The 115,343-nt window shown below is 40.0% G+C and carries 114 protein-coding genes and 2 pseudogenes (1 of these 116 running past the window's edge); 86 read left to right on the top strand and 30 right to left on the bottom strand.

The annotated features are described in order from the left end of the window. Window positions 1-255 precede the first annotated feature (255 nt). The 7 genes from ACTFWY_RS02590 (at window position 256) to ACTFWY_RS02620 (ending at window position 9,753) form a co-directional block, all read left to right on the top strand. Window positions 256-570 (top strand): hypothetical protein, encoded by a 315-nt coding sequence (locus ACTFWY_RS02590; RefSeq protein ID WP_439926448.1) that lies wholly within the window; start codon window positions 256-258, stop codon window positions 568-570. A 201-nt stretch (window positions 571-771) separates the two neighbouring features. Beyond that, a complete protein-coding gene (locus ACTFWY_RS02595; protein WP_439926449.1) occupies window positions 772-2,076 on the top strand; it encodes an ISLre2 family transposase in 1,305 nt (434 codons plus the stop codon). A 267-nt stretch (window positions 2,077-2,343) separates the two neighbouring features. After that, entirely contained in the window at window positions 2,344-2,562 is a 219-nt protein-coding gene (locus tag ACTFWY_RS02600) for a YneF family protein (RefSeq protein ID WP_029486708.1), read from the top strand. A 365-nt stretch (window positions 2,563-2,927) separates the two neighbouring features. Then, window positions 2,928-4,679 carry an ABC transporter ATP-binding protein gene (locus tag ACTFWY_RS02605; protein WP_081131609.1) on the top strand — a complete coding sequence of 584 codons (1,752 nt, stop codon included), beginning with the start codon at window positions 2,928-2,930 and terminating at the stop codon, window positions 4,677-4,679. After that, window positions 4,679-6,460, top strand: coding sequence for an ABC transporter ATP-binding protein (locus ACTFWY_RS02610; RefSeq protein ID WP_376715989.1), 1,782 nt, complete (start codon window positions 4,679-4,681; stop codon window positions 6,458-6,460). Before ACTFWY_RS02605 ends, ACTFWY_RS02610 begins: the two co-directional genes overlap by 1 nt. Window positions 6,461-6,876: 416 nt before the next feature. Further along, the gene (gene licT / locus ACTFWY_RS02615) at window positions 6,877-7,719 is read left to right on the top strand and encodes a BglG family transcription antiterminator LicT (RefSeq protein ID WP_003126263.1); all 843 of its coding nucleotides are present in this window, start codon (window positions 6,877-6,879) and stop codon (window positions 7,717-7,719) included. A gap of 114 nt (window positions 7,720-7,833) precedes the next feature. Then, complete coding sequence (locus tag ACTFWY_RS02620) at window positions 7,834-9,753, top strand: beta-glucoside-specific PTS transporter subunit IIABC (protein WP_439926452.1); 1,920 nt, start codon at window positions 7,834-7,836, stop codon at window positions 9,751-9,753. A gap of 75 nt (window positions 9,754-9,828) precedes the next feature. Here the strand turns inward: ACTFWY_RS02620 and ACTFWY_RS02625 are convergent, their stop codons facing one another. Further along, window positions 9,829-10,749 (bottom strand): MurR/RpiR family transcriptional regulator, encoded by a 921-nt coding sequence (locus tag ACTFWY_RS02625; RefSeq protein WP_003126265.1) that lies wholly within the window; start codon window positions 10,747-10,749, stop codon window positions 9,829-9,831. A gap of 260 nt (window positions 10,750-11,009) precedes the next feature. On the opposite strand from ACTFWY_RS02625, the gene ACTFWY_RS02630 reads away from it, so the two are divergent. The 3 genes from ACTFWY_RS02630 to ACTFWY_RS02640 all read left to right on the top strand — a co-directional run bounded on the left by ACTFWY_RS02630 (window position 11,010) and on the right by ACTFWY_RS02640 (window position 15,384). Continuing rightward, a complete protein-coding gene (locus ACTFWY_RS02630; RefSeq protein WP_003126266.1) occupies window positions 11,010-12,386 on the top strand; it encodes a 6-phospho-beta-glucosidase in 1,377 nt (458 codons plus the stop codon). Between the two features lie 33 nt (window positions 12,387-12,419). After that, a complete protein-coding gene (locus tag ACTFWY_RS02635; RefSeq protein WP_060815317.1) occupies window positions 12,420-13,853 on the top strand; it encodes a 6-phospho-beta-glucosidase in 1,434 nt (477 codons plus the stop codon). Between the two features lie 73 nt (window positions 13,854-13,926). After that, a complete protein-coding gene (locus ACTFWY_RS02640; RefSeq protein WP_156247419.1) occupies window positions 13,927-15,384 on the top strand; it encodes a family 1 glycosylhydrolase in 1,458 nt (485 codons plus the stop codon). 104 nt (window positions 15,385-15,488) lie between these two features. Here ACTFWY_RS02640 and ACTFWY_RS02645 read toward each other — a convergent pair whose 3' ends face one another. Then, a complete protein-coding gene (locus ACTFWY_RS02645; protein WP_311810591.1) occupies window positions 15,489-15,962 on the bottom strand; it encodes a glutathione peroxidase in 474 nt (157 codons plus the stop codon). 380 nt (window positions 15,963-16,342) lie between these two features. Beyond that, on the bottom strand, window positions 16,343-17,728 hold the full coding sequence (locus ACTFWY_RS02650; RefSeq protein WP_311810592.1) for an MATE family efflux transporter: 1,386 nt from the start codon (window positions 17,726-17,728) through the stop codon (window positions 16,343-16,345). Between the two features lie 186 nt (window positions 17,729-17,914). On the opposite strand from ACTFWY_RS02650, the gene trxB reads away from it, so the two are divergent. The 6 genes from trxB (at window position 17,915) to thrB (ending at window position 24,526) form a co-directional block, all read left to right on the top strand. After that, on the top strand, window positions 17,915-18,847 hold the full coding sequence (gene trxB, locus ACTFWY_RS02655) for a thioredoxin-disulfide reductase (RefSeq protein WP_003126271.1): 933 nt from the start codon (window positions 17,915-17,917) through the stop codon (window positions 18,845-18,847). A 146-nt stretch (window positions 18,848-18,993) separates the two neighbouring features. Beyond that, a complete protein-coding gene (locus tag ACTFWY_RS02660) occupies window positions 18,994-20,721 on the top strand; it encodes a phospho-sugar mutase (RefSeq protein WP_005471201.1) in 1,728 nt (575 codons plus the stop codon). A 230-nt stretch (window positions 20,722-20,951) separates the two neighbouring features. Beyond that, window positions 20,952-21,245: an ArsR/SmtB family transcription factor gene (locus ACTFWY_RS02665; RefSeq protein ID WP_003126275.1), complete on the top strand. Its 294-nt coding sequence runs from the start codon at window positions 20,952-20,954 to the stop codon at window positions 21,243-21,245. A gap of 116 nt (window positions 21,246-21,361) precedes the next feature. Continuing rightward, complete coding sequence (locus ACTFWY_RS02670) at window positions 21,362-22,609, top strand: homoserine dehydrogenase (RefSeq protein ID WP_311810593.1); 1,248 nt, start codon at window positions 21,362-21,364, stop codon at window positions 22,607-22,609. Continuing rightward, complete coding sequence (gene thrC / locus ACTFWY_RS02675) at window positions 22,602-23,660, top strand: threonine synthase (protein WP_005471205.1); 1,059 nt, start codon at window positions 22,602-22,604, stop codon at window positions 23,658-23,660. Before ACTFWY_RS02670 ends, thrC begins: the two co-directional genes overlap by 8 nt. Then, entirely contained in the window at window positions 23,657-24,526 is an 870-nt protein-coding gene (thrB, locus tag ACTFWY_RS02680) for a homoserine kinase (protein ID WP_103299721.1), read from the top strand. The genes thrC and thrB overlap by 4 nt, the downstream gene beginning before the upstream one ends. 99 nt (window positions 24,527-24,625) lie before the next feature. On the opposite strand, the gene ACTFWY_RS02685 is transcribed toward thrB, so the two are convergent. Continuing rightward, window positions 24,626-25,474, bottom strand: a complete 849-nt coding sequence (locus ACTFWY_RS02685) for a pyruvate, water dikinase regulatory protein (protein ID WP_003126279.1) — start codon at window positions 25,472-25,474, stop codon at window positions 24,626-24,628. A gap of 93 nt (window positions 25,475-25,567) precedes the next feature. Between ACTFWY_RS02685 and ACTFWY_RS02690 the strand changes: the two genes are divergently transcribed. The 9 genes from ACTFWY_RS02690 (at window position 25,568) to recO (ending at window position 32,904) form a co-directional block, all read left to right on the top strand. Then, window positions 25,568-25,999, top strand: a complete 432-nt coding sequence (locus ACTFWY_RS02690; protein WP_003126280.1) for a Fur family transcriptional regulator — start codon at window positions 25,568-25,570, stop codon at window positions 25,997-25,999. 168 nt (window positions 26,000-26,167) lie between these two features. After that, window positions 26,168-26,344, top strand: coding sequence for a 30S ribosomal protein S21 (rpsU, locus tag ACTFWY_RS02695; protein ID WP_002356740.1), 177 nt, complete (start codon window positions 26,168-26,170; stop codon window positions 26,342-26,344). Between the two features lie 33 nt (window positions 26,345-26,377). Next, window positions 26,378-26,827, top strand: a complete 450-nt coding sequence (locus tag ACTFWY_RS02700; protein ID WP_003126298.1) for a GatB/YqeY domain-containing protein — start codon at window positions 26,378-26,380, stop codon at window positions 26,825-26,827. Window positions 26,828-27,038: 211 nt separating this feature from the next. Next, window positions 27,039-28,013: a PhoH family protein gene (locus tag ACTFWY_RS02705; RefSeq protein WP_003126299.1), complete on the top strand. Its 975-nt coding sequence runs from the start codon at window positions 27,039-27,041 to the stop codon at window positions 28,011-28,013. 21 nt (window positions 28,014-28,034) lie between these two features. Then, complete coding sequence (locus ACTFWY_RS02710; protein WP_003126300.1) at window positions 28,035-30,236, top strand: HD family phosphohydrolase; 2,202 nt, start codon at window positions 28,035-28,037, stop codon at window positions 30,234-30,236. Beyond that, on the top strand, window positions 30,236-30,712 hold the full coding sequence (ybeY, locus tag ACTFWY_RS02715; protein ID WP_219645010.1) for an rRNA maturation RNase YbeY: 477 nt from the start codon (window positions 30,236-30,238) through the stop codon (window positions 30,710-30,712). Before ACTFWY_RS02710 ends, ybeY begins: the two co-directional genes overlap by 1 nt. Beyond that, on the top strand, window positions 30,696-31,085 hold the full coding sequence (locus ACTFWY_RS02720) for a diacylglycerol kinase family protein (RefSeq protein WP_311810620.1): 390 nt from the start codon (window positions 30,696-30,698) through the stop codon (window positions 31,083-31,085). Before ybeY ends, ACTFWY_RS02720 begins: the two co-directional genes overlap by 17 nt. A 27-nt stretch (window positions 31,086-31,112) precedes the next feature. Then, window positions 31,113-32,012 (top strand): GTPase Era, encoded by a 900-nt coding sequence (gene era, locus ACTFWY_RS02725; protein ID WP_311810594.1) that lies wholly within the window; start codon window positions 31,113-31,115, stop codon window positions 32,010-32,012. A 115-nt stretch (window positions 32,013-32,127) separates the two neighbouring features. Beyond that, on the top strand, window positions 32,128-32,904 hold the full coding sequence (gene recO / locus ACTFWY_RS02730; RefSeq protein ID WP_021149887.1) for a DNA repair protein RecO: 777 nt from the start codon (window positions 32,128-32,130) through the stop codon (window positions 32,902-32,904). On the opposite strand, the gene ACTFWY_RS02735 is transcribed toward recO, so the two are convergent. Next, complete coding sequence (locus tag ACTFWY_RS02735) at window positions 32,895-33,701, bottom strand: AraC family transcriptional regulator (RefSeq protein ID WP_311810595.1); 807 nt, start codon at window positions 33,699-33,701, stop codon at window positions 32,895-32,897. The two genes, recO and ACTFWY_RS02735, sit on opposite strands and share 10 nt — an antisense overlap. A gap of 110 nt (window positions 33,702-33,811) precedes the next feature. Here ACTFWY_RS02735 and ACTFWY_RS02740 point away from each other — a divergent pair, with 110 nt between their 5' ends. The 5 genes from ACTFWY_RS02740 (at window position 33,812) to glyS (ending at window position 41,300) form a co-directional block, all read left to right on the top strand. Continuing rightward, complete coding sequence (locus ACTFWY_RS02740; protein WP_311810596.1) at window positions 33,812-35,824, top strand: beta-galactosidase; 2,013 nt, start codon at window positions 33,812-33,814, stop codon at window positions 35,822-35,824. Then, complete coding sequence (locus ACTFWY_RS02745; protein ID WP_311810597.1) at window positions 35,821-37,575, top strand: glycoside hydrolase family 35 protein; 1,755 nt, start codon at window positions 35,821-35,823, stop codon at window positions 37,573-37,575. Before ACTFWY_RS02740 ends, ACTFWY_RS02745 begins: the two co-directional genes overlap by 4 nt. Before the next feature lie 484 nt (window positions 37,576-38,059). Beyond that, window positions 38,060-38,299, top strand: a complete 240-nt coding sequence (locus tag ACTFWY_RS02750; RefSeq protein ID WP_003126309.1) for a hypothetical protein — start codon at window positions 38,060-38,062, stop codon at window positions 38,297-38,299. Between the two features lie 12 nt (window positions 38,300-38,311). After that, window positions 38,312-39,226 (top strand): glycine--tRNA ligase subunit alpha, encoded by a 915-nt coding sequence (glyQ, locus tag ACTFWY_RS02755; protein WP_162787489.1) that lies wholly within the window; start codon window positions 38,312-38,314, stop codon window positions 39,224-39,226. A 1-nt stretch (window position 39,227) separates the two neighbouring features. Continuing rightward, window positions 39,228-41,300 carry a glycine--tRNA ligase subunit beta gene (gene glyS, locus ACTFWY_RS02760; protein ID WP_081131594.1) on the top strand — a complete coding sequence of 691 codons (2,073 nt, stop codon included), beginning with the start codon at window positions 39,228-39,230 and terminating at the stop codon, window positions 41,298-41,300. 99 nt (window positions 41,301-41,399) lie between these two features. On the opposite strand, the gene rlmD is transcribed toward glyS, so the two are convergent. Then, window positions 41,400-42,776 (bottom strand): 23S rRNA (uracil(1939)-C(5))-methyltransferase RlmD, encoded by a 1,377-nt coding sequence (rlmD, locus tag ACTFWY_RS02765; RefSeq protein ID WP_003126313.1) that lies wholly within the window; start codon window positions 42,774-42,776, stop codon window positions 41,400-41,402. A 115-nt stretch (window positions 42,777-42,891) separates the two neighbouring features. On the opposite strand from rlmD, the gene recX reads away from it, so the two are divergent. The 3 genes from recX to ntdP all read left to right on the top strand — a co-directional run bounded on the left by recX (window position 42,892) and on the right by ntdP (window position 45,451). Continuing rightward, a complete protein-coding gene (gene recX, locus ACTFWY_RS02770; RefSeq protein WP_252711369.1) occupies window positions 42,892-43,686 on the top strand; it encodes a recombination regulator RecX in 795 nt (264 codons plus the stop codon). Continuing rightward, on the top strand, window positions 43,679-44,824 hold the full coding sequence (gene mutY / locus ACTFWY_RS02775) for an A/G-specific adenine glycosylase (protein ID WP_081131592.1): 1,146 nt from the start codon (window positions 43,679-43,681) through the stop codon (window positions 44,822-44,824). Before recX ends, mutY begins: the two co-directional genes overlap by 8 nt. Before the next feature lie 93 nt (window positions 44,825-44,917). Further along, complete coding sequence (gene ntdP / locus ACTFWY_RS02780; RefSeq protein ID WP_003126316.1) at window positions 44,918-45,451, top strand: nucleoside tri-diphosphate phosphatase; 534 nt, start codon at window positions 44,918-44,920, stop codon at window positions 45,449-45,451. Window positions 45,452-45,701: 250 nt separating this feature from the next. Here the strand turns inward: ntdP and ACTFWY_RS02785 are convergent, their stop codons facing one another. The 4 genes from ACTFWY_RS02785 to ACTFWY_RS02800 all read right to left on the bottom strand — a co-directional run bounded on the left by ACTFWY_RS02785 (window position 45,702) and on the right by ACTFWY_RS02800 (window position 48,314). Then, entirely contained in the window at window positions 45,702-46,919 is a 1,218-nt protein-coding gene (locus tag ACTFWY_RS02785) for a tyrosine-type recombinase/integrase (protein WP_001291561.1), read from the bottom strand. Window positions 46,920-47,000: 81 nt separating this feature from the next. After that, window positions 47,001-47,204: an excisionase gene (locus tag ACTFWY_RS02790; RefSeq protein ID WP_000814511.1), complete on the bottom strand. Its 204-nt coding sequence runs from the start codon at window positions 47,202-47,204 to the stop codon at window positions 47,001-47,003. 460 nt (window positions 47,205-47,664) lie between these two features. Beyond that, window positions 47,665-47,895, bottom strand: a complete 231-nt coding sequence (locus ACTFWY_RS02795) for a helix-turn-helix domain-containing protein (RefSeq protein ID WP_000857133.1) — start codon at window positions 47,893-47,895, stop codon at window positions 47,665-47,667. Further along, window positions 47,892-48,314, bottom strand: coding sequence for a sigma-70 family RNA polymerase sigma factor (locus tag ACTFWY_RS02800; protein WP_000804885.1), 423 nt, complete (start codon window positions 48,312-48,314; stop codon window positions 47,892-47,894). Before ACTFWY_RS02800 ends, ACTFWY_RS02795 begins: the two co-directional genes overlap by 4 nt. Window positions 48,315-48,818: 504 nt before the next feature. Here ACTFWY_RS02800 and ACTFWY_RS02805 point away from each other — a divergent pair. After that, the gene (locus ACTFWY_RS02805; protein WP_001227347.1) at window positions 48,819-49,172 is read left to right on the top strand and encodes a helix-turn-helix transcriptional regulator; all 354 of its coding nucleotides are present in this window, start codon (window positions 48,819-48,821) and stop codon (window positions 49,170-49,172) included. Window positions 49,173-49,231: 59 nt separating this feature from the next. Here ACTFWY_RS02805 and ACTFWY_RS02810 read toward each other — a convergent pair whose 3' ends face one another. The 15 genes and pseudogenes from ACTFWY_RS02810 to ACTFWY_RS02880 form a co-directional block, all read right to left on the bottom strand. Further along, entirely contained in the window at window positions 49,232-49,417 is a 186-nt protein-coding gene (locus tag ACTFWY_RS02810; protein ID WP_011058338.1) for a cysteine-rich KTR domain-containing protein, read from the bottom strand. 100 nt (window positions 49,418-49,517) lie between these two features. After that, complete coding sequence (gene tet(M) / locus ACTFWY_RS02815; protein WP_017647393.1) at window positions 49,518-51,437, bottom strand: tetracycline resistance ribosomal protection protein Tet(M); 1,920 nt, start codon at window positions 51,435-51,437, stop codon at window positions 49,518-49,520. Between the two features lie 15 nt (window positions 51,438-51,452). After that, window positions 51,453-51,500 (bottom strand): annotated as a pseudogene (locus ACTFWY_RS02820) (hypothetical protein); the annotation flags it as partial. A 313-nt stretch (window positions 51,501-51,813) separates the two neighbouring features. Further along, window positions 51,814-52,749: a conjugal transfer protein gene (locus tag ACTFWY_RS02825; protein ID WP_001863540.1), complete on the bottom strand. Its 936-nt coding sequence runs from the start codon at window positions 52,747-52,749 to the stop codon at window positions 51,814-51,816. Next, the gene (locus ACTFWY_RS02830) at window positions 52,746-53,747 is read right to left on the bottom strand and encodes a bifunctional lytic transglycosylase/C40 family peptidase (protein ID WP_001574272.1); all 1,002 of its coding nucleotides are present in this window, start codon (window positions 53,745-53,747) and stop codon (window positions 52,746-52,748) included. Before ACTFWY_RS02830 ends, ACTFWY_RS02825 begins: the two co-directional genes overlap by 4 nt. After that, window positions 53,744-55,921, bottom strand: a complete 2,178-nt coding sequence (locus ACTFWY_RS02835) for a CD3337/EF1877 family mobilome membrane protein (protein ID WP_000804748.1) — start codon at window positions 55,919-55,921, stop codon at window positions 53,744-53,746. The genes ACTFWY_RS02830 and ACTFWY_RS02835 overlap by 4 nt, the downstream gene beginning before the upstream one ends. Before the next feature lie 2 nt (window positions 55,922-55,923). Next, window positions 55,924-58,371, bottom strand: coding sequence for an ATP-binding protein (locus ACTFWY_RS02840; RefSeq protein WP_000331160.1), 2,448 nt, complete (start codon window positions 58,369-58,371; stop codon window positions 55,924-55,926). After that, the gene (locus ACTFWY_RS02845) at window positions 58,355-58,747 is read right to left on the bottom strand and encodes a conjugal transfer protein (RefSeq protein ID WP_000723888.1); all 393 of its coding nucleotides are present in this window, start codon (window positions 58,745-58,747) and stop codon (window positions 58,355-58,357) included. The genes ACTFWY_RS02840 and ACTFWY_RS02845 overlap by 17 nt, the downstream gene beginning before the upstream one ends. Window positions 58,748-58,835: 88 nt before the next feature. Then, window positions 58,836-59,333 carry an antirestriction protein ArdA gene (locus ACTFWY_RS02850; protein WP_000342539.1) on the bottom strand — a complete coding sequence of 166 codons (498 nt, stop codon included), beginning with the start codon at window positions 59,331-59,333 and terminating at the stop codon, window positions 58,836-58,838. Window positions 59,334-59,449: 116 nt separating this feature from the next. After that, window positions 59,450-59,671, bottom strand: coding sequence for a hypothetical protein (locus tag ACTFWY_RS02855; RefSeq protein ID WP_001009056.1), 222 nt, complete (start codon window positions 59,669-59,671; stop codon window positions 59,450-59,452). Between the two features lie 42 nt (window positions 59,672-59,713). Continuing rightward, a pseudogene (gene mobT, locus ACTFWY_RS02860) lies at window positions 59,714-60,919 on the bottom strand (MobT family relaxase). A 177-nt stretch (window positions 60,920-61,096) separates the two neighbouring features. Next, window positions 61,097-62,482, bottom strand: a complete 1,386-nt coding sequence (locus ACTFWY_RS02865) for an FtsK/SpoIIIE domain-containing protein (RefSeq protein ID WP_000813488.1) — start codon at window positions 62,480-62,482, stop codon at window positions 61,097-61,099. 28 nt (window positions 62,483-62,510) lie between these two features. After that, window positions 62,511-62,897, bottom strand: a complete 387-nt coding sequence (locus tag ACTFWY_RS02870; RefSeq protein ID WP_000985015.1) for a YdcP family protein — start codon at window positions 62,895-62,897, stop codon at window positions 62,511-62,513. Window positions 62,898-62,912: 15 nt separating this feature from the next. Beyond that, the gene (locus ACTFWY_RS02875; RefSeq protein WP_000420682.1) at window positions 62,913-63,227 is read right to left on the bottom strand and encodes a YdcP family protein; all 315 of its coding nucleotides are present in this window, start codon (window positions 63,225-63,227) and stop codon (window positions 62,913-62,915) included. Between the two features lie 473 nt (window positions 63,228-63,700). Then, window positions 63,701-64,141 (bottom strand): GNAT family N-acetyltransferase, encoded by a 441-nt coding sequence (locus tag ACTFWY_RS02880; RefSeq protein ID WP_003126317.1) that lies wholly within the window; start codon window positions 64,139-64,141, stop codon window positions 63,701-63,703. A 138-nt stretch (window positions 64,142-64,279) separates the two neighbouring features. On the opposite strand from ACTFWY_RS02880, the gene ACTFWY_RS02885 reads away from it, so the two are divergent. The 8 genes from ACTFWY_RS02885 to ACTFWY_RS02920 all read left to right on the top strand — a co-directional run bounded on the left by ACTFWY_RS02885 (window position 64,280) and on the right by ACTFWY_RS02920 (window position 72,883). Next, window positions 64,280-65,404: an AI-2E family transporter gene (locus ACTFWY_RS02885; protein WP_003126318.1), complete on the top strand. Its 1,125-nt coding sequence runs from the start codon at window positions 64,280-64,282 to the stop codon at window positions 65,402-65,404. A gap of 101 nt (window positions 65,405-65,505) precedes the next feature. Beyond that, window positions 65,506-66,882 (top strand): hemolysin family protein, encoded by a 1,377-nt coding sequence (locus ACTFWY_RS02890; protein WP_003126319.1) that lies wholly within the window; start codon window positions 65,506-65,508, stop codon window positions 66,880-66,882. 191 nt (window positions 66,883-67,073) lie between these two features. Further along, a complete protein-coding gene (locus ACTFWY_RS02895; RefSeq protein WP_138372035.1) occupies window positions 67,074-68,087 on the top strand; it encodes a lipoate--protein ligase in 1,014 nt (337 codons plus the stop codon). A gap of 32 nt (window positions 68,088-68,119) precedes the next feature. Next, window positions 68,120-68,842, top strand: a complete 723-nt coding sequence (locus tag ACTFWY_RS02900) for a methionine ABC transporter ATP-binding protein (protein WP_081132169.1) — start codon at window positions 68,120-68,122, stop codon at window positions 68,840-68,842. Continuing rightward, window positions 68,829-69,497, top strand: coding sequence for a methionine ABC transporter permease (locus ACTFWY_RS02905; RefSeq protein WP_311810598.1), 669 nt, complete (start codon window positions 68,829-68,831; stop codon window positions 69,495-69,497). Before ACTFWY_RS02900 ends, ACTFWY_RS02905 begins: the two co-directional genes overlap by 14 nt. An 8-nt stretch (window positions 69,498-69,505) precedes the next feature. Beyond that, a complete protein-coding gene (locus tag ACTFWY_RS02910) occupies window positions 69,506-70,312 on the top strand; it encodes a MetQ/NlpA family ABC transporter substrate-binding protein (RefSeq protein ID WP_003126324.1) in 807 nt (268 codons plus the stop codon). A gap of 226 nt (window positions 70,313-70,538) precedes the next feature. Continuing rightward, a complete protein-coding gene (locus ACTFWY_RS02915) occupies window positions 70,539-72,119 on the top strand; it encodes a peptide chain release factor 3 (protein ID WP_081132170.1) in 1,581 nt (526 codons plus the stop codon). A 221-nt stretch (window positions 72,120-72,340) separates the two neighbouring features. Beyond that, on the top strand, window positions 72,341-72,883 hold the full coding sequence (locus ACTFWY_RS02920) for a DUF3267 domain-containing protein (protein WP_311810599.1): 543 nt from the start codon (window positions 72,341-72,343) through the stop codon (window positions 72,881-72,883). A gap of 71 nt (window positions 72,884-72,954) precedes the next feature. Here the strand turns inward: ACTFWY_RS02920 and ACTFWY_RS02925 are convergent, their stop codons facing one another. After that, complete coding sequence (locus ACTFWY_RS02925) at window positions 72,955-73,572, bottom strand: GNAT family N-acetyltransferase (RefSeq protein WP_171917547.1); 618 nt, start codon at window positions 73,570-73,572, stop codon at window positions 72,955-72,957. 141 nt (window positions 73,573-73,713) lie between these two features. Here ACTFWY_RS02925 and ACTFWY_RS02930 point away from each other — a divergent pair, with 141 nt between their 5' ends. The 4 genes from ACTFWY_RS02930 (at window position 73,714) to ACTFWY_RS02945 (ending at window position 76,535) form a co-directional block, all read left to right on the top strand. Continuing rightward, window positions 73,714-74,274: a TetR/AcrR family transcriptional regulator gene (locus ACTFWY_RS02930; RefSeq protein ID WP_081132173.1), complete on the top strand. Its 561-nt coding sequence runs from the start codon at window positions 73,714-73,716 to the stop codon at window positions 74,272-74,274. Window positions 74,275-74,619: 345 nt separating this feature from the next. Then, window positions 74,620-75,057, top strand: a complete 438-nt coding sequence (locus ACTFWY_RS02935; protein ID WP_060813395.1) for a hypothetical protein — start codon at window positions 74,620-74,622, stop codon at window positions 75,055-75,057. A 175-nt stretch (window positions 75,058-75,232) separates the two neighbouring features. Next, complete coding sequence (locus tag ACTFWY_RS02940) at window positions 75,233-75,394, top strand: hypothetical protein (protein WP_311810600.1); 162 nt, start codon at window positions 75,233-75,235, stop codon at window positions 75,392-75,394. Between the two features lie 130 nt (window positions 75,395-75,524). After that, entirely contained in the window at window positions 75,525-76,535 is a 1,011-nt protein-coding gene (locus ACTFWY_RS02945) for a hypothetical protein (protein ID WP_311810601.1), read from the top strand. 156 nt (window positions 76,536-76,691) lie between these two features. Here the strand turns inward: ACTFWY_RS02945 and ACTFWY_RS02950 are convergent, their stop codons facing one another. Both ACTFWY_RS02950 and ACTFWY_RS02955 read right to left on the bottom strand, forming a co-directional pair. Beyond that, entirely contained in the window at window positions 76,692-77,003 is a 312-nt protein-coding gene (locus ACTFWY_RS02950; RefSeq protein ID WP_029486733.1) for a DUF1827 family protein, read from the bottom strand. 163 nt (window positions 77,004-77,166) lie between these two features. After that, on the bottom strand, window positions 77,167-79,419 hold the full coding sequence (locus tag ACTFWY_RS02955; protein WP_311810602.1) for an ATP-dependent Clp protease ATP-binding subunit: 2,253 nt from the start codon (window positions 79,417-79,419) through the stop codon (window positions 77,167-77,169). A 250-nt stretch (window positions 79,420-79,669) separates the two neighbouring features. Here ACTFWY_RS02955 and ACTFWY_RS02960 point away from each other — a divergent pair, with 250 nt between their 5' ends. The 7 genes from ACTFWY_RS02960 (at window position 79,670) to ACTFWY_RS02990 (ending at window position 85,763) form a co-directional block, all read left to right on the top strand. Next, entirely contained in the window at window positions 79,670-79,852 is a 183-nt protein-coding gene (locus ACTFWY_RS02960; protein ID WP_005471251.1) for a hypothetical protein, read from the top strand. A gap of 171 nt (window positions 79,853-80,023) precedes the next feature. Continuing rightward, entirely contained in the window at window positions 80,024-80,290 is a 267-nt protein-coding gene (locus ACTFWY_RS02965) for a phosphocarrier protein HPr (RefSeq protein ID WP_003126335.1), read from the top strand. After that, complete coding sequence (gene ptsP / locus ACTFWY_RS02970; RefSeq protein ID WP_003126336.1) at window positions 80,290-82,017, top strand: phosphoenolpyruvate--protein phosphotransferase; 1,728 nt, start codon at window positions 80,290-80,292, stop codon at window positions 82,015-82,017. Before ACTFWY_RS02965 ends, ptsP begins: the two co-directional genes overlap by 1 nt. A 206-nt stretch (window positions 82,018-82,223) precedes the next feature. Further along, on the top strand, window positions 82,224-83,243 hold the full coding sequence (locus ACTFWY_RS02975) for a glycosyltransferase (protein WP_311810603.1): 1,020 nt from the start codon (window positions 82,224-82,226) through the stop codon (window positions 83,241-83,243). A gap of 22 nt (window positions 83,244-83,265) precedes the next feature. After that, window positions 83,266-84,498 (top strand): glycosyltransferase family 4 protein, encoded by a 1,233-nt coding sequence (locus ACTFWY_RS02980; protein WP_021149858.1) that lies wholly within the window; start codon window positions 83,266-83,268, stop codon window positions 84,496-84,498. A gap of 74 nt (window positions 84,499-84,572) precedes the next feature. Next, a complete protein-coding gene (locus ACTFWY_RS02985; protein ID WP_311810604.1) occupies window positions 84,573-85,448 on the top strand; it encodes an NAD(P)-dependent oxidoreductase in 876 nt (291 codons plus the stop codon). A gap of 84 nt (window positions 85,449-85,532) precedes the next feature. Then, on the top strand, window positions 85,533-85,763 hold the full coding sequence (locus ACTFWY_RS02990; protein WP_003126341.1) for a YkuJ family protein: 231 nt from the start codon (window positions 85,533-85,535) through the stop codon (window positions 85,761-85,763). Window positions 85,764-85,853: 90 nt separating this feature from the next. Here the strand turns inward: ACTFWY_RS02990 and ACTFWY_RS02995 are convergent, their stop codons facing one another. Next, window positions 85,854-86,810: a GIY-YIG nuclease family protein gene (locus ACTFWY_RS02995; RefSeq protein WP_081132180.1), complete on the bottom strand. Its 957-nt coding sequence runs from the start codon at window positions 86,808-86,810 to the stop codon at window positions 85,854-85,856. A 302-nt stretch (window positions 86,811-87,112) separates the two neighbouring features. On the opposite strand from ACTFWY_RS02995, the gene fabT reads away from it, so the two are divergent. From fabT to ACTFWY_RS03115, 24 genes are all read left to right on the top strand, one after another. Beyond that, window positions 87,113-87,553, top strand: a complete 441-nt coding sequence (gene fabT / locus ACTFWY_RS03000) for a fatty acid biosynthesis transcriptional regulator FabT (RefSeq protein WP_005471259.1) — start codon at window positions 87,113-87,115, stop codon at window positions 87,551-87,553. Between the two features lie 9 nt (window positions 87,554-87,562). Beyond that, a complete protein-coding gene (locus ACTFWY_RS03005) occupies window positions 87,563-88,525 on the top strand; it encodes a beta-ketoacyl-ACP synthase III (protein WP_029486739.1) in 963 nt (320 codons plus the stop codon). 47 nt (window positions 88,526-88,572) lie between these two features. Next, window positions 88,573-88,797 (top strand): acyl carrier protein, encoded by a 225-nt coding sequence (locus ACTFWY_RS03010; RefSeq protein ID WP_003126345.1) that lies wholly within the window; start codon window positions 88,573-88,575, stop codon window positions 88,795-88,797. A gap of 125 nt (window positions 88,798-88,922) precedes the next feature. Further along, on the top strand, window positions 88,923-89,846 hold the full coding sequence (fabD, locus tag ACTFWY_RS03015) for an ACP S-malonyltransferase (RefSeq protein WP_081132182.1): 924 nt from the start codon (window positions 88,923-88,925) through the stop codon (window positions 89,844-89,846). 9 nt (window positions 89,847-89,855) lie between these two features. Further along, entirely contained in the window at window positions 89,856-90,593 is a 738-nt protein-coding gene (gene fabG, locus ACTFWY_RS03020; protein WP_003126347.1) for a 3-oxoacyl-[acyl-carrier-protein] reductase, read from the top strand. Window positions 90,594-90,606: 13 nt separating this feature from the next. Continuing rightward, on the top strand, window positions 90,607-91,845 hold the full coding sequence (gene fabF / locus ACTFWY_RS03025) for a beta-ketoacyl-ACP synthase II (RefSeq protein WP_003126348.1): 1,239 nt from the start codon (window positions 90,607-90,609) through the stop codon (window positions 91,843-91,845). Further along, entirely contained in the window at window positions 91,846-92,325 is a 480-nt protein-coding gene (accB, locus tag ACTFWY_RS03030) for an acetyl-CoA carboxylase biotin carboxyl carrier protein (RefSeq protein WP_003126350.1), read from the top strand. It abuts the gene before it with no gap. Window positions 92,326-92,337: 12 nt separating this feature from the next. Then, window positions 92,338-92,757 (top strand): 3-hydroxyacyl-ACP dehydratase FabZ, encoded by a 420-nt coding sequence (gene fabZ / locus ACTFWY_RS03035; RefSeq protein WP_029486743.1) that lies wholly within the window; start codon window positions 92,338-92,340, stop codon window positions 92,755-92,757. A 7-nt stretch (window positions 92,758-92,764) separates the two neighbouring features. After that, complete coding sequence (locus tag ACTFWY_RS03040) at window positions 92,765-94,129, top strand: acetyl-CoA carboxylase biotin carboxylase subunit (protein WP_439926519.1); 1,365 nt, start codon at window positions 92,765-92,767, stop codon at window positions 94,127-94,129. An 11-nt stretch (window positions 94,130-94,140) separates the two neighbouring features. After that, the gene (gene accD / locus ACTFWY_RS03045; RefSeq protein WP_081132187.1) at window positions 94,141-95,010 is read left to right on the top strand and encodes an acetyl-CoA carboxylase, carboxyltransferase subunit beta; all 870 of its coding nucleotides are present in this window, start codon (window positions 94,141-94,143) and stop codon (window positions 95,008-95,010) included. Then, window positions 95,003-95,788, top strand: coding sequence for an acetyl-CoA carboxylase carboxyl transferase subunit alpha (locus tag ACTFWY_RS03050; RefSeq protein WP_003126354.1), 786 nt, complete (start codon window positions 95,003-95,005; stop codon window positions 95,786-95,788). The genes accD and ACTFWY_RS03050 overlap by 8 nt, the downstream gene beginning before the upstream one ends. Before the next feature lie 200 nt (window positions 95,789-95,988). Next, on the top strand, window positions 95,989-96,828 hold the full coding sequence (locus ACTFWY_RS03055) for a transporter substrate-binding domain-containing protein (protein ID WP_005471269.1): 840 nt from the start codon (window positions 95,989-95,991) through the stop codon (window positions 96,826-96,828). A 17-nt stretch (window positions 96,829-96,845) separates the two neighbouring features. Further along, window positions 96,846-97,535: an amino acid ABC transporter permease gene (locus ACTFWY_RS03060; RefSeq protein ID WP_005471270.1), complete on the top strand. Its 690-nt coding sequence runs from the start codon at window positions 96,846-96,848 to the stop codon at window positions 97,533-97,535. A gap of 11 nt (window positions 97,536-97,546) precedes the next feature. After that, window positions 97,547-98,278, top strand: a complete 732-nt coding sequence (locus tag ACTFWY_RS03065; protein ID WP_003126356.1) for an amino acid ABC transporter ATP-binding protein — start codon at window positions 97,547-97,549, stop codon at window positions 98,276-98,278. Window positions 98,279-98,700: 422 nt separating this feature from the next. After that, entirely contained in the window at window positions 98,701-99,225 is a 525-nt protein-coding gene (locus ACTFWY_RS03070) for a YqeG family HAD IIIA-type phosphatase (RefSeq protein ID WP_003126357.1), read from the top strand. A 2-nt stretch (window positions 99,226-99,227) separates the two neighbouring features. Beyond that, on the top strand, window positions 99,228-100,340 hold the full coding sequence (gene yqeH / locus ACTFWY_RS03075) for a ribosome biogenesis GTPase YqeH (RefSeq protein ID WP_003126358.1): 1,113 nt from the start codon (window positions 99,228-99,230) through the stop codon (window positions 100,338-100,340). Window positions 100,341-100,356: 16 nt separating this feature from the next. Then, on the top strand, window positions 100,357-100,668 hold the full coding sequence (gene yhbY / locus ACTFWY_RS03080; RefSeq protein WP_060813376.1) for a ribosome assembly RNA-binding protein YhbY: 312 nt from the start codon (window positions 100,357-100,359) through the stop codon (window positions 100,666-100,668). A 12-nt stretch (window positions 100,669-100,680) separates the two neighbouring features. Beyond that, window positions 100,681-101,319, top strand: coding sequence for a nicotinate-nucleotide adenylyltransferase (locus tag ACTFWY_RS03085; protein WP_003126360.1), 639 nt, complete (start codon window positions 100,681-100,683; stop codon window positions 101,317-101,319). Next, window positions 101,312-101,896, top strand: a complete 585-nt coding sequence (gene yqeK, locus ACTFWY_RS03090; RefSeq protein WP_003126361.1) for a bis(5'-nucleosyl)-tetraphosphatase (symmetrical) YqeK — start codon at window positions 101,312-101,314, stop codon at window positions 101,894-101,896. Before ACTFWY_RS03085 ends, yqeK begins: the two co-directional genes overlap by 8 nt. A gap of 27 nt (window positions 101,897-101,923) precedes the next feature. Continuing rightward, window positions 101,924-102,265 carry a ribosome silencing factor gene (gene rsfS / locus ACTFWY_RS03095; protein WP_071870132.1) on the top strand — a complete coding sequence of 114 codons (342 nt, stop codon included), beginning with the start codon at window positions 101,924-101,926 and terminating at the stop codon, window positions 102,263-102,265. 2 nt (window positions 102,266-102,267) lie between these two features. After that, complete coding sequence (locus ACTFWY_RS03100) at window positions 102,268-102,999, top strand: class I SAM-dependent DNA methyltransferase (protein WP_160806202.1); 732 nt, start codon at window positions 102,268-102,270, stop codon at window positions 102,997-102,999. Between the two features lie 68 nt (window positions 103,000-103,067). Next, the gene (locus ACTFWY_RS03105; RefSeq protein WP_103299749.1) at window positions 103,068-104,231 is read left to right on the top strand and encodes a nucleotidyltransferase; all 1,164 of its coding nucleotides are present in this window, start codon (window positions 103,068-103,070) and stop codon (window positions 104,229-104,231) included. Between the two features lie 80 nt (window positions 104,232-104,311). Further along, on the top strand, window positions 104,312-105,037 hold the full coding sequence (locus tag ACTFWY_RS03110) for a YebC/PmpR family DNA-binding transcriptional regulator (protein WP_003126366.1): 726 nt from the start codon (window positions 104,312-104,314) through the stop codon (window positions 105,035-105,037). A gap of 162 nt (window positions 105,038-105,199) precedes the next feature. Beyond that, complete coding sequence (locus tag ACTFWY_RS03115) at window positions 105,200-105,859, top strand: hypothetical protein (protein ID WP_081132191.1); 660 nt, start codon at window positions 105,200-105,202, stop codon at window positions 105,857-105,859. Window positions 105,860-106,012: 153 nt separating this feature from the next. Here ACTFWY_RS03115 and helD read toward each other — a convergent pair whose 3' ends face one another. Continuing rightward, a complete protein-coding gene (helD, locus tag ACTFWY_RS03120; RefSeq protein ID WP_138372023.1) occupies window positions 106,013-108,277 on the bottom strand; it encodes an RNA polymerase recycling motor HelD in 2,265 nt (754 codons plus the stop codon). Window positions 108,278-108,413: 136 nt separating this feature from the next. Between helD and ACTFWY_RS03125 the strand changes: the two genes are divergently transcribed. From ACTFWY_RS03125 to ACTFWY_RS03165, 9 genes are all read left to right on the top strand, one after another. Beyond that, window positions 108,414-109,277 carry an aminoglycoside 6-adenylyltransferase gene (locus ACTFWY_RS03125; protein WP_242387040.1) on the top strand — a complete coding sequence of 288 codons (864 nt, stop codon included), beginning with the start codon at window positions 108,414-108,416 and terminating at the stop codon, window positions 109,275-109,277. Window positions 109,278-109,402: 125 nt separating this feature from the next. Next, window positions 109,403-109,579 carry a 2-hydroxymuconate tautomerase gene (locus ACTFWY_RS03130; protein ID WP_005471289.1) on the top strand — a complete coding sequence of 59 codons (177 nt, stop codon included), beginning with the start codon at window positions 109,403-109,405 and terminating at the stop codon, window positions 109,577-109,579. Window positions 109,580-109,901: 322 nt separating this feature from the next. Next, window positions 109,902-111,842 carry a threonine--tRNA ligase gene (gene thrS, locus ACTFWY_RS03135; protein WP_041119746.1) on the top strand — a complete coding sequence of 647 codons (1,941 nt, stop codon included), beginning with the start codon at window positions 109,902-109,904 and terminating at the stop codon, window positions 111,840-111,842. A gap of 335 nt (window positions 111,843-112,177) precedes the next feature. Beyond that, window positions 112,178-112,594 (top strand): DUF4234 domain-containing protein, encoded by a 417-nt coding sequence (locus ACTFWY_RS03140; RefSeq protein ID WP_003126374.1) that lies wholly within the window; start codon window positions 112,178-112,180, stop codon window positions 112,592-112,594. Beyond that, entirely contained in the window at window positions 112,594-112,932 is a 339-nt protein-coding gene (locus ACTFWY_RS03145) for a DUF2752 domain-containing protein (RefSeq protein ID WP_113849607.1), read from the top strand. The genes ACTFWY_RS03140 and ACTFWY_RS03145 overlap by 1 nt, the downstream gene beginning before the upstream one ends. 246 nt (window positions 112,933-113,178) lie before the next feature. Next, window positions 113,179-113,652: a ribosome maturation factor RimP gene (gene rimP, locus ACTFWY_RS03150; protein ID WP_003126376.1), complete on the top strand. Its 474-nt coding sequence runs from the start codon at window positions 113,179-113,181 to the stop codon at window positions 113,650-113,652. A 21-nt stretch (window positions 113,653-113,673) separates the two neighbouring features. Beyond that, complete coding sequence (nusA, locus tag ACTFWY_RS03155) at window positions 113,674-114,870, top strand: transcription termination factor NusA (RefSeq protein WP_311810605.1); 1,197 nt, start codon at window positions 113,674-113,676, stop codon at window positions 114,868-114,870. A 17-nt stretch (window positions 114,871-114,887) separates the two neighbouring features. Next, the gene (gene rnpM / locus ACTFWY_RS03160) at window positions 114,888-115,184 is read left to right on the top strand and encodes an RNase P modulator RnpM (protein WP_003126378.1); all 297 of its coding nucleotides are present in this window, start codon (window positions 114,888-114,890) and stop codon (window positions 115,182-115,184) included. Then, window positions 115,177-115,343: the 5' portion of a YlxQ-related RNA-binding protein gene (locus ACTFWY_RS03165; protein WP_005471295.1), read on the top strand. Its footprint extends 136 nt past the window's final position; only the first 167 of its 303 coding nucleotides appear in the window; its start codon is at window positions 115,177-115,179; the stop codon falls past the right edge of the window. Before rnpM ends, ACTFWY_RS03165 begins: the two co-directional genes overlap by 8 nt.

Consider the following 115,343-nt stretch of genomic DNA (forward strand, 5'->3'; position numbering starts at 1 on the left):
AAGAGAAATCTACTTCCCCTTATTAAGTAAAAGTGAACAGATGAAAAATAACGCAGATTATCTTGATAGGGAATATTATCTTTTTTGTAGCTAACATAGTAGTTAAGTTGGCAAGGGATTTTGGTAGAGAACTATCCTTATCATTTTATTGGTACAGTTGTTTTGGGGATAATTTTAGGTGTCGTCTATGCAAGATGTTCTTATGAACGAATAAAAGAATATTTAGGATATAATAAAAAGTAAGGTGAATTTACGTTGGATAATGAAAAAAATCGAATGGTTTATTCTTACAAAATTTTGATTAGTAAAGAGGCAGTAAGAGAAAAATATGAGTTGTATTCGTTAAAAAATCATATGATGTACCAATTATATGGCTATACGTATAATCCGTATGACCGGATCAACTATACGATCAAACTTTCTCTAAAAGAAATGGTATTGACGATGACTAAAAAAGATGGAAGTCCATTTTCCGCAAATGAATGGGCATTATTTGAACGAATACTTCCTGAATTTTTTGAGAAATTAGAAGTAGAGTTCGTACAAGAAAAAGAATTAATGGAAGAATGAATAAGGGATCGAAGTATATACTTCGGTCTTTTTTTATAAATAAAGCATGAATAGTTTTGAATTTGACGGAAAATTTTGGTTATAAATGTGATATCAAGAGACTTTTAAAAGTTTTTTTGTTAATTGAACAGAACCAAAAAAGATTTGGTGAAAAGATGCAGGATTCCTATACTGAAAGAAAAAGAGTAAAGGAATTTGCGCATGTTTAACGAATTAGATTTCGAACGAGAATATCAAGAAAAAGCGATTGAACAGTTTCTGGAAAAGCTCCAAGTTATTGAACGGAAAGTAGGTATGGAAGTCCAAGCACAAGGATGGAAATATGTAAAAACGGCTCAACGAACAGTGATTTTCACTTTTGGTGAAATGACTTTTTCTCGAAAGTGTTATCGACGAAATCATGAATATCGATATCCAGTAGATGAAGCATTGGGCTTACCTCAATATACTCGTTTTTCGATGGAATTGTTACTACAAATTGCGGAATTAGCGACGAAAATGCCTTATAGAGAAGTAGCAAAAACATACGAACTTTTAAAAGATATCCATATTACAAAAGATACGGTCTTAAAAGCTGTAAATTTAGCTGGAAAATACTACAAAGAGAAGGAAGAATATCGTTTGCTGTCTAAAAAGAATTCTGTGACTAGAGAAAAAGTATCTGTATTGTATGTTGAGGGTGATGGAATCAGTATTAAAACCAAAAGAAAAGAAGAAAGTCGTGTTGATTTAGCACACTTTTTAATTCACAAGGGTTGTAAAGAAAAGTATCGAGGAAGGAATCAATTAATTGATAAGCACGAAATTATTTCATCTAGTAATAAAAAAGCTCGAGAAGAAGTTATAGATTATATTTATAATCACTATGAAATAGATAAAAATACATTAATTATTACGAATTCGGATATGGGGACTGGATATACACCGTATGTTTTTAAAGAAATTGCAGGTTCTTTTTCAGCAAAGCATATACATTTTTGGGATAGATTCCATTTACATGAAAAGGTCAAAGAGTTTTTTAAAAGATATGATTCTGTTTTATATCAACGTTTTTTTCACGCATTGACTGTTCATAGTAAAAAAGAAGCTCGATTGGTTTTAGATACGATTGAATCCATGATTGAAGGAGAGGAAGAACAAATTCGTTTTGATGCCTTTAGCAGAAAAATATTGAAAGAATTTTACTATACGAAATCGCCGAAGCAATACGGTTTTTCTGGATCAGGAATTGGTGTAATGGAATCTCAGCAATCAAAAATTGCCAATCGTATGAAAAAGAGAGGAATGTATTGGTCTCTTGATGGTGGAGAAACAATGAGCAAAATGATTATTGATATCAAACAAAATCAGTTAAGAGAATTATTTTTTGGGAAGTGGAGAGAGGAGTACCTCCGAATTGAGAAGCTAGAAGCTACCCGACGATATTTAAAAAAAGGTGTACATGAGAAATTTCCGTCAAAAATTCAAGTAAGTCGAGTAGAAAAATGGTACAAATATGATTTCTAAAATAAATAGTTTCATTTTTGCTTAATCTATTGAAAAAAAGATAAAAAAGTGGTATACTTGGCGCGAAAAAATTGATGATGCTAAGGCTTTTTAGCATGTACAAAAATGAAAGAACATTTCTTAAAATCCTCAAAATCCTCTGTAAAACTAAGAAAATCCACTACAACTAAAATTTAGACACATATAATCCTGCTTTCTCTCTTTCTTTTTGTATTTTTTTCTAGTAAAATGATTCATTGAGAGTACAAGAGAAAGGAGAGATTTCAAATGGTTAGTTTAGGAATTGTAATCGTGATCGCTGTTATCGCGGTATTATTAGGCGCTGTCGGCGGCTTCTTTTTGGCGCGTAAATATATGCAAGATTATCTGAAGAAAAATCCTCCCGTTAATGAGGATATGTTGCGTTCGATGATGATGTCAATGGGCCAAAAGCCTTCTGAGAAGAAGATTCGGCAAATGATGCAACAAATGAAAAACCAAAAATAGGTTTTTTAGCGCAAAAAGCGGGCTGATTCCATCAGCTCGCTTTTTGTTGCGAGTCACTGCGATTGGCCGCGTCAGCGAGGCAGAGCGTAGATAAGCAGATGAGGAGGAATACCTCGTGTTGCGAGTCACTGCGATTGACCGCGTCAGTGAGGCATGCAAGTTCATCTTAGTGATTTTCCCTTAGAAGAACTGTAAGCGAAGCGTAGATGACCAAATGAATTGTGCCTATCGTTGGGTAGGTAACAAAACGTGTTTCGCGAGGAATTGAAATGTAACTACATCGGAAGGTCAGTCATCGCCAAAATAGTCCGAAAATTTCGATGATTCAAAACATAGTCAACAGGAGTGAATAATAGGAGGGTGTTATGTCGATTTTTAGAAAGTTAGGTTGGTTTTTTAGACAAGAAAGGAAACATTATTATATAGGAGTAGCCGCATTGGTTTTGGTGGCTCTCGTTCAATTAGCGCCACCCAAAGTGATCGGAATCATTATTGATGAGATCGCAGAAAAAGAGATTTCGATAGAAACGATTTTATTTTGGATAGGTATTTTGCTTGCCGCTGCATTAGCACAATATATTTTTCGTTTTGTCTGGCGGATAAATATTTGGGGGAGTGCTGCACGCTTGGAAAAAAGCTTACGTCGTCAATTATTCGATCACTTCACCAAAATGGATCATCTTTTCTATCAAAAACATCGAACTGGAGATTTGATGGCCCATGCCACCAATGATTTGAACGCCATTCAAAACGTTGCTGGGGCGGGTATTTTAACTTTTGCGGATTCGTTTATCTCTGGAGGAGCAACGATCATCGCCATGATCCTTTTTATCGATTGGCGTCTGACCTTGATTGCGTTGATTCCTTTGCCATTTCTTGCGGTCATGGCTAGAGTGTTAGGCAGCAAACTACATGATGCTTTTCGTGATTCGCAAGAAGCTTTTTCAGCGATTAATGACAAAGCGCAAGAAAGTATTACTGGGATAAAAGTCATCAAAACGTTTGGACAAGAGACAGAAGATATTCAAGATTTTCAAGCCAAAATTGATGATGCCATCATCAAGAACCGTAAAGTCAATTTTTTAGATGCACTTTTTGATCCTTTCATTACATTGATTATCGGTGTCTCATATGTCTTAACGATTATTGTGGGTGGTCGTTTTGTCATGTCAGGAGAGATATCGATTGGCCAATTGGTTTCATTTATTAGTTATATTGGTATGTTGGTTTGGCCCATGTTCGCCATTGGCCGTCTGTTCAATGTTTTAGAACGAGGGAATGCTAGCTATGATCGGGTATCTGAATTGCTGGGGGAAAGAACCCATATTGTTGAAAAAAAACACGCGATCCAAGAGCCGGCTCAAGGTAAAATTGAAGTGGCGTTAGACGCTTTTCGCTATCATGATGCCGAAGAAATCACGCTGCAACAGATAGCATTTACCTTACATGAAGGACAGACATTAGGAATCGTTGGCAAAACCGGTGCAGGTAAAACCTCCATTTTGAAGTTGCTGATGCGGGAATATGATCATTATGAGGGTGACATTCTTTTTGGCGGGCACAGCATCAAAGAATATACTTTGAATGCATTATTGGGCTCTATCGGGTATGTTCCCCAAGATCACTTTCTTTTTTCCATGTCGATTCGAGACAATATCCGTTTTGCGGTACCCCAAGCACCACAAGAAGCGGTTGAAGCGGCTGCTGATTTGGCGTCAATCAATGATGACATCAAAGCATTGCCAGAAGGATACGAAACAATGGTCGGTGAACGAGGGGTCTCATTATCTGGCGGGCAGAAACAGCGGTTGTCCATCGCACGGGCATTGATTGTTGATCCAGAATTACTGATCTTAGATGATGCCTTGTCAGCTGTCGATGCCAAAACAGAAGAAGATATTTTGCACAAATTGCGAGACTATCGAAAAGACAAAACAACGATTATTTCTGCGCATCGGCTAAGTAGTGTGAAGCATGCCGAAGAGATCTTAGTTATCGATGAAGGAAGAATCATCGAGCGAGGGACCCACGAAGCCCTGTTAGCCAAAAATGGCTGGTACAAAAAAATGTGGGACAAGCAACAACTGGAAGCCAAAATTGAAGGGAGTGAAGTATAATGGAACGTCAAGAATCTGAATGGTCAAAATCAATTCCATTTAAAGAGCAAAAATTGATCATCAAGCGGATGTTACAATTTGCAAAACCCTTCAAGAAGATATTTTTTGCAGCCATTTTCTTTGCTTTTCTCTTATCAATCGTCAACATTCTCCTGCCTAGAATTCTGCAGACATTCATGGATAAGTATCTGACACAACAGTCAGCAACCAATCAAATCATCTATTTCTTTGCGGGTCTCTATTTCTTTGGGGTAGTCATCAAAGCAGTCATCTGGTTTTTTCAATGGTTTCTATACTCGATGGCTTCCTTGCAGACGTATCAATATGTGCGGACCAAGTTATTCGAGAAGCTGCATAGTTTAGGTATGCGGTATTTTGATCAGACTCCGGCAGGTTCGATTGTGTCGCGGGTCAGCAATGATACCGAAACATTGTATGAATTCTGGTATGTGTTTTTGATGGTTTTGACTGGTATTTTTGCAGTCCTATCTTCTTTTGCCGCCATGTTTCAGATCAACGTAAAAATTGCTTTATTGAATCTGATTTTCTTACCTATTTTGATGATCGTCATCTGGTATTATCAAAAATTCAGCTCCCGAATCTATCGTCAAATGCGAGAAAAATTAAGTCAATTGAATACGAAATTGAACGAGTCGATCTCGGGAATGCAGATTATCCAGCAGTTCCGACAAGAAGCACGACTGAACCGAGAATTTGAGGAAACGAATGATGAATACCTCAAGACAAGGTATGCAATGATTCGTACTAATTCGTTGCTATTATCGCCGATCATCAATTTTCTCTATGCGATTGCAGTTGCGATGTCATTAACATTGTTTGGGTTTGATGCTTTGCATTCTCCGATTGAAGTGGGGTTGATTTATGCTTTTACCACCTATGTCCAAGGCTTCTTCAATCCTATGACACAGATGATGGATTTTCTCAGCGTCTTTACTGATGGCATGGTGGCTGGTAGCCGTATTCTTAAAATCATGGATAATGAAGAATTTACCCCACAACAACATCCAGATGCGAATCAAGTCATTGAACAAGGAAAGATTGAATTTCGTAATGTCAGTTTTTCTTATGATGGAGAAAATCATGTATTGAAGAATATTTCCTTTACTGCTTATCCAGGAGAAACCGTCGCTTTGGTGGGACACACTGGTAGCGGCAAAAGCTCGATCATTAATGTTTTAATGCGCTTTTACGAATTTGGTGAGGGACAAATTTTGATTGACGATCATGATATTCGCGATTTTACGATCGAAGAATTACGAAAAAAAGTCGGATTGGTTTTACAAGATGCTTTCATGTTCTATGGAGATATTTCTGACAATATTCGTTTATTGAACCCAGAAATCAGCGAAGAACAAATCCGAGCAGCAGCGAAATTTGTGCAAGCAGATAAATTTATCGAAAAACTGGAGGGCACTTATCATGCCAAAGTGATTGAACGAGGCGCTAGCTACTCCAGTGGGCAACGACAGTTGATCTCATTTGCTAGAACGATGGTGACTGATCCTAAAATCCTCGTTTTAGATGAAGCTACTGCCAATATCGACACCGAAACAGAAGGATTGATCCAGGAAGGGTTGGCGAATATGCGACAAGGGAGAACTACGATTGCCATCGCCCACCGATTATCCACGATTCGGGATGCTGAATTGATTTTAGTTTTAGATAAAGGACGTATCGTCGAACGAGGAAACCATGATTCATTGTTAAAACAGCAAGGCCTTTATGCAGATATGTATAAATTACAGTCCAGTGACGTGTGATCAGTCGGGAATATTTTTTGCTGTTTCCTTCCAGTGGACACTAACTAATTACTAGAATTCCATGTATCCATCACTCCATCACTTTGTTGGTGTTGGCTTGGGAGCGGGTATGTGGGGTTCTTGTTTTTCATCGATTCATTTTATAAAAGGAATCGGGAGGAAGTAAAATAACGAATCCTTTTTTCGGTCAATGTATTGACAGCGTTTTCTCTGTTTGCTATCATAAGGATAAGTTAATCATTCGTATGGATAGTGATTGTTGAAAAAACAAGCTAAACCTGATGAAAGTAAGGCTATTTGGTCTGCTCTCATTAGGTTTTTTTTCTGGGAAAAAAGGAGTATGGATCAAAATTGATTTGAATGGCTATCTCGTATAAAAATAGGTTAGTACGTCAATAATCAAGTGGGGGTAAAACATGAAAATCAGTAAAGTGTTAAACAATAATGTCGTGATAACTACTGATGAAAAACAAAACGAAATTATTGTGATGGGAAGAGGGATCGCATTCAAGAAAAAAGTTGGTGACGATATCAGTGATCAAACGATCGATAAAGTATATCGTTTAGAAAATCGTACGATTGCTTCCCAATTTCAGGAATTATTGGCCGACTTGCCATTAGAATATTTGGAACTTTCGAACCAAGTAATCGAATATGCAAGAGAAGAGTTGTCCTCACCGATCAACGATTCGATCTATATTTCTTTACCTGATCATTTACATAGTGCAATCGAGCGTGCCAAAAAAGGGATCGTTGTCAAAAATGTTCTTCTCTGGGACATCAAGCGATTTTTTCCAGATGAATTCAAAATCGGAAAACGAACGATTGAAAAAATTAGTGAGCGCTATGGGATTGAGTTGCCGGAAGATGAAGCGGGTTTCATTGCACTGCATTTGGTAAACGCTCAAACAGAAAACAATGATCAAAGCAATCTTTATGAATTGACGAAAACAATGCAAGATATCATCAATATCGTCAAATACTATTTTAAAACAACTTTCGATGAAGAATCGGTTTATTTTTATCGTTTTACTACGCATTTGCGTTTTTTTGTTTCCCGCATGCAGAACCACTCTACCCATGCGGAAGAGACTGACGATGAGCTCCTTGAGATGGTAAAGATAAAATATCGCAACGCCTATCAATGTGTGCAAAAAATCAAATCATTTCTGGTAACGAATTATCGTTACGATATGTCCAATGATGAAAGTTTGTATTTAACGATTCATATTGCGCGATTGGTGCAAAAGAATCGCTAACCATAAAAGAAAGGAGGTCATCCCAGAATAAACTGGGGAATAGTAAAGCATTTTTTGGATAGTGACATTCAGTTGGCTAAACCTTCAATCAAACAAAAATTGGAGGAAACAAAAATGGGAAAATATCATGAAGTAGCAGAAAAAATCGTGGCAAATGTGGGCGGAAAAGAAAATATCAATAGTTTGACCCACTGTATCACTCGGCTGCGGTTTAAATTGAAAGACGAAGGAATCGCGAACGATGACATCTTGAAAAATATGGATGGGGTCGTAACAGTGATGAAAAGTGGCGGTCAATACCAAGTAGTTATCGGTAATCATGTGCCAGATGTCTATGCAGAAGTAGTGGATGTTGCGGGGATCAGTGAAAACAGTGAAGAAGAAAGTTCCGGAGGGAATATTTTCAATCGTCTGATCGATATCCTCAGCGGTTGTTTCCAGCCTTTCTTAGGTGCGTTAGCAGCTGCCGGTATGATCAAAGGGTTTAATGCATTATTAGTCTTTTTGGGTACACAGGGTTGGTTCAACTATACAGCAGAATCAGGCACATATGTAATGTTGAATGCGATCGGTGATGCAATATTTATGTTTATGCCGGTTATTTTAGGTTATACTTCTGCAAAAAAATTCCGTTTGAATCCGATGGTCGGTATCGTTATTGGAGCCGCTCTATGCTACCCAACGATTCAAGGCACTGCGCTGCAAACAGCCTTTACCGCAGTTGCCGGAGAAGGAGCAGCAGCACCTTATAGCTTACTTGGACAATCTGCCTATCAAACTTTCTTAGGTATTCCATGGGTAGGGGCAACCTATACAAGTAGTGTCGTACCAGTCATTTTCATTATTGCATTTGCTGCACAGATTCAAAAACTTGCTAAAAAAGTGATTCCAAGTGTCGTGCAAACTTTCTTGGTACCATTTTTCGTCTTACTGATTGCTTTACCTGTTGGGTTCTTGATCATTGGTCCAATCATCAGCATGTTGACAGATCTCTTGAGTGCCGGATTCCAAGCGCTAATGGACTTCTCGCCAGCGGTTTATGGATTGATTCTAGGATTCTTCTGGCAAGTATTGGTTATCTTCGGCTTACACTGGTCGGTTGTGCCACTAGCGATCATGCAAGTTACGCAACAAGGATTCAGCCAAGTGTTGACAGGTTCCTTTGGAGCTAGCTTTGCTCAAACAGCAGTTGTCGTTGCCATGTATTTCAAATTAAGAGACAAAAAGATGAAAGCATTATGTCCGCCAGCGATCATTTCTGGTATCTTTGGTGTAACTGAACCAGCTATTTATGGGATCACTCTTCCTAAAAAGACCCCTTTCATATATTCTATGATCGGTGGTGCTGTCGGTGGACTGTTCTTAATGGTCAATGGTGTAACGGGCTACACGATGGGCGGACTTGGTATTTTCGGGATCTTTAACTTCATCACACCGGATGGAGATGCGAGTGGCATGTGGACTTCACTGATTGCTATCGCCATCTCTGCAGCGATTGGTTTTGGTTTGACGATGGCATTCTGGAAAGACAATACAGTAGTCGAAGAAATTGCTGAAGGCGAACCTACAATGTCTGTACGTAAAGAAATCATTAGTTCTCCTATCGAAGGAACGGTTGCACCTTTAAGCAGTGCCAAAGATGAAGCTTTTGCCCAAGGAATCTTAGGTAAAGGAATCTTGATCCATCCTACAAAAGGGGAAGTCGTTGCTCCATTTGATGGTACCGTTATGACATTGTTCCCAACGAAACACGCCATCGGGTTGATCTCAGATAACGGATTGGAATTGTTGATCCATATTGGGTTAGATACCGTTCAACTCAATGGGCAATACTTCGAAGCGCATGTCAAGCAAGGAGATAGAGTAACTCGAGGTCAAAAATTGATTACCTTTGACAAAGATGCGCTGATCAAAGCTGGTTTCAACATTGAGACCCCTGTTTTGGTAACAAATTCTGCTGATTACTTAGATATTATTGAATCAGATAAAAATGAAGTTGCTTGTTCAGATGATTTGATCACAGCTCTCGTTTAGCAAAAACTTTCTAAAAAGAGCTATTTATGTATAAAAGCGATCGGCCATGTGGGGCGATCGCTTTTTGTCAGCCGTTTAATTCGGAAACAGAGAGTCTTTGTATTGAAGATTTTTATCGTAGGTTGGTTCAGCGATAATCGTTGAGGAAGTAGGACGTTTGTCATAAGCCATGCCAATATCGATCAAATGCTGAAGATTTTTTTCATAATGTTCCGAAAAGACGATTCCATACAGCACATCCAGTAGGTAGCAAACGGACGTATTAATCGTGAAATTTGCGATCTTTGAGTAAAGCCTTTCTCGGGTTGTGATATTTAAGACACAATCACTTAATTTTGCCAATGCGTTCTCGCCAATACTAGTCATTCCAATAATTGAAACTTGACGTTCGGCAAGAATTTTACCGATTTCTTTGATCATCTTGTTTTCACCAGTATAAGAAATCAAGATGGCTGTCGTATCAGAAGTACAGTTGGATGCTTCATAAGCACTTTCGCCAAAAGTGTCACAAACATGGATGTTTTTTCCTAAACGCCGCATCTTCAAAACAAAGTCTTGAGAAATCAAGGTATTGGCATTACTTGCGAAAATCTTGATATGGCTGGCATTGAGTAGCGATTGTTTCGCTTTTTGCAGTTCATCGTGATGGATCAAGGAAAGCGTATCTTCAATCGTTGTTTGTTCGAGTTTCGCTAACTTTTTGGCGATCGTCATAATGCCGTCATGGGAGGAAAAGGGAAAGTTGGCATCAACATCTGTAAAATGACTGCTCATATAGGTTTGCTCTTCCAAAAAGGCTGTCTTTAAGTCGAGCCAACCGTTGAAGCCTAATTTTTTGGCAATCCGAATAAAAGTAGAAGGATGAACGTAGGTTTTTTCAGACAATTCCTTGATGGTTTGATCAGCCATCGCAGTTGGATTGGCTAATAAAAAATCGATCAAAGATCGTTCAGCAGGGGCCAACTTGATTTGGCGCATTTTTTCTTGTAATAACATGGTGTCCACATTCCTTTTTACATTTTTATATAGTTGTTTGTAAATAAAATTATCGGAAATTTTTCTTTTTTGAGTATTTGAATAATTGTCGATATGAATATTATTCCTTATACCATTCGATTTGTAAATACTTTTTACAAATCACTCGCAAGATATCCCTAGATTTGCAAACGCTTTTTCTAAATAATAAATTTACATTGAATCTAATTATTTTATAAATGATAATAAGGGTGTAAATAAAATAGCAAAGGAGCAATACAATGACAAAAGGAATCAAAATCGCTACCATTGGTGGCGGCAGTAGTTATACTCCGGAGTTAATGGAAGGCTTTATCAAACGCTATGAAGAACTGCCAATTCGGGAAATTTGGTTAGTAGATATCGAAGCAGGAAAAGAAAAACTGGCAATCGTTGGAGCGATGGCACAGCGAATGTGGGATGCTTCTCCTTATGATGTGAAAATCCACATGACGCTGGATCGAGAAGAAGCCTTGAAAGATGCAGATTTTGTTACGACTCAATTTCGAGTAGGCTTGCTGAATGCCCGGATCAAAGATGAGCGTATTCCTGCCTATTATGGCATGATCGGTCAAGAAACCAACGGTCCTGGCGGGATGTTTAAAGCATTTCGGACAGTACCAATTATTCTGGAAATCGTAGAAGATATGAAACGCTTATGTCCAAATGCTTGGTTGATTAATTTTGCCAATCCAAGCGGCATGGTCACAGAAGCGGTTGTCCGTTATGGGAAATGGGATAGAGTGATTGGACTTTGCAATGTTCCTGTGATGGCGACCATGATCGAACCTGCATTGATCGGTAAAGAGCCGGATGAGTTAATCTACAAATTTGCTGGCTTAAACCATTTCCATTGGCATAAAGTCACTGACTCACACGGAAATGATGTGACGATGGATATTATTGATAAAATGTATCAGGAAGATAATGGTTTGCCGAAAAATATTTTTGATGTGCCGTTTTATCGTGAACAATTAGAACAAATGAGAATGATTCCTTGCGGTTATCATCGCTATTACTATCGTCAAGAAGAAATGTTGAAGCATGCACTGGAAGAATATCAGACTGTAGGAACGAGAGCGCAGCAAGTGAAGCAAACAGAGGCAGAACTTTTTGAACTTTATAAAGATCCAGAATTGGATCATAAACCAGAACAGCTGCAGCAACGTGGGGGAGCCTACTATTCAGATGCGGCTTGCGAAACGATTGCCTCGATTTATGCAAACAAAAATACCCAGATCGTGGTCTCAACCAAAAATGAGGGAGCTGTTCCTGACCTACCGGCTGATTGTGTTGTCGAAGTTACCGCGTATGTTGGGGGACAAGGTGCCCGCAATGTGGCTTTTGGCGAGCTGCCGACTGCAGAAAAAGGCTGGCTACAGGTAATGAAGGCTATGGAGCTTTTAACGATCGAAGCAGCGGTTACTGGCGATTACAATACCGCATTACAAGCTTTCACCATTAACCCATTGGTGCCATCAGGAGAAACAGCTAAACGCGTAATGGATGAATTATTTATTGCTCACAAAGCTTATCTACCAAACTTTAAATCAACGATTGAGCGTTTGGAAAAAGAAGGAATCGAAGTTCAAGACGAACTGGCAAAATCACTTAATTAATCAACAAAATATCAAGAAAGTAGGAATGAAATAATGGGATTTAGAAAAGACTTTTTATGGGGCGGCGCAACTGCTGCCAATCAATGTGAAGGAGGATACAACGAAGGTGGGCGAGGCCTAGCCAATGTCGATGTTGTACCGATCGGTAAAGATCGTTTTCCAGTGATCACAGGACAGATGAAAATGTTTGATTTTGATGAGGATCATTTTTATCCTGCCAAAGAAGCAATCGATATGTATCATCGTTACAAAGAAGATATTGCTTTATTTGGAGAAATGGGCTTTAAAACCTATCGTTTGTCCATTGCTTGGAGTCGTATTTTTCCAAAAGGGGACGAACAAGAACCAAATGAAGACGGCTTGAAATTCTATGAGGATCTCTTCAAAGAGTGTCATAAATATGGTATTGAACCACTGGTAACGATCACACACTTTGATTGTCCAATGCATTTAGTAGAAAAATATGGTGCTTGGCGTTCACGAGAATTAGTAGGCTTTTATGAGAATTTATGCCGAGTTATTTTTAATCGTTACAAAGGATTGGTCAAATATTGGTTAACTTTCAACGAAATCAACATGATTCTTCACGCGCCATTTATGGGAGCTGGCCTCTATTTTGAAGAAGGCGACAACGTGGAGCAGGTCAAATACCAAGCGGCCCATCATGAATTATTGGCATCTGCGATTGCGACGAAAATCGCTCACGAAGTAGATCCGGAGAATAAAGTGGGCTGTATGCTGGCTGCAGGTGCCTACTACCCTTACACAAGTAAGCCTGAAGATGTTTGGGCATCAAGAAAATCAGATCGCGAAAACTATTTCTTCATTGATGTCCAGTCTCGGGGAGAATACCCACAATATGCATTGAAGGAAATGGCCCGTAACGGGATTGAGATCAAAATGGAAGAAGGCGACTTAGAGTTATTGAAGGCCCACACAGTTGATTTTATTTCATTCTCTTACTACTCTTCTCGGGTATCGACAACAGATGCTGAGCTATTGGAACAAACTTCTGGAAATATTTTTGCTTCAGTAAAAAATCCTTATTTGGAAGCAAGCGAATGGGGCTGGCAGATCGACCCGTTAGGTTTGCGGATTACTATGAATGACCTTTATGATCGTTACCAAAAACCATTATTCATTGTAGAGAACGGTTTGGGTGCTGTTGATACACCAGATGCTGATGGCTATGTGGAGGATGATTACCGAATTGATTATCTTGCAGCACATATACAAGCCATGAAAGACGCTGTTGAACAAGATGGTGTTGATCTATTAGGGTATACAACATGGGGATGTATCGATTTGGTCTCTGCGGGAACAGGTGAGATGAAAAAACGCTACGGTTTTATCTATGTTGATCGCGACAATGAAGGCAATGGTACGCTGAAACGGACGAAGAAAAAATCCTTCGACTGGTACAAACAAGTCATTGCTTCAAATGGCGAAGACTTAACAAACAAATAATCATGCTTGCGGCTTCTTCTTGGATGAATTCTAAGAAGAAAGCCGCTGATAGTCTTTACGATGGAGGGATAATATGGGGTTTCCAAAAAATTTTCTTTGGGGTGGCGCAACAGCTGCGAACCAATATGAAGGCGGCTATCTTTCTGGCGGAAAAGGGTTAAGCACCCTCGATGCCATTACAGGAGGCAGTATGGATCAGCCGCGAATGATTACCTATAAAACAAAAGACGGCCAGATCGGGAAAGTTACTCGGGATACCGAATTACCTGAAGGTGCCGTTGGGTACATCGATCCAGAGCAGTATTATCCTAGTCATGTGGCGACAGACTTTTACCATCATTATCAGGAAGATATTGCGTTGTTTGCAGAGATGGGCTTTAAGTGTTTTCGGATGTCTATTTCCTGGGCGCGGATTTGTCCAAAAGGAACCAGAGAGATCAACGAAGACGGCCTGGCTTTTTATGATGCAGTTTTCGATGAGCTGTTGAAGCATGGCATTGAGCCAGTGGTGACGATCAATCACTTTGATATTCCTATGTATTTAGCGGATGAATATGATGGTTGGTCGAATCGCAAAGTGATCGACTATTTCTTGTTTTTCTGCGAAACGATCTTCACTCGTTACCAAGATAAAGTGAAATATTGGATGACGTTTAACGAGATCAACTTTTTGAGAAGTTGGACACAAATTGGTATTCATAAAAATGATAAGCAGCATAAGTATCAAGCTGCTCATCACTTGTTTGTAGCAAGTGCTAAAGCAGTACAAATGGGACACCGAATCAACCCGGATTTCATGATTGGGATGATGGTGGCGTATATTCCAAGTTATCCGATGACAGCTAACCCAGAGGATGTTTTAGCTGCATTGCAATTCAATCGGGAACAAGAATTCTATATTGACGTTCAAGCAAAAGGCTATTATCCTGCCCACAAGGTAAAAGAGTTCGAACGTGAAGGGATCGAAATCAAAAAAGAAGCTGGAGATGACGCGGTCATTGCGAACGGAACGGTTGACTATATCGGTTTTAGCTATTATATGTCAACCGCTTCTTCAGCAAATCCTGAAACAGTCAAGTATGTTGGCGGCAACCAAATGCCTGCGGTGAAAAATCCTTATTTAACCGAATCGGATTGGGGCTGGGCGGTCGATCCATTAGGGTTGCGGATCTCATTGTGTCAATTGTCTGATCGTTATCATCTTCCTTTATTTGTAGTAGAGAATGGATTCGGTGCCATAGACAAAGTGGAATCTGACGGCTCGATCAATGACGATTATCGAATTGATTATTTCAAAAAACACATTGCAGCCATGAAAGATGCGATAACTCTTGATGGCGTAGACTTGATTGGCTATACACCTTGGGGATGTATCGATCTTGTATCGGCAGGAACTGGTGAGATGAAAAAACGCTATGGCTTTATTTACGTGGACATGGATGATCACGGGAACGGAACATTGGCCCGGAAAAAGAAAAAATCATTTGATTGGTACAAAGAAGTGATTGCTTCAAATGGAGAACAACTTTAAAGAATAAGAAAACATCCCCGCATTCATGGCGCAAACAGCAGTGAGAGAGTATTCATTGCTGTTGCAAACCGATGAGTGAGTGGATGTTTTTTCTGGTTAGATCATTAGCCAAGAACCTTTTCAATACTAGGGATCATTTTGGTTGGATTAGTATGAGGGGCAAAACGTTCAACGACATTTCCCTTGCGATCAATTAAAAATTTAGTAAAATTCCATTTGATCGCTTTCCCCATCGTTCCTGGGGCTTCTTCCTCCAAGTATTGAAAAAGCGGATCAGCTTCTTTTCCGTTGATGACTGTCAATTGATGCATCGGAAAGTCAACACCATAGGTTGTGCGACAAGCTTCGGCAGCTTCACTAGCAGAATGAACTTCTTGTTTGAATTGGTTGGAAGGGAAGCCTAAGACCATCAATCCTTGGTCACGATATCGTTGGAACAATTCTTCAAGTTCGTTGAATTGGGGGCTCAATCCGCATTTTGTCGCCGTGTTGACGACAATGATGGCTTGCCCCCGATAGCGTTCTAATGAATAGGTTTCACCGTTTTCCAAAGTGGCTTGAAACGCGTAAATTGACATTTTTTTGCTCCTTTCGATAGTTGACAGTATTTTCTAATTGTTGATTGTTCAGTAGTTCTAAACTTGTAATTAGTATAGTTCAATCTGGATGAAAAACCAAAAATAATTGATTTTCTTTTAGCAGTAAATAGACACAAGGCAGCAAAAAGAGGTTGGGATCAGAAGTGTTAAACTTCGATAAATAAGGAGGAATATATGGAAATTGCTTTTCAATTTTTTGGTATTTCGACTTATTTCCGAAGACATTGTTTCGGCTACCGCTGTTTAGACGTGTTTAGAGCGTGAAACAAAAGTATTTTTTACTTTTGTTTCACGCTCTTTTATTCGCTTTGACATTCGATTGTCTAATTGGCAGAAAAGATGACCTTTTTAGCAAGTCATTAGATTTCTGAAGCGACTTCGCCTTCAATTTCTTTTCCATGGACTACCGATTTGGTTTTCCACACACCGGAATGCCAACGATAAATCATTAAAATACTCCGCAATGCTTCATCAATTGCGTAAGCGATCCAGACACCAATCAAGCCAAATTTAAAGACGATGGCCAAAGAGTACGAGAATGGTAAGCTGATGACCCAAAGAACGATCAAACTGCAGAATAATGGGAATTTAACATCCCCGCTGGCATTTAAAGAGCCCACTAGAATCATATTGACCGCACGTGCTGTCTCTAGGACGATTTCAACGAGAAATACGCCTTTAGCGATTGAGATGACTTCAGCATTGGTAGTAAAGATTCCCATAATCGGTTCGATAAAGAGATAGGTCAATAAACAAATTGTAACAGAAGCGATGATGCCAATAATCATTGTGCGCATGCCCCGTTTTTGTGCTCGCTCAAATTCTCCTGCGCCTACATGACGACCAATCATGATTTGATTTCCCTGACTTAACGCCGAGGCGATCAAATACACAAATTGAGTGATCGCTGTAACATAAGACTTAGCAATCAGCACGCTTGAACCTAATTGCGCAACGATCATCGTTACTACCACTTGTGCTCCTTGATAAGACAAAGATTCTCCTGAGGAAGGTAGGCCATAGGTTAAGACATTTTTCATTACATCCCATGATAAATACTTCAATCGGGCAGAAAGAACAGAAAAACCAACGTGTTTTTTCAGTAAAAATGCCGCAACAATCAAGCCAATCGTATTGCCGAAGACACTGGAGAAAGCTAGTCCTGTTACACCGAAATTAGGTAAGCCAAAAGGACTGTAAAGTACAAAGTAGTTACCAATAACAGCTAGGATACTGGCAAACATCGGTACAAGCAAAGCAGGTTTCGTAAAGCTGTGGCTACGCATGACCGCGATAATGACAGCTGTCAGCGAAGAAATAAACAAGCTTCCGCCATATACTTGCAGGTAGCCGCGACCCAAATCAACCAATGCTTCTTCTAATCCCATAAAATGCAGCAATGGATCAGAGCCAAAGATAAACATCAAGCTGATCAAAATACCTAAGAATAGAGAACCAAAAAGTGCTGTATTGATCACAGTAGGGATTTTTTCCCGCTGCTTCGCACCAATTAGTTGAGCAATAATGATTTGCGTACCGACAGTGATGAAACCATAAATAAAGACGGTCAGATTCAGCAATTGATTTGCTGCGCTGACGGCAGCGACTGCTGGTTCAGAATAATGGGAAATCATCCATACATTGACATTCCCAATAATCACACGTAAAAATAGTTCCACAAAAATCGGCCAGCTAAGAAACAATAGTTCCCGATCAGATCTTTTCAAAAGTTTTTTCTTATTCAATTGTAAGGACTCCCCGTTTTCTATATAATAGATGTATCGTGAAAATTTTACAAAAAATGAAAAGAAAGTCAATGTAATTTTCAGAGAAAAAAACGGGAATATCTTATTATTTTTTGTAAGCAGAACATTCGACAGAAATTCTTTTTGAAAGTAAAGTATGGGTAGTCGAAAATGGAGGGAACAATTATGTATGATGTAATTATTATCGGCGCTGGACCTGCCGGCATGACAGCAGCGCTGTATGCGTCACGGTCAAATTTATCTGTCCTGATGATTGAGCGGGGAGCTCCTGGCGGTCAAATGAATAATACTGCTGAGGTTGAAAATTATCCTGGCTTCGATTCGATCTTAGGCCCAGAACTTGCTTTTAAAATGTATGAAAGTGCCATCCGCTTTGGCGTGGAGAATGCCTATGGCATCGTTCAAGGGATCACGGATCATGGAGAGTACAAAGAAGTCTGCACAGAAGACAAGAATTATCAAGGGAAAACTGTGATCATTGCAACAGGCTGTGTACATAGAAAATTAGGAGTCAAAGGCGAGGAAGAATTCGCTGGACGCGGAGTTTCATATTGTGCAGTTTGTGATGGCGCCTTTTTCCGCAACAAACGGTTGATCGTAGTTGGTGGTGGAGATTCTGCAGTCGAAGAAGCGATCTACTTAACACAATTTGCTTCAGAAGTAACGATTGTCCACCGTCGGGATGAGCTACGTGCGCAAAAGATCATCCAAGAACGAGCATTTGCCAATGAAAAGATCTCATTTATTTGGGATTCTGTCGTGGAAGAAATCAAGGGCAACGAGATGGTCGTAACTGGTGTTCAAGTGCGAAATGTCAAAACAAATGAAGTAACGGAAGAAGCGGCTGGTGGTGTCTTTATCTACGTTGGGCTAGATCCATTGACTGAACCATTCAGAGCTAGCGGACTCACGAATGAAACAGGTTGGATCCCAACCAATGAAATGATGGAAACAACTATGCCAGGCGTCTATGCGGTAGGGGATGTTCGAGAAAAAGGCTTACGACAAATCACTACAGCAGTCGGGGACGGCAGTATCGCTGGCCAACAAGTATTTGATTTTATAGAAACACAAAAAGACCAGCAACCAGTTAAATAATTATCGAACGCACTGTTATTTATAAAACGTTATTCGTTTTTGATAGCAGTGCGTTTGCATTTTCGTTTGGTTATTCTTTGAGAAAAACAGAAGTAGTGTTATACTAAAATTATAGTCATTTTAAAGTTAGAAGGAGTGGTTTTTGTATGGGATGGGAACAAATTTATGAGCAATGGAAAAATCATCAACAATTAGAAGCAGGGTTGAAGGATCAGTTAACAGAACTGGAGAAAGATCCAGAAATGTTGCAAGATGCTTTTTATATGCCGCTTGAATTTGGTACTGCTGGGATGCGAGGGATCTTAGGACCTGGGATCAACCGCATGAATATCTATACGGTCCGTCAAGCAACAGAGGGATTGGCGCGCTTCATGGATACACAAGATCCAGAAACCCGTCGCCGTGGTGTCGCAATCGCATATGATTCTCGTCATTTTTCACCAGAATTTGCGATGGAAGCAGCCAAGACATTAGCAAAACACGATATTCCTGCCTTTGTGTTTGAAAGCTTACGTCCAACCCCTGAATTATCTTTTGCGGTACGTTATTTGCATACGTTCACTGGAATCATGATTACAGCATCTCACAATCCGGCAGCTTATAATGGATACAAAGTATACGGCGAAGATGGTGGACAAATGCCTCCAGCAGATGCGGACGCCTTGACAGCTTTTGTTCGAGAAATTGAAAATCCATTAGAAATTCCAGTTTTATCAGAAGAAGAAGCAAAGCATAGTGGATTGATCACGATTATCGGCGAAGAGGTCGATACTGCGTATCTAAAAGAAGTCAAAACAGTGACAATCGATCAAAAATTAATCGAGACAACAGGGAAAAATCTTAAATTAGTTTACACACCATTACACGGAACAGGTCGGATGCTTGGTGAAAAAGCTTTGAAACAAGCAGGGTTTGAGCAATTTATTATTGAACCTTCACAAGCTGTTGCGGATCCAAACTTCAGTACAGTCAAGTCACCGAATCCAGAAGAACATTCTGCCTTTGAATATGCGATTGCTCTGGGAGAAAAAGAAGACGCAGACTTGTTGATTGCAACTGATCCGGATGCGGATCGCTTGGGTGCTGCAGTCCGGATGCCTGATGGAAACTATCAAGTATTGACAGGAAATCAATTAGGCGCATTGATGATCCGTTACATTCTAGAAGCCCACAAGAATGCCGGCACACTACCGGAAAATGCAGCAGTCCTAAAATCGATCGTTTCTAGTGAATTGCCAACAGCGATTGCCCAGTCTTACGACGTTGAAATGGTCAATGTATTGACTGGCTTCAAATTCATTGCCGAAAAAATCCAACAGTATGAAACAGATCATTCCCATACGTTCATGTTTGGTTTTGAAGAAAGTTACGGTTACTTGGTAAAACCTTTTGTGAGAGATAAAGATGCGATCCAAGCACTTGTCTTGTTGGCTGAAGTCGCTGCTTTTTATAAACAATCGGACAAAACACTTTATGATGGATTGCAAGATATCTTTGAGGAATATGGTTATTATGCCGAAAAAACGATTTCTGTTACGATGAGCGGTATGGAAGGTGCAGCCAAAATCACTGCATTGATGAAAACATTCCGAGAAAAAGCACCATCAGTTTTCGCGGGTATACCAGTCGTTCAAACAGAAGATTTCAAAGAATTGACAAGAGTTGGTTTAGATGGTCACATGCAAAAAATGACTACACCACCGTCAGATGTATTGAAATATACTCTTGAAGATGAGAGCTGGATTGCGGTTCGTCCTTCTGGAACTGAACCAAAAATCAAATTTTACATTGGTGTCAAAGGAAACTCTTCTGAAGATGCAGCAAATAAAATTGCTGAACTTGAAGCTGCCATTAATGAAATTACAGAAGTTTAAGCGATAAACAAGAGCTAGATCCTTTTCAAATACTTGGGTGAGAAGCAGATAGATTATTTTGCTGATATTCAGTTCTTCTTGGAGAACATATTACAGGAAAATGTGCTGCTTCTTTTCCAGGTATTTGGGTGGATCATGCATATATTTTGACGCCTAGTTTTCAATGGGGCTTGACAAAGAATGCTTGAACCAGCTAGAATTTTATTCACCATCGAGAAAGGAAGACCAGCATGACTCAACCAGATCAAGAAGATATCCAAAAAGTCACTCAAATTTTTAAAATGCTTGGTGATCCTACACGTTTGAAGATATTGCTTTCTTTAGAAGAAGGAGAACGTAATGTAACTTCGATCGCAGAGCAAGTGATGATGGAACAATCTGCGGTCTCTCATCAATTGAAACTATTGAAAGATAATCGGATCGTAAAATCGGAACGACAAGGAAAGACAATTTTATATAGTTTAGATGACAAGCACGTAGTCGACATCTTACAAAAAACATTCGCTCATATCCATCACCGCTGAAACTAGGACGAGAATTTCTCGAAAGTCCTAGTTTTTTCTTATGCTTTTTGGTATGCTAGTAGAAAATTAAAAATGGATGAACGATTTTTTAATAACGTTTTCGGTAAGGAGGCTATATGAAAGAGCAATTAAATATAGGACTACTAGGAATGGGTGTCGTAGGCACTGGAGTCTGCCAACTATTAGCGGAACAAAGAGAGGCAATCGCAGCCCGAACTGGTGTCGAGATTTTTATTACGAAAGCATTGGCCTCTCCTTATGATGATAAAAGCGCAATTGCCCAAAAATACGGGTTTGAACTGACTAGTGATATTCAGGAAATCTATCAGGATGAGTCCATCGATGTCATTGTGGAATTGATTGGCAAGATCGATCCTGCGAAGGATTTTATTCTTGGTGCGTTAGCTCACAAGAAACATGTTGTAACCGCCAATAAAGATCTCTTGGCGACTCATGGCCCAGAACTGACTGCCGCTGCTAAAAAAGCCGGTGTTGCATTGTATTATGAAGCCAGCGTGGGAGGCGGGATTCCTATATTGCGAACATTAAGCACGCATTATTTACCCGATACGATTACCTCGATTTCTGGCATCGTCAATGGTACGACGAATTATATGCTGACAAAAATGTTAACAGATAACTTAAGTTATGAGGAAGTTCTAGCTGAAGCACAGGCAAAAGGATTTGCAGAATCGGACCCGACCAATGATGTGGACGGTATTGATGCAGCTTATAAGATGGTCCTCTTGACAAAATTTGCATTTGGTATGACGATCGAGATGAAAGATGTTTCTATCGGCGGCATTCGTGGATTAGCAATTGAAGACATCATTTATGCCCAACAACTAGGGTATGAAGTGAAACTTATTGGTACGGCACAAAAGACACCAAAAAATCATGTCGCTGTTTCTGTTGGTCCAGTTCTTGTCCCTAAGCCCCATCCGCTAGCCTCAATCAAATATGAGTTTAATGGCGTGTATATCGAAAGTACGGGCATCGATCGTTCCATGCTTTACGGGCCTGGAGCGGGAGCTCGTCCTACTGCGACGAGTGTGCTGGCAGATGTGACGGAGATCGCTAAAAATAAATCTGCTGGGATCACTGAATCATTTCTAACCTTTGAACAGCCGACTCAGATTGCAGTACCAGATGAGCTTCGTCAACGTTATTACATTGCGTTGACTGGACCATTAGCAGCGCAGCAACAGACATTGGACTGGATCGACCAAGAATCTATCTTGGAAAAGAAAGCATTTTTGACGAAGCCATTGAGTCCCTCGGAATTAACAACAGCATTATCGATTTTTGAAGATGGTCGAATTAGCCAAATCATGAAAGTAATGGAGGAAGTAGCAGATGTATGAAGGACTATTAAAGCACTATAAAGAGTATTTACCGGTGACAGAAAAAACACCGCTAATCTCATTAGCAGAAGGAAACACACCGCTGATTCCATTGAATAACTTATCAAAAGAATTGGGTATCACATTATATGGGAAATACGAAGGACTAAATCCTACTGGATCTTTCAAAGATCGGGGAATGGTGATGGCAGTAGCCAAAGCGGTGGAAGAAGGCGCAAAAGCAATCGTTTGTGCTTCTACTGGTAATACCAGTGCTGCAGCAGCAGCGTATGCGACACGAGCAGGAATCAAAGCCTATGTGGTGATTCCAGATGGTAAGATCGCAATGGGCAAGTTGGCACAGGCAATCGTTTATGGCGCGGATATTATTTCTATTCCCGGGAATTTCGATGAAGCACTAAAAGCAGTTAGAGAAATTGCCAAAACAGAAGCTGTGGCCCTCGTGAATTCAGTCAATCCTTACCGTTTGGAAGGACAAAAAACCGCTGCCTTCGAAATTTGCCAGCAGTTGGAGAAAGCGCCAGATGTACTAGCAATTCCAGTAGGAAACGCTGGAAACATCTCTGCTTATTGGAAAGGATTCAAAGAATGGCATGACAAACAAGGGACTTCACTACCAAGAATGCATGGATTTGAGGCAGAAGGTGCCGCAGCAATCGTAAAAGGCGCGGTAATCGAAGAGCCAGAAACAATCGCAACAGCGATTCGGATCGGCAATCCAGCAAGTTGGAAGCTAGCAGAAGCCGCTCGTGATGAATCAAAAGGGTTTATCGATGCTGTAACCGACGAAGAGATCTTGAATGCTTACCGAAAGGTAGCTGCACAAGACGGTGTCTTTATTGAACCAGGATCGGCTGCTTCACTAGCAGGCGTGATTCAGCACGTGAAAAACGGGAAAATTCGTCCTGGTGAAACCGTAGTGGCAGTCTTTACTGGAAACGGTTTGAAAGATCCTGATACAGCTATTCAGGCTACTGAAGTAGCGATCCATAAGATGAGTGATCTAGAAGAAATGCGGCAACACCTGCGTAAAGGAGTGTCTCAACTATGAAGATTCGCGTTCCTGCAACCAGTGCAAATTTAGGACCTGGTTTTGATTCTTGCGGGATTGCTCTCTCAAAATATCTATTCATTGAAATTATGGAAGAAAGTGACCGATGGGAGATCTTACATGAACTTGGCAGTGAAATCCCTAATGATGAAAGTAATCTGCTGTTACGTGTCGCGCTGAAGCTTGCACCTACACTTACACCGCGTAAAATCCGCATGTACTCAGATATACCTTTAGCACGGGGATTAGGCAGCAGTTCATCGGTTATCGTGGCTGGAATCGAATTAGCCAATCGTTTAGGACACCTGAACTTAAGTGATGCACAGAAAGTTGATATTGCAACGGCCATTGAAGGCCACCCCGACAATGTGGCACCGGCAATTTATGGCGATTTTCTGATTACGGCCTTTGATCATGAACATAAACAAACTTATGTTGTTAAACATCATTTTCCGGAATGCGATATTGTTGCTTATATTCCGCAAGAACAATTGTTGACAGAAGCTAGTCGGAATGTCCTCCCTAAAACACTGGACTTTTCAACTGCTGTTGAAGCCAGTGCAATCGCCAATGTGATGATCGCAGCAGTGATCAAAGGGAATCTACCTTTAGCAGGTAAAATGATGCAGGCGGATCGTTTTCATGAGAACTATCGTGAAAAATTAATTCCGCATTTATCCACGATCCGCCAAATTTGTGAAGAAGAAGGCGGCTATGGCTGCTTCCTGAGTGGGGCTGGACCAACTGTCTTAGCGATTGTCCCACCCGAAAAGGCAGATAAGATCTGCCGCCTTCTCCATGCGCTTGAAACCAATGCAGCGATCGAACAGTTGCAGATCGATCGAGAAGGCGTCCAAGTCTTTTAGACTTTTCTGATTTGACACAAGCAAAGATCCCCAGAATAATGGTACAGTCTAGCTGACCATTACTCTGGGGATCTTTTTGTCTAAAATGTATGTGGCTGGTTATTCTTCTGTTTCTGACGTGTAGTAACTATGGTCTTCCAAATTCAATGCATTCAAAATCATGGAAGCTGTCTCTTCAATTGAAAGAGAGGCAACATTAATGACGATGCAGCCTAACTTTTGATAAAGATCATTGGCAAATTCTAATTCAGCCCGGATTTTTTCAATATCTGAATACGCCGTGTCTGGATTCAATCCGTAAGAACGCATCCGTTCTTTACGTATGCTGTTTAAAACGTCGGGATCATTCGTTAACCCAACGATTTTACTCGGTTCGATTTCCCACAACTGCTTAGGAATGTGTGCTTGGGGCACAAGAGGCAAATTCGCCACCTTTAAGTTTTTGTTGGCTAAGAAAAGACTTAGCGGTGTTTTTGATGTTCGGGAAACACCTAACAAAACGACATCGGCTTCGAGAAAACCTCGTGGGTCTTTTCCATCATCGTATTTAACAGCGAATTCCATTGCTTTGATACGTTTGAAATAATTTTTGTTTAAATGATGCAATGCGCCGGGTTCTCGCGATGGAGCGACACCTGTGCGTTTTTCTACCTCGGTGACAGGAGGAGTCAATACATCAAAATGATACAGGTCGGCTTCTTCACAAAAGTGATTGGTTAGCGAGACTAGCTCATCGTTAATCAGTGTGTGCAAAATAATGGCATCGTGTTTTTTGGCATCAGTCAACGCCTGGATCAAGTGTTCTTTGGTGTGAATAAAGGTACGCCGAAATAAGTTGAATTCAACACTTGGGTACTGTGCCATCGTTGCTTGAGCTAATTTGGAGGCCGTTTCTCCTGCTGAATCGGACAAGACAAAAATCGTGACAATCGTTTCTTGTGGGTTCATAGTAAAATCCTCTCTTGCATTTTTGATAATTTCATTATACCATACTTACGATCGCTAAAAATCGGAATGATTTTGATTTACTGGAGGGATTCGATGAAAAATCAACCATTGATTGAGCAAGCTATGTCGATATTAAAAGAACATGGCTATAAATATACCAAAAAAAGAGAAGCTATCATTACTTATTTAGTGAAACGCAACCGTTATTTGCCGGCAAAAGAAATCCATGATTTCATGTCTGAAGAATACCCGGGTCTAAGTTATGACACGATCTATCGGAACCTTCATGATTTTTCTGAGATTGGCATCTTGGAAGAGACTGAATTGAATGGAGAAATGAAATTTCGTTATAATTGCTGCGTGGAATTGGAAGATCATCACCATCATCATTTTATTTGCACGGTTTGTGGCAAAACAAAAGAGCTGCATATTTGTCCAATGGATTTCTTTCAAGAACAATTGCCCGGGTGCAGTATCGAAGGCCATCGTTTTGAAATTCTAGGCAGATGTGAAGATTGTCGCTGATTGTTCGGATTCTAAGATTGAATCAGGAAGTTCATCGACTTTTTTATTAGAATACCTTGACACTTTTTCAGGGGTTAGCTATAATTTTCAAAGGACAGTCTTGTTTTTTGAGATTTTATTTCAATGACAAATACGGTTACTTTTTAAGCTCGGAGGGAGGGAATTTACATGTCAAAAACAGTCGTTCGCAAAAACGAATCACTTGACGATGCTCTTCGTCGCTTCAAACGTTCCGTGTCAAAAGCGGGTACTTTACAGGAATCTCGTAAACGTGAATTTTACGAAAAACCAAGTGTAAAGCGTAAGAAAAAATCTGAAGCAGCTAGAAAACGTAAAAAATTCTAATTTTCTACTGTTTTGAGAATTGGAGCTGGTAGTGTGACGCTACTAAGTACACTGAATGATGACATGAAAACAGCGATGAAAGCCAAAGACAAGGAAACGTTGCAGGTGATTCGCATGTTGAAAGCATCGATTCAAAACGAACAGATCAAAAAAGGTGCCGACTTGAACGAAGAGGAAGAATTGACTGTGTTGTCTCGTGAAATGAAACAACGTCGTGATTCTCTGACTGAATTTGAGAAAGCCGACCGTACCGATCTGGCTGAAAAAGTCAAAGGTGAAATTGCAATTGTTGAAAAATACTTGCCGGCACAACTTGATGAAGCGGAAATTCGCCAAATCGTTGCTGGTGCGATCGAAAAAACAGGGGCTTCTTCTCCGAAGGAATTCGGAAAAGTGATGGGCGCTGTGATGCCTCAAGTAAAAGGCAAAGCAGACGGCAACCAAGTCAATGCGATCGTCAAAGAATTATTAGGGCAAATGTAAGGACACGCCGTAAGCATTTTATTGGATGCTTACGGCTTTTTTGTTCTTTCTTAGTGAGTATTTTTAAGTAGAATCAATGATCGAAAAACAAACTATTAATAAATTGCAAAGAACGCTGCCAAAACGCTTCTTGAAGCTTACAAGTAATTTTGCTTTTAGCGATTGTGTGGTATTATAAACTAGAATGCCTAAAAAAGGAGCTGTAACTTATTTGACAGAAGAGCGTATTTCTTTGGAAATCCAACTGACTCAAAATGATGATATTAGTTTGTTGTTGGGTTCCCATGACAAACATATCAAAGTCATCGAAGATGCTACACAAACAACGATTCATACCCGCGGAGAAATGATCCAAATCATTGGTGAAAAGACAGCCGCTGAAAAAGCCCAATCCGTGATCCATGCGTTGCAAGAGTTGATCAAACGAGGGATCAATATCAGTACGCCAGATGTTATTACGGCATTGAACATGGCAAATAAAGGAAACTTAGATTATTTCACAGATATGTATGAAGAAGAAATCATCAAAGATCGTAACGGTAAGCCGATCCGCGCAAAAAATGCCGGACAAAAGAAATATATTGAAGCCATCAGAACCCATGATGTCGTTTTTGGCGTTGGACCAGCAGGAACCGGAAAGACGTTTCTTGCCGTTGTCATGGCCATTGCGGCATTGAAGAAAGGACAAGTTCAAAAAATCATCTTGACGCGACCCGCTGTTGAAGCAGGTGAAAATCTTGGCTTTTTACCAGGTGATCTGAAAGAAAAAGTCGATCCCTATTTGCGTCCCGTTTATGATGCCCTTTATCAAATCTTTGGTATGGATCATACCAATCGTTTGATGGAACGCGGCGTGATCGAGATTGCTCCGCTAGCCTATATGAGGGGGCGGACTTTGGAAGATGCTTTTGTGATTCTTGATGAGGCACAGAATACCACTATTGCCCAAATGAAAATGTTTTTGACCCGCCTAGGATTTAATTCAAAAATGATCGTTAATGGCGATACAAGTCAAATTGATTTACCAAAAGGAACAACGAGCGGACTGATTCATGCGCAACGAGCGTTAGAAGCAATTCCTAAAATTGCGTTCGCGCACTTTGAAGCAGGAGATGTCGTTCGTCATCCAGTCGTTGCAGACATTATACGTGCCTATGAGGAATCCGATAGTAAAGAACAACGTTGATTGTCGGACAGGAGGGGTAAAATGATCATACAACCGTTACGGAATTTTCGAGAAAAATTAGGCCGCTTTTACCTGCCGCTGCTTATGGTGCTCTTTTTTGTTTTATCTATTGGGATCATGTTTTCCAGTGTAAAACAAAACAATGTCGACTACAGCGAGGGGCAGGTTGCGGAAGAAAATATCCGAGCCAACAAAACGATTGAAAACACAACTGCTACTGAACAAAAACGTACGCTAGCCGCTGAAGCCGTCTCGCCTGAATACACGTATCAAGACGATTTGGCACAAGTTCAACATGAACGGATCAATCATTTGTTTGAATTGATTGATACAGTCAACAAGACTGTCAATACGAAATATGAAGCTGCGGTCAAAGCTGCTGGTGAAAATGAAAATGTTCCTAAACCGGATACAGAAGAGTATATCGCCACTTTAAAAAAAGAATTTGAAAAAATGAGTGATGATGAACTTGATTTTTATCAAGCGCTGACCAATAATTTTTTGTCGACATTATTTTCATTGAATAGTGATCAGCTGAACACGGTAAGAGATTATGCGCTGCAGCTTGTTGATGAACAAATGGCTAAACAGATCCGCCAATCTGAATTGAGTACTTTTCGATCAGAAGCCGAAGAAAAGATCCAGTTTTTGGATGTAACTTCTGAAATGGCAACAGCATTACGCTTTTTAGTCAATCAAGGGATCGTTGTCAACGATTTTCCTAATGAGAAACGAACGGAAGAAGCTCGGCAGGCTGCCAAAGACGCTGTTCAGCCGGTTATGATCTATCAAGGTGAGATCATTGTCCGGGAAGGCTCGCAGATTGATTCAAATGCATTAGAAAAATTGCAGCTTCTCGGTCTGACGAGTCAAACCTTCTCTGTATTTCCGTTGATTGCTTTAGTTTTTACTGCTGCTTTACAGATGCTCATGCTCTTTTATTACACACGGCAGACAAAAAACGAAGACAAACGGATGAATGCTGTGACCTTTTATGTCATTGCGATGATTTTTAGTATTTTATTGATGAAGTTTTTCCAACTATTTCAGTCTGAACTCATCGCGTTCATTCCGTTATTCTTTCCAGCTGCCTTTACCCCGCTGATCTTGAATATATTCTCAAGTCGGCGTTTGGGAATTTTAGCTGCAATGTTTCAAGTGATCAATGCGATTTTCATTTATTTTGATTCCAGCGGTACGAATATGCTGACTACTGTCTTGGTAACCTATTTATTCTCTGGATTGATGGGAACGATGATCAGAAGGGAACGAATCGCCAGTCAAGGACGAACAGCCATTATGTGGGTCATCGTCTTTCCGTTCTTATTAAGTGTCATGTTAGTGATTTTCCAAGGGATGGATTTCGCGAGAGGCAATACCTGGACGACGATCATTTGTGCCTTAGCGGGTTCATTACTTAGCTATCTACTAACGATTGGTTTGCATCAATACATTGAGTTATTGGTCTCAGACAATAGCATGATCGTTCTGAACGAACTAAGTAATCCAAATCACCCGTTACTTAAACAATTACTGGAAGAAGCACCAGGAACCTATCATCATAGTATGATGGTCGCCAATTTGAGTGCTAATGCTGTAGCAGAGATCGGCGGACAAAGTTTACTGACACGGGTCGCTTGTTACTATCATGATATCGGTAAATTAAAGCATGCGAATTTCTTTGTTGAGAATTTACCCGCAGGGGCTGAAAATCCCCATAACTTTTTGCTTCCGGAAGACAGCAAGCAAATCATTTTCGGACATGTGATCGATGGAGCGGTTCTTTTAGAAAATGAGAAAATGCCTCAGATGGTGGTGGATATTTGTCGCCAGCACCATGGAACAACCTTGATGCGTTATTTCTATGTCAAAGCGAAAGAACGTAATCCAGAAGTGACAGAAGCCGATTTTCGCTATCCTGGACCAAAACCACAAACAAGAGAAGCAGGGGTCGTTAGTATCGCGGATAGTTGTGAAGCTGCTGTACGGGCAATGGATAATCCCACAGATCAGAAAATCAAGGAATTTGTTTCGAATTTGATCAATGATCGGATTCTTGATGGACAATTAGATGAGTCCGGACTGACATTGCATGAAATTCGTATCATTGAAAAGTCCTTAGTCAATGGATTGTGTAGTACATTCCATTCACGGATCAAATATCCGAAAATGAAGTCCGAAGCTGAAAAAATGAAAGAAGAACAAGAAAGAAGAGATCGGTAATGGAGATTGCTTTTTTAGATGAAACAAATACAGTGAGTCAAGAGAAAATCAATGAAATTGATGAACTGCTGCAGTATGCGGCAGACTATTTGAAGCTGCCTGAGGATACGGAAATGTCTGTCACCTTCATGGACAATGCCGCTATCCAAATCATCAATCGGGACTATCGTGATAAAGATCAACCGACGGATGTCATCAGTTTTGCTTTAGAAGAAGAAACGGAAGAAGAGTTGCCGATCATCTTTGATGATGAAATGCCAACTATGCCGAGAAATCTCGGGGATATCATGATTTCAGTCGAGCGGGCAAAAGAGCAAGCTAGTGAGTATGGACACAGCTATGATCGAGAATTAGGCTTTTTAGCGCTGCATGGATTTTTGCATATCAATGGTTATGATCATATGACACCAGAAGATGAGAAAGAAATGTTCGGTCTGCAAAAGGAAATATTGGATGCCTATGGACTCAAAAGATAAGAATACAGAAAAAAACAAACAATTTATCACATCCATTGAATTTGCCTTTACAGGAATCAAGACCGTCTTTGACGAAGAGCGCAATATGCGCAAACATGTCTTGTTAGGCATCGTTGCAATCATTGCGGGATTTGTCTTTAGATTAAATCAAATGGAATGGCTCTGGTTGTTATTGTCGGTATTTTTGGTTTGGATCGTGGAAATCGTCAACACAGCCTTTGAAAATGTCGTTGATATGTTTACCGATTTTCACTTCCATCCCATTGGCAAAAAAATCAAAGACATGGCGGCAGGAGCAGTCCTGATGACAGCATTCTTTGCATTGATCGTTGCGGCAATCATTTTTATACCAAAAATTTTAGCGTTCTTTTAGAAAGATAACACACAGAGGAGATCACCTATGACAACACATAAATCAGGCTTTGCTGCCATTGTTGGCCGGCCCAACGTTGGTAAATCCACATTACTTAATCGCGTAGTAGGTCAAAAAATCGCTATCATGAGCGACAAAGCACAAACGACCCGAAATAAAATCCAAGGGGTTTACACAACACCAGATGCACAAATCGTTTTTATCGATACACCTGGAATCCATAAGCCAAAACATCGCTTAGGAGATTTCATGGTGGAAACTGCTTATAGTGCACTACGTGAAGTCGATGTGACCTTATTTATGATCAGTGCCGATCAAAAACGGGGGAAGGGCGATGACTTCATTATCGAGCGGCTGCGGAAAAACGAGACGCCGGTCTTTCTAGTTATCAATAAAATCGATAAAGTACGTCCAGACGAACTTTTAGCTATTATCGAAGATTATGCGACTCAAATGACGTTTGCGGAGATCGTGCCGATTTCGGCAACGGAAGGAAATAATTTTGAGACATTGATGAGATTAGTCATTGATCAAATGCCGGAAGGTCCCCAATATTTTCCTGAGGATCAAATCACAGACCATCCAGAATATTTCATCGTTTCGGAATTAGTGCGGGAAAAAGTGCTGTTACTGACTAGAGACGAAGTGCCTCACTCAGTCGCTGTGGTGGTTGACTCGATGAAACGGGATGAAAATGATAAAGTTCATATTCAAGCAACGATCGTCGTTGAACGGGATAGCCAAAAAGGAATCATTATTGGGAAAGGCGGCAAAATGCTGAAACAAATCGGAACAAAAGCACGATTAGATATCGAGCATTTGTTAGACGATAAAGTTTACTTGGAATTATGGGTCAAAGTTCAAAAAGACTGGCGAGACAAACAAACCTTCCTGACAGACTACGGTTATCGGAACGATGATTACTGATCTTCTCTAAACAAGATCAGCTAAGAAGTTTGATGAGAGAAAAGACAAAGAAAGCTGGAGCAAGCGAAGGGGATTGAGCTGCTTCAGCTTTCTGGTTTAGAAAGGAGCGTTGTTCATGAATTTAGTTGAAACAAAAGGGATCTTGTTATTTACTAGGGACCATAAAGAAAAAGATAAACTGGTCAAAATATTCACTGAATCGGCTGGAAAGCAAATGTTCTATGTAAAAGGTGCCCACCGCAAGAATAATCCTTTAACGCCAGCTTTGCTTTCGTACACTGAAGCGACCTATATTGGAAATATTCGTTCTGAGGGCTTGTCATTCTTGAATAATGCCAAAGATATCCATTCTTTTCGCAAAATCCAAGGTGATATTTTTCTTGCAGGCTATGCTACGTATCTATTGAATCTGGCTGACTCTGCGATCGATGACCGCGTGTACGATCCAAATCTCTATCATTTCTTACATGAAGCTTTGCAGTTGATGGATACTGATAATGATGCAGAGATCATCACTAATATTTTTGAGATTCAGTTGCTGCAGCGTTTTGGGGTCTCACCGATATGGACCCACTGTGCGGTCTGCGGACAAACAGAAGGCCGCTTTGATTATTCCTCGAAATACAATGGCGTCATATGCGAAAAGCATTGGGCCTTAGATGACCATCGTTATCACGGTGATCCAAGGGCAATCCATTTTATTCGTTTGTTTGCACAAATCTCTTATGAACAAATCGCATCGATCAAGTTAAAACCAGAAACGAAGCAAGCCATTCGTCAGGTAATTGATTTATTGTATGATGAATATGTTGGCTTACATTTGAAAAGCAAAAAATTTATTGATCAAATGGGACAGTGGCAAGATATCCTGAAACCCAAAGATCAACGATAAAGTTGGCGAAACTTCTTTGGAGTAGCGCCAACTTTTTTTTTGAAAAGAGCAGTGAAATGACTTGCATCTGGGATTCCTACCAAGAAAGCGACATCTTGGATGTCCAGATGAGGCTCGCCTACCAATAATTCTTTGGCACGATTCAGGCGATAATTCAGCAAAAATTGGGAGGTTGACTGCCCCAAAAAGCGCTGAAAGAGCCGCGACAAATACTGCGGAGTTACAAAAATTTTTTCCGCAAGTTCAGCGACGGTCAATGGATGAGCATAATTGGTTTCGATTTCTTGTAGTACAGGCGCAATGTAGCGTTGGTACAAATGATGCTTTTCATTTGCGTCAGCATTTTGTTGTTGGATCAATGCCAAAAGAAAGTGATAGCAACTGCTGGAAGAGCGCAATGGGTCTAATATTTTTTCTTGATCGTCGCGGATTCGTTGATTGATCCACTCACTGTAAGAAAATAAAGGGCTATCTTGCCCCATCAAGTAGCGCTTTCCACTAAAAGGTTTCAACAATTCCTGTACTAAATCTCCTTGCAGCGTAACAAAGTTTGTCTGCCAGTCTATATGAGGATGGTAACGATGAGGGATGAATGGCAAAATCAAAATGCCAGCCCCAGGAGTTAACACAAAGGATTGATCGTTAAAAAGGACGGTCCCTTGGCCAGCGGTAGTTTGTAACCAGTGATAATATGGATAACCAGTGGGGCGAACCACTTCATCTTGTGCCCAATGATTCCCAATGCTCTCGATACTGACAGGGAGCCGAGGGTTGTTCTGATAGAAATAGATAGACATTGAATTCTCCTTGTTTCGAAATATTATAGAATCATGACAATCCTATTATACTACAACTTTTTGAAAAGCCTTACAATAATAATTATCAATGAGAAAAAGGAGCGTCAAACATGAAAAAAGTTTTTGAACGGTTTTTATTCGGTGGCGATTATAACCCTAATCAGTGGCCGCAAGAAATCTGGCAAGAAGATATGCGAATTTTTAGAAATGCACACATCAATAGTGCGACTATCAATGTCTTTTCTTGGGCAAAAATCCAACCTTCAGAGCACGATTATTACTTTAATGAGTTGGATGAGATGATTGATATGTTGAGTGAAGAAGGCTACGACATTGTATTAGCGACTTCAACAGCGGCGTTGCCAGCATGGATGTTCAAGCGCTATCCAGAAGTGGCTCGAACTGACTATGAAGGGCGGCACCATAAATTTGGACAGCGGCACAATGCGTGTCCTAACAGCTTAGTCTACCAAAAATATGCACAACGATTAGCTGGGAAATTGGCACAACGCTATGGTGGTAACCCGCAAGTCACTTGTTGGCATATCAATAATGAATATGGAGGTGAGTGTTATTGCGAAAACTGTGAGAAAGCTTTTCGGGTCTGGCTAAAAGATAAGTATCAAACCCTTGAGGCATTGAATAAAGCGTGGAATCTGGAATTTTGGGGGCATACTGTTTATGAATGGGACGAAATCGTTCTGCCGAATGCTCTTTCTGAAGGAATCGGTCATGACAAAACCGCATTTGCAGGAATTTCTATCGATTATCGTCGTTTCAATTCTGACAGTCTTTTAGAAAACTTTAAGTTAGAACGGGATGCTATTCGTCAATTCGATAGTCAAACACCGATTACCACGAATTTGATGGGAACTTTTAAAGGACTCGATTACTTCAAATGGGCAAAAGAAATGGATATTGTTTCTTGGGACAACTATCCTTCGTATAATACACCATGGAGTTTCGTTGCAATGACTCATGATTTGATGCGGGGATTGAAGCAAGCGCCGTTTATGTTGATGGAACAAACACCATCCCAACAAAACTGGCAACCATATAATTCATTGAAAAAACCTGGCCAAATGCGCGCGCAAAGCTATCAGACGATCGCTCATGGAGCAGATACAATCCAGTTTTTCCAACTTCGCCGCTCCATTGGTGCTTGTGAGAAGTTTCATGGTGCGGTGATAGAACATGTTGGGCATGAGAACACCCGTGTATTTAAAGAAACTGCAGCATTAGGAGAAGAATTGAGCCGACTGAACGAAGTTTTGGGTAGTGAAACAAAGGCTGAAGTTGGTGTTCTATTTGATTGGGATAATTATTGGGCATTGGAATATACGAGCGGACCAACAGTTGATTTGACTTATGTGCAACAAATCCATCAATATTATCGTTACTTTTATGAAAAGAATATCGCAACCGATTTGGTGTCAGTTGATGCAGATTTCAGCAAGTACCAAGTGCTGGTAGCACCGGTTTTGTACATGGTAAAAGCAGGTATGAAAGAAGCTCTTGAATCCTTTGTGGAACAAGGAGGCACCTTGATCACAACGTATATGAGTGGCATTGTTGACCAGTCAGACAATGTCCATCTAGGCGGCTACCCTGGGCCTTTAAGAGAGCTAGCAGGAATCTGGGTAGAAGAGATTGATGCATTAGCACCAGAGCAGACGAACGTTATCCAATTAAAGGGGGGAAGACAGGGAGAAAGTAACTTAGTCAGTGAGATCATCCATTTGGAGACCGCTGAATCTGTAGCGGACTATACGAGTAACTTCTATGCCGGTTCACCAGCAGTGACCAAAAATCGATTTGGTAAAGGGGTCGTTTATTATATTGGGACTCAACTTGAAAAAGATCTTTTAGATACGATCTTGGATGAAGCAACCAATAGCGCAAATCTAACTGCTGTGATTGAAGGAGAAACAAATCTAGAAATCAGCTGTCGTCATACGGAAGAAGCGGTTTACTATTTTATCATCAATTTTCAGAAGCAAGCGCAAAAGGTGCCGGCACAATTTGTAGGAAAGAAGGACCTACTGTCCGGTAAGCATTTGACTGAAGACTCCGTTGCAGATCAATACAGTGTATATGTAATCAAGGAAGGAAGAAGCGAATGACTGCTTTTGTAATCAAAGACGAATTTTATTTAAATGATCAGCCCATGAAAATTATTTCTGGCTCGATACACTATTTTCGAGTTGTGCCTGCATATTGGCGGGATCGCTTAGAAAAATTACGTTTGATGGGTTGTAATACAGTCGAAACGTATGTGCCTTGGAATATGCATGAACCGCAGGAAGGAAAGTTTGACTTTAGCGATAATCTTGATTTGCGGCGCTTTATTCAGCTTGCACAGGAGGTAGGGCTGTATGTGATCCTTCGTCCAGCACCTTATATTTGTGCGGAATGGGAATTCGGGGGCCTTCCTTATTGGCTGTTAAAAGATCCCTTCATGAAGATTCGCTTTGACTATCCACCGTTTATGGAAAAGATCGCTCGATACTTTACACAGCTTTTTTCTCAAGTGAGTGATTTACAGATCACTCAAGAAGGACCAATTTTGATGTTGCAAGTTGAAAATGAATATGGCAGTTATGGAAATGACAAAAGTTATTTGCGAAAGTCTGCTGAACTAATGCGTCACAATGGCATTGACGTGCCCTTATTTACGTCAGATGGTCCTTGGCTGGATATGTTAGAGAACGGTTCGATCAAGGACATCGCACTGCCAACCATCAACTGTGGATCAGACATTAAGGAGAATTTTAGAAAACTTCAAGAATTCCATGGGAAGAAGCAGCCATTGATGGTCATGGAATTTTGGATAGGCTGGTTTGATGCATGGGGAGATGACAAGCACCATACCACATCGGTAACCGACGCTGCTAATGAATTGCGGGACTGCTTAGAAGCTGGCTCCGTCAATATTTATATGTTCCATGGTGGCACGAACTTCGGCTTTATGAATGGTGCCAACTATTATGAGAAATTATCACCAGACGTTACTAGCTATGACTATGATGCGTTGTTATCGGAATGGGGCGATGTGACACCTAAGTATGAAGCATTTCAACAAGTCATAGGTGAAATTACCGAAATCCCATCCTTTCCTTTGACTACAAAAATCGCCAAACGGGCTTATGGTAGCTGGAAAGTTAGTCAGCGAGTTTCTCTCTTTGAGACACTAGCTAGCATCAGTCAACCAGTCAAGCACAATTATCCTTTAACGATGGAACTGTTAGATCAAGCTACTGGCTATGTCTATTATCGTTCGCAAATTGGCAAATCGCGTGTGATCGAAGACTATCGACTGATCCATTGTCAGGATCGAGCCCATACGTTTATTAATAATCAGCTGCAATTTATTCAATATGATCAGGAAATCGGACAAAAGAAGACTCTCACACTAACGGAGGAGTCAAATGAGTTAGGGATCTTGGTTGAGAACATGGGACGGGTCAATTACTCCGTCCAAATGAATCATCAATACAAAGGTATCAAAGACGGAGTGATCGTCAACGGTGCGTTTCAAAGTGAATGGGAAATATACAGTCTACCGATGGATAATCTTGATCAAGTAGATTTTTCCGGTCACTGGCAAACGGGACAACCGAGTTTCTCCAAAGTGAGCTTTCAAGTGGATGAATGCGCAGATACATTTGTAGAACTGCCGGGCTGGGGCAAAGGATTTATTGTGATCAATGGGCATAATATTGGTCGTTTCTGGGAGAGAGGACCGCAAAGACGGTTATATATTCCAGCTCCTTATTTACGAGAAGGAAACAACGAGGCTGTGATTTTTGAAAGTGACGGTCGGGTATCAGATATGATCATCTTTCACGATCAGCCGGACTTAGGCCCTAATTAATTGCTTTTATATTTTTTGATTGACAAAGTCCCTATACAGCTACTATGATAAGGATAATCAAATAAATACGTTGATCGGAAAAAAGAAAGAAGCCAGAGTCATCCAGCGAGCTTGGGATAGTGAAAGCCAAGTTGAATCCTTTTTTCGCAGGCATCCGGGAGTATGACTCAATGAAGCTGCCGAGTAATCGGAAGTAGGGTGGAACCGCGAGAATATCGTCCCTATATCTATGCGCAAGTATAGGTATAGGGATTTTTTGGTGTGGTTCACCATTGCTCGAATCACTGTGATCGACCTGTAAAACAGGACATACAAGTCCTTGTTAGCGAACCCTGCTGGTAGAAGTGACTGCAGGAGTAACACAGAAGAGACGAGCAGATGTGAAACAGTAGGCTCGCAGGGAGAACGTAGTACCTGTGTCCTATTTCATGAAAAACTCAACCTTTGCGGTAGAATCAATGACTTAGAAAAGGAGGGGACTCTCATGCCATTTGATATGACGATTGCTGCATCAGAATTCAAAGAAAAAAAATTAAAAGTGTTAGCAAGTATTCCATTGCAAATCTTAGTCAAGCAAGATGATCAACTAGTCAAAGAGTTAACAACAAAACCGGACCAAATGTTGTATGATTTGTCAGATGTTTTGACGGATGACCATGTTGTTGAAGTAAAATTGATTCCAGGTCATGTTGTTGAATTTTATCCAGTAGTCAATGCGTTGTAAGAAAGGAAGAAAATAATGAGTAAATTAACCGTTCAAGAAATGATCTTGACTTTACAGAAGTTCTGGTCTGATAACGGCTGTATGCTAATGCAGGCGTATGATACCGAAAAAGGAGCAGGAACCATGAGTCCGTATACTTTTTTACGTGCAATTGGACCGGAGCCTTGGAACGCCGCCTATGTGGAGCCGTCTCGCCGACCGGCTGACGGCCGTTATGGAGAAAATCCCAACCGTTTGTATCAGCACCATCAATTTCAAGTGGTGATGAAGCCCTCTCCAGAAAATATTCAAGAATTATACCTTGAAAGTCTGCGTTTGCTAGGGATCGATCCGCTAGAACATGATATTCGCTTTGTAGAAGACAACTGGGAAAATCCTTCTATGGGTTGTGCTGGTCTAGGTTGGGAAGTTTGGCTAGACGGCATGGAGATCACTCAGTTTACTTACTTCCAACAAGTTGGAGGATTGGCCTGCAAACCCGTTACTTCAGAGATCACCTATGGACTAGAACGTTTAGCATCTTATATCCAAGAAGTTGAAAGTGTCTATGATCTGGAATGGTCGACAGGGGTCAAATACGGCGAGATTTTCCGTCAGCCTGAATTTGAACATTCAAAATATTCCTTTGAAGTCAGCGATCAAGAGTTATTGTTAAGCAATTTTGACCGCTTTGAGGCAGAAGCAAAACGCTGTATTGATGAAAACCTCGTTCATCCTGCATATGACTATATTTTGAAATGCAGTCATACATTTAACCTGTTAGACGCTCGAGGAGCTGTTTCGGTAACTGAACGTGCTGGATATTTGGCTCGTATCCGTAATTTAGCAAGACAAGTTGCCAAGTTATTTGTCGCTGAACGGGAAAAACTAGGTTATCCATTATTAGCGCCAGAAGAAGCGGAAAAATTGATTGCGGGAGGGAAATAAAATGGCACAAAACCTATTATTAGAAATCGGTTTAGAAGAAATGCCAGCACATGTTGTCACGCCAAGCATGAAACAGCTACAACAAAAAACGGCGGAGTTTTTGACAGCTCATGCACTGCAATTCAGTTCGATCGAAGCTTATTCTACACCTCGACGTTTAGCTGTATATGTGACTGGGATTCCGGAAAGTCAAGCTGATACGCAAGAAGAAGTGAAAGGACCTGCCAAAAAAATTGCAATCGATGCCGATGGCAATTGGTCAAAAGCAGCCCAAGGGTTCGTTCGTGGACAAGGATTGACCACAGATGCAATTACCTTCAAAGAATTAAATGGTGTGGAGTATGTCTATGTCACCAAGCATATTCAAGGTAAACCAGCGCTTGAAGTTTTAACTGGTTTGAAAGAGGTCATTACTAGTTTGGCGTTCCCAGTAACAATGCACTGGGCAAATTTCGATTTTGAGTATATCCGGCCAATCCACTGGATCGTAGCATTGTTTGGCGCTGAAGTCGTACCATTTACAGTCCTTGACGTAGTAACAGATCGGAAATCCCGTGGCCATCGTTTCCTTGGAGAAGAAGTCACCTTTGAAACTGCCGATGACTATTTGAGTCAAATGGAACGCCAATTCGTGATCGCTGATCCATCCAAAAGACAGCAATTGATCGTAGACCAAATTGAGGCAATTGCTAAAGAAAACAACTGGCGGATCGATCTTGATGAAGATCTTTTAGAAGAAGTGAACAACTTGGTAGAATATCCGACTGCTTTTGTCGGTGACTTTGATGAAAAATATCTTTCAGTTCCAGAAGAAGTCTTAGTCACTTCGATGAAAGAACATCAGCGGTATTTTGATGTGCGCACCCCAGAAGGTGTTTTGTTGCCCCATTTCATTTCAGCAAGAAACGGCGATCGGGTAAAAATCGATAATGTAGTCAAAGGAAATCAGAAAGTATTGACAGCGCGTCTAGAAGACGCGGAATTCTTTTACAATGAGGATAAGAAACTTACCATCGATCAATGTGTGGAGAAACTAAAACAAGTCACTTTCCACGAAAAAATCGGTAGCTTATATGAAAAAATGCAACGGGTAGCTGTTATTGCTCAAATCATTGGAGAAACCGTCGGATTGTCTGAAGATGAAAGAACAGAATTGAAACGTGCATCAGAAATCTATAAGTTTGATTTAGTAACGAATATGGTCGGTGAGTTTCCGGAATTACAAGGAGTCATGGGTGAAAAGTATGCTCTCTTGCAAGGAGAAACACCGCAAGTGGCACAAGCGATCCGTGAACATTATATGCCTGTCTCTGCTGAAGGTGCGTTACCTGAATCAAGCGTTGGAGCAATTTTAGCAATTGCTGATAAGTTAGACAGTTTACTGTCATTCTTTGCAGTGGGCATGATTCCAAGCGGATCGAACGATCCATACGCATTGCGCCGACAAACTTATGGCATCATTCGGATTATTGCTGAGAAACGTTGGTACTTCCCGTTAGCCCGTTTACAGGAAAAAATCCGCACAGCAATCAATGAACAGCCATCAGTCTATGGCATTCAATTGAACGAAGGACAAGAGCAAGTCATTGATTTTGTTGACGGACGTCTGCGTCAATTCTTAGCAACGAAAAACATTCGTCATGATGTGATCGAAGCAGTGATCAACTCTCGTCAAGGCGATATCAGTCTTTTGTTTGAAGCTGCTCAAATGTTGAGAGCACATTTGAATGATTCTGATTTCAAACCATCGATGGAAGCTTTGACAAGGGTCATTAATCTTGCGAAAAAGGCAGATCTTGAACACAAACAAATCAATCCTGAATTGTTTGAGAACGAATCAGAAAATACGCTTTATGAGGCAGTGGTCGCCATTGAAGATAAGTTCCCGCAACAAACGATGGAACAAAACTATCAAAGCCTAGTTTCATTGAGACCATTGATCGAAGCTTATTTTGATCAGACAATGGTCATGGTAGATGATGAGGCAATACGTCGCAATCGTTTTGCATTATTGGATAAGATCGCCAAAATGAGTTTGGCAGTAGCCAGCCTTGATGCTTTAGTCACAAAATAAGATTTGATCCAGCTAGTGTCCAACAATGTGTGTTTGGATACTAGCTGAATTCCTAAAAAAGCCTAGCCATCTTCATTTACTTGAAGATGGCTAGGCTTTTTATATACGCGTCAATTTAACGACAACTTCACAACGAGCAGTTTGAGGAAACATGTCAACAGACTGTAGATACTCAATCTTGAAGACAGACGCTAATTTGACCAAATCACGGGCTAATGTTGAAACATTACAAGAGATATAAACCATTTTCTTTGGCGGCTGAGCAACTAACGCTTGCAACAGGTGGTCATCTAATCCAGTTCGAGGGGGATCAACCACAATACTGTCGGGTCTAAAACCAGCAGCAAACCATTTAGGGAGTAAGTCTTCAGCAGTTCCTGTTTCATAATGCGTATTATTTGCTTGGATTCGACGGGCATTTTCTTTGGCATTTTCGATTGCTTGCGGAATGATGTCCATCCCACGGACTTCCTTTGCATGTTTTGCGAGGCTTAGTCCAATCGTTCCAACACCACAATAGGCATCAACGACGGTTTCATTTTTGGTCAATGCCAGTGCTTTGATTGCTTCGTCATAAAGTATACTAGTTTGTTGCGGATTCAGTTGGAAGAATGCACGAGGAGAAAGGTCGAATGTTAATTCCTGCAATCGTTCTTCAATCGCTTCTTTTCCCCAGAGATGTAAAGTTTCATCCCCCATGATCACCGAGGTCTTCTTGCTTTGGACATTTTGCATGATCGAAACTACTTGAGGCATGCGTTGATTGATTTCTCGAATCAAGGCATTTTTCTGTGGCAGTTTGCTAGAGTTCGTGATAAAAACGACTTGTACTTCGCCGGTCGCTCTGCCCACTCTGACCATCAAAGTCCTCAGGATGCCGCTGTTTTTTCTTTCATCATAGATTGGGAGTTGATACTTGTTCAGTAGCTGCACAAGGCCATTGATCACATCTTGGGTTGCTTTTTCTTGGACGAGACAATCATCAATCGCCACTAAACGATGAGAATCCATTTCGTAAAGACCAGCTTCGATTCGTTTTGATTTTGTATCATATCGCAACTGAAATTGCGCTTTGTTGCGATAGTGCCATGGTTCTTCCATGCCAATCGTATCTTTTAAGATATACTTCTGATAACCTTTGGGCTTAAATTTGGTTAATGCTTGTTTTAATAAGTCTTTCTTAAAGTCTAGCTGCTTTTCATAAACAAGATGCTGTAATTGACAGCCCCCACAACGATCATAAAATTTACAAGGGGGGAGAATACGGTCGCTGCTTTTTTTGATGATTTTGGTCATTCTCGCTTCTGCAAACCTCGGAGTTGCTTTGGTCACTTCTGCAATCACTTCTTCCCCCGGAAGAACTCGCGGGACAAAGACGATCAATTTTTTATAATAGCCGATTCCTTCTCCGTTGATTCCTAAACGTTTGATCGTCAGTTGTAGTTTTTGACCGTTTTTAAGTTGTACGTTTGCCATGATTGCTCCTTATCGATAAATAGTCTCTCTATTTTACCATACTTTTTATAGCTCTTTTGAAGGAATTTCCCCTTTTTTGTGATAAACTAGAATATACGTTCGTGAGGTGAAGAAAATGATAACGATCATTCGTATCAGTAAGGGAAAAGGTCCCTTTTACGAAGTAGAATGCTCCAATGGAGAATCTTTGCGGGTTTCTGAGGATCTTCTGGTTCGTTTCCGTCTTCTAAAAGGAAAAGAAGTGACGGAAGAAGAGTTGACCGAAATCAAAAAAAGCTCCGGTTTTGATATTGGGCTGCAGCAAGCAATGAATTACATTAGCTATCAACTACGTTCCGAAAAAGAAGTTCGTACCTATCTAAAAGACAAAGAAATCAATTTAGAGGATCGCCATTTGGTCGTGCAGCGATTGAAAGAACTAAATTTACTTGATGACCGTACCTACGGAGAAAGCTACTTGCGGACACAAATCCGTTTAGGAGACAAAGGGCCATCAGTCATCAGTCAGCAACTAAAACAAAAAGGGCTGTCTGAAGAAGTGATTCAAGAAGTGATGCCGTTATATACAGAAGAAAAGCAATTTGATGTCGGCTATCATACTGCCGAAAAAGCATTGCGTCGGTTCCAAGGGAAAAGTCACAAAGAGATGATGCAGAAACTATCGCTGCACCTAATGCAAAAAGGGTTTAGACAACCAGTTATCCAATTAATTTTAGATGAACTGCCTACAGATAGAGACGACGAAGAGGAAAACGCAGCTTTGCAAAAAGAGGGTCAACGACTTTTGCGAAGACATCAGCGGTTGCCTTTGAATAAAAGAAAAATGAAAATCAAACAAGGTCTTTACCAAAAAGGTTTCGCTCTGGATGCGATCCAACAATTTTTAGATGAGGAAGTTATGGATGAATAAACAGTGGGAAAAGTGGTCAAAAGAGGACATTCGTTCTTTCCAAGACAAGTTTTTGAATTGGTACCATGATGAAAAAAGGAATCTCCCCTGGCGAGCAACCAACGATCCCTATGCAATCTGGATCTCGGAGATCATGCTCCAGCAAACAAGAGTGGACACCGTCATTGGCTATTATTACCGCTTTATGGAACAATTTCCAACCATCAAAGATTTAGCTGGTGCAGAAGAGCAGAAGCTTTTGAAGGCTTGGGAAGGATTAGGTTATTACTCTCGTGCTCGCAATTTAAAAGCTGCCGCTCAACAAATCATGGCAGAGTTCGATGGAGAGATGCCACAGACCATCACTGATATTCGTTCGTTAAAGGGGATTGGTCCTTACACTGCCGGGGCGATCGGCAGTATCGCTTTTGGATTGCCGGAACCTGCAATCGATGGCAATGTGATGCGTGTAGTGAGTCGTTTGTTTTGTATTGAGGCAGATATAGCTAAAGCGAGTTCTCGCGGAGTCTTTGATGAAGCAATGCGTACAATCATTTCTCACGATGAGCCAGGAGAATTCAATCAAGCTTTGATGGATCTTGGTTCAAGTATTTGTACGCCGACTTCGCCATTATGCGAGGAATGTCCACTGCAAGAATATTGTCTAGCCTATCAACAGGGAACACAAACCGACTTTCCCGTAAAATCAAAAAAAGCGAAGCCAAAAGATGTGTATTACATTGCTGGAGCTATTGAAGAAGATGGCCGCTTTTTATTGGTGCAGCGACCAGAAACTGGCTTGTTAGCCAAAATGTGGCATTTTCCGCTTTTGGAAGTGGATCAGGCGACCTATACGCAATTATTGGCTTATTGGCAAGACCAACAGTTAACATTGGATGCAGTTGCAGAAGAACCAGCTCCGATTTTCCCTGAATTTCCCGTCGTTTGGCAAAAAAGACATCTTGGTGAGGTTACTCACATCTTTAGTCATTTGAAATGGCACATACTGCTTTTTTATGGACGCACACCGTCGGAATTCTCGTTAGAACACAGTCAATGGGCTGCGCCAGAAGAATTTGAACAGTATGTCTTTCCCAAACCTCAGTTGAAATTAGTCGAACAATTGAAGAAAAATCATAAAGTCGATAAACATTTCTAGGCAAAGGGTTGTTTTATTGCTATAATATTTACGATATCGGTGTAATGAACACCCAAACAAAACGCAAGTTTTCTTGCTGAGGGAAGGGTTGCTATGCGAGTTCCAAAAGAAGGAGAGTTTGTCAGCATCCAAAGCTACAAACATGACGGCAATTTGCATCGAACGTGGCGGGATACTATGGTCTTAAAGACGAGCGAATTCTCAATGATTGGTGTCAATGATCATACATTGGTGACTGAATCGGATGGAAGACGCTGGGTTACCCGTGAGCCAGCTATTGTATATTTTCATAAAAAATACTGGTTTAATGTAATCGCAATGATCCGAGAAAAGGGGGTTTCCTATTATTGTAATCTCGCTTCACCGTATTTGCTTGATGAAGAGGCCTTGAAATATATTGATTATGACCTTGATATCAAAGTATTTCCTGATGGTGAGAAACGTTTACTAGATGTGGATGAATATGAGCTTCATAGCAAGATCATGCATTATCCGCAGGACATTGATTTTATTTTAAAAGAAAATGTCAAAATTTTAGTAGATTGGATCAATAATGGCAAAGGACCATTTTCTGAGGGGTATGTGGACATTTGGTATGATCGCTACAAGCAGTTGTCTCAGAAATAGCAAGGAGTAGCCGTAAAGGGTCACTTCAATGTGCAAAAGACTCGACTTTAATTCGAAGTCGAGTCTTTTTGTATCAAAACAAAGTATAAATTTCTAATTATCTTTTTATATTTTCTTAAATGCTCGTAAAGCCTTATTCTATGTGCTTTCGAGTATTTTTACTGTAGGAAGATACTTCACGTTTCTTTGCATATTTCCTCATGTCTTAGCTGTCAGAAGTGGTAAATAAGTAGTAAATTCATTTGTACTACTAAGCAACAAGACGCTCCTGTTGCTTCTCTTTATTCAAGCGTTTCATTTCTGCCATTGCAGAATCGAATGTTGCATGTGCGTAATAGTTCAGCGTCATGGCTATATTAGCATGTCCCATAATGTACTGTAATGCCTTTGGATTCATTCCTGCATTTGCATAGTTGGTACAGAATGTATGTCGCAAACTATGTGGAGTGATGTGTGGCAATTTATCCTCGTTATACTTATTGTATTTCTTAACAAGACCTTTCATCATGCCGTTGTAATCACTTGCCACTTTTGGATAGTTCTTTCTATTAAGAAAGAGGAAATCACTATATCCATCAATCTCAACACGCTTATCATTCTTTCGATTCGCTAACACTCGCTTAAATGCTTGATAGGCTTCTTCAACCATAGGAACTTGACGTTCGCCACTTTTGGTCTTTGGTGTTTCAATGTAGTACCCAATTTCAGTATCTCTCAATAGCTGATGGTCTATATTGACAAGACGATTCTCAAAATCTAAATCTGGAAGTGTCAAACCACCAAACTCTGAAATACGAAGACCTGTTTTTAAGAGTATCAGAATTTCATCATAATTTTTGCTGTAGGTTTTATCAGCTTTTGCAAAGGCTAACAGTTTTTCTTCCTGTTCTTCTGTTAGTACGGTCTTAGGGACAGTATCATCATCAAGAACTGCTTTCAGTTGAAAGTCAAATGGATTCTTCCGAACACAATCATCTTGTATAGCAATATAGAATGAAGCCTTTAAAGAACGTTTGTAGTTATTGATGGTTTGATAAGCATAACCATTTTCACTCATTCTAATAGCCCATTCTTTAGCGTCTGATGGCTTAATACTGTCAATACTTCTTACACCTAACTTGTCTTTCTTCAAAATATCCATAAGATATTTGCGTCCAGTTTCAGTGTTTTTTCTAACCTTTGGTCTTTGAGCGTTCTGTTTTGCGTAAAGCTGGCAGAGTGTCATTTTCTTTCCTACAACATCAATACCATCATGAATGTCTTTCTGTAACTCTGCGATTTTCTCTCTAAGTGAGATACAATCACGCTTTCCTGCTGGTACTCGGTCTGTAGCCACAAGTTTCCACGAGTAAACAAATTGCGGTTCTCCAAATGAATCTATATATTTGTATAAGTATCTTCCGTCTTTTCGTTGGCTCTCTCCAGTCTTTAAGATTCGACCTTTATTGTCACGTCTTTTTTCTGACATGGCATTTGCTCCTTTCCTTTATGGAAAGAGCCTTGATACGACTTAATACTATTTTATCATATACAAGACCCTTTGGCGACGCTAGATTGCGTCCAATGTATCTATAATTTTTTCAAATTGTTTTCGTTTAATCTGAATACGATTGCCATTCATAATCAGCCAATTTGCATTTTTATTTTCCTCTGCCAAGCGTCGTAGCTTGTTTTCGCCAATACGAAAATATTTTGACGCTTCTTCAATGGTTAGGGTATAACGTTCCCAAATAGGAATGTCAGTCTGCTTCATAAAATCCTCCTTTCCAAATCACTTATTTGGATTTCATAAAAGTTGTTTTACCAGCAATCGAACAGCTTTAGCAAAGCTCACGGGAGTTCCACCCCTGCATGGTTCTCATGTAGCCATACTCATTGCCTGCGACGGTTTTATCACGCTCGGACTATTGACTGTATGGGAGTATCATTATCACGATAAGAATGTCGTTGCAGGCAATCCTGCTAAAGATTGCTTCTCGGATCACTAACATGAATCGCTCGCTATCTTTATAAGATAGGTCATGGCGGTTAGTTCCGTTGGCTCTTTTCTTATCGAAACGTATTCGATTACTTTTATTCAGTTTTCAAAGAACAATGGCTCGTTAGCCTATCAAAACACATTGAAAGCTCAATATGCTTTGGTGGAATAACAAACCTCCCTGTTCGGGAAGCGTGGAATGGTTTAGCACGCTTCCACGAAAGGAGAGAGGATATTACTTAATTTCAAATGACAAAATCTTTGTAATCAGTCTGGTTTCCATTCTTCCACGTAAGACTTCATCAACGACCATACTTTGATTGCCATATTCATCTTTCATAAGTCGTAGGGAACGCTTCGTTATGTACCCTCTGTAATGATGTAGAATCTGGTTAATCGCTTCGGTATCGCCATCTGTTGCCTTTACAATGAGAGGAAAGGGAATCATAGGATATTGTGTTTTCATTCTTCAAATTCCTCCATAAACTTTTTAATTAAGGCTAGTCCACTGGTTCTATGCCGATAGACAGTAGAACGGTTCAATTTCAACAGGTCTGCAATTTCTGAATCGCTCATGTCCATAAAGTAAAACAGCAGTAGAATTTCACGTTTCTTGTCTGGCAACTCACGTAATGCTTCACTCAACAAATCATTTTCAACGCCTACTGATAACCCATTGAGTGTAAAAATCTGAAAGTCAGTTGAATAGTTATCTGTTGTCGCAAACTGGCTAACAAGATAATCGCCAACATCCGAAAAGGACACCTCACGCTTTGCAATCCTTGAAAGATAAAGCATATAATTCTTTCGCTCGTCTTCCATAGCACGTTTACAGATATAGTCAAACTGATTTTCTATTGTGGTCTGAAAAGAAGATGGTTTCATGTTTCTCACCCCCTTTCTGTCTAGGAAAGGAAGTGAGCCTTGCTCGTTTATCTCCTTTCACTCTTAGTCCCAATGTGAAAGGGGGATTTGTTGCATTACTGATAAATAAACTTTGTAAAAAAGTTCTGAATAGCCAAAAAAGCATATAAACAGATTTATTTCTCTGTTTACATGCTTCTGTTATTCTATCTATATGATTTATAAAACCACATTGGTGGACGTACTTATCTATTGCAGATAGACGACTTTTTTTGACAAGAACCCAATGTAAGGAAATTTATTGTATATGATGTACTTCATGGCGACGTTGACCTCCAACAAACCGCCATTTGGAAGTAATATACAATATTTTAACAGCGTAAATAGCACTACCATATAACGGTTTTTTTTATTGGCGTTTAGTAGTGCTTTTTATTAAATATAAACCTATAAACCATATAACACGTTTTTCTATACCTGTTTTTAATTCAGTAGGAACAATAAAATGTATAGAGGTGGTCTACTATGCGTAAAAAAGAAGATAAATATGATTTTAGAGCCTTTGGTTTAGCCATTAAAGAAGCTCGATTGAAACGAGGTTTAACTCGTGAACAAGTGGGAGCATTGATTGAAATTGACCCACGGTACTTAACTAATATTGAAAATAAAGGGCAACACCCCAGCATACAAGTTCTTTATGACCTTGTATCGTTACTTCATGTTTCCGTTGATGAATTTTTCTTACCTGCTAATAACTTGGTAAAAAGCACCCGACGATTACAGATAGAGAAATACATGGATAGCTTTACAGACAAAGAACTATCCTTAATGGAATCTTTAGCCAGCGGTATCAACGAAGCAAGAAACATCGAAGACTAATTAAAAGAATCCATACATAACGGAAAGAGCCGATAAAATGAGATTGTATTAATCTCATTTTATCGGCTCTGCGTCTTTGCGTCTGGCTCTGTAATCACAGTTACTTTGAACTGCTTTATTTCAATTAAATTTTCTTGTCTGCATTTCGGACAATAGAGGGGGAATTTTTTTAATTCAGTATCTTCCCTTATCTTTAATCGTGTTTTATTTCCACATACAGGACACAATATCCACTTGTAGTTTATAATAACTATCTCCTCCTTTACACTTTAATTCAAATCTTTATTAAAAAATATTTCATCTTATTTAACAAGAAACCATATTTATATAACAACATAAAATACACTAAGTTATTTTATTGAACATATATCGTACTTTATCTATCCGACTATTTGGACGACGGGGCTGGCAAACAGGTTCACCGGTAGTAACATGGTACCCTTTTAACTCTGTTAAACAAACACTACGTCCATTTGTAAAGAAAGTTAAATCACTACGATATTCTTGAATACACCGAGCAGGGATTTCTCCACTAAGAATGACCTCATTATTTTTCAATTGAGTGTCTACGATGTTCGCACAATATTTAGGAGCATCGTTGTATGCTCGTGAAAGATATTCCTGTGGCGCATAAATTTTAAAACTAAGATATGGCTCTAACAATTCTGTTCCAGCTTTTTTTAAGACTTGTTCCAATACAATAGGAGCAAGCATCCGAAAATCTGCTGGGGTACTAACAGGGCTATAGTATAAGCCATACTTAAAACAGATTTTACAGTCCGTCACATTCCAACCATACAATCCTTGTTCACAGCCATAGCGTATCCCTTCCATAACTGCATTTTGAAATGATTGATTTAAGTATCCAAGAGAAACCGAGCTCTCATACTGCATTCCACTTCCCAACGGAAGCGGTGATACAGATAAACCAATGGAAGCCCAGAAAGGATTTGGCGGCACTTCGATGTGAATGGTATATTCTGCATTTTTTAACGGTCTCTCCATATAAATGACTGTAGGCTCTTTTAGTTCTATCTCCACATGATACTTTTCTTGCAACAGTGCACTAATCACTTCCATTTGTACTTTCCCTAAGAAAGAAAGTATAATTTCATGTGTCGTAGAATCCACGTAATATCGTAGAAGCGGATCACTATCTGAGATTTCCAAAAGGGCATCAAGCAACATTTCTCTCTGTTCAGGTTTACTCGGTTCAACAGTTGTTTGTAGTAGAGGGTGCGGATTTTCAATCTTTTTTCTCTGTGGCAATAGTTTTGTATCTCCAAGAACACTATTTAACTTCAAAAACTCATTTTGCAAAATAACAATTTCTCCAGAATAAGCTCTATCAATCTTACATAATTCACCATTTATTGAAGTATACATTTCTGTAACTTTTATTTTTTCTTTTTCTGATACTCTAACCGAATCTCGTAAATGTAGTACTCCACTATAAAGGCGTATATATGCAAGACGTTGTCTTTTTTTTGTATATTCAATTTTGAAAACAATTCCGCAAAGTTCAGACGGACCTCGATGTGTTGATGAATAAAATTTATTCGTAATAACTTCTATAAGGTTATCAATCCCTATATTACTTTTTGCACTTCCATGATAAAGAGGGAACAGAGAACAATTCTGAAATCTTATGCTTTCCTCTTGTTCGAGTTCCAATGCTTCTAATGATTTACCGGACATATATTTCTCTAAAAGGTCATCGTTTCCCTCTATTACCGTATCCCATTGTTCAGATTCGGTAAAGTTCGTCACACACATATTAGGATACAGTTCTACCTTCTGTTTGATTACAATTTCGGCAGAAAGTTTCTCTTTAATATCCTGATAAACCGTTGATAAATCAATTCCATTTTGGTCAATCTTATTGATAAAAAAGATTGTGGGAATCCCCATTTTCCTAAGTGCATGAAATAATATACGAGTTTGTGCTTGTACGCCATCTTTTGCAGAAATCAGTAGAATTGCCCCATCTAAAACTGATAATGAACGATATACTTCTGCTAAGAAATCCATATGTCCTGGCGTGTCTATGATGTTCACCTTCGTATTTTCCCACTGAAAAGAGGTTATTCCTGTCTGAATTGTAATTCCTCTCTGACGTTCTAAAAGCGTATTATCCGTCCTCGTTGTACCTTTGTCCACGCTTCCTAATTCTGTAATCGCTCCACTGTTATATAATAAGCTTTCTGTTAAGGTAGTTTTTCCTGCATCAACATGAGCTAAAACTCCAATATTAATAATTTTCATGTGATTTTCCTCCATTCAAAAACCCAAAAGGGCATAAAAATCCCAGTGATAAATACTTTTATCACTGGGATTTTTATGCATAACCATAGGTATACAAAGCATACAGATATTCTCTGGATACTTTAGAATCACATGATAAAGGTATTCTTAAACTGGGTACAAAAAACTAAGCCCTCCTAAAAAAGGACATCTAATTATTTGTTCCCGCTATCAAATTGACAGTTTATTTAAGAATACCTTGCCGCATATTTATTAACTCCTTTTAAATAGTCACTTAAATAATAGCACGTAAGAGCATATTTGTAAAGGAATCTCCAATTTTTTATCAAAAAGAGTACATGATTACAAAGTATCTGTAATCATGTACCAATATTTGTTATTTTACAATCTTCCAATTACTCCCGTTCTTTTCAAGTACCAAATCAAATTGAGATACCTGCGTTGCTTTGGTCTGCTGGTCGATATACTCCACTGTCAGCGATACCGTGACTTGATTATCCTTACGATTGTGAATAGGATTTACCAGTTCTTGAAAGATGTACTCTTTTCCGATTGGTTTTAATATCCCGTCATTCACATAGTAGGAAAGTTCACTGGCTGTCGCTGTAGGATAGAGCTTGAAGAACGTCGTTAAAAACTCATTGATTTCATTGGTTGTAATGGAATCAACCGTCCCCTCACTTTCAATGGCTTTTGGTTTATAACTTGATTTCTTAGGTATGTTGGTAATGGTCGGATTCTTAACCAGTACCATATTTCCAGAACCATCTACATAGACACTCACTATATAAGCAGAGTGGACGGTCTTTGTATTTTCTCCCTCTGTAATGAGCTGGTCTACACTGTAGGTTACATTAAACTCATTGTCGCCAGTTGGCTCTACCGTCCATATCTGAAATCCTCTTACAGAAGACGATACAGGAATATCTTTGCGTACTGTATCAACATTGAGAGCTTGAAGTTCATCTGTCAGATAGCCTTTTAGACTTTCCATTCGATTATCAATGGACTTATCGGATTGCTCCCATGAATAGTAGACTTTCGCAAAGTTCTCTACAAAATTTTCTACATGATGAGTATCAACGTATTCCTTTTCTATGATAGTTGTTTCGTGAATAGTATGAGTATCTATAGCTGTAAAGTGCTTGAATATCGCAAAGCTGAAACTAAGCCCTAAAAGTACCCACAAGGCAATCACAACCTTTTTATGAGGATTGACCTTATAGTAGACACGAGGTTTCTTTTCCTTTGGTATCTGTTTTTCTTTATTCTGATTTTTTCTAAATTTCATCATTAAATCTTCCTTTCTCATTGTTTGATTCGTCCTGCTCCCACTAAATGCTGTTGCCAGTAGGGGCTTGTTAAGTCGGCATAACCGATTGGGTCGCCTGCATGAAACATACGGTTATTGCCAAGGTATATCCCAACATGAGTAATATAAGAGCCAGCGTTATAGGTAGAATGAAAGAAAACCAAATCGCCAGCTTGTGCTTCCGATAGTGGGATATGCTGGGTCACATCATATTGCTGTTGTGCGGTTCGTGGTAAGTTAATTCCAGCTTTTCCATACGTCCATTGTGTCAGTCCGCTACAATCAAAAGAAGTAGTCGGGGAAGCTCCACCGTAAACGTATCGCCAGCCCTCATATTTCAGTGCTTCGTCCATGATGGCTTGTACCGTATCATCATCAAACTCTGTTGTGACAAGATACTGCGTTACCAGTTGCACATAAAACATATTGCCATAGTTGTATCGCCAGCCCCCATTGATAGGTATGGCTATGGGATTGGGGTAAGACACTTTTTCGCCACCTGAATACTCTTTTGAGAAACTTTGAGCCAGTTCAAAGGTATATTTATTTCCACGATTAGCCACATACCCTAAGAAACCACCACCATAATTGTAGGACTGGATAACCGATTCTAAATCTACACTGAGCCTTTCGCTACTGGCTAATAATTCACTGAAATACTTCACACCTTGCTTAATGGATTCTTCTGTACTCAATGAATTAGGTGGAAGACCGAGGGATTCCGAGGACTGCATAACATCTTCCGCAGTACCGCCCGATTCCACCTGTATAATCGCAAGAAGTATGTTGACATATTCTTCAACGCCATATTCTTTGGCATATTTTTCTACCATAGGCTTATGAGCCAGCACTTCTGCGGAAACATTCACACCTCCATAATGAATATTGGAAATTCCGCTGTCCTGTTCATCTGAAAATAAAATGGCAACAAACAGAAGCAGTGAGAAGACCATCAAGAATAATCCAGAACCACCAATCACTAAAGCTTTCAACTTCATGGTTTCTTACCGACTTTCTTAATGGTGGCGGTTTTGATTGGTGGTCTACTTCTTGTATTTTGTAGTGGTACTCTTTGAACAGTAGACGGACGTTCTTTTGTGATTGGACGTTGTGAAGTTCTATCTGCTGTAGTGGTTGAAGTTGCTGGCTTTTGAACGGTTTTTTCTTGAACGGTATTGCCTTGGCGTTCCACTTTTGGACTTGAAAAATCGGACTTAACTGCTGGACGCTCTTGTTTGGCTTGTTGAGATTCCTTATATGAAGTCTGAATATTAGACTGTTTTGAGGTCTGTTCATCATGATATTGTTCTTGTCTTGTAGTCGGTCTTTCATGAACAGAAGAAGCAGGCTGTTTTTTCTGTTTGACCTGTTCCATTTCAGAGCGACGCTTCGCAATGGTTTTTCGCCTTTGTTCCTGCTGTTCCTTGCGTCCACTGGCTCTGTCCGCTTTGGTTTGAGAAATACTACTGGTTAAATCACGGACATTCTCTTTTACTTTGGATTTTCCTTGATATACTGCATATCTTGCATTGGTCGGCAAATCTTTAACCTGTTCTTTCAAACCACTAGCAGTGTCTACCATTCTGTCTTTGGTATCAGCTACTGTACCGATGGTTTGACCGATACGTTTTCCAAGTGTTGATTTTTCCTTTCCGTCTGGTCGGGAGTGATCTGCTTGTGTCCTTGCAGAACTCCCCGAACCCGACTGTCCTTTTTTACCTGTAACAATGGCAGACCCAGCCCCTAGAGTAGTCATGGAACGTCCAAGTTTCCGCTGTAGACGGTGCATGTGAGCGTGCATAAGCATACGAGGTTTTCTCATCACACGACTTCCCACACTTTGAGAATCGTTACTCTGTAGAGAAAACATACTCATTAAATCGCCCAGCTTGAAGTAGATTCCTGCAAAGGTCACAATCTGTAGAAAAGCAATCAAAAAGAACGGATAACCAGCCGATAAGGTATAGAGCATGGTTGAAATACTAAATGCTGTCGTAATAATCAATGTGATTCCAGCTCGTGTCAAAATGGTATTAAAGAGCTTTGTTATGGCTCGTTTTGACATACCATCAAATGATGGAATCATGCTTAAAATAAAGCTCACAGGCAGAAACATAGCATAGATGATAAAAAGTACCTGCGAGAAAATCATGATTCCTGTTAATAGGAATACAAATATGGAAATCCCAATATTGAAGACAAATAGGAAGAAGACTGTACCTAAACGGTTAATGGTCTTTGTAATGGTTAGATTGGTATTGCTTCTGTCTTCAATTTCTTCCGCAACAATTTTTTCTCTGTCTTCGCCATTGTTGGAATCTGGGCTGGTGGAGAGCAGGCTTTCCACACGGTCAATACCGATACTTTCAATGTCTGAACTGTTGTATTGAAGCAGTAGCCACGGTTGCTGAACCTGTATGGAAAACAGGCTATCTCTGATTAAGTCCACGCTGTCCTTGCCTTGACTATCGGAATGGGGCATGACAATCTTCGTGCCAAGTGATAAACTGGCATTACTGATGTCTGATGAAAAGTCATTGATTTTTTTAATGTAGTCGGGAGCGTAGGCAATAAAGGAAGCCGATAGGATAAACACCAGCACAAAATTCATAATGGCATGAATTGCCTTTGTGGTTTCTCTCTTTATCAGTCCCGTATAGGCAACATAAACCCCAAGAACCAAAATCAAGAGTAAGAGGAATCCAACATAGAAACCCTCTGTTGAAAATCCGTTTGCACTCACACCAGCTAAGGTCTGCATATTCTTACCAATGGAATCTGCTGTAGCGGAAATGAAGTCTAAGGAATAGGCTTCCTGTACTAAGTAACCTGTCGCATTGGAAACATACAAACTGATTGTCCAAATAAAATTGGTAATGGCATATAGTCCATACATGACCTGTTTTCCAATCCCGTCCGACCAGTTCCACGGAAGCCAGCCCCAGCTATTATCCACATAAAAATCCAGTTGATAGTTTTCAAGTGGGTATCGGCTGTATTCATTTGCCACATTGACCGTATCATCTACCAAGCCCGCAGCTTGAACCACCGTTCCCAGCATGGCTAAAAGAAAAATGGCAATCACAAGTGTGAAAGCCACTGTCATTGCCACTTTACCTAGACGTTTCAGCGTCCAGTTTGATTTTATTCTGTTTACTATTGATGGTTTCACATTTACACCTCTTTTCGCACAGGTGGTCTGGTATCAAAGGCATGGAGCAGTTCTTCAAATACAGGGTGGAACTGTATCACACCGACACGACCATATAAATCACTGATAAGGCATTGCCCGTTTTCCAAATCACGCAATCGCTTCTGATTGTTTTCGTCCTCTGGGTCTACACCAAAAAAGGCTAAGGTCTTTTTAATCTCGTTAAGGTCAGTGGAACGAAATGCAAATTTTAAGCCGAGGTTATTTTTCAGTTTTTCATCTAAGAGGTCGTCTGTATTTTGGGTCACGAAATATACCCCAGCGTTCATAGCACGACCAGCCCGAACCAGCTTCATAGATAGTGTTTTTCCTTGTGCTACCTGTAAAAAGCTCCATGCTTCGTCTAAATCTACAATCTTGAAAATGCTTCGGTCTGTATGGATAAAGTCTAAAGCAAAGGTACTAATGACAATCAGCATAGCAACGGATAAAAGCTCCATAGTGGTATATTCCTCAAAGGAAGTTTCCTTGTCGGGAAGTACCAAGTCCGCAACCTGTATAATGTTCAGTTGTTTTTCTAAGCTGATAGACTGCTCCACATAACCATTACTGAATAATAAATGTGCAAAGTCATAGTCTGTAAAACTTTCGATATGGTCGGCTATACTGGTACTTAGTGGCGTATTCTCAACCCGTAATTCCTCAATCACTTTCATCAACCCTCGTACTTCACTATTGGTTACTGCACGAATGGCTTTTCTAAGGATTGGGAAGCGTTCCCCATCACGAGAGGAAATCCCCGTAAGGAATGTCAGAATATCAATAGCCAGTGATTCAGAATCTTTGGGATTTTTCATAATCACATAAGGGTCAAGTAAGCCTTTGTTTTTCTCATCAGAAGTCAGAGTGACGATATTGATTTCATGGGAAATCTCTGGCAAGGTTTCTTTCCATCTGCCACGTTCTGCTTTTGGGTCTACAATCACTGCTTGTGCCCCATAAAGCACCGCATAATAGACGATAAGGTTATTCGCAAAGGATTTACCACCACCCAGCGAACCAACAAAAGCCGACGCTAACGCATTGGTTACTGAACCCTTAACCCCTTGACTGGCAAGAGCAGGTTTCAGATAGACATTGCGTCCAGTATCTAAGCTGTAGCCAACATAAATCCCCTCATTTTCCCCCAGCATTTGAGTAGCACCAAAACCTAAACCAGCGAGGAAATCAGAGGTCACGTATTGAATATAATCATTCATATAACGCTTGCTGGCAGGTAAAAATTCTTCATGTAAGCCGAGCATATCCCCAAATGGTCGTACCAGTTTTACGCTTAAATCGTCATAAAAATCTTTCACTTCATTACAACGACGTTTGAGTTCGTCAAGATCATTTGCTGATACCCTTACCACATAAGACAGCTTGTACATAGATTCCTTGCTTTGGTCTAAATTGGTTTCCAGCTCATTCACACTTTCCAGAGCTTCCGCCACATTGGAGCTGGTTTCATTATCACTTTGCCAAGCGTGGTTATCCAAGTCTTTCAGTTCTTTCTTTTTATTGCGGACAGTAGATAGGGCTTTACGATTCGCTACAATTTCCACATTCATTGACGTATCAATCGGGAATGTAAATTGCTGTTGCTGGTAGTAGAAGATTTCAGAGGACGGGAAGTCCAGTTCTCCGACAATGCTGTTAATGGTAAAGTAAGCTACATAGACGGTTTCATCTTCCTGCTGGATTTTCAAATATCGCTGTTTTTCTTCCACCAAACAGCGAGTAGGCTTAATCAAGTCATAGTATTTAATCAGCGTTTCATTATCCAGCTTTTTCTTTGATAGATGGTACTCATACTCTTCATAGGCAGTGCCTGTCTGTCCGTAAAGGTGTTCAATCAGATAGCCGAAGTCGTCCTTATCTAACCTGCGGATTTTGAAACGACGAGAGATTTTATTTTCTAAGAGCTTTTCCATCTTCTGAAAACGCAGGATTTCATCATTACTCATACTAACAAAATCGCCCATCAGCTTATGGTTCACATCATAGACAAAATCAGACAAAGCATTTTTTGCTTCAACGGTAAGACTTTTCATAGAAAACTCCTGATCGTTGAGAAGCAACTTAAAGCCGATAAAGAAACGGTAGTTCACTTGATTTTCGCCAATCATGGATATTAAAGCGTCTGTCTGTTGGTCGATTTTGTCATAGGCAACCGCTTTGAGCTTGCCAGTGACTTCATTTTTGGAACGCTCTTGTGCAGAACGTATGCTGGATTCTGTACTGATTTGTAAAGCATGAATTTTGCCATCACGATTTTGTGCGATAAGCTGTCTGAAAGAATCATGCACTTGTATTTTCTGTTCTGGACTTAGAAATGAGTAATTGTAAGGAACAAGCTCATAGTAAGCATAACATTCCCCGTCTTTATTCCAGACGAGATTGTTTTCAATGTATTTAATTGGATATGCCATAAAATTCACTCCTAACTGCTGTAATGGCTTCTTGTGGCTGGTTTCTGCCAAGCGTTACTTTTTTTCCTGCATAGGTCAGCTTTGGTCGCAGTGCATAAGCAATGACAGACTTCAAAAATCCATAAGGCTTTTTACCATCAAAAGTTTTTGTAGACATAAACCATGTGAAAGCCACAGGAATCCCAAAGTATTTGAGAAATGCTCCCTCTATCATGGAAAGAGGGGGCAAGTTGCCAAGTATCATCACTGCAAAGAGTGACACGACAAACCATGTCATTTGCGTAAAGGTTATGGGAAACGGAAGTCTAAAATCATTGATAGAATACAGTACCTTTTCCACAGACCAGATACTGGTATAGCTTCGTATTTTCTTCATGTAATCAATCCTTTCATAAAAAATAGGGGTAGCTGATTGAGCCACCCCGTAAAATAGAAAATCTGCCAGTAGTAATGTACCGACAGATTTAATAGACGATTTCAAAAATCCCATGATTGGTTGAGATAAACGTTCCTGAAAGGTCTAAATCCCGACCATAGGCTTGATAATCAATATAGTTTTGAAGACTAGCTGGTACTTCGCCTAAAGCACCCGTTTCTTCAATGTAGTAGCGTGCCACGTCATACATATCATCACAATCGGAATGAATGATAATATCCTCTTGATGTTCGCTTAGTTCTTCAATGCTTGAAAAATGAGTGAGCAGAGCAGATAGCTCCGATTGTAATTCTTCGGGTAATTCCGATACCATTTCCCATAGTCGATTGAGTTCGCCAATGGAAGTGTATTCGTCAACCGTAAAGGGTAACTCGTAGTCATGAATGGCGTATTCCTCATATTCATCATTCAAGCCGATTTTCTCTTTGACTTCCTCAAAGTCAATGGGAAAGGTAAACCACGCACCGACCAATTCGCCCTCATTGTATTTGCCTAAATTCGCAATATAGACTTGCATATCGTCCATATATTCACGTCCTTTCTTTGTAGAGATTCAAAAATCCCTACCGCACTTCGTTTGGTGTACCATTCCTTTGCGGAACATAAGAAAACCACTTATATTCCACAAAAGAACGGTTTTATTTAAGCACCAATAATGCGATTGAATAGCTCTAGTAAAATGTCTTTTACTCCAGCAGCGTTGAAGACTAAGCCAACCGCAATAATCGCAATAATTAAAAAGCCAATCAGTTTGCTAAACTCACGCTTGAAGCCAAGATACAAGCCAATCACAACGATTGCTAAAAGCACCAGTGATTGAGCGTTTGATAGAAACCAGTTATAAAGGTTTTGTCCAAAATTCATAAAAATGTTCTCCTCTCTATATTCAATGAATTTGTATTTGAGTTATTTTTTTGTTGTTATCACGTCCTGTTCTTTTACTGACTGTTGCTTCAAAATCTGCTTGTGTCGGTCTGTCAGTTTCGCATGGTCGAGAATGTCTTTTACAACCTGCGTCTGGTTGATTTCATCAAGTTTAATCGCAACCTTTAAGGTCGGGGCAACTTGATGAGATAGCCAGTTCAGCGTCCTTTGGAAGGAGTAAGGCTCTGGTTTTGTGGTTAGTTTTAATCGTTCACGATTGTTCCCAATAAACCAAGCCCATTCTTCATTCAGTTTCCAATCAGAACGAGGTTTGGAATCGTCTTTATCTACAAAACGGATATACCGATTGATAATTTTAAAGGCGGTATGCTCTGGATTGTCATAGACGAGTAAATCACGGACTGCATAATAGGCACGCTCATTTTTCAATCGAATCTCAAAACGGTTTTTTACTTCTGCGTCTTCAATGGGAATATCATTTTTCTTGTACTGCTCGTAGTCCTTTTCATAGATACAGAAATAAACTTCACTTTGTAATGAACCGATATAGAGGGTGTTTCCCATACATTCCTTTTCCTCTTTGCGTACCAGTTAGCCACTGCGATAGCTTTTAAAACTGCGGAAGACGGAGATACATTCTTCCTGTTGGCACTTTTCAGTGAGTACAGGGATATTCAAAATCCCTGTCTTATCGTTAATGGCAAGGTCAAGGCGTTTCATCACACCGCCAGCCACCAAAACGTCCATAAAGAACTCATACCAGCTTCTTTGTTGTGCCAGAAGATAGCTTTCAAATTGTCTGCACCCACGACCTTTCAATTCCACCAGAACTCCTTTGTCCAGTTCATGGGAGCAAAGGACGAATATGTCGCCTAAAGCATAATGCTCTGAATAAGAATAGAAACCATAGTCCTCATGAAGAAAATAGGACAGTTTCAGTTGTAAGATGTTTTCGACCACCTGCTGTACGTCTGTTGTCGGAAAGCGAATCCTTACATAATCAAACAGCATTTCAAGGGGAGCGTCGGGATTGAAGCGTTCCAGAGCTTCCCAAAGGGACTGCTGTAAATCCTCTGATGGCTTGACTTTTCCTGTTTCAATATCGCTTAGATACTGCCTTGTAATACCAGTCGCAACAGCTAAACGGTTTTGAGATAGTCCATAAGCCAAGCGTTTTTCTTTTAAATGCTGTAACCAAGTTTGTTCATTCAGTAAAAATCCCTCCAATCAAAAAGGCGTATGTCAACTTTTAAAGCCCATTTGACATACGCTGAAATTTTGTAAATCCCTTGTAACCAAAGGATTTTCTAATGTTTTTTTGACTGTTTCCTGTCGATTTGTACCCCCCTGTTAGATACGGGGGGTTAAGTGCTGGCGTGGCTATTGCCACACCAGCCAGCAAGATCAGTCCACACCTGCGACTTCCGCTTCGCACGTCGCCTGCGTGGACTGTCTGCTGTTGGATAACTTTTTAATTTCCTCCAAGAAATCATATCCTTTTGGTACAAGGGGAGTATAAAACTCTGATATGACACTTGTTCCTACATCAACATAGCCACGACCTTTGATTCGCTTTAAGAAGAAATCCTTTTGTACGTCACTGCCAAACATCATGCCATAGCCCATTTCAGACATACGACCTAAAGCCACTCTGAAATTAAACTGATCACGGATTCCGTCGCCTAAATATTTTGCGTCTGGACGTTGACAAGCCAGTATTAGAAAGAAGCCAGCTTGACGACCTAACATGACAATCTGTTTCAGCTTATTCATAACTGCGGTGTTTTCTTTTGTTCCCAGCATTTCCATGAAAGCGACGTATTCATCAAAGATTAAGAAGTGTGCCGGGAGACCTAAGTAAGCATAATTTTTGCCAGTCTTATAGTTCTTCATCTGCTTCATTTCCTCACTACGTTTCATCATTTCTTCATAGAATGTTTCAATGCAAGAAAGCAAGTCTTCTTTTCTATAGTAGACATTTGCCATCACAGAACCTAAGTCCGCAAGGTCAGCATTTTTCGGGTCAAGAATATACAGTTTTGAATCTGTATGAAGCAAGGCTTCAATCAGTGTCAGTATAAAGTAAGTTTTACCGCCACCTGTACCACCAGCAATCAACATATGAGGGAGCTTATCATATTCCCACCATACGTTTTTCATTAAGCGAAGTTTACCATCTTTAGCTTCTACTTCATCAATAGAAATACGACTGGCTATGGTGTCATAGAGCAAAGTATATTCCACATAGGAATCCTTTAACTCTTTATCCGTCAGCTCACAGTACAAGCCACTCTCTAATTTCTTTTCCAAGTGTAAGAGTTGGTCTTGATATTTTCCCAGCGTGATTTCCACCCGTATCTGTATCAAGCCATTTTTAAGTCGATAATACATTTTAGGGAAGTAGGTTATCTTTTCCTTTGTACGACCAGCACTATCTTTAAAGAAACCCTCTGTTTTGACCTGTTCAGATTCATACCACTTGTTTTCAAGTATCATCTTTGCCAGTTTTTGACGGTGGTAAAGTTGTTTAACCGTATCATAGCGAACCCGTTTGAATACAAACGCTACCAGCAAGCAGATAAGAATTGCGACACTGAAACTGATAATTAAATAGGGAATGTCAATCTTATCTGCTTGTGATAGGTTAAAATCCTGCCAGTTGATCTGCTGGATTGTCTTCACATGAAACAGTCCGACAACCAGCAGGAAAACAGGCAGGAGTGACGCTATCGTAAAATGAAAGACTAAATCTTTACCAGATGGGCGAATCCTTTTACCACGCTGTTTCATGCGAAAAAGTCTCCTTTCTACCTAGCGACTATTTGTCTTGTGTCGGTTCTTTCTTTGCTTGTGGTTGAGCTTTGAATGAACTAGAATCCTTTGTCAGCACAATATCGTCTGCCTTGATATACCAGTCAACATCTGCTCCTTGATAGGTGGCAGTAGCAACGGTGTCCGCAATGGGATTGATAAGTTCCACCCGTGCGTTATAATCAAACTCTTTCAAAGGCACGCTGGCAGGAATACTTACTTGAATCATGCGTCCTTGTCCTTTGGATTTTAAGTCATAGGTACGTTCCTTGATTTCATCTGAAACCGACCCGTCTTCATTTTGGATTCTCACTTCACGACGTAGAGCAGAGAATTTCAATTCTCCAAAAGTCGTGTCTTTATCTAATACAATGCCATTTGCTAATCTCATCATTTTTCCTCTCTTTCTTTATTCTTTTATCATGTCGTCAGCATGTAAAAGGTAATTTGTAAAACCACGAGTGCCGATTTTGTAGCCCTCTGCGGTAATACGTGGATTGACTAACTTCACACGTTCCTCAAAGCCGAAATGTTTTTCGCCAGCTTCAGCAGGAAGCACCACCACAATATCATCTGCTCTTTGAACATCAGAATAGAGATTATAGCTTCTTGATAAGACAGTTAGCCGTCCGTTGATTCTTCGCTGAACGACTTTATCCTCGCCAGCAAATTCTAAATTGCCGAATGTTTTTTCCATGTTGGGAATCACAAATTTAAGTTCCATATTTTTACCTATCCTTTCTTTTTTATTGGCTGAATGAATGTTTGATGGTCTTAAAGAGTGGGGAACGACCTTTTGATTCTTGATTTTTTGTTTTCATAAGTTCACTTCCTTTCAAAATCGGGTAAAAAAATAGACACCTCATTTTTTGAAGTGTCTACCTATTAAATATTCAAATTTTATTGGAAGTATCTTTATATCTTCACTTTTCAAGGATAAATCGTCGTATCAAAGCTCATTCATAAGTAGTAAATTAGTAGTAAATTGAGTGGTTTTGACCTTGATAAAGTGTGATAAGTCCAGTTTTTATGCGGATAACTAGATTTTTATGCTATTTTTAGTTTTAAAAATAGTGCCTGTCATCGAGTGATTGATTTGTAAGGCGGGGCTTCTTTAAAGGAGATTCATCCAGTTCTATAAAGAAGCGAAAGTTGTCAATCACGTGAGTTATAAGTGATTGACAGCTTTTAAGATACTTAGTTCTGCAGATATTTACTCATTTTGATGTGGGGCATATCCGCATCAAGAAATTCTTCCCCTTCAGGTTGGTAGCCTAGAGAAAGATAAAAACCTTTTGCGGTTAGCTGAGCACCTAAAGTGATTTTTTGAAACCCTTGTTTCCGAGCAAAATCCTCCGCCCCTTGGATCAAAATTCGTCCGAAGCCTTTTTTGCGATGGGAAACGGGTACGGCCATACGCTGAAGTTTCAATGTGTGGCTATCTATAGGAAGCAGCCGCAAAGTTGCTGTTGCTTCTTTTTGTTCATTGTAGAGAACAAAATGGACCGCGTTTGCTTCGTCCTGATCGATCTCAAGACTTAAGGGCACGCCTTGTTCTTTGACGAAGACATCATTACGAATTTTCAACGAGTCCAGATAAATTTCGCTTAATGTATCTTTGGTTTGTGCGACGAACATAAAATCAACCACCTTCTTATTTCATCAATTATTTTTTTAGTATACCATTTTTACGAAAAGAAAAATGGCTTTTGCGGCTAAAGTCGCAAGCTTTTTTTTGTAAAATACTCTATAATAGTGAAAAAAGGAGGGAATCGTTTGTTCGACAAATTCAAACAATCAAAACTTTTCTTCTGGTCATTAGAAATTCTCGTTCTTGCCACGTTAGCTCTGGTATTGAGCAAAATCAATTTCTTATTTGCACCAGTAGGAACATTTTTTTCGACATTATTTGCGCCGGTCTTAATTGCAGGCTTTTTGTACTATCTGCTTAATCCGATCGTCGTTTTTCTGATGAAGACCACCAAGATCAAAAGAATCTACGCTGTGATTTTAGTTTTACTCTTATTAGTAGCAGCTATTGTCCTAACAGTCGTAAGCGTGATTCCAAATCTGATCAACCAAATTTCACAACTTGCAGAAAATATTCCTACTTTTGCTAAAAATATGGAGACTTGGATTTCTAAAATAGCAGATGACCCAGTATTTAAACAGATCGACTTTGCGCAACAGTTAGAAAATCTCAATCTTTCCTATGGTTCATTGCTGCAACAATTTCTAAGTGGGCTGTCAACAAGTTTGGGATCGATCGTAGGAACGATTGCTTCAGCAACGATGATCATTGTTACAGTACCATTCATCTTGTTTTATATGCTGAAAGACGGCGAGAAACTTGTGCCAAATATTCAATCAGTTTTACCTGAAAAAAGACGAAATCAAATCATCGAGTTATTGGGTGATCTGAATAAAACATTGTCCAATTACATTAGCGGACAAGCGATTGAATGTATTTTTGTCGCGACCTTTACCTTTATCGGCTACTGGCTAGTGGGTGTCAATTACGCCTTTTTATTTGGTGTCATTGCAGGGATCACTAACTTGATTCCTTATTTGGGCCCTTACCTCGGCTTGATTCCGGCAGTTTTAGTGACAATCTTTGATGATCCTTTCCGGGCTCTGTTATGTGGTGTAGTCGTGTTAGTCGTTCAACAATTAGATGGTAATGTGATCTATCCTAATGTAATCGGAAAGTCATTGGCGATTCATCCGCTAACCATTATTTTAGTGTTGCTAGTCGCAGGGAACATCGCTGGATTACTGGGTATTTTCTTAGGAGTACCTTTCTACGCCATTTGTCGTACGATTGTGATTTTTGTGATTCGTTTGATTCGTGACGATAAAAGCAAGAAAAACCAAGAGAAATTGATCGAACTAGATAACTGATGGTTTTTATTGCAAAGAAAAAAGCTTTATGATACGATTTTATCGTGGGTATAGCCCACGATTTTTTTTAGAAAATGTAAAAATAAGGAGAGAATGCTATTATGAATGCTGACCCCGAGAGTCAGTCGCTATTAGCGCAAATTTTATTATTGATCGTTTTGACATTGATCAATGCTTTCTTGGCTGCTTCAGAAATCGCGGTTGTTTCAGTTAATAAGAACCGTGTAGAACAGAAGGCTGAGGAAGGAAATGTCAAATCACAAAAATTATTGAAAATCATTGACAATCCCACCAACTTCTTGTCGACGATCCAAGTTGGGATCACATTAGTCAATATCTTATCAGGGGCCTCACTGGCAGATACGCTATCTACCCGCTTAGCACCCGTTCTAGGTGGCGGAGCTGCAGCAAAAAGCCTGGCTAATATCATTGTATTAGCGATTTTGACCTATGTTTCGATCGTATTTGGTGAGTTGTATCCAAAACGAATCGCAATGAACAAATCTGAAGAAGTTGCTCAATTTACTTCAGGTGTGATACGTGTGATTGGTACGATCGCAAAACCCTTTGTGTGGTTGCTTTCCGCTTCAACTAGTTTGTTAGCTCGAATCACACCAATGGAATTTGATGATGAAGATACAAAAATGACTCGTGATGAAATGCGGTATATGTTAGAAACAGAAGGTGTCTTTGAAGAAGATGAATTGGAAATGCTACAAGGAATCTTTTCATTGGATACGAAGGTGGCCCGTGAAGTGATGGTGCCGCGGACTACTGCATTTATGGTCGATATCAATGATTCAGTAGATGAAATTTTGACAGAAATTTTAGCAGAAAACTATTCTCGAATCCCAGTATATAATGAGGACAAAGACAAAGTCGTAGGTATTTTACATACAAAAAACCTGCTGAAATGTGCCTATAAATATGGATTTGAAACATTAGATATTAAACAAATCCTCCAAGAACCATTATTTGTGCCTGAAACTGTTTTTATTGATGACTTACTCTATGAGTTGAAAAAGACTCAAAATCAGATGGCTATCTTATTAGACGAATACGGCGGTGTCGTAGGTCTGGTTACTTTAGAAGACCTCTTAGAGGAAATCGTTGGTGAGATCGACGATGAATCGGATGAAGTAGAAGAATTATATGAACAAGTTTCTGATCATGAGTACATCATCCAAGGGCGAATGTTGATTGATGACTTTAATGAAGCATTTGATATGAGCCTGCACATGAGTGATGTTGATACAATGGCTGGATATTTGATCACAGCTTTAGGGTTGATTCCTGATGAAGGAGAGAAATTATCCTTTAAAGTGGATAACGTCACACTGATCACAGAAGAAATGGAAGGGTCACGTGTATTGAAGATCCGCGTTATCTTCCATGATCCTGAAGAAACAGCTGTCGAACCTGAAGAAGAACGCCGCTATTTCAAAAAAGATTTTGAAGAAGACGAACCTCGTCGATAAAATGAATGCTTGAAGCAAATGCTTCAAGCATTTTTTTGTCTAAAAATAATATATAGAACAGAATGAGTTAATCAAATGATACAGATTTAGCTAGATAAAAAAACTAAAATAACTAAGCATATTTCTTGCTTTTCTTGTGAATTAAAGAGAGGATAAGAGTGCGATAACTAGAAATCATTGTGGGTGGGAAAATGAGATTTTACCGAATGAAAAGTGATGATATTCGGATGAACTTAGCTACTGAAGAATATTTAATGAATAACGTAGATATTTCAGAACCATGCTTGCTGTTATACATACAAAAGCCTTGTGTTATAATCGGCAGAAACCAAAATGCCTACGAAGAAATAAATTTTGACTATTTACGACATAATGACATCGTTTTAACCCGGAGAACCTCTGGTGGCGGAGCGGTTTATGACGATCTAGGCAACATGAGTTTTAGCTTTGTGACTAAAAAAGATGTGACTCATTTTGGTGATTATCATGGAGCCACCCAACCTATTTTGAAAGCATTGCAGAAGATGGGAGCAAAAGAGGTTGAAGTACGGGGAAGAAATGACTTGTTTGTTGAAGGAAAGAAATTTTCTGGTAATGCCATGTACACAAAAAATGGCAGAAGCTATTCCCACGGAACATTGATGTTCGATGTTGACTTAAGCGTTTTGACAAAAGTGTTGAACGTTCCGCAGGAAAAGATCGATTCGAAGGCAACAAAGTCAGTGCGTAAAAGTGTGACCAACATCAAGCCCTATCTTTCTGAAGAATATCAACAGTTGTCAACGAAAGAATTTAGAGATCAATTGCTCTGTCATATTTATGACGTCGACAACATTGAGGAAATCCAAGAAAAAGAAATCAAATTAACGGCTGAAGATCAACGGAAGATTAATCAGTTGTATCAATCGCGATATGCCAATGATCAATGGATTTATGGGGAAGCCCCTAATTATCAATGGACGAAACGCAAACGTTTTGAAAATGTTGGTATCGTTGAACTACGCTTTTCAGTGGCAAAGGGGAAAATCACAGAAGCACAAATCACTGGAGATTTTTTTGGCGAAGAAGATATCGCTGGTCTCGAAAAACAGCTGATTGGTCTTCCTTATAATGAAGAGTTGCGGCAGCATTTTCAAGGGGTGGAAGTCGCGAAATATATCCATCAACTGACAAATGAGCAATTTGTATCACTACTTTTCAATTGAGTTTGAAGGCAGAGGAGCGTCAGGAACCAAATATGATCGAAGTAAAAGAGGTTTCACAAGTATATCAGGACAATGTCCTTGATCGAGTATCGTTAACAATCAACAATGAGATCGTCGGTATCGTCGGCAAAAGCGGTTCCGGGAAGTCTACCTTGTTGCGTCTGATTAATTTGATCGAATCTCCTTCAGCTGGCGAAATCGTGATTGATGGCGTGAACACGACAGGATTGACCAAGAAAATGAGACGAAGTCTACAGCAAGATATTGCGATGATATTTCAACAATTTAATCTGCTCCATAATCTGACTGTCTACGACAATGTTTTTTTGCCTTTAAAATTAGCTGGAAAATCACAACGACAAGTGATGGAAACGTTAGACTTCGTAGGTATGTCTGAAAAGGCTTCGGTTTATCCTGCTTCTTTAAGTGGAGGGGAGAAGCAACGAGTAGCAATTGCCCGTGCTTTGGTCAAAGAACCAAAGATCCTCTTGTGTGATGAACCGACCAGTGCATTGGATGAAGATACTAAGGGAGATGTTTTATCGTTATTGCAAAAGGTTCATGGCACTTTCCAGCCTACAATCGTGTTTGTTAGTCATGAATTGTCAGCGGTTCGACAAGTTTGTGAGCGGGTCTATGTTATGGAACAAGGAAGAATCGTAGCGGAAGTAGCGAATACGCCGCATCTTTTACAAAAAGAAGAATTAAACTATGTCGATCGTGTGATAAGGAGTCTAAAGCATGACGATAATTGAGAGTATTCAATACTATTTACCAGAATTGATGCAGGCGATGGAAGAAACCCTGATCATGATGAGTATCTCTATCTTCGCCGCTGTTTTGATTGGATTGCCATTAGGTATTCTATTATTTATTAGTCGTGAAAACAACAATCAGGGAACGATTTTGTATCAAATATTAAATTTGCTGATCACGGTCATTCGTTCGTTTCCTTATTTACTGTTTGTTGTTGCGATGATTCCCGTCACTCGTTTTTTGTTAGGCAGCTCGTTTGGGCCGATCCCAGCAAGTATCCCATTGAGTATTGTGTCAATCGTCATCTATGCTCGTTTAGTCGAGCAGGTATTGTTGGATGTCCCAGAAGATGTCGGACTATTGGCACGCTCATTAGGTGTCTCCACTTATCAATATGTCAAAGAATTTTTGCTCGTGGAAGCAAGAAGCGGGTTAATCCTGTCTCTGACGACAACGATCGTCAGTATGGTGTCTTATTCCACAGTGATGGGAATCGTTGGCGGAGGAGGAATCGGAGACTTTGCCATCCGTTATGGATATCAACGGTACGAATATGGGGTCATGTATTTTGCCATTTTAGTGATGATCGTAGCAGTTTTTAGTATTCAGTTGATTGGGAATGGGTTAGCAAAAAAAGTTGATAAAAGAAAGTAGGAGTAGGAATGAAAAAAGGAATATTTTTTGGGTTAGTATTAGCAGTAATGTTTCTCGGTGCTTGTGGAACAGGGAATGAGTCGCAATCAGAGGATAAAGTGATTAAAGTCGCTTCTCAAACGACCCCTATGACAGATGTTGTCAAAGTAGCAGCCGATGCGGTAGAAGATGGCTGGAAAATTGAATTGGTACAAGTAAATGACAATATTCAATACAATGAGCTGTTGAATAATAAGGAAGTAGACGCAAACTTTGCGCAGCATGAGCCGTATATGCAACGCTACAATGAGGAAAAATCAGCAGATTTAGTGGCTTTAGACAAAATTTATAATGCTAAAGTGGGCTTTTACTCAAAAGAGTATACAAAAATTGAAGACATTCCTGAAGGAACGAAAGTTGCTCTGCCGAATGATGTTTCTAATGAAGGACGAGCATTAGCCATCTTAGCTGAGCAAGGATTGATTGAATTGAAAGATGGAGTTGGAGTCAATGGTACGATCAAAGACATTACTGCGAATCCTAAAAACTTTGAATGGTTGTCTGTGGACTTATTGAATCTAGCAGAAGCCTATAATGAACCAAATGTCTCCCTTGTCTACAACTATCCGACCTATATCGCCAAAATTGGTCTAAAGCCTGACGATGCCTTGTTCTTAGAGAAAACGATAGATGATCGTTTTGCGATCTCTTTAGTTGCTCGTAAGGACAATCAAGATTCAGAAAAAATCAATGTTTTGCGAAAAGCGATGACCAGCGATAAAGTCAAAGAATTTTTGGAAAATGAGCATAGTGATACATTAATTCCAGCCTTTTAGTTTTTTGAGTGTTTTTCATGCTTTCACAGCAGTTCTCGTATAAATACAAATAGCTATCAAGCTGCTTAAACAGTTGCTCTCTAGACTTTCGAATCTGAATGATAGAGAGCATTTGTCTGTAATTTTTCTTTTTTCCGCTCTTGATACATGATATACTGATTTGGTCAGAAAATCTTTGTATAGACACAGAGAGTTCTAATTTCAAGGAATGGAGTAACTACATAACATGGAGAATCCAAATTTAAAACAACAAGTTGAAAGTCGTCGCACCTTTGCGATTATTTCTCACCCGGATGCTGGGAAGACAACGATCACTGAGCAGTTGCTGCTATTTGGGGGAGCAATTCGCCAAGCAGGAACTGTCAAAGGAAAGAAAACCGGTAATTTTGCTAAATCCGACTGGATGGAAATCGAGAAACAACGGGGGATTTCTGTCACTAGTTCTGTAATGCAATTTGATTATCAAGGAAAACGTGTGAACATTTTGGATACACCAGGACATGAGGATTTCTCTGAAGATACGTATCGTACGTTAATGGCTGTTGATAGCGCCGTGATGGTTATTGATAGTGCCAAAGGGATCGAAGCACAGACGAAAAAGCTTTTCCAAGTCGTAAAAAAACGGGGAATCCCGATCTTTACCTTCATCAACAAATTAGACCGTGATGGTCGTGAACCATTAGAACTTTTAGAAGAGCTAGAAGAGTTGCTTCAAATCGAGTCCTACCCAATGAATTGGCCAATCGGAATGGGAAAAGGGCTTGAAGGACTTTATGACATTCACAATCAACGGGTTGAAATTTATCGTCCAGAATCTCATGGCGGTGAACGCCTGATTCCATTTGATCAAAACGGTGAAATTCCCCAAGATCATCCGCTGAATCAAAATGGTGTCTATCAACAAGTGTTGGAAGAAGTCGAATTATTACAAGAAGCTGGCGATTCCTTTGATGAAGAGAAAATCGCTCGTGGTGATCAAACCCCTGTCTTTTTTGGCTCTGCGTTAACAAACTTTGGTGTGCAAACTTTCTTAGAAACATTTTTACAATTTGCACCAGCACCTTACGGACATAAGACAATGACAGGAGAAGAAATTAGTCCATACGAACAAGAGCTTTCAGGATTTGTTTTCAAAATCCAAGCCAATATGAACCCCGCACACCGTGACCGGATTGCCTTTGTCCGCATTTGCTCAGGAACATTTGAACGGGGAATGGATGTCACGCTTGAGCGGACAGGCAAAAAAATGAAATTAAGTAATGTGACCCAGTTCATGGCAGACACTCGCGAAAATATTGAGCAAGCTGTTGCCGGCGACATCATTGGGGTATATGATACCGGAAATTATCAAATTGGTGATACTTTATATGAAGGGAAATTGAAAGTCGCCTATGAAGAATTACCTTCGTTTACACCTGAACTCTTTATGAAAGTAACAGCCAAAAATGTTATGAAACAAAAATCATTCCATAAGGGGATCTATCAGTTAGTGCAAGAAGGAGCCATCCAATTGTATAAAACGTATCTCAGTGATGAATACATTATTGGAGCGGTTGGACAGCTGCAATTCGAAGTATTTCAATATCGAATGCTGAACGAGTACAATGCAGAGGTGATCATGTCGCCAATGGGACATAAGATTGCTCGTTGGATCGATCCTAAAGATTTGGATGAAAAGATGAGTTCAAGTCGCAACATTTTAGCCAAAGACCGTTTCGACCAGCCATTGTTCTTGTTTGAGAACCAATTCGCGATGCGTTGGTTCGCCGACAAATATCCAGATGTCGAATTGAAAAGTTTGATGTGAAAACACTGCTAGTACTTGTGACGGCAAGTGTTCTCAAATGATGGGAGCGAGAAATGAGTTGGTTCTTGTCTAAAAAAACATTCTTATCGTTTTTGATAAGAATGTTTTTTTGTTTTGTATCAGTAAAAAATCGAATTGTTTTGGTCTAAAAAGACTGATATAATAATTTATGACGTGAGACGAGCGCTTATAGTGTTGCAAATAGGAGTAAGGGGGTCATTATGAAATTAATCAAGCGTGTCAATTTGCTTGACGATAAAAAGCTGATCATGAAACTGAATATCTTAACGATTCCTCTATTGGTTATTTTCTTTGCTTTATTTACGCTTTTAACATTAGACAGAAAGTTATCGGAAGAAGTCACTATCGATTTAATGTATCTCGTTATTGCCATTCTATCAATGGCAGGGTTAATCATCGTTCACGAATTGATTCACGGGATTTTTTTTAAGCTGTTCAATAAGGAAGGAAAAGTCAAATTTGGTTTTAAGAATGGTTTGGCCTATGCAACAAGTCCTAATTCCTTTTATTCAAGGTGGCAGTTTTTACTTATTTTGCTTGCTCCTTTTGTCTTGATCACTGTGGTCTTATGGCTGTTGTATGCGTATAGGGAAATTTCTCCTTATGCATTTGTCTGGTTGGCTTCTTTTCATGGGTCAGCCTGTATTGGGGATTTTTATTTTTGTTATTTAGTGACTAAAGCTCCAGCGCATAGTTATGTAGAAGATACCGAACAGGGGATAAATTTTTATTCCAATCATTAGCAAAGCACAGCCATTAGGGCTGTGCTTTTTTGCACTCATTTGAAAAACGCTTTTGTTGCGTAGCATGGCTATCATTTGTCAATCACTTTGCTATAGAGCATGCACTGAAGATCAATTTTTTTGTTGGGCAATTTTAATGAAATCTTTTTTTCTTTTTGACGTTGAAAACCGCGCTTTTCATAAAATTGATACGTACAAGCACTATCTGTAAAAAGATAAATTTCTTTTCCTTGCACTCTTTTCTGTAGTTCATTTAGCAGCCGCGTTCCGATCCCTTTGATAGGTATATCAGGATTAGCTGCTAAGAAAATGATTTCCCCATCCGGTGAATGGTCACTTAAATATTCAGAAAGGAGTTGATTGTTTCCGGCATCATATGCTCCGGCACTTTCTTTGGCAAAACTATTCTGTAAGAATTCAAATAGTTTTATGTACATCATTTGTCCAAAAGAAGTATGCGCTTTAGGTGCACCGCTTATTTCCGCTAGTAAAACTCCAGCCAATACATCTTCGTGATAGAGAGCAATAATCTCAGTCGCGCGATTTAATTCCAAGTACCAGAAATATCTGCCGTAAAGATTTAAGAGCAGTTTGTTTTTGATATACCAATCAAAGTGCATTCCTTTGATGGCAAACTGGATGGCTTTATGATAGTCTTTTTTTTCTAAATTTCTGAAAGTTAAAGTCATTTTTTATTCTCCTAATCATTGGTTGTCTGTGATACACTTATAGTATAATAGACACTTTGTCGATTATCTATGGACAATCTTACTTGAACTTGTCGTTTAAACGACAAGTCTAGCCATAAGTGTCGAATAGGGGGAAGTAGAATGAATAAAGAGGATCGTCGGTTTAAAAAAACTGAACGGGCGTTGGCAGAGGCTTTATCAAAACTGATGATGGATAAAAAAATACAATCAATCACTATACGCGAGCTAACAGAAACAGCCGATTTGCATCGATCCACGTTTTATAAACACTATACAGATATTTACGATCTATATGAGCAACTGGAAATGCGATTCTTCCAAGACATCAATCAACTGATTTCCTTTGATAACACTCACAGCTATGAAGACTTGTATATAAATCTAGTTGAGTACGTCTATCATCATTCGTTTGTCTACAAGCTATTCATTACTTATTCAAACGGTTTGGAGGTACAAGAAAAAATGAAACAGTTGATCGAAAAAAATTACTTGGAAATTTGGTTGTATGAAGATAAAAAGAATGTGATTACTGAAGAGATGAGATACTTTACGACCTATCATATTCAAGGTTGTCTTTCCGTATTGAATTATTGGGTAGAAACGAATTTTGCTTACTCAAAAAAGGAAATGCTGGAACTATTACAGAAATTAAACAATCATCTCGAAAGAATCATGCCATGAGAAAAAATTATAATTTGTAAACGAGGCACGATCGATGTAAAAAAGATCGCATCCCCTTTTGATTTGGAACTAGAATTACTTTGACATGATGATTGAACGGAACGGATAATGCGTTAGTTTTCAAATAAAAATTCTGCTAGAAAAAATCCTCTTAAAAAGATCTATAAGCTTTTTAAGAGGATTTTTTTATCTAATTCTAAGCTGGTTAGTCGATTCTGTCAAAAAAAGATTGTACATAATGTGTAATTTTTTGACAAAAAAAGATAACTAAAAAGGTTATAAATGCTTTATTTTAAAGTGTAGGAAGGTCATTTGCCATAAATAATCTCTGAAGGTGATTTGAAAATGATGGAAATATCAGAAAGTAAAAGTATGAGAGGAAAAATGTTTTCCATACGATTTACAAATAAAAGACACGTATATTTTCTTAGAAAATGTGTTTTTCCTATAAATTATACTTTAAAACAAGTAGAAAATTACTTGCACAATTCATTAAACATTGTAAAAGAAACATTAGAAATCCTCGATGCAACGAATGTTCTGATTATGGATGGCTTCAAACGTTCTAATGAGAGCACGGATAATACATTAATTGATGCCTATTGGATAGACGCCGAACAATACATAATAGAGTTGAACTATACAAATAAGGTAGATTATATCATTTTAATTGCAAATATAGATACAGAGTTGGATGCTGTCGAAAAATTTGTCAAGAGTGAATACCCAAATTCTCAGTTTACGATCGAACATTATGATGAAGCGTGGATAGTAAAATCGTAAATAGTCTTCGTCAGAGAGATGATTATAGGAAAAAGAGAAAACTCATGCCATAGAAGAATCGAATGTCTTTCTAGCAATTGATGAACCAATAAATTTTGATTTTCAAGAAATTGATTTTAGTAAGGAGCTATTAAATCATGAAGGTAGTATAAATGTAGAGATTTCACTGAATGAATTGATTACTGATGACATTTTAGCGATCTCTTCATTTGGTAATGGCTTAAGTGCGGCTTTTGAAAACGCAGAAGAATGGGTAGTTACGCAATCTGCAGATGTCCGTAAGTTTTACGTTACATTAGTTCCTAAGAAATTTCTGGCGCATGATCAACTTTCTTAAACATCGAAAAGTAGGTATGGTCAAGTTATCAATGCAATTTAATTATAGTCAGTCTTATTGTTACAAATTAGTCAATAAAGCAAACGATATCATTCGAACGATTGGAGTCGATTGCCAGATTAGGAAGAAAATGAATTATTTAGTTGTGGAAGGTAAGGAAAGCCAGATACGAGTACTTTCCTATATTCTGAATACACATTCTTCGACATTTGCTGAGGACAATTATTATAGTTATTATAACGAAAAGAATGTAACGAGGATCAAGCAAGAGAAACTTTCTAGAATAACTAGAGTTTTTATGGATGCCCATAAAATAGGAAGTTATACTGATATAGATTCAAAAGAGGAGACGGCTATAAGCGACTGTTTATATGAAGAAATCCGACTAGGATTTTGTCAGACTTTTTATCCGTTAGATAAAAAGATCAATCATTCTATTTATCAGGCAGAAAAATTCTTTTACTATCTTTTCGCTATTTATTTCTTTCCAGAGTATTTGACATCTGAAATCTGCGAACGATTGGGGGAGCGATTAATGAAATTATCTGGAAATCCTATCGTAGATCATGCATGTGAAGCTTTGAAGAAAATGGAGGAGAGTTACAGTATCCCTGCCAACCTTCATAGCACATTTGTTTTTCATCTTGTATATCGTTTTTTGATCACGGATAAGCTGAGTTTAAGTTCCTTCTTTTACCACGAAGATAAGAAATTGTTGTTGAACGATAAGTTTCTAAAAATAAAAGAGATGATAAAATCAGTTTACAAAAAAAGCATAGCGGAAAGAGATTTGGATATATTTAGTACACAACTAACAGAGCTACTATACTCCTATGTTGGACATGTGATGGCGGAACCTTTGAATGTCATGATTAATATTACCTATCATGCCAACTATGTAATGTTAGTAAAAAATTATATAACAGGTGTATATAAAAAGGAAACTGTAACTATGGTAGAAAACCTTGCAGAAGCAGATATCGTTATTTCTGATCGATTCGTTGAATCAAAAAAGAATCAGTGTTTTTTCTTTCTTGAGGATATCCATAACATTGAAACATGGAAAAGGTTAGGGATATTTATCAATGGGAGGATCATCGAACGGCGAATTCGATCTGAAAGTGCCCCAAAAATTAGCTAGGATCGATCTGTTGATTGAGTCCATGGCACAGATGCTTTTGCTTAAAGATTGTTTGTTTCGCAGGGGCAACGATAAATAAGTCAAAAAAATATATCTATAAAAGAGGGCTGTGACAGTCATCTTTTATAGATATTTTTTATAGTGATTTCATTGGTATTAGGTTTGCGAAGAAAGCGATTTTTGGATAGAAATTTCTACAATATCTGGCATTTCAATAACTGAGATCGTTTCAGGTTCATAAGAACCAGGCGGTAATTTTTTCAAGAAGTAATGTTTGATTTCTTCAATTTCGGTAGGTTTGATTGCGCGTTTTTTGTTGATCAGCAATATTTCGTTGTGATTTGGGGCAGAAGTAAAGATGACTGTGATGTCTCCGGCAGTATATACTTTTACCATTTCAGCATCGGTATTTTCAAGCTGATTCATAACTAATCGAGAATGGCTATTTGTCACATTGATCAATTTCACCATACTCACCTCACATTCTATGTATTTTTACTAATATTATAGGGCGTTTTTTTTAAAAAGAAAAGCCAGACAGCTTGAAAACCTTGGTTTTTTTGAGGTTATTCAGGCGTCTGGCATAGAAATCTAGACAAATAAGGTACGATGTCTGGCTGTTGCGAGGATTTTACTCATCATCAGATGGCTGTTTTTCTTGTTCCTTTGGCTCTTCGGGTGTGTCAACAGTTTTTGCTGTCACAATGATTTTGTCTTCAGAATCCAAAGTTGCTTGTAGATCATGGACTTGAGGATGATCAAGATAAAATTCTGCGATACCATCTTCGATATGATCTTGAATCGTTCGGCGTAATGGGCGAGCCCCCATCGTAGCACTATAACCAAGCTCTACCAATTTTTCTTGGACATTTTCTGGAACTTCAATATGCAATTTTTGATTGGCTAAGGTTTGATTGACATCTGCGAGCATCAAAGAAACGATGGATAACAGATTTTCTTTGCTTAATGCTTTGAATTCAATGATGCCATCAAAGCGATTCAGAAATTCTGGTGTGAAGTAGTTATTTAACTGATTCAAGACAGATCGTGTGACACCTTCCCGGGCTGCTCCAAAACCAACATTGGCTTCTACTTTTCCAGTGCCGGCATTACTTGTCATGATGATCAATGTGTCTTTGAAACTGACCGTGCGTCCTTGAGCATCAGTTAAACGACCGTCATCCAAGATTTGCAAAAACATATGCAGAACATCAGGGTGAGCTTTTTCGATTTCATCTAAAAGAATTAAGCTATAAGGGTTACGACGGACTTTTTCCGTTAACTGTCCAGCTTCTTCATAACCAACATAACCAGGAGGAGAACCAATCAGTTTGGAGACACTGTGTTTTTCCATGTATTCTGACATGTCAAAACGAATCATTGATTCTTCAGAGCCAAACATTTCATAGGCAAGTTGTTTAGCAAGTTCTGTTTTACCAACACCAGTTGGTCCGACAAAAAGGAACGAACCGATCGGACGGCTTTGTTTTCCTAATCCCACACGATTACGACGGATCGCTTTAGCAACTTTATCGATTGCTTCATCTTGTCCGACTACATGTGATTTCAGATCTTGAGCTAAGTTTTTCAACTGAGTTTGTTCTTTTTCTTTGAGTTCGCCAACCGGAATGCCCGTCCGTTCTTCAACGATTTGCTCCATATCCTTTTCGGTGATCACGGGTGTTTCTTCTTCACTGATTTGACGTTCTTTCATTTTTTGCAGCTTATTGATTTGATCTCGGTAGTAAGCAGCTTTTTCAAAGTCTTCTTCTCTAGAAGCAGCTTGTTTTTGTTCTTCTGCTTCTTGCAATTTCTTGTCGATTGTTTTTGGATCGACAATTTGAATAGTCAGATTTTTTTTCGAGCCGGTCTCATCCAGAAGATCGATTGCTTTATCAGGCAAGAAACGGTCTTGGATGTAGCGATTGGAAAGGGTAGCAGCAGCTTTGATTGCCTCATCCGTATATCTTACATGATGGTAATCTTCATATCGAGGCTGTAATCCTTTCAAAATACTGATGGTTTCTTCTACAGAAGGTTCATCGACTCGGACAGGTTGCAAACGACGTTCTAATGCTGCATCTTTTTCAATGATGCGATATTCGTTCAATGTCGTTGCGCCGACCATTTGTAATTCGCCGCGAGCCAATGCTGGTTTCAGAATGTTTCCAGCGTCCATGTTGCCATCACCAGCAGCCCCTGCGCCCACGATCTCATGGACTTCATCAATGAATAAGATGACATTTTCGGCTTGTTTGATTTCTTCAATCAATTTTTGGATCCGCTCTTCAAATTGTCCGCGAATACCCGTTCCTTGAACCAGTGACGCAACATCTAAGCGAATCACTTCTTTATCCATTAGTTTTTGAGGAACGTCACCGTCGACAATTTTTTGTGCCAGACCTTCCACGACAGCGGTTTTACCTACACCAGGCTCACCAATCAATACAGGATTGTTTTTCGTTCGGCGATTCAAGATCTCGATCACCCGACGAATTTCATCGTCACGTCCTACGACTGGATCGATCCCGCCGTCTCGAGCTTGTTGTGTGATATTGATGCCGTATTCGCCTAAAAGACCAGAAGGTGCTTGGCCATTGCGCGGAGGTTGTCCGCCGATTATGCCGTTTCCTCCAGTTTGAGTTGGAGGCGTTTGTTCATAAGGTGAATTTCCTTGTTGCATTTGGCGAGACATTTGTCGAAAAAGGTCATCAAGATTTCCGAAGCCGAAGGGATCCTGAGCCATCATATTTGTTGGATTTCCAGATTGTGCTTTTAATTTTTGGTAACAACTTTGACAATAATCGAGTTGTTTTCTTTGACCATTGACATTGGCATAAAGATGAATAGAAGCTTCATTTTTACCGCAGTTTTGACAAAGCATATGTTCACGACCTTTCTTATCATTTGCTCATCTATCATTCTACCGCGATTTTTACTCATGGTAAAAAGATACACTTGCAGATTCGGTGAATAATTGTCAGCAGCGTCAAAAATTTCATTGACCTTTACTGACCATAACTTTATTATACAATTTTTTTTTCAGACTGCAAGGATTTCAGCTTTGATGACGGAAACAACTTTTCCCTGAAAAAAGAATCGTTTATAATGGAGAAGATGAAGAGGTGATAGAGATGAATGAAAATCGATTTGTTGAACAAATTGAACAGTTGCGCTCTGGAGAAATCGACGAATTGCTGGTAGAACAATCCGAATTTCTGCTATTTCGAGAAGCATGGTTAAAATTGGAAGACCGCATGAAATTTGTCGGCGAGGCTGGCTTGAATGGCAAGATCATCTATCGGTACCAACCATAAAAACAAATATAGGTTCATTTCAGTCGTTTTCTTAAGAGAAAACGGTTGTCTATCAGAGAAAAAAATGGTAATCTTAACAGTTGAAAGGGCGTTTTTTTGAGTCTGACAATTGACTGAGTCAAAAAAAGCCTTCACCACAAAAAAACCGTATCATAAAGGAGATTGATCAATATGGAAAAGAAAGATTTTCACGTAGTTGCTGAGACAGGGATTCACGCACGTCCAGCTACTTTATTAGTACAAACAGCAAGCAAATTCAACTCTGATATCAACTTGGAGTACAAAGGTAAATCAGTAAACCTTAAATCAATCATGGGCGTTATGTCTCTAGGTGTTGGTCAAGGTTCTGACGTTACAATCACTGCTGAAGGTGCTGACGAAGCAGATGCAATCGCTGCAATCGTTGAAACAATGAAAAAAGAAGGTTTGTCTGAATAATGGTTGAGATGCTAAAAGGAATTGCTGCTAGTGATGGTGTAGCCGTTGCCAAAGCCTACCTGTTAGTACAACCTGATTTATCTTTTTCAAAAGTAAATGTTGAAGATACGGCAGCAGAAGAAGCTCGTTTAGATGAAGCACTAGCAAAGTCAACAGCGGAATTGCAACAAATCCGTGACAAAGCAGCGCAATCTTTAGGCGAGGCAGAAGCACAAGTATTTGATGCTCATTTAATGGTTCTGTCAGATCCTGAAATGATCGGACAAATCAAACAAAACATGGCAGATAACAAAGTCAATGCAGAAGCTGCATTGAAAGAAGTCACTGACATGTATATCGGCATGTTTGAAGCAATGGATGACAATGCATACATGCAAGAACGTGCAGCGGACATCAAAGACGTTGCGAAACGTATCTTGGCACATTTGCTAAATGTGACGTTGCCAAATCCTTCAATGATCAACGAAGAAGTTGTTATCGTTGCTCACGATTTGACACCAAGTGATACTGCGCAATTAGACCGCAACTTCGTTAAAGCTTTTGTAACTGATATCGGGGGACGTACCTCTCACTCAGCAATCATGGCTCGATCTCTTGAAATTCCTGCAATCGTAGGATCAAAAGAAATCACAGCTAAAGTGAATGCTGGTGATATTCTGGCAGTTAACGGAATCTTAGGAGATGTTATCATCAATCCTACTGAAGACCAAGCTGCTGAATTTATTGAAGCAGGGAAAGCTTACGCGGAACAAAAAGCAGAATGGGAAAAATTGAAAGATGCTCAAACCGTTACAGCTGACGGCAAGCACTTTGAATTAGCTGCAAATATCGGAACGCCTAAAGATCTTGAAGGTGTTCACAACAATGGTGCAGAAGCTGTCGGTTTATACCGGACAGAATTCTTGTACATGGATTCTCCTGATTTTCCTACAGAAGATGACCAATATGAAGCATACAAAGCAGTTCTTGAAGGAATGGCTGGTAAACCAGTCGTTGTTCGTACAATGGACATCGGTGGGGACAAAGAACTTCCTTACTTGAAATTGCCACACGAAATGAACCCATTCTTAGGCTATCGTGCATTGCGTATCAGTTTGTCTGAGTTGGGTGACGGCATGTTCCGTACACAACTTCGTGCGCTGTTACGTGCTTCTGCTCACGGGAACTTGCGTATTATGTTCCCGATGGTGGCAACATTGAAAGAGTTCCGTACTGCGAAAAAAATGTACGAAGAAGAACGTCAAAAATTGATCGATGAAGGCGTAACTGTCTCTGAAGATATTCAAGTAGGTATCATGATCGAAATTCCTGCAGCAGCTGTCTTAGCTGACAAATTTGCCAAGGAAGTAGACTTCTTCAGTATTGGTACCAATGACTTGATCCAATACACAATGGCTGCAGACCGTATGAATGAACAAGTTTCATATCTTTACCAACCATATAACCCATCTATTCTACGTTTGATCAAAAACGTAATCGATTCAGCACATGCTGAAGGTAAATGGGCTGGTATGTGTGGAGAAATGGCCGGCGATCAAACTGCTGTGCCACTTCTAGTCGGTATGGGCTTAGATGAATTCTCTATGAGCGCAACTTCTGTACTTAAAACACGGAGCTTAATGAAACGCTTGTCAACAACTGACATGCAAGAATTAGCAAAACGTGCTTTGGAAGATTGCGATACGATGGAAGAAGTAGTCGAATTGATCAATCAATATGTAAAGTAGTTAAAAGTTAGCAGTAAGCGAATTCGCTTGCTGCTTTTTTTGTGGTCTGGGAGCGAACAGTTTTGTCATATTGTTTTGATGACCTTTGATAAACCAGCTTTTTGACGTATGATAGAAATCAACACAAAAACTAGGCCTTGAGTTGGAGGGTGTTCTCGTCTAGCTATGTTATACTAGATGTAACAGTTTAGAAGGAGGAATCTCGTTTGAAAGTACTTCTCTATTTTGAAAGTGAAAAGCTTTTAGAGAAATCTGGTATCGGCAGAGCACTTGCGCATCAGCAACGTGCACTGAGCAGTATCGGTGTTGAATATACATTAGACAAACAAGCTGAGGATTATGATATACTTCATATTAATACGTATGGGATCAATTCGTTGAATCAAATCAATAAAGCAAGGAAACAAGGCAAAAAGGTAATTTACCATGCGCATTCGACTGAAGAAGATTTTCGAAATTCATTTATCGGCTCAAACCAGTTATCGCCATTATACAAAAAATATTTGATCAATTTATATTCCCGAGCCGATCAATTGATAACCCCAACGCCCTACGCAAAAGAACTATTGGAAGGGTATGGCATCAAGGTACCGATCTGTGCGATCTCTAATGGGATTGATTTGGACAAATATCGTCCGGAACCAAAAAAAGAACAGGCTTTTCGCGACTATTTCCAATTGTCGGCGGATCAAAAAGTGATTATTTCTGTTGGCTTGTATTTTGAGAGAAAAGGAATTGTCGATTTTGTTGAGATTGCTCGCCGCATGCCAGAGTATACTTTTATTTGGTTTGGACATACACCTATGTATACGATCCCTAAAGCGGTTCGAGATCTCGTGAAAGAAAACCATCCTGAAAATGTTATTTTTCCTGGCTATATCAAAGGAGATGTGATTGAGGGGGCCTATTCTGGAGCAGATCTGTTTTTCTTTCCTTCCTATGAAGAAACAGAAGGGATCGTTGTGTTAGAGGCGCTTGCTAGTAAGCAGAAAGTTCTAGTGCGTGACATTCCTGTTTATCATGGTTGGTTGCAAGAGAATCACAATTCTTATATGGGACGGACAGTTGATGAGTTCGTTGAACAAATTGCTAACATCGTAGAAGGTCGTGTACCAGATCTGTCAGCTGCCGGCTATCAAGCAGCTGCAGAACGGAGTATTGAAGAAATTGGAAAAGAGTTAAAGAAAGTTTATCAAAGCGTTTTAGAAGAAAAACCCGTTGATTGACGGCAAGTTTGGAGGTACCGTTGTGAAGATCGGATTTTTTACAGACACATATTTTCCGCAAGTGAGCGGTGTAGCGACATCGATCAAAACATTAAAAGAAGAGTTGGAAAAGAAGGGCCATAAGGTCTATATCTTTACGACTACAGATCCAAATGCAGAAATGGATGAGGAAGATATCATTCGTATGCCTAGTGTGCCTTTCGTGTCTTTCAAAGACCGTAGAATCGTGGTGCGGGGCATGTGGTATGCCTATTTGATTGCGAAAGAGTTGGAACTAGAACTGATTCATACCCATACTGAATTTGGTGCGGGACTACTGGGAAAAATGGTGGGTCGAAAACTACAGATTCCTGTGATTCATACCTATCATACAATGTATGAAGATTATCTGCATTATATTGCGAAAGGAAAAGTTTTGCGACCTACACACGTAAAGTATTTCTCTCGTCTGTTTGCCAATCATTCTACTGGGGTTGTCTGCCCGAGTGAACGGGTCATCGATACACTACGCAGTTATGGCGTTGTGTCGCCGATGCGCATCATTCCCACTGGTATTGAGGTAGAGAAATTTCGCCGCCCGGATATCACTCTGGAAATGAAACGAGCCTTGCGTCAAGAATTGGCGATTGAAGAAGACCAGCCAATGTTATTATCATTGAGTCGTATTTCTTATGAGAAAAATATCCAAGCGATCGTTGATGGACTGCCTGATATTCTAGCAGAAATTCCTTCAGCCAAATTAGTGATCGTGGGCAAAGGGCCTTACAAAGAAAAATTGGAAGAAAAAGTTCAAGAAATGAACTTGTCTGACCATGTTCATTTTGTTGGAGAGGTTGCAAATGATGAAGTAGCCATCTATTATCATGCAGCAGATTTCTTCGTCAGTGCTTCTACTTCAGAGACACAAGGACTGACGTATACAGAAGCAATGGCAGCAGGTACGCCTTTAGTCGTTGAAGGCAATGATTATTTAAATACATTGATCGATGATCCATCTCTTGGTGTGACCTTTGACACCGATCAAGATTTTGCTTCTGCATTTATTCATTATTATCAACAGCAGATTCCTAGGGATGAAAGTGTCTTAGCACGAAAAATGTATGAAATCTCTGCGGCACACTTTGGTGAATCGATGCTTTCTTTTTACCATGATATGATCGCTTACTATGAGACAGAACGTCTAGACAAGGAAACCGAAGAAACATTGAAAAAATTCAAAGTCAAATTGAAATCATTTAAACGAACAATTGATTAAACATTATTGCAGTCAAGTTCACGTTTTTAGCGTATACTAAAGACGTGAATTTTTTTATTTTTGGAGGTATGACTATGAAGCTAGGTTTTATTGGAACGGGTGTCATGGGCCAATCAATGGTCGGTCACTTTTTAGCAAGCGGACATCATGTAAATGTGTATAATCGTACAAAAAGCAAAACAGACGAATTAGTCGCTAAGGGAGCGGTTTGGTGTGATACGCCTGAAATAGTTGCTGCTGAAAGTGAAGTTGTTTTCACAATGGTCGGCTATCCTGCAGATGTTGAGGAAGTTTACTATGGAGAAAAGGGAATTTTTCAAACCGATGTCGCGGCAAAATATTTAGTTGACTTTACAACTAGTACGCCAAAATTAGCAGAACAAATCTATCAAACGGCAAAAGAGCATGGTGCGGCAAGTATTGATGCGCCAGTTTCTGGTGGTGACCTTGGAGCAAAAAATGGAACGTTGACGATAATGGCGGGTGGTGACGAGGAAGCCTATCAAAAAGTTGAACCACTATTTGAGATTGTCGGAAAAACGTGTCATCTTCATGGCTCTGCCGGCAAAGGCCAGCACACAAAAATGGCCAATCAGATCATGATTGCTGGCACGATGACTGGAATGACTGAGATGCTCGTCTATGGCGATAAAGCAGGTTTAGAACTTCCGCAAGTCATTGAGACATTATCTGGTGGCAGCGCCGCAAACTGGTCATTGGCCAACTACAGCCCCCGTATTTTGAAAGAAGATTATTCACCTGGTTTTTTTGTCAAACATTTTATCAAAGATTTAGGTATCGCACTTGATGAAGCAGCGAAAATGGGACTGGATTTGCCAAGTACGGCTTTGGCAAAAAAAATGTACGATCGCTTAGCGGAAGCTGGCTATGAAAGTGATGGGACTCAAGCCCTGATTAAGCTTTGGTGGCAAGATGGAAAAAAATCTTAAAATGACAAAATAAATTGTAAAAAATCAATGCAAGATAGAATATGATTTGATACAATATAACGGACAGAAAAAGGAGGCTTACGAATGAAAAGTTCGCAATTAGTCGCTATCATCAAACGTTTAGAAGCGATGGTCGAAGCGCAAGACAACGAGGTTCAAGTTCGCCGTTTCGAAAAAGAAGGCGTAGAAAAATGCACAGTGACCTACGATAACACCACAGAAACGTTTGAGTTAACGGAAGCAGAGTCAAGTCAGCCTTATCAATTTGATAATATTGATATTGTAGCCATGGAAATTTATGATTTGATCCAATAAACGTATCAGCGTTCAGATGAAAAATGCCATACGCATTGCCAGCGTTCCTCTTTAAGGAGCGCTGGTTTTTTGTTGCAATCATTTGAGCGTTTAGGTATTTGAGAGCACAAAATTTAATTGTCTTAACTGGCGCAAAATTATATGTAGAGGGTCAAGGTCTGTTGGCAGCAATCGTTTAGCTGTTGTTAAAGGTGCTGGAACAAAAGCATCAGAGGTTGATACAACTTCGCTATGAATGATTTGTCCAAAAGAGAGTTGATAGACTTTTACTTGTGATGAATCGGCAGCAAGAGAAGCTTCAAGAGAGGTTTCAAGAGGAATCTCAAAGCGAACTTCTGGGAGAGCGATCAGAGTATTCACCTCGAGGATTTCTCGATAAAAGGATTGAAGCAATTTTTTTTGGTACAGTAGTTGATCTGCCTGTTCAAAAAGTAACTGTTCCGCAAAATAATGCAATCGTTGGTCGAGATAACGAAATATTGTCTTGCTTTCTGCACGAAAGAAAAGTTTCAGCTCATTCAGTTTTTCTTCCAAAGGAATAGTTTGCATCAACGGCAACTGTTTGGACAACGAGAGAAGTTTATAAGGATTGACAGAAGGTAATTGATACGTTTCTGTCAATATCTCAATGATTTCCGGCAATTGCTTGGATCGGCGAAAAGGTCCTATTGCATCCTCTGCTGCCTCATTTGTTCGAACAATGTTTCCTGCATCAAAGCGGATGTATTGGTAATTAAGAAAGTTGGTCATTTGACGGTTATAAATGGGACGATGTTGCTGAATCAACTGACATTCTAACAATAGCGCATCGAGTTCTGTGTCTACGAAAATTGTTTCGAAATCTACGACATTGTGAACTAAACGCAGAATCTTGTTTGTATGCTGTGTATTTTTGCGAAAATAAGAAGAAACTCGTTGTTTCAATTGCTTAGCTTTTCCAACATACAGAATTCCGCCATGAGAATCTTTCATTAAATAAATCCCAGGTTTTTGGGGTAACGCATTTGCTTTTTGCTTTAAGTATTCGATCCGTGCGTTGATGTCCATCACCTCATTTCTACACTGCAACGATACCAAAATTTAAGGTGCAGAACAAGTGATGTTCTGACACGATAATCATTTTCGTGAAATGATGGAAGAAATCTTTGATAATCAAAATAATTTTTAACTACTCGATTCTCTGGTAATTGTCAACTTAAAAACTTGTGAAGGTTAGAAAAGCGTACTGAAAATAAAAATGCGCTTAAAAAAAATAAAAATCAAAAAATTTTCTTGCAATTCTCTAAAAGTTACTTTATAGTTTGACTATCAAATGATTTGATTATCAAACTATTCGGATGGTGAAAGATATGGAACCAAATTTAGAAACGGTCAACGACTATTTAGTCAGTGTCTTCAATGACATTCTCGTGATCGAAGAATCAGAATTAAAGAAATCACAATTTAAAGATCTTTCAATCACAGAAATGCATACGATTGAAGCAATCGGCATGTACAAGAAGAAAACAACTTCAGAAGTCGCTAAAGAGCTTTCTATTACTGTTGGGACCCTCACCATTGCAATCAATCGTTTGGTTAAAAAAGAATATGTAGAACGCATTCGCAGTGAAGACGATCGACGCGTAGTCAAACTTGCGTTGACAAAAAAAGGCAAATTGCTTTATCGGGTACATCAACATTTTCACCGTGAGATGGTCAAAGGCGTTCTAAGCCAGATGTCTACGGATGAAGAGCAAGCTTTACTTAAAGCCTTAAAAAATCTGCATGACTTTTTACAAGATTATAAGTGAGTGTAACGGATGAATATGTTTGGAAAGATTACCGCAACAGCAAGCTATGTTCCTGAACAAATCGTGACGAATCAGCAACTTTCAGAAATTATGGATACATCAGATGACTGGATTTTTTCACGTACAGGAATCAAAGAACGTCGAATTAGTAATGGAGAAAATACTTCCGATTTATGTACGAATGTTGCTACGAAACTTTTGGCATCAAGGGGACTTGCTCCAGATGAATTGGACTTTATCCTAGTAGCGACCATCACTCCGGATTTCAATACACCGGCAGTTGCTTGCCAAGTTCAAGGGAATATTGGCGCCCATCAAGCTTTTGCTTTTGATATCAGCGCAGCTTGTGCCGGATTTGTTTATGCATTGTCTTTAGCAGAAAAATTGATTCGGACCGGTTCTAAAAAAGGGCTCGTCATTGGCGGTGAAGTGCTGTCAAAGGTCTTGGATTGGGAAGATCGTTCAACCGCAGTTTTATTTGGAGACGGGGCAGGCGGGGTGCTTTTAGAAGCAACCAACCATCAGCATCTCTTGAAGGAATCGCTGCAGTCTGATGGAACCAGAGGACTCTCTCTGACATCAGGTTTTGTTGAAAATAAGAATCCTTACGGAAGTTCGTCAACCCAATACAGTGCTTGTATGCAGATGGTTGGTCGTGAAATTTTTGATTTTGCGACACGCGATGTCGTTCAATCCATTCATGCAATCAGTGAGCATGAATCGGTAGATTATTACTTGTTGCATCAGGCCAATTCCCGAATCTTAGATAAAGTGGCTCGGAAATTAAAGGTCCCGCGACATAAGTTTTTGCAAAATATGCAATTTTATGGCAATACTTCAGCCGCTTCAATTCCGATTTTGTTAGATGAAGAAGTGAAACGCGGCACGCTGTCTTTAGGCAGCGGACAAAAAGTGGTGTTCTCAGGTTTCGGCGGCGGATTAGCATGGGGGACCATGCTGGCAGCTTTATAGCCTGTTCACAATCAATATTGAAGAAAACACATTGGAGGAATATACACATGGTATTCGAAAAAATTCAAGAAATCGTAGCAGAAGAATTAGGAAAAGAAAAAGAAGAAATCAAATTAAACACAAACATTCAAGAGGATCTTGAAGCAGACAGCTTAGACCTTTTCCAAATCATTAACGAGATCGAAGATGAATTCGATGTAAAAATCGAAACTGAAGACGGCATCAAAACTGTCGAAGATCTAGTTAAATACGTTGAAAAACAACAAGCATAAAAAACGAGGCTAGGCAAACAGCCTAGCCTTTCCTTGTAATAGAAAGAGTGTGTTTCATTCGCTGTGATCTGCGAGTGAAGATGCCATTTTCTCCAAAATCTTTCAGTTCAAAAAAGGAGTTTAAAATGAAAACAGCATTTTTATTCAGCGGTCAAGGAGCCCAATATGTAGGAATGGGTCAGGAGTTATATCAGCAAGAATCAAGTGTTCAACAAACCTTTGCGGAAGCAAGTGAGATGCTCGGCTATGATATGACTGAACTATGTTTTACTGAAAATGACCGTTTGAATCAAACTGAATATACGCAGCCAGCCATTTTAACCGTCAGTGTGGCTTTTTGGCGTTTGTTAAAAGAAAAAGGTCTCCAGGCCGATGCTTTGGCTGGTTTGAGCTTAGGTGAATATTCCGCATTAGTAGCAAGCGGCGCATTAGACTTTCAAACTGCTGTAGCCCTCGTGCAAAAACGCGGCAAGTTTATGGCAAATGCCGCACCGCAGGGTGTGGGTAAAATGGTCGCTGTGATGAATACTCCGGCTGAAACCATTGAGGCGATTTGTAAAGAAGCTAGCCAAGTAGGGATCGTTTCGCCAGCTAATTACAATACGCCGCAGCAAATTGTCATCGGTGGGGAAGTAGCTGCGGTTGACCAAGCCGTTCAGTTATTGCAAGCGGCGGGAGCCAAACGAATGATTCCATTAAATGTCAGCGGCCCTTTCCATACGAAACTTTTAGAACCTGCTTCTAAACAACTTGCTCAAGAGCTGGCGAAAATTGAAATCAAAGATTTACAGGTGCCGGTGATCAGCAACACGACTGCGAAACCGATGAAACAAGAACAAGTCAAAGAATTATTAGAGAAGCAAGTCAAATCACCTGTGCGTTTTTATGAAAGCATCGAGCAGTTGAAACAAATGGGAATTGAGCAGATGATCGAGATCGGTCCCGGAAAAGTATTGACCGGTTTTTTGAAAAAAATCGATAAAACCATTGCTGCTTCGAGAGTGGAAGATGCTCAAACACTTTTTGACACACTTTCAAGGTTTGATTAGGAGGAATTTATGGAACTGACAAATAAAAATGTCTTTATTACTGGTAGTTCAAGAGGGATTGGCTTTGGCATTGCAGAAGCATTTGCCAAAGAAGGAGCCAATATCGTATTGAATGGGCGGAAAGAGATACCTCAAACTCTTATAGAGACGATTACCCGTTTTGGTGTGAAATGCATCGCAGTCAACGGTGATATATCCGAATACGATCAAGCTGTTTCGATGCTTGCACAAGCGGAAGCGGAATTAGGACCGATCCACATTTTAGTCAACAACGCAGGAATCACCAATGACAAGTTATTGTTGCGCATGAAACCAGAAGAATTTGAAAGTGTATTGAAGATCAATTTGACTGGAACCTTCAACATGACGCAAGTAGCTCTCAAAAAGATGATGAAACTACGCGAAGGACGCATCATTAATTTGACTAGTGTCGTAGGATTGACTGGCAACATTGGTCAAGCAAATTATGCAGCAAGTAAAGCTGGCGTGATTGGTTTTACCAAATCAGTTGCCCGCGAAGGAGCGGCTAGAGGCATTACCTGTAATGCGATCGCACCAGGATTTATTGAAACGGAGATGACCGCAGTTCTTTCTGATAAGGTAAAAGAACAATCGATCAATAATATTCCGTTGCAGCGATTTGGTGCTGTAGAAGATGTCGCAAAAGCTGCGGTTTTTTTGGCCCAAAGCGCTTATATCACAGGTCAAGTAGTCAGCGTAGATGGCGGAATGGCCATGCAAGGATAGAAAGGAGATACTTATGAATCGAGTAGTTATTACAGGATACGGTGTGACTTCCCCAATTGGGAATGATCCAGAAACATTTTTAGCTAGTTTGCAAAATGGAACCAATGGGATTGGCCCCATCACCAAATTTGACGCCAGTGGAACAGGGATTTCAGTAGCAGCTGAAGTCAAAGAGTTTCCACTAGAAAAATACTTTGTCAAAAAAGATACGAAACGGATGGATCTTTTTTCGATTTATGGGATCTATGCTGCCCTTGAAGCAATGAAAATGGCGGGTTTGAATTCTGAAGCGTTAGATGCCGATCGATTCGGTGTCATGGTCGGATCAGGTATTGGAGGTTTGCCAACTATTCAAGACCAAGTGATTCGAATGCATGAAAAAGGTGCAAATCGTGTGTCTCCAATGTTTGTGCCCATGTCGATCGTCAACATGGTGGCAGGAAACATTGCATTGCGTGTGGGGGCAAAAGGCATTTGTACAACTACGGTCTCTGCTTGTGCATCCGGTACTCATTCGATTGGTGAAGCTTTCCGCAATATCAAACATGGTTATGCAGACGTGATGATTGCTGGCGGATCTGAATCAACGATTTGTGAGATTGGTATCGCTGGTTTTGCTTCTTTAACGGCATTAACAACGGAATCTGATCCAGACAAAGCATCCACACCATTTGACAAAAACCGCAGCGGGTTTGTGATGGGAGAAGGTGCTGGGGTTTTGATTCTAGAATCATTTGAACATGCCCAAAAGCGCGGAGCGAAGATTCTCGGGGAAGTTGTTGGCTATGGTGCCAATTGTGATGCCTACCATATGACTGCACCGAATCCTGACGGTTCAGGTGCTGGAAAAGCAATGAAACTCGCGATGTCTGAAGCAGCGATCACTCCAGCCGAAGTTGGCTATATCAATGCTCACGGAACAAGCACACCAGCTAATGATGTAGCTGAAGCTACATCGATCCAATATGGTTTAGGGGACGACTATCGCAAACCTTACGTCAGCAGTACAAAATCTATGACAGGACATCTATTGGGGGCAGCAGGAGGAATCGAAGCAATTGCCTCGCTTTTAGCATTGCAGCATCAATTTATTCCACCGACCATCAATGTTCGTGAACAAGATCCTGAAATCGACTTAAATATTGTGAAAAACCAAAGCCAGCCAGCAGAAATTACGTATGCAATGAGTAACTCACTAGGTTTTGGTGGACACAATGCAGTCATCTTATTGAAACGTTGGGAGGAAGCTTAATTGGAAACAAATGAAATCAAGGATCTGCTTTCCCAATTTGATCAGTCCTCTTTGACTGAATTGCAGCTCAAAAAAGAAAACATCGAACTTTATTTTAATAAAAATTCGTTCAGTAGCCGTCAAGTATCATCCGAGAGTTCAGATGTCAAAGTTGAAAGCATCCCTGCAGCTGCACCAGTACCAAGCGTACAACCAACAGCTGCTGGAACCCTCGAGGTTAGTTCAGAGCCAATTATAGCGGGAACGGAGATCGTTTCACCTTTAGTGGGTGTGGTTTACTTAAAACCTAGTCCTGAACAAAGCCAATTCAAACAAATCGGCGATTCTGTCAAAAAAGGGGATGTCCTTTGTATCGTTGAAGCAATGAAAGTAATGAATGAAATTGTTAGCGATGTTGATGGCGAATTAGTTGAAATCTTAGTTGAAAATGAGCAGATCGTTGAATACGATCAACCATTATTCCGTGTGAAAGAAGGGTAAGCTATGTCAGTTATGTCAATTCAAGAAATCAAAGAAATCATTCCCCATCGCTATCCTATGCTCTTAGTGGATCGCATTGAAGAACTAGAAGAAGGAAAACGGGTGGTAGCAAAGAAGAACGTGACCATCAACGAACCTTTTTTTCAAGGCCATTTTCCTCATGAACCAGTCATGCCTGGTGTATTGATCGTTGAAGCAATGGCCCAAGCGGGGGCAGTTGCACTCTTGTCTTTACCGGATTTTCGAGGTAAAACCGCTTATTTCGGCGGACTTGATAAAGCAAAATTCCGCAAAAAAGTAACACCAGGAGATACATTGATCTTAGAAGTAGAAATACTCAAGGTAAAATCTGCAGCAGGAATCGGCAAAGGGATTGCCTATGTTGATGGCAAAAAAGTTGCAGAAGCAGAACTTACCTTCATGATTGGATAGGTGAAAAATGTTTTCTAAAGTATTGATAGCTAACCGTGGTGAGATCGCTGTTCGCATTATACGTGCTTGCCGCGAACTTGGGATCCAAACGGTCGCAGTTTATTCAGAAGCAGATAAAGAAGCGTTACATGCAGAACTTGCCGATGAAGCCATTTGTATTGGCCCGGCGAAAGCAGCAGACTCTTATTTGAATGTGCAACAAATATTAAGCGCCGCGATCGTTACCAAAGCTGAAGCCATCCATCCCGGATTTGGTTTCTTATCAGAAAATAGCCGTTTTGCATCTATGTGTGAAGAATGCAATATTGTCTTTATTGGTCCTAAGAGTGAAACAATCGATGCAATGGGGAACAAAATCAATGCCCGACGGTTGATGATCGAAGCACAAGTGCCAGTGATCCCCGGCAGTCAAGGAGCGATTTCTGATGTGAAAGAAGCATTGACGATCGCTGAAGAAATTGGCTATCCAGTGATGCTTAAAGCAGCAGCAGGCGGTGGTGGTAAAGGCATACGTAAAGTATTGACAAAAGAAGAATTGCCGCAGCATTTTTCTTCCGCTCAGCAAGAAGCAAAAGCCGCTTTTGGTAATGATGAAATGTATATTGAGAAAATCGTGTATCCCGCAAGACATATCGAAGTCCAAGTTTTAGGAGATTCTTTTGGGAATATCATTCACTTGGGCGAGCGGGATTGTTCTTTACAACGGAACAATCAAAAAGTTTTGGAAGAATCGCCATCGGTCGTAATATCAGCTAGTAAACGTCAAGAACTAGGAGCTGCAGCAGTTCGCGCCGCTCAGGCTGTTGGCTATCGCAATGCTGGTACAATCGAATTTCTGATGGATGAAGCTGGCGAATTCTATTTCATGGAAATGAATACTCGCATCCAGGTCGAACATCCGATCACAGAAATGGTGACCAATATCGATCTCGTAAAAAAACAAATTGAGATTGCTAGCGGCGAACCGCTGAATATCAAACAAGAAGATGTCAAAATGCAAGGTGCTGCCATCGAGTGTCGTATCAATGCGGAAAATCCAGCCTTTAATTTTGCTCCTTCCCCTGGAAAAATTCATAATTTGTTTTTACCTGGAGGAGGTCTGGGCGTTCGTGTGGATAGTGCCATGTACTCTGGATATACGATTCCTCCTTACTATGATTCGATGATTGCAAAGGTCATCGTTCATGGAGAAAATCGATTTGAAGCATTGATGAAAATGCAGCGAGCTTTGGCTGAATTAGTGACTGAGGGTGTAGTGACGAATGCAGAATTCCAAATGGATCTGATCGGTCATCCAAAAGTGATTGCCGGAGACTACAACACAGCCTTTTTACAAGAGGAATTCTTGCCAAACTGGACGCCTGAACAATAGGAGGGAAGAGAATGGCTTTATTTAAAAAGAAGAATTACATTCGCATCAATCCTAATCGCGGCCAGGCACCTGCCAATGAACCAACAGTGCCCGACAATCTTTGGGCGAAATGTCCCAGCTGTAAACGGACCTTATATACAAAAGAAATGGGCGCAGAAAAAGTCTGTCCTCATTGTGGCTATAATTTCCGTATCAGTGCCTGGGAAAGAATCGCATTAACGATCGACGAAAAAAGCTTGGAAGAATGGGATACAGATGTGAAAACAGAAGATCCTCTCAACTTTCCTGATTATCTCGAAAAAATAGCTTCCGTACAGGAAAAAACTGGTCTTCATGAAGCCGTGTTAACTGGAGAAGCGACAATCAATCAGCAACCTGTGGCAATAGGAATCATGGATTCCAACTTTATTATGGGAAGTATGGGAACTGTCGTAGGTGAAAAAATCACTCGATTGTTTGAGCGAGCGCTTGCGAAGAACTTACCCGTTGTATTATTCACTGCTTCTGGTGGTGCACGGATGCAAGAAGGGATTTTTTCATTGATGCAGATGGCTAAGATCTCTGCAGCAGTGAAGCGTCATAGTGAAGCCGGTTTATTTTATTTGACAGTCTTGACAGATCCAACTACCGGAGGCGTAACAGCAAGTTTTGCAATGGAAGGAGATGTGATTCTCGCTGAACCGCAGGCATTGATTGGGTTTGCGGGGAGACGAGTGATCGAACAAACGATTCGACAAGAACTGCCAGAAGACTTCCAAAAAGCAGAGTTCTTGTTGGAACATGGTTTTGTCGATCAAATCGTTCCACGGACACAATTAAGGGAACGAATTTCCCAATTGCTTAAATTGCATACGACAAAGGGGTGGATGACAAATGATTGAAGCGGCACATGAGATCGTTGAGTTAGCCCGCAGCAAAGATCGTTTGACGGCACTTGATTACTTTGAACATGTTTTTAGCGATTTTCAGGAATTCCATGGGGATCGTCTCTATGCCGATGATGAAGCTGTTGTGGGCGGGGTCGCTGCCTTAGATGGGAAACCTGTGACAGTGATCGGTATCCAAAAAGGGCGGAACCTGCCAGAGAACCTTCGACGAAATTTTGGTGCTCCTCATCCAGAAGGTTACCGAAAAGCGTTGCGGCTAATGAAACAAGCGGAGAAATTTCAACGGCCTGTTATCACATTGATCAATACAGCAGGTGCCTATTGCGGCGTCGGCGCTGAAGAGCGTGGCGAAGGAGAAGCGATTGCGCGCAATCTCTTAGAAATGTCAGATTTAAAAGTACCAATCTTGGCAATCATTATTGGCGAAGGCGGCAGTGGTGGAGCTTTGGCATTGGCTTTAGGGGATGAAGTATGGATGATGGAACATTCTATCTATGCGATTTTATCCCCGGAAGGCTTTGCATCGATCCTCTGGAAAGATGGAAGCCGTGCGAAAGAAGCTGCCGGACTCATGAAAATAACAGCGCAAGAGTTGCACAAGCTTGGAGTGATCGAAAAAGTGATTCCCGAGACCATCGACGGTGAACTGTTGTCGAAAGAGACAGTGATCGCGGAAATGCGATCGGCAATCACCAAAAAGATCGCTGCTCTAGCACAAAAGAATATAGATCAACTCCTTGCTGAGCGCTATCAGCGTTTTCGCAAATTTTAATCATAAGTTTGATATCAATGTCGATTTTTGATCCGTCATTGATTTCAAGCTTTTTTATTTGTCCTTGTGAAATTTCTCTAATATAATAAACATCAGCAGATAGTTGTTTGAAATTCAATAACATTGTGGTATTATGTATATATTCTGAATAAAGATGGGGATATATGCATAATTATTTATTTTATAAGGGGAGAAAACAAATGAAGAAATTGATGAGTGGATTTATAACAGTTGCTGCTTTATTAACTTTAGCTGCATGTGGGAATGGTGGATCATCAAGCACTGATTCGTCAAAAAAAGGAGATCAAAATCAGCTAGAAGCTATCAAGTCTGCTGGTGTATTAAATGTAGCGACATCAGCTGATTTTGCACCTTTTGAGTTCCATGCTTTGATTGATGGCAAAGACCAAATCGTCGGCGCGGACATTGATCTGGTAAATGAAATCGCCAAAGAATTAGGCGTCAAAGTCAATGTAATGGATTTGGAGTTCAATGCTGTTCTAACTGCATTGAGCCAAGGAAAAGCGGATATTGCGGTTTCTGGGATCTCAGCAACTGATGAAAGAAAACAAACATTTGATTTTACTGACAACTACTTTACACCTGAACAAAAAATCGTGATCAAAAAGGACAATACGGATGCATTGTCTGCAATCGATGACTTTTCAGGAAAGAAGGTAGGCGCCCAAAAAGGATCGATCCAAGAGGCTGTGGTTCAAAACCAATTAGCTGACTCACAATTGGTTTCGATTGCGAAAGTGCCTAACTTGATCAATGAATTGAAACAAGGATCGATCGATGGGCTAGTACTTGAAAGTGCCGTTGCAGACTCATATGTTGCTCAAAATGATGATTTGGCAGTGGCTGACATTGCTTTGGAAGCTTCACCAGATGATTCTTATGCTATCGCTCTACCAAAAGGCAGCACAGAATTAAAAGATGAATTGAACCGTATTTTGAAAGAATTGAATGATAAAGGGACAATTAATGAATACGTTCAAAAGAATACAGACTTAGCCAACGAAAATGCGGCTGAATAGATCGGAGTAGTAAATTTATGGATTTTTCCTTCTTGTCGACTTATTATCCTTACTTTATCTCAGGGGTATTGATTACGATTGTCATCTCCATTATTACAGTGATCCTAGGCACCATCCTCGGAATCACCTTTGCATTGATGAAGTTATCAAAAGTAAAACCATTACGCTGGATCGCTAATACGTATATCGAAGTGTTACGGGGAACACCGATGCTGGTTCAGATATTGATTGCATTTGGGTTGTTGCAGGGGCTGTTCTCACTGCCGACGATTTCGTTTGGTGTGTTGAATCTTGACTTTGGACGACTATTTCCAGGGATTATCGCCCTTTCATTGAACTCAGGGGCTTACGTTGCTGAAATCGTTCGTGGTGGTATCAATGCAGTCGATTTTGGTCAATCAGAAGCAGCTGGTTCGCTAGGATTGCGTCCTGCACAAGCGATGCGGTATGTTATTTTACCTCAAGCTTTGCGTAATATCTTGCCTCCTCTAGGTAACGAGTTCATTGTTTTGATCAAAGACTCTTCTTTGTTATCCACTATCGGTATCTACGAATTGATGAATAGCGCACAAATTGTTGTGACAAGTTCGTATCAGCCATTAACTCCTTTATATGTTGCCGCTGTAATTTACTTTATTTTAACGTTTACCACCTCCCGCTTGTTGAATCTATGGGAGAAAAAACTCGGCAAAGGTTACCGGCGATAGGAGGAAAAAAGATGGATACAATGATCAAAGTAAAGAATTTACACAAAACATTTGGAACAAATCAGGTGCTTAAAGGTATCAATACTGAAATCAAAAAAGGTGAGGTCGTTGTTGTGATTGGACCTTCCGGATCGGGAAAGAGTACTTTTTTACGCTGCTTGAATTTGTTAGAAGAACCAACAAGCGGCAATATTTACTTTAAGGGGACGGACATTACTGACAAAAAAAATGATATTTATCAAATGCGGGAAAAATTAGGCATGGTTTTTCAAAACTTTAACCTCTTCCCCAATCTGACAGTAATGGATAATATTACATTGTCGCCAATCAAAGTAAAAAAAATGTCTAAAGAAGACGCTCGGAAAATCGGAGAGAAACTGTTGACTGACGTAGGGTTGCCGGATAAAGCAAAAGCTTATCCCCAAAGCTTATCCGGAGGACAAATGCAACGGATCGCTATTGCTCGCGCATTGGCGATGCAGCCAGAAGTGATGTTGTTTGACGAACCGACATCGGCGTTAGACCCGGAAATGGTCGGTGAGGTATTGAGTGTCATGCAGCGTTTGGCTCAAGAAGGGATGACGATGGTGATCGTTACCCATGAAATGGGATTTGCCAAAGAGGTTGGCGACCGCGTTCTTTTCATGGACCAAGGGGTCATTATGGAAGAGGGGACTCCTGCTCAAATATTTGATGCACCGCAAAATCCGCGGACAATCGATTTTCTGGCAAAAGTCTTATGATCTTTTTTAGACCATGAAGTTGGTTAGTGTGATGTGCGTTCATATCGGTCAAGATGAAAAACAATGAATTGTCTGAACGATTCTTGAGGAAGGAAGCTGCAGAAGTAATCTGCATTGATTGCTCACTCCTCTGATCGTTCGGCTTTTTTATTTTTTAAAGAAAGTAGCAGTGGATGATCCGTTGCTTTTTTCAACTAGATGAAAATCTGTTGCTGAGAGTTGTAGCTCAGTCTAGTATTTCACACGATTCTATTGTATAATTACAGGTTGAAAGTAGCATTATAAGTAGGATGCCTTTAAATAATCATCAGTGACCCTGTGGGGACTGATTGACGACTTGTCAGCTGACAAGCTGTTTTTATCTAGACGTGTCAACAAATTGACTATTTTTGTCACATGAATAAAAGAATCAAGGAGAATCTATGTTTTCAAAATTTAAACCGACTTGGATGGTCGATGCCATCTATCAGATCACTCCCCATCAACTTAAGAAGCAAGGCATCAAAGCTGTTCTAACTGACCTTGATAATACCCTGATTGCTTGGAATGATCCTGACGGTAGTGAAGAGCTAAAAAATTGGTTGTTAGAAATGAAGAATGCGGGAATCCCGGTGATTGTCGTTTCAAACAATAATAGTGAACGGGTCGCACGGGCAGTGGCGCCCTTTGGTTTGCAATACGTCCATCGAGCATTGAAACCTTTTTCTCGTGGCATCAAGCAAGGATACCGCCAACTCGGCTTGCAAAAAGAAGATGTTGTGATGATCGGTGACCAAATCATGACCGACATTCAAGGTGCTAATCGAGCAGGGGTCCGTAGTATCTTAGTGAAGCCGATCATTAATACGGATTCATGGAAAACACAATTCAACCGTTTGCTGGAGCGAAGAATTATGAAGTATTTATTGAAACACAATCCAGAAATGAAATGGCGAGGTGGAATTTGATAATGAATGAAGAAATGATTCATTGTATTGGCTGTGGCGCGCTGATCCAGACAGAAAATCCAACAGAGCTTGGTTATACACCGCTCTCTGCATTAGAGAAAGGGTTAGAAACCGGAGAAGTCTATTGCCAACGCTGTTTCCGCTTGCGACATTACAATGAAATCCAAGATGTCTCGCTGACAGACGATGATTTTCTGCGTTTACTGAACGAACTCGGTCAAAAAGATGCATTAATCGTAAATGTAGTGGATATCTTTGATTTTAACGGTTCGTTGATTCCAGGACTTCATCGTTTTGTGGGAGACAATCCTGTGTTGCTAGTGGGCAATAAAGTGGATATCTTGCCAAAGTCATTGAAGAAATCAAAAATGACCCAATGGATGAGAGAGCGTGCCCATGAAGCAGGGCTGCGTCCAATCGATGTTTTATTGACAAGTGCAAAAAAAGCCGCCGAAATGACTGAATTGTTACAGGCGATCGATCATTATCGAGAAGGTCGAGATGTCTATGTGGTAGGTGTTACGAATGTTGGTAAGTCGACATTGATCAATCAAATCATCAAACAGACGGCTGGAGTCCAAGAATTGATTACTACTTCTCGTTTTCCAGGGACAACCCTTGATAAAATCGAAATTCCTCTCGACGACGGTCACTTTTTGATCGACACTCCAGGGATCATCCACCGACATCAGATGGCTCATTACCTTGGAAAGAAAGATTTAAAAATCGTGGCGCCGAATAAGGAAATCAAACCGAAAAGCTACCAATTGAATGCTGGCCAAACACTCTTTTTCGGAGGAGTGGCACGTTTTGACTTTATTCAAGGAGAGCGCAGCTCATTCATTGCTTATGTAGCAAATGATGTGGTGCTGCATCGCACGAAGTTAGAAAAAGCTGATGCCTTTTATCAAAAACATGTTGGTGGTCTTTTACAACCGCCTCGTCCTGATGAGTTAGCTGATTTTCCGGAGTTAGTTCGCTTTGAATTTTCGATCAAAGAAAAAACAGATATTGTTTTTGCAGGTTTAGGATGGATCACAGTCACAAAACCAGGAGTTGTTGCTGGTTGGGCACCCAAAGGCGTTGATGTGATCAAACGGAAAGCATTAATTTAAAGGAAGAAGGCAGAACATGGAATTACGAGGAAAACAAAAGCGGTTTTTACGCAGTGAAGCGCATCATTTAACACCGATTTTTCAGATTGGCAAAGGCGGGTTGAATGAGGCAATGATCAATCAAATCGAAGAAGCGCTAGAAAAAAGAGAATTGATCAAGGTATCTTTATTGCAAAATACCGACGAAGTGGCGGAGGACGCTGCTGCAGCAATCAGTGAAGCGATTCAATGCGAGGTTGTTCAAATCATTGGACGCGTGATTGTGTTATTCAAACCATCTACAAAAGAAAAATATCAAAAAATCTCTGTAAACGTACGTTCATTATAGGAGTGATTTGACATGCAAGGAAATTCGTTTGGCAAAGTTCAGACCTTATATACAACAGAAGCGGCTTATCAAGCGCCTAAAAAACAAGTGGGCATACTGGGGGGGAATTTCAACCCCGTTCACTATACCCACTTGGTCATGGGTGAAGAAGTTGGGCAAGCTTTGGGCTTGGATAAAGTCTATTTTATGCCTGAGTATCTTCCGCCGCATGTCGATGAAAAAAAGACGATCCCGGCTGCTCACCGACTGGCAATGTTACAGTTAGCGATTGCGGATAATCCCCGATTTGCGATTGAAGACATTGAATTGAAACGCAAAGGGAAAAGCTATACTTTTGATACAATGAAGGAACTGACTGAAAAGAACCCTGATACAAGTTATTACTTTATTATTGGCGGCGACATGGTACAATACTTGCCGAAGTGGCATCGGATTGATGAATTGATGGAGTTGGTCACCTTCGTCGGGGTTCGTCGTCCTAGTTATCCCGTTGAAACACCCTATCCGATCATTTGGATCGATGTGCCTTTGATGGATATCAGCTCCACAATAATTCGTAAGAAAGTGCAACAAGGATGCTCGATTCGCTACTTATTGCCGGAAAATGTGTTAAACTATATTCAAGAAAAGGGGCTGTATCTGGATGAATAGCCAACAGTATACGCCTGCTGAACGCGAATTATTGATGCAGGAAGTACAAATGCATATGAGCCAAAAACGATTTCAGCATGTACTAGGGGTAGAAAAAACGGCTGTCGCATTGGCTGAAAAATTCGGTGCTTCACCGGAAAAAGCCAGTATCGCTGCGCTGACTCATGATTATGCCAAAGAGCGTCCAGATGAAGAATTCCAGCTTGTCATTCGGCGAGATGGTTTTGATCTGGAATTGCTCAATTGGAGCAATGCTATTTGGCATGGTATTGTGGGAGCCGATTTTGTTCAGCGAGAGTTAGGCATCGATGACGAAGAGATCCTACAAGCCATTCGTATCCATACGACTGGCGCTGCAGAAATGAGTTTGTTGGATAAGATCATTTACGTTGCCGATTATATCGAACCTGGTCGATCATTTCCTGGTGTGAAAGAAGCCCGTGAATTAGCTATGATTGATCTTGACGCTGCAGTAGCTTACGAAACGAAACATACATTGCTTTATTTGATTGAAAAGGAAGCACCAATTTATCCCAAGACGATTGAAACATACAATCATTGGGTCGCAAACCATTAGGAGGGAATTACCATAGATAGCCAGAGAATTTTAGAAATTGCTGTTAAAGCAGCAGATTCAAAACATGCCGAAGATATTATGGCATTAGACGTTCGTGAAATTTCATTATTAGCCGATTACTTTGTGATTTGTTCAGGAAACAGTGAAAGACAAATCAATGCCATCATTGATGAAGTTCTTGACAAAGAAGAAGAAAACCAAGTGGAGGTTCGCCGTGTTGAAGGAAAAGATGGTGGTAAATGGGTCTTGATTGATCTTGGTGATGTCATCGTTCACGTTTTCAACGCTTCAGAACGTGCGTTTTATAATTTAGAAAAATTATGGTCAGATGCACCGCTTGTTGATCTGAATGAATGGGTCGTGGCTTAATAATGGCCTACGAAACATTTGCTTTTGTCTATGACGAAGTAATGGATTCCAGTCTCTATCAAAAGTGGCTGGATTTTTCTTGCTGTCATTTAGGTGAAAAAAAACAAATCATGGAATTAGCCTGCGGAACAGGTGCATTAGCAGTAGAATTCGCTAAAGCGGGTTTTGATGTAACCGGCTTAGACCTTTCAGAAGAAATGTTGATGATCGCCAGTCAGCGGGCGGAACAAGAGGATACGCCCATCCAATTGGTAGAAGGGGACATGCTGGATCTGACAGATGTGGGAACCTACGAAGCGATCACTTGTTACTCTGACTCAATCTGTTATATGGAAGATGAGCAAAGTGTCCAGCAAGTTTTCGATGGGGTTTATAACAGTTTGCGTGACGACGGGGTATTTATGTTCGATGTACACTCAACGTACCAGATCGATGAAGTATTCCCTGATTACAGCTACCACTATCAAACAGATGAGTTTGCCTTTCTCTGGGAAAGTTACCAAGGAGAAGTTCCTCACAGCATTGAACATTTTTTGACTTTTTTTGTGCAAAATGAGGATGGAACTTTCCAACGAATGGATGAACTACACCGAGAACGCACCTATTCGCTTGAAAGTTATCAGCGGATGTTAGAAAATGCCGGCTTCTCTGAAATCGAAATGTATGCAGACTTTATTGATAGTCCGCCAAATGAAAAGAGCCGTCGTTGGTTCTTTGTCTGCCGCAAGCTTTGATTGTTTGCGGTTTTTTTAGATTAAAAAGAACTTAAATTTATTTGCTGATGGGAGAAAGGAGTGGAGAAATGCAAGCATGCGGTATTGTTGTAGAGTATAATCCTTTTCATAATGGCCATGAATTTCATGTCCAGCAAGCTAGAAAAGCATCCGGAGCGGATGTTGTTGTGGCGGTGATGAGTGGCAACTTTTTGCAGCGAGGAGAACCGGCAATCGTTGACAAATGGCAGCGTGCTCGAGCTGCACTCGAAAACGGCGTGGATCTAATTGTAGAATTACCGCCGGCTTGGTCAGTTCAATCAGCTGATTTCTTTGCAAAAGGAGCAATTAGCATTCTGCAATCATTGGATTGCTCCTTTTTATGTTTTGGAACGGACGCTCCCGAACCGTTTGATTATGAAGCATTTGCGCATTTTGAGCAAAACAATCAAGAAGTCATCGACCAGTTTTTTCAAGAGAATGCTTCTGAGAACCAAACCTATACACAAAAAATGCATGCGGCTTTTGCAGCAGTCTATCCAGACTTTTTGGCAGAGGCTCATTTGCCTAATCACATATTGGGCATGCGCTATGCTCGTGAAACATGTCAGTATCCATCACCAATGAAACTGTTGCCGATTTCAAGGAAACAAGCGGCCTATCACTCACAAGAATTGTCTGGTGGGATGATTGCCAGTGCGACGGCTATTCGCAAAGCTGTGAAGGCAGGTCAAGAGATTAAAGGGTACGTTCCTGAAAGTGTAAGAAATGATTTATTAGACCAAACGATTGATTGGGAGTTTTTTTGGCCATTGTTGCAGTACCAACTTATCGCAACCCCTCTTGAACAATTGCGAACCCGGTATCAAGTGACCGAAGGATTAGAATATCGGATCAAAGATTGTTTACACGCCACTTCTTTTGCGGAATTTATGGCACTTCTGAAAACAAAACGGTATACTAGAACTAGACTTCAGCGGTTGATGTGTTATCTATTGTTTCAAGCAACCAGTGAAGAAGTCCAACAAGCGCAAAAGAATACCGGGATTCGTATTTTGGGGTTTACAACAGCAGGTCAAACTTATTTAAAGCAAGTTAAAAAGAAGACAGACCTGCCGCTCATTTCTAAATTTGGCAAAAAGGAAAGCGAGCGTTTTGGGTATTCTTTACGGGTAGATCAAATCTATCAGTTGGCATCACCACAGATTGTAGAACAAAATTTTGGTCGTTCCCCTATTTTTCTAAAGAATTGAACTGAAATTACTTCACAGAACAGGAAATCACAAGTATAATGATTAAGGAATTTTGATTATAAAGAAAGCGAAGTGAAATTATGGGTCGTAAATGGGCAAATATCGTAGCAAAGAAAACTGCTAAGGATGCAAACAATAGCCGAGTTTATGCAAAATTTGGAATCGAAATCTACGCGGCAGCAAAATCAGGTGATCCTGATCCTCATGCGAACCAAAAATTGCGCTTTGTTATTGAACGTGCAAAAACATACAATGTACCAAAACACATCATTGACCGAGCAATTGAGAAAGCAAAAGGTTCAGGGGATGAACAATACTCCGAATTGCGTTATGAAGGGTTCGGACCAAATGGTTCAATGGTTATCGTCGATACATTGACGAATAATGTTAACCGTACAGCAGCAGACGTACGAGCAGCTTTTGGTAAAAATGGCGGAAACATGGGTGTTTCTGGCGCGGTTGCTTACATGTTTGATAATACGGCATTATTTGGTTTTTCTGGTACGGATGCAGATGACATCTTAGAATACTTGATGGAAAAAGACATCGACGTGCGCGATGTTCTTGAAGAAGATGGTCAAATCATCGTCCATGGAGAACCTAGTGATTTTCATGTGATTCAAGAAGCTTTAAAAGAAAAAGGAATTACTGAGTTTTCAATTGCTGAGATGCAAATGATTCCTCAAAATGAAGTCACTTTGACTGGAGAAGATCTTGAAAAATTTGAAAAAATGATCGATGCACTAGAAGACTTAGAAGATGTCCAAAACGTTTATCATAATGTAGCAGACAGCGAAGAAGAATAAAAGTAAGACATCCTTGAAAGTTTATCTGTGCTTTCGGGGGTGTTTTTTTACTTTCATTTTTATCGTTTTCAAAAAACAAAGGGGTATTTCTTTTGGTTTAATCGCTTTTTTTATGTTATTATTTAAGTAATTAGCAGTATGAGCAAGAAGGGAGCGGCAGAGTTGGAAGAAAAAATCGTTTTAGAGCCTTTTGATCGGATTTTAAGCGGATACGATAAATTAGCAGAAGTATCTGTCTCAGTTTCTGATTGTTCTGCACTGTGCCGCAAATACAAAAAATACGGTGTAGAGGGATACCGTTTGGGCGGCTTTCGTGGAGCCACCTATTTGAATCGTTACTTGAATGTGACGGTAGATCGTGCGCCTTTACTGATTTATAAACGGAATTTTTTGATCCCGCTGGTTTTTCGAGTATCGGAAGCGTCCCAACGCTTATTTTTGGACAATTATCGGATGGAAGGCTTTTTCTTGTTGTTAGAGTGGCTGCTGCATCATCGTCCAGAAAAAGCAATCATTGATTTTCAGAAAAGTAGTCAAATTGATCCTGAAAGGGAATATGTGATCGACAGTTCTTATATTGCTTTTCGTTTAACAGAAATTCTAGATGGTTCCGGTTTTCCCCTCAGTCACTTTACAGATGTCGAACAATTTATGGAATGGAACCGGATCTATCGATTGATCGACAATGGCAGTATTGGAAAACATAGTAAAATCTTTGATCCTGACAATGAAGAAAATGTTTCAGAACTTCAGATGATTTTGACGATTGTCGCGATGAAATATCCAGAAACGAGACTCTTTATCGGTGAATTGAAGGGGTGATCGAACCCTGTAAAAAAATGACAAAACAAATACCGATCAAACAAGGCTTTTGTCGAGAAGAATATTGTTTGATTGATCATTTATCGCTAAGCAAAAACGAGAGCAAGGGATTGTCCGCTTGCTCTCGTTTTTTTGATGTATCAATCGCTTTCCTTAAAGCAATTGTAATGCGTAGGTTGCGGGATCAGCTTTCTCTAGCAATTGATTGGTGTTATTTTGCAAAACAATCAATTGGTGCATGGCACGGGTCGCCATGGTATAGAAGATCAATTGATCTTGCTCCGTCACAAAAGAAGTCCCATACGTCCATAAGAATACTTGATCAAATTCCAACCCTTTAGCTAAAAAGGCTGGAAAAATCATGATTTTACGTTTCATAAAATCTTCCTCTGAAGTAATTAATTGAACTTGATCCTGCATCTCTTCAGAGAGCTGGGCATAAAGCGCTCGGCAGTCGGCAGCTGTCTTACAGATGATAGCTGTGCGCCAGTGTGACTGTGATTTGGTTAATGCTTGCTGCAAGTAGTCCAGACCAACTGTTTCGTTCTCGGTTTGAATGACTTGAGGGAGAGCCCCTTCGCGTGCTGTCAATTCAACTTGATCGGAACCAGTTAAGAATTGGTTGGCAAAATCCGTGATTTCTTTCGTTGAACGATAGCTGGTTTTTAATTGATACCGAGTCACGCTGTCAGCAGGAAACAACTCTTCCAACGAACCAACGATCGTTTCATTACCGTAGACCTTTTGATTTAAATCACCACATAAAGTAATTCCGGCTTTAGGATATAATTGACGTAAGAGAGCCACTTGAGCAGGCGGAAAATCCTGCATCTCATCAATGAAAATAAACCGTGCTTTTTCATCCACATAGATTGGGTAAAGTTGTTTGATCAGCAAAAAGAATAGCACGGCATCTTCTTGGGTCAATTGGCGTTGCCGCAGACCTTCTCTCAGAAGTCGGAGATGTTGTTGCCAATCTTCGTCACGGATCGCTTGTTCGTCTAACAACGTCTTAGGAACTGCCTGTAAGAAATGTAAATACTGCTTGGTTTGGTTGATAAACTGGTATTGTTTGACACCACGAGTTAGTGAGCGGAATTTTTTCTTAACGATTTGCTGCCGGATTTGCTTACGCAATCGGCGTTCATTTTCTTCGGTGTACTCCTGATAAGGATCTTTGGCAAAATGTTGCTGCAACTGCTCTTCGGTTGCTTCTTTGACCCAATCTTTTTTGGCCTCATCTTTTTCAAGACCACCGATTTTTTTCAGTAATTTTGTTTGTAATAATTGACTCCGTTGATACAAAGGAAGCTCTTGATTTGTTTCTTGATACCAACGACGGATTTGTTCTTTCGTAATGTATGTCTGTCCTTGAATTTTTAAATCACGAAATAACGGACCGATCACAGAAATCTTCTGTACGTATCGTTGAATCAATTTGACAAGTTTCAGACTGCTTTTGATCTTTTCAATCCGATCGTCTGCTCCTGATAAGAAAGTTTCTTCTAGCTGTGTTTCTTTTGTGATTTGGAAATTGGGCAGAGCTCTTTGGATGAAATGGTGGAACGTACGTGTTGGCACTTCACTTTCCCCAAGAGAAGGCAAGACCATTGAAATATAATCGGAAAATAAATGATTGGGAGAGAAAAGCAAGACTTGTTCTTCATCCAGCCATTTGCGGTTGCGATAAAGCAAGAACGCCACCCGTTGCAACAGTGCCGATGTTTTACCACTGCCGGCAATTCCTTCAATCAGCATGAACTTGCTAGTAGTATCACGAATGATCTGATTTTGTGCTTTTTGGATCGTTGAGACAATATTTTTCATTTGAGAAGAAGAGGCTTCGTCTAAAATTTCCAGCAAAAACTCATCATTGATGATTTCTGAAGTGTCCACCATAGACAAAATCTGGCCTTCTTGAATTTTGAATTGACGCTTCAGCAACAACTCAACTGTAAAGCGATCGGTTTCTGTTTCATAAAACGTTTCGCCTAATTCTCCTTCGTAATATAAATTTGCGATAGGTGCCCGCCAATCGATGACAATTGTTTCTTCTTGCTGATCCCTTAAAGAGGCGATCCCTAGATAAAGTGTTTCTTTTTCTTGTTCTTCCTGAAAATCAATTCTGGCAAAATAAGGATTGCTAGCCATTGTTTCCAATGTTTTGACCCTTTTCTCTTGAGATTCCGCTGTTCGATATTTTAACAGCAATTCTTGCTCGTGTTGCTGATATTCAACAACAGATTCGTAAAAAGCTTCGCTGTCACCACCACGAATCTTCTTTTCGGAAATCTCTTTTAACTGATCCTCCATTTTTGTAGCCAAGTCCGCTTTTTGCTGCGCTAAGACCATTTGTTCTCTTCGAATCAATGCGATCGTATCATCGACATGTAGTTGTTCTTTTTGACGTTCGTTCACAAGGAATCCTCCTTAAAAAAATTGCGACATAAAATTATAGCATATAATCTTTGCAAATGTCGTCTGAAAAATCGTTCTATGGTAAAATTTAAGTATGCTTTTGAGATCAATTGGATCAAAGAAAGGGAGGATACCTGTGCGGAATGAAGCTGAAATGCTAGCAGTGATTTTACGAGTTGGTCAAAAAATAGGTGTCCAAGCAATCGCAATCTCTGGGTCCCGGCGAGAACCTGATGCAATAAGCGATCGGTTTCAAGATTATGATATCGTTTATATTGTTGACAATATGCAAGAACTAATAGCAGAACCTAGCTGGCTGGAAGAATTCGGACAGATCATGATCATGCAGACTCCAGAAAGTTCTGTGCTTTCGCAACCCTCTTTGGGAGGACGTTTTACATTCTTGATGCATTTTGAAGATGGCAATCGCATAGACTTGATGCTTTGCCCGGTTGAATTGATCCATTTGTTGCAAGCTGAACCCTTTCTTGAGCGTCTCTATGATCCAAAAGAACTTCTGCAGGGAATGACAGTTCCTGATGCCTCTATCTTTTGGATTAAACCACCGACAGAAAAAGCGTTTCATGACAGTTGTAACGAATTTTGGTGGGTAGCGACTTATGTCGTCAAAGGGCTTGTCAGAAATCAGCTTTTCTATGCCGCCGACCATTTGTACCAAATTTGCTGGCAAGAGTTGCTTCGGCAATATGACTGGTATCTAGCGCATCAAGCAGACTATCGTCTCAGTACCGGAAAGAACCATAAATATCTTCAAAATTATTTATCAGAAGAAGAGTATGAGCGGTTGACGGCACTTTGTTTTTCATCTGTTGAAACTTGCGGCGAATCATTATGGAAAATCGTTCAACTATTTGATGAGATTGCTCGTTATGTAAGCAGACAACACCAATTTTTGTACCATGAAGAGGAAGCCAGTAAGGTGATGAAGTATGTTCAAAAATGGCATTCGAGAAAATGGCGTGAAGATCCAGCCAAATGAAATGGAAGAATCTTTAGATTGTCAGAAACGCTTATTCTTGATAAGGGACAGTCATTCGATAATAGAGCAGGTTATTGCAGAGCATAATTAAGAAGCGTATACTAATGAACAGAGGAGTGATGACTATGCCATTTATTCATGTAGAATTAGTAGAAGGCCGATCGCAAGAACAATTGACCAATATGATGAAAGAAATTACTGAAGCAGTCCACAAAAATACTGGGGCACCTAAAGAACATATTCATGTCATTATCAACGAAATGAAAAAAGGACAGTATGCAGTTAATGGTGATTGGAAATAATTTACTTGATTTTTTAAGCAGATAGTGGTTAAATGAAGCCATAATTGATTGATGAAAAAGACACCTGAATTTGAGAGTCTTCGATAAGAGAGGGAAATCACGGCTGAAAATTTCCTGGAAGAAAACCAATGGATGACCACTTTTTCAAACCTTTGTTGAAACAAAGGCGGTCGTACCGTTATCCCGTCAAAGAAATACAGCGTTGTTGTATTTGAAATTAGGTGGAACCACGAAATCTTCGTCCTAGTATCGTTATCTGATACTAGGACTTTTTTTGGTTCGAATCATTCATTGATCAAATAAATCAGTAGGGGGAAAACAAATGACACTAACAATTACATTCCCAGATGGGGCGAAAAAAGAATTTGCAGTTGGCATCACAACAAAAGAAATTGCTGAAGGAATCTCTAAAAGTTTAGCGAAAAAAGCCTTAGCAGGAAAGGTCAATGGTCAGTTGATTGATCTTGATCGAGGGATTGAAGAGGATGCACAAATCGAAATCGTCACACCGGATCATGAGGATGCTTTAGGCTTGGTTCGCCATTCAGCAGCTCACTTAATGGCTCAGGCGATGCGTCGCCTTTATCCAAACATTCATTTTGGCGTGGGACCAGCTATCGATACAGGATTCTATTATGATACAGATAATGGAGAAAGCCCTGTAACTGCCGAAGATTTACCAGCAATTGAAGCAGAAATGATGAAAATCGTGAAAGAAAATCTACCGATCGAACGTCGTGTATTATCGAAAAAAGAAGCTTTAGAACTATTTGCTGAAGATCCATATAAAGTAGAATTGATCAGTGAACTACCAGAAGATGAAACGATTACTGCCTATCAACAAGGAGAGTTTGTTGATCTATGCCGCGGGCCTCACGTGCCATCAACAGGACGGATTCAAGTGTTCAAACTTTTATCTGTGGCAGGAGCTTACTGGCGTGGAAATTCAAATAACCAAATGATGCAACGGGTCTATGGAACAGCGTTCTTTGACAAAAAAGAGTTGAAAGAATTCATTCGTTTACGAGAAGAAGCCAAAGAGCGGGATCACCGCAAGCTAGGGAAAGAGTTAGACTTATTCATGCTCTCTCCAGAAGTTGGTGCTGGTCTACCATTTTGGTTGCCAAAAGGTGCAACCATTCGTCGTACCATTGAACGCTACATCGTGGACAAGGAAGTAAGCTTGGGTTACCAACACGTTTATACACCAATCATGGCCAATGTTGATCTTTATAAGACTTCAGGACACTGGGATCATTATCATGAAGATATGTTTCCGCCAATGGACATGGGAGATGGGGAAATGCTCGTTCTTCGTCCAATGAATTGCCCCCATCATATGATGGTCTACAAAAACGATATTCACTCTTATCGTGAATTGCCGATTCGAATCGCTGAATTAGGGATGATGCACCGTTACGAAAAATCTGGCGCTCTTTCTGGGTTGCAACGGGTTCGGGAAATGACTCTAAATGATGGACATACATTTGTTCGTCCTGATCAAATCAAAGATGAATTCAAACGGACTTTGGATTTGATGGTTGAAGTCTATAAAGATTTCAATGTAACAGATTACCGCTTCCGTTTAAGCTATCGTGATCCAGAAAACAAAGATAAATACTTTGATGATGATGCGATGTGGGAAAATGCCCAAACCATGCTGAAAGCAGCGATGGATGAATTGAATTTGGATTATTTCGAAGCAGAAGGGGAAGCAGCGTTCTATGGTCCAAAATTAGACGTTCAAGTAAAAACTGCTTTGGGCATGGAAGAAACGCTTTCCACGATCCAATTAGATTTCTTATTACCAGAACGTTTCGACTTAACTTATGTTGGTGAAGATGGTGAAAATACACATCGTCCCGTCGTGATCCATCGCGGGATCGTTTCAACAATGGAACGTTTCGTTGCCTACTTAACAGAAGTTTACAAAGGCGCATTTCCAACTTGGTTGGCACCGATCCAAGCAACGATCATTCCTGTTTCAGTCGATGCACACAGCGATTATGCTTATGAGATCAAAGAACGTCTTCAATCACAAGGTTTACGTGTGGAAGTGGACGATCGCAATGAAAAAATGGGCTACAAAATTCGCGCATCACAAATGCAAAAAATTCCTTATCAGTTAGTTGTCGGAGATCAAGAAGTCAAAGATGCAACTGTCAATATTCGTCGTTACGGCAGCAAAGAAACGAACGTTGAAGAACTAAATATCTTTGTTGATGCAATGGCAGCAGAAGTAAAAAATTATAGTCGCGCATAAATCAATTAAAAGGATTGTAATAAAAGGATTGTAATAAAAGGATTGTAATAAAAGGATTGTAATAAAAGGATTGTAATAGAAGCAAAAAATGAGACTATCCGAATGACAGTGGGAAAAAAGTGTTTGTCCAGCTGGCGTTATTACTGGTGACTAGTTGGAGATTAACAGCATCCCCAATGTCCTTCAGAGGTTTCGTTTATTAAAAAGCTTAGATTACATCCTTTTTTTTCATTATTATTGAAATAAATTTCCTTTAAAAGGACTTTCTACTTTTTTGGATTGGTGTATAATTGGAAGAAAAGTAAAAAGATTCAATCTTTTAGAAGGAGTAACCGATGTATCAAAATTATCAATCCAAGAAAAAGTCCATTTTAATGGTGATTTTACTAACTATTATTACTTGCGGCATCTATTCACTTTTCTGGCTATACCAAACCACGCAAGATTTGACAGAATATAGTGAAGATTATCGCCTTACCCCAGGCATGTCTGTGTTGTTGACGATCATTACTTGCGGGTTGTACCAAATTTATTGGTGGTATCGAATCGCGGACATTTTTATCACTGCACAGGAAAAAACGAAATTTCCACGTATCAATGATAATAAAGTGTTGTTTGTTGTCTTAGCGATTTTTGGTTTGGACATTATCAATATGGCCATTTTACAATCGGATATGAATCAAGTGTGGGAGTCTGCAGATTCTGCAAGCCAATCAGTTACTCAAGACACTGATGATTGGACCGATTATTAATGTGTCCGTTTAAACTGCTGACGGGGGTTCCTTGCCCTGGATGTGGAATGACTCGCGCCTATTTGCATCTTTTTGAAGGTGACATACAAGGCGCTTTTTATTTTCATCCACTTTTTTGGCTCATTCCTTTGCTAGTGTTACTTGTCATTTTCTGGAAAAAGCCCATGGTTCAGCGTATCAATCAAAATCGCTACTTTTGGCTTGGACTGATGATTGCTGTTCTGGGCGTTTATGGCTACCGCATATGGCACTTTTTTCCTGATCAAGCGCCGATGGACTTTGATCCGAAAGCTTTGCTTCCACAAGTCATCACGAAGCTTGTCGCCTTCATTGCTTGAATCAAGAAAGACAGCTGCCTATTTTGAGATAGAGGGAACAAGGAAGTATTCTGAAGGAAGAAATCTTAAGAAATAGGATGTAAAATTTTCAGAAAAAGCCATAAAATGCTAGGATACTTGAATTTGTTAGTAAACTATGTTATATTTACATAGTAATGATACTTAGAGTGAGTGAGCGGTTTTTTCGCTCACTCTTTTTAATGGAATGAAGTTCGTTTCGTTGAGAAATAAAGGAGGCGATGTCGTGTGAGTACAGTGGTGGAAACTGTCACAACAATTGTGACCCCCATTCTGGAAGCGCAAAATTTTGAATTAGTTGAGGTAGAATTTGTTAAGGAAGGAAAAAGCTGGTTTCTAAGGGTGTTTATTGACAAAGAGGGCGGAATCGATATTGAAGAATGTGCCTTTGTCAGTGAACAACTGAGTGATAAATTGGATGCCTGTGATCCAGATCCGATCCCACAAGCCTATTTCTTAGAGGTATCCTCGCCTGGTGCTGAACGCCCCCTCAAAAAAGAAGAGGACTATCACCGTGCAGTTGGAGAATATATCCATCTTTCCTTGTATCAGCCGGTGGAAGGCGAAAAGCAATTTGAAGGCTTTTTGCAGTCCTTTGATGAAGAACAACTAGTCATTAAGATTCGAATCAAAACAAGAGAAAAAGAACTAACGATCGAACGGAAAAATATTGCCAAAGCTCGTTTAGCAATCCAATTTTAAACACGGAGGAATGGAAGAATCATGAGTAAAGAAATGTTAAATGCACTTGATGCATTGGAAGCAGAAAAAGGCATTTCAAAAGAGATCGTCATTGACGCATTGGAAGCCGCGTTAGTGTCAGCGTACAAACGTCATTATGGTCAAGCGCAAAATGTAGAAGTTGAATTTGACCAGAAAAAAGGCAATATTCACGTTTATGCAGTCAAAGAAGTGACCGAAGAAGTAATGGACTCTCAATTGGAAGTGTCTTTGAAAGAAGCCATGACGATCAATCCTGCTTACGAGATTGGCGATAAGATCCGTTTCGAAGTGACCCCGAAAGATTTTGGCCGGATAGCTGCTCAAACAGCAAAACAGGTCATTTTGCAACGGGTGCGCGAGGCAGAACGGACAATCATCTACAATGAATTCAGTGCCTATGAAAAAGATATCCTGCAAGGGATCGTTGAACGTCAGGACAATCGCTATATCTATGTGAACCTTGGAAAAATCGAAGCAGTATTATCAAAACAAGATCAAATGCCAAATGAATTCTATCAACCTCACGATCGGATCAAAGTATTTGTTTCTCGGGTCGAAAATACTTCGAAAGGACCTCAAGTTTTTGTAAGCCGTAGTCATCCTGATTTATTACGCCGTTTATTTGAACAAGAAGTACCGGAAGTTTATGATGGTACAGTTGAAATCGTCAGCATTGTCAGAGAAGCAGGAGACCGCTCTAAAGTAGCTGTGCGCTCATTTGATGCTAATGTCGATCCTGTCGGAACTTGTGTTGGTCCAAAGGGACAACGGGTTCAAGCAATCGTCAATGAATTAAAAGGTGAGAACATGGATATTGTTGAGTGGAATGATGATCCAGCGGTATTTATTGCAAATGCATTGAATCCAGCAGAAGTGACTGATGTTATTTTTGATGTGGATAATCCGAAAGCTTGTACGGTGGTCGTACCTGATTATCAGCTATCGCTTGCCATTGGTAAACGAGGACAAAATGCCCGTTTGGCTGCGAAATTGACTGGCTTTAAGATCGATATCAAATCGGAGTCAGACATGGAAGAATTTTATGCAAAATTAGAAGAAGGCGCCTATATCGATGAAGGCGAGGCTGTTGAAAGTCAAGAAAGCACTATCGAAGATAATGAGTCTCACGACGAAATGATCATTGCTTCTGATATGACGGCAGACGATTACGAAAACATGGATTTTGACGAAAAATAAGTCAAGGAGAGATCGCGATGAAAAAACGAAAAATTCCTTTACGAAAATCTGTTGTTTCAGGGGAAATGATTCCCAAAAAAGAAATGCTGCGCATCACCCGTTCGAAAGAAGGAACCGTTGCGATCGATCCATCCGGCAAGATGCCGGGTCGAGGAGCGTACATCGCTATCGAACCAGAGGAAGCGCAATTAGCTTGGGATAAGCGGATCTTGGATAGAGTATTAGAGACGAAATTGTCAGATGAATTTTATCAAGAACTCTTAGACTATGTGACGCATCAAAAAGCCCGAAGAGAGTTATTTGCAAATGAATAAACAAAAAGCATTGAATATGTTAGGACTAGCCATGCGTGCTGGGAAATTGATCACTGGCGAAGAGATGACGTTAAAAGAGATTCGTCAACAACGAGCAGCTCTCGTACTTGTCGCTAGTGACGCTGGTAAAAATACACAAAAGAAAATAAAGGACAAAAG

This window comes from Enterococcus sp. 125944 (genome assembly GCF_051909435.1).
GTDB classification, from domain to species: domain Bacteria; phylum Bacillota; class Bacilli; order Lactobacillales; family Enterococcaceae; genus Enterococcus_D; species Enterococcus_D gallinarum.

Coding starts and splice junctions, on each gene's coding strand:
- ACTFWY_RS02595 (WP_439926449.1), top strand. CDS start 772: ATGTTTAACGAATTAGATTTCGAACGAGAATATCAAGAAAAAGCGATT.
- ACTFWY_RS02600 (WP_029486708.1), top strand. CDS start 2,344: ATGGTTAGTTTAGGAATTGTAATCGTGATCGCTGTTATCGCGGTATTA.
- ACTFWY_RS02605 (WP_081131609.1), top strand. CDS start 2,928: ATGTCGATTTTTAGAAAGTTAGGTTGGTTTTTTAGACAAGAAAGGAAA.
- ACTFWY_RS02610 (WP_376715989.1), top strand. CDS start 4,679: ATGGAACGTCAAGAATCTGAATGGTCAAAATCAATTCCATTTAAAGAG.
- licT (WP_003126263.1), top strand. CDS start 6,877: ATGAAAATCAGTAAAGTGTTAAACAATAATGTCGTGATAACTACTGAT.
- ACTFWY_RS02620 (WP_439926452.1), top strand. CDS start 7,834: ATGGGAAAATATCATGAAGTAGCAGAAAAAATCGTGGCAAATGTGGGC.
- ACTFWY_RS02625 (WP_003126265.1), bottom strand. CDS start 10,749: ATGTTATTACAAGAAAAAATGCGCCAAATCAAGTTGGCCCCTGCTGAA.
- ACTFWY_RS02630 (WP_003126266.1), top strand. CDS start 11,010: ATGACAAAAGGAATCAAAATCGCTACCATTGGTGGCGGCAGTAGTTAT.
- ACTFWY_RS02635 (WP_060815317.1), top strand. CDS start 12,420: ATGGGATTTAGAAAAGACTTTTTATGGGGCGGCGCAACTGCTGCCAAT.
- ACTFWY_RS02640 (WP_156247419.1), top strand. CDS start 13,927: ATGGGGTTTCCAAAAAATTTTCTTTGGGGTGGCGCAACAGCTGCGAAC.
- ACTFWY_RS02645 (WP_311810591.1), bottom strand. CDS start 15,962: ATGTCAATTTACGCGTTTCAAGCCACTTTGGAAAACGGTGAAACCTAT.
- trxB (WP_003126271.1), top strand. CDS start 17,915: ATGTATGATGTAATTATTATCGGCGCTGGACCTGCCGGCATGACAGCA.
- ACTFWY_RS02660 (WP_005471201.1), top strand. CDS start 18,994: ATGGGATGGGAACAAATTTATGAGCAATGGAAAAATCATCAACAATTA.
- ACTFWY_RS02665 (WP_003126275.1), top strand. CDS start 20,952: ATGACTCAACCAGATCAAGAAGATATCCAAAAAGTCACTCAAATTTTT.
- ACTFWY_RS02670 (WP_311810593.1), top strand. CDS start 21,362: ATGAAAGAGCAATTAAATATAGGACTACTAGGAATGGGTGTCGTAGGC.
- thrC (WP_005471205.1), top strand. CDS start 22,602: ATGTATGAAGGACTATTAAAGCACTATAAAGAGTATTTACCGGTGACA.
- thrB (WP_103299721.1), top strand. CDS start 23,657: ATGAAGATTCGCGTTCCTGCAACCAGTGCAAATTTAGGACCTGGTTTT.
- ACTFWY_RS02685 (WP_003126279.1), bottom strand. CDS start 25,474: ATGAACCCACAAGAAACGATTGTCACGATTTTTGTCTTGTCCGATTCA.
- ACTFWY_RS02690 (WP_003126280.1), top strand. CDS start 25,568: ATGAAAAATCAACCATTGATTGAGCAAGCTATGTCGATATTAAAAGAA.
- rpsU (WP_002356740.1), top strand. CDS start 26,168: ATGTCAAAAACAGTCGTTCGCAAAAACGAATCACTTGACGATGCTCTT.
- ACTFWY_RS02710 (WP_003126300.1), top strand. CDS start 28,035: ATGATCATACAACCGTTACGGAATTTTCGAGAAAAATTAGGCCGCTTT.
- ybeY (WP_219645010.1), top strand. CDS start 30,236: ATGGAGATTGCTTTTTTAGATGAAACAAATACAGTGAGTCAAGAGAAA.
- ACTFWY_RS02720 (WP_311810620.1), top strand. CDS start 30,696: ATGGACTCAAAAGATAAGAATACAGAAAAAAACAAACAATTTATCACA.
- era (WP_311810594.1), top strand. CDS start 31,113: ATGACAACACATAAATCAGGCTTTGCTGCCATTGTTGGCCGGCCCAAC.
- recO (WP_021149887.1), top strand. CDS start 32,128: ATGAATTTAGTTGAAACAAAAGGGATCTTGTTATTTACTAGGGACCAT.
- ACTFWY_RS02735 (WP_311810595.1), bottom strand. CDS start 33,701: ATGTCTATCTATTTCTATCAGAACAACCCTCGGCTCCCTGTCAGTATC.
- ACTFWY_RS02740 (WP_311810596.1), top strand. CDS start 33,812: ATGAAAAAAGTTTTTGAACGGTTTTTATTCGGTGGCGATTATAACCCT.
- ACTFWY_RS02745 (WP_311810597.1), top strand. CDS start 35,821: ATGACTGCTTTTGTAATCAAAGACGAATTTTATTTAAATGATCAGCCC.
- ACTFWY_RS02750 (WP_003126309.1), top strand. CDS start 38,060: ATGCCATTTGATATGACGATTGCTGCATCAGAATTCAAAGAAAAAAAA.
- glyS (WP_081131594.1), top strand. CDS start 39,228: ATGGCACAAAACCTATTATTAGAAATCGGTTTAGAAGAAATGCCAGCA.
- rlmD (WP_003126313.1), bottom strand. CDS start 42,776: ATGGCAAACGTACAACTTAAAAACGGTCAAAAACTACAACTGACGATC.
- recX (WP_252711369.1), top strand. CDS start 42,892: ATGATAACGATCATTCGTATCAGTAAGGGAAAAGGTCCCTTTTACGAA.
- mutY (WP_081131592.1), top strand. CDS start 43,679: ATGAATAAACAGTGGGAAAAGTGGTCAAAAGAGGACATTCGTTCTTTC.
- ntdP (WP_003126316.1), top strand. CDS start 44,918: ATGCGAGTTCCAAAAGAAGGAGAGTTTGTCAGCATCCAAAGCTACAAA.
- ACTFWY_RS02785 (WP_001291561.1), bottom strand. CDS start 46,919: ATGTCAGAAAAAAGACGTGACAATAAAGGTCGAATCTTAAAGACTGGA.
- ACTFWY_RS02790 (WP_000814511.1), bottom strand. CDS start 47,204: ATGAAGCAGACTGACATTCCTATTTGGGAACGTTATACCCTAACCATT.
- ACTFWY_RS02795 (WP_000857133.1), bottom strand. CDS start 47,895: ATGAAAACACAATATCCTATGATTCCCTTTCCTCTCATTGTAAAGGCA.
- ACTFWY_RS02800 (WP_000804885.1), bottom strand. CDS start 48,314: ATGAAACCATCTTCTTTTCAGACCACAATAGAAAATCAGTTTGACTAT.
- ACTFWY_RS02805 (WP_001227347.1), top strand. CDS start 48,819: ATGCGTAAAAAAGAAGATAAATATGATTTTAGAGCCTTTGGTTTAGCC.
- ACTFWY_RS02825 (WP_001863540.1), bottom strand. CDS start 52,749: ATGAGAAAGGAAGATTTAATGATGAAATTTAGAAAAAATCAGAATAAA.
- ACTFWY_RS02830 (WP_001574272.1), bottom strand. CDS start 53,747: ATGAAGTTGAAAGCTTTAGTGATTGGTGGTTCTGGATTATTCTTGATG.
- ACTFWY_RS02840 (WP_000331160.1), bottom strand. CDS start 58,371: ATGGCATATCCAATTAAATACATTGAAAACAATCTCGTCTGGAATAAA.
- ACTFWY_RS02845 (WP_000723888.1), bottom strand. CDS start 58,747: ATGAAGAAAATACGAAGCTATACCAGTATCTGGTCTGTGGAAAAGGTA.
- ACTFWY_RS02850 (WP_000342539.1), bottom strand. CDS start 59,333: ATGGACGATATGCAAGTCTATATTGCGAATTTAGGCAAATACAATGAG.
- ACTFWY_RS02855 (WP_001009056.1), bottom strand. CDS start 59,671: ATGAATTTTGGACAAAACCTTTATAACTGGTTTCTATCAAACGCTCAA.
- ACTFWY_RS02865 (WP_000813488.1), bottom strand. CDS start 62,482: ATGAAACAGCGTGGTAAAAGGATTCGCCCATCTGGTAAAGATTTAGTC.
- ACTFWY_RS02870 (WP_000985015.1), bottom strand. CDS start 62,897: ATGATGAGATTAGCAAATGGCATTGTATTAGATAAAGACACGACTTTT.
- ACTFWY_RS02875 (WP_000420682.1), bottom strand. CDS start 63,227: ATGGAACTTAAATTTGTGATTCCCAACATGGAAAAAACATTCGGCAAT.
- ACTFWY_RS02880 (WP_003126317.1), bottom strand. CDS start 64,141: ATGTTCGTCGCACAAACCAAAGATACATTAAGCGAAATTTATCTGGAC.
- ACTFWY_RS02890 (WP_003126319.1), top strand. CDS start 65,506: ATGAATGCTGACCCCGAGAGTCAGTCGCTATTAGCGCAAATTTTATTA.
- ACTFWY_RS02895 (WP_138372035.1), top strand. CDS start 67,074: ATGAGATTTTACCGAATGAAAAGTGATGATATTCGGATGAACTTAGCT.
- ACTFWY_RS02900 (WP_081132169.1), top strand. CDS start 68,120: ATGATCGAAGTAAAAGAGGTTTCACAAGTATATCAGGACAATGTCCTT.
- ACTFWY_RS02905 (WP_311810598.1), top strand. CDS start 68,829: ATGACGATAATTGAGAGTATTCAATACTATTTACCAGAATTGATGCAG.
- ACTFWY_RS02910 (WP_003126324.1), top strand. CDS start 69,506: ATGAAAAAAGGAATATTTTTTGGGTTAGTATTAGCAGTAATGTTTCTC.
- ACTFWY_RS02915 (WP_081132170.1), top strand. CDS start 70,539: ATGGAGAATCCAAATTTAAAACAACAAGTTGAAAGTCGTCGCACCTTT.
- ACTFWY_RS02920 (WP_311810599.1), top strand. CDS start 72,341: ATGAAATTAATCAAGCGTGTCAATTTGCTTGACGATAAAAAGCTGATC.
- ACTFWY_RS02925 (WP_171917547.1), bottom strand. CDS start 73,572: ATGACTTTAACTTTCAGAAATTTAGAAAAAAAAGACTATCATAAAGCC.
- ACTFWY_RS02930 (WP_081132173.1), top strand. CDS start 73,714: ATGAATAAAGAGGATCGTCGGTTTAAAAAAACTGAACGGGCGTTGGCA.
- ACTFWY_RS02935 (WP_060813395.1), top strand. CDS start 74,620: ATGATGGAAATATCAGAAAGTAAAAGTATGAGAGGAAAAATGTTTTCC.
- ACTFWY_RS02945 (WP_311810601.1), top strand. CDS start 75,525: ATGAATTATTTAGTTGTGGAAGGTAAGGAAAGCCAGATACGAGTACTT.
- ACTFWY_RS02955 (WP_311810602.1), bottom strand. CDS start 79,419: ATGCTTTGTCAAAACTGCGGTAAAAATGAAGCTTCTATTCATCTTTAT.
- ACTFWY_RS02960 (WP_005471251.1), top strand. CDS start 79,670: ATGAATGAAAATCGATTTGTTGAACAAATTGAACAGTTGCGCTCTGGA.
- ACTFWY_RS02965 (WP_003126335.1), top strand. CDS start 80,024: ATGGAAAAGAAAGATTTTCACGTAGTTGCTGAGACAGGGATTCACGCA.
- ptsP (WP_003126336.1), top strand. CDS start 80,290: ATGGTTGAGATGCTAAAAGGAATTGCTGCTAGTGATGGTGTAGCCGTT.
- ACTFWY_RS02985 (WP_311810604.1), top strand. CDS start 84,573: ATGAAGCTAGGTTTTATTGGAACGGGTGTCATGGGCCAATCAATGGTC.
- ACTFWY_RS02990 (WP_003126341.1), top strand. CDS start 85,533: ATGAAAAGTTCGCAATTAGTCGCTATCATCAAACGTTTAGAAGCGATG.
- ACTFWY_RS02995 (WP_081132180.1), bottom strand. CDS start 86,810: ATGGACATCAACGCACGGATCGAATACTTAAAGCAAAAAGCAAATGCG.
- fabT (WP_005471259.1), top strand. CDS start 87,113: ATGGAACCAAATTTAGAAACGGTCAACGACTATTTAGTCAGTGTCTTC.
- ACTFWY_RS03005 (WP_029486739.1), top strand. CDS start 87,563: ATGAATATGTTTGGAAAGATTACCGCAACAGCAAGCTATGTTCCTGAA.
- ACTFWY_RS03010 (WP_003126345.1), top strand. CDS start 88,573: ATGGTATTCGAAAAAATTCAAGAAATCGTAGCAGAAGAATTAGGAAAA.
- fabD (WP_081132182.1), top strand. CDS start 88,923: ATGAAAACAGCATTTTTATTCAGCGGTCAAGGAGCCCAATATGTAGGA.
- fabG (WP_003126347.1), top strand. CDS start 89,856: ATGGAACTGACAAATAAAAATGTCTTTATTACTGGTAGTTCAAGAGGG.
- fabF (WP_003126348.1), top strand. CDS start 90,607: ATGAATCGAGTAGTTATTACAGGATACGGTGTGACTTCCCCAATTGGG.
- fabZ (WP_029486743.1), top strand. CDS start 92,338: ATGTCAATTCAAGAAATCAAAGAAATCATTCCCCATCGCTATCCTATG.
- ACTFWY_RS03040 (WP_439926519.1), top strand. CDS start 92,765: ATGTTTTCTAAAGTATTGATAGCTAACCGTGGTGAGATCGCTGTTCGC.
- accD (WP_081132187.1), top strand. CDS start 94,141: ATGGCTTTATTTAAAAAGAAGAATTACATTCGCATCAATCCTAATCGC.
- ACTFWY_RS03050 (WP_003126354.1), top strand. CDS start 95,003: ATGATTGAAGCGGCACATGAGATCGTTGAGTTAGCCCGCAGCAAAGAT.
- ACTFWY_RS03055 (WP_005471269.1), top strand. CDS start 95,989: ATGAAGAAATTGATGAGTGGATTTATAACAGTTGCTGCTTTATTAACT.
- ACTFWY_RS03060 (WP_005471270.1), top strand. CDS start 96,846: ATGGATTTTTCCTTCTTGTCGACTTATTATCCTTACTTTATCTCAGGG.
- ACTFWY_RS03065 (WP_003126356.1), top strand. CDS start 97,547: ATGGATACAATGATCAAAGTAAAGAATTTACACAAAACATTTGGAACA.
- ACTFWY_RS03070 (WP_003126357.1), top strand. CDS start 98,701: ATGTTTTCAAAATTTAAACCGACTTGGATGGTCGATGCCATCTATCAG.
- yqeH (WP_003126358.1), top strand. CDS start 99,228: ATGAATGAAGAAATGATTCATTGTATTGGCTGTGGCGCGCTGATCCAG.
- yhbY (WP_060813376.1), top strand. CDS start 100,357: ATGGAATTACGAGGAAAACAAAAGCGGTTTTTACGCAGTGAAGCGCAT.
- ACTFWY_RS03085 (WP_003126360.1), top strand. CDS start 100,681: ATGCAAGGAAATTCGTTTGGCAAAGTTCAGACCTTATATACAACAGAA.
- yqeK (WP_003126361.1), top strand. CDS start 101,312: ATGAATAGCCAACAGTATACGCCTGCTGAACGCGAATTATTGATGCAG.
- ACTFWY_RS03100 (WP_160806202.1), top strand. CDS start 102,268: ATGGCCTACGAAACATTTGCTTTTGTCTATGACGAAGTAATGGATTCC.
- ACTFWY_RS03105 (WP_103299749.1), top strand. CDS start 103,068: ATGCAAGCATGCGGTATTGTTGTAGAGTATAATCCTTTTCATAATGGC.
- ACTFWY_RS03110 (WP_003126366.1), top strand. CDS start 104,312: ATGGGTCGTAAATGGGCAAATATCGTAGCAAAGAAAACTGCTAAGGAT.
- ACTFWY_RS03130 (WP_005471289.1), top strand. CDS start 109,403: ATGCCATTTATTCATGTAGAATTAGTAGAAGGCCGATCGCAAGAACAA.
- thrS (WP_041119746.1), top strand. CDS start 109,902: ATGACACTAACAATTACATTCCCAGATGGGGCGAAAAAAGAATTTGCA.
- ACTFWY_RS03140 (WP_003126374.1), top strand. CDS start 112,178: ATGTATCAAAATTATCAATCCAAGAAAAAGTCCATTTTAATGGTGATT.
- ACTFWY_RS03145 (WP_113849607.1), top strand. CDS start 112,594: ATGTGTCCGTTTAAACTGCTGACGGGGGTTCCTTGCCCTGGATGTGGA.
- nusA (WP_311810605.1), top strand. CDS start 113,674: ATGAGTAAAGAAATGTTAAATGCACTTGATGCATTGGAAGCAGAAAAA.
- rnpM (WP_003126378.1), top strand. CDS start 114,888: ATGAAAAAACGAAAAATTCCTTTACGAAAATCTGTTGTTTCAGGGGAA.